The organism is Streptomyces amakusaensis (genome assembly GCF_039532665.1).
GTDB classification, from domain to species: Bacteria; Actinomycetota; Actinomycetes; order Streptomycetales; family Streptomycetaceae; genus Streptomyces; species Streptomyces amakusaensis.
This window is the reverse complement of record NZ_BAAASB010000010.1, coordinates 1-115,343: the sequence shown is the minus strand read 5'-3', so window position 1 is coordinate 115,343 and position 115,343 is coordinate 1. Positions and strand designations below refer to the sequence as shown.

Sequence of the window (115,343 nt, the reverse complement as noted above, 5' to 3'; positions counted from 1 at the left end):
TGGAGCGTGACCCCCGACCGGCTGGCCGGGCACTCCGTGGGCGAACTCGCCGCCGCGCACGCCGCCGGGGTCCTCTCGCTCGCCGACGCCTGCACCCTGGTGGCCGCCCGGGGACGGCTCATGGGGGCGCTGCCCGAGGGCGGCGCGATGATGTCCGTGCGGATGACCGAGGCCGAGGCGGTCGCCGCGCTGAGCGGCTACGAGACCCGCGCGGCGGTCGCCGCCGTCAACAGCCCGGAGGACGTCGTTCTCTCCGGCGACGCCGACGCCCTGGCGGAACTGGCCGAGGAGGTCCGGCTGACCGGCCGTACGGTCCGCGACCTGGACGTCTCCCACGCGTTCCACTCCCCGCGCATGGACCCCGTGCTGGACGGCTTCGCCGCCGTGGCCGCGTCCCTGGAGTACCGCCCCGCCCGCATCCCGCTGGTGTCCACGGTCACCGGGCTCCCCGACGACGGCGCGATGTCCACCCCGGAGTACTGGGTGCGCCAGATACGCGCCACCGTTCGCTTCGCCGACGCCGTCGACACCCTTCTCGGCCAGGGCGTGACCCGCTTCGCCGAGATCGGGCCCGGCGCCGCGCTCACCGTCCCGCTGGAGCGGACCCTGGAGCGCGCCCGCTCCCTCGACACCACCACCGGCACTCTCTGCGTGGCGCTCCAGCGCTCCGGCGGGCAGGAGCCCGCCGCGTTGCTCACCGCCGTCGCCCGGCTGCACACGGCCGGAGTCCCCATCGGCTGGGACGCGCTCCTCGGACCCGTCACCGGGCCCCGCCCGGACCTTCCGACGTACGCCTTCCAGCGGTCCCGCTACTGGCCCGAGCCGTACCCCGCCGCGGCACCGGACGGCGCGCCCGCAGGCCGCTACCAGGTGATCTGGCGTCCTCTGCCCGAACCGGAGCAGGCGGTGCCGCACGGCACCTGGCTCGCGGTGACCGCCGGGGACGAGAACGCCGCCGGCCTGCTCGCGCTGCTGCGCGAGCAGGGCATGCGCGTGACCGAAGTCCCCGACACCAGTGGCGGCCGGGAGGACTGCGCCGAGGCACTGCGGCGCGCGTACGACGACGGGCCGGCGGTCACCGGAGTGCTCTGCCTGGCGGAGGAGCCCGGTGACGTCCTCGCCCTCGCCCAGGCACTCGGCGACCTGGCGGCCGACGCGCCCCTGTGGTGCCTGACCACGGGCGCGGTCGCCACCGGCCCGGCCGACCCGCCCGCCGTCCCCGCGCGCGCCGCCGTCTGGGGACTGGGCCGCACCCTGGGGCTGGAGGCCCCGCACCGCTGGGGCGGCCTGGTGGACCTTCCCGCGCGCCCCGACCGGAGGACCGCGGCGCGGCTGGCGGCGCTGCTCGCCGCCGGCGGCGCGGGCGAGGACCAGATCGCCCTGCGCGCCACCGTCATGGCCCGCAGGATCGTCCCCGCCGCGCTGGCCGTCGCCGAGCCCTGGCGGCCCTCGGGCACCGTGCTGGTCGTTGGCGGTACCGGCCGCCGGGGCCGGGCGCTCGCCTCGGCGCTCGCCGCGAACGGAGCCGAACACCTGGTGCTGCTCGGCCGCCGGGGGGCCGAAGCGCCGGGTGCCCGCGAGTTCGCCGAGAGCCTGCCCGTCGGCGTCACCTTCGCCGCCGCGGACGTCACCGACCGGGCCGCCGTCACCGAGGCGCTGGCGGCGATCCCCGCCGACCGTCCCCTCACCGCCGTGTTCCACGCGGCGGGCGCGGGCGAGGACACCCCCTGGACGGAGCTGAGCCCCGGCGACCTGCGCGCGGCGACCGCGGCCGACGGCGTCCAGGTGCTGCACGAGGCGACCCGCGAACTGGCCACCGGTCTGGAGGCGTTCGTCCTCATCTCCTCGGTGACCGGCGTCTGGGGCGGCACCGGAGCAGCCGTACGGTCCGCCGAGTGCGCCCGGACGGACGCGCTCGCCGCGCACCGGCATTCCCTCGGCCTGCCGGCGACCTCCGTCTCCTGGGGGCCGTGGGCGACGGGAGAGGAGGACACGCCCGCGCGGCGACACGGTCTGCGCCCCGTGGACCCCGGCACGGTCTGGTCCGCCCTGTGCGAGGCCGTGGCCGCTCCGGCACCCTGCGCCGTCGTCGCCGACGTGGACTGGGAACGTTTCCACCCCGCCTACACCCTGGCCCGGCACCGTCCGCTCTTCGATGAACTCCCGCAGGTCCGGGCCCTGTCCGCCGCCGTGCGCGACCCGGCACCGGAAGCGGGCGCGATCCCCGGCCTCACCGGTCCGGACCGGCACGGGGAGGCGCTCGACCTCGTCCGCGGGACGGCCGCCACGGTGCTCGGGCACACCGACGCCGCGTCCGTCGCCCCCGACCGGCAGTTCCTGGAACTCGGCGTCGACTCGCTCGCCGCGCTGGAGATCCGCGGCGCCCTGGAACGGGCGACGGGCCTGTCGCTGCCCGGCACCGTCGTCTTCGAGCACCCCACACCCGCAGCCCTCGCCCGCCATCTCGCCGCCGCCACGGACGCCGGCGGCGGCACCCCGGGCGGCGCGGTACCCGCCGTCACGCTCGGCATCTCGCCCACCGACCGGAACCCGGTCGGCCTGCTGGACTCCCTCTACCGGGAGGCCGTGGGCACCGGGCGGATCAAGGAGTTCCTCGAACTGGTCGGCGAAACCGCGAAGTTCCGGCCCACGGCCGACGATGTCGCCCAGGCGGGCGGACCGGCGGAGCTCACCACCCTGGCCGACGGCCCGGCGTCCGAGCTGCTGGTCTGCGTCAGCGGCCTGACGGCGGGCGGCGGCCCCCAGGAGTTCGTCCGGCTGGCCGCGCCACTGCGCGGCGCACGCCGCACGGCCGCGGTGCCCGTCCTCGGCTACGGCCGCGGCGAGCTGTTGCCCGCGACCCCCGAGATCGCGCTGGACTGGCAGGCGCAGGGCATCATCGCCCATGCCCAGGGCACGCCGGTCGTGCTCTTCGGACACTCCGGCGGCGCGATCCTCGCCCACCGACTGGCGGCGCGCCTGGCCGAACTCGGCGCGCCGCCCGCCGGATTGGTGCTGGCGGACGTCTACCGGCTGGACGACCCGCAGATGGCCGACTGGAGCGCCGAGCTCTCCGAAGGAGTCTTCGACCGGGTCGAGCAGTTCGTGCCCATGGACGACAGCCGTCTCACCGCGATGACCTGGTACGGCCGTCTGTTCTGGGAGGCCCCGCGCCCCGACGCCCGCATTCCCACGCTCCTGCTGCGTGCCTCGGAACCGCTGCGCGAGCCCGGCGACGGCCGCGACTGGCGCAGCTCGTGGAAGGCGGCCCGCGACATCGTCGACGTACCGGGCAACCACTTCACCATGATGGCCGAGCACGCCGGGACCACGGCCCGCGCGGTCCACCGGTGGATCGAGGAACTGCCCCGATGACCGGGGCGAAGCCCGACCGGCCGGCACTCCGCCCGGCCTCGCCCCACGCCGGCGTCCGGGCCCGCGGTCTGCCCGCGCGCCCGCACGGCTCACATCCCACACCCGAGGAAGGCCCCCATGGCTCCTGAGCAGACCCCCGAGGCCCCCCTTGCGGCGGTACGCGGCTGCCGTCTCGTCACACTCCCGGACAACACCGACCCGCGCGGCTCGCTCACCGTGATCGAGCGGGGGCAGCAGGTCGACTTCCCGATCGAGCGGGTCTTCTTCGTGCACGGCGTGCCCCGGCAGGCGGTCAGGGGACTGCACATGCACCGGGAACTGCACGAGTTCATCCTGGCCACCACCGGGTCCTTCGAGGTGGTCGTGGACGACGGCTTCTCCCGCGCCCGGGTGCACCTGGACCGTCCGGACCGGGCGCTCCACGTGGAGCCCGGCGTGTGGACCGAGTTCGCCGACTTCTCGCCCGACGCGATCTGCCTGGTGCTCGCCTCGGCCCCGTACGAACTGGACGACTACCTCTACGACTACGGCGAGTTCGTGCGGACCGCACGCCTTCCCGGTGCCGGATCCGCTGACGGCCGCGCGGGGACGGCCGGGCGGGGCGGCGGGCGGGGCGGCGGGCGAGTGGAAAACCAGACGACCGAACGACCCCAAGGAGCAGACGCGTGACGACTGACCGGAACGAGAGCATCTACGACCGCGGCGAGATGTACGAGGCCTTCTACCGGGGCCGGGGCAAGGACTACACGGGGGAGGCCGCCCTGGTGACCTCCCTGATCCGGGACCGGCTGCCGGAGGCTGACTCGCTGCTGGACGTCGCCTGCGGCTCCGGCGACCATCTCTCGCGCTTCGCCGAATCCTTCGGGCGCGTCGAGGGCCTCGATCTCTCCGAGGACATGGTGCAGCTGGCCCGGAAGAACACCGGGGTCCCCATCCACCGGGGCGACATGCGCGACTTCGCCCTCGACCGCACCTTCGGCGCGGTGGTGAGCCTGTTCAGCGGAGTGGCGTACTGCGCCGACGTCGATGAACTCACCGCGACACTGTGCAGTTTCGCCCGTCACCTCTCGCCGGGCGGTGTCATCGTCATCGAACCCTTCTGGCTTCCCGAGGACTTCCTGGAGGGCTATGTGGGCACCGACACGGTCGAGTCGGGCGGGCGTACCTACGTCCGCGTCTCCCACTCCGTCCGGGACGGCGGGGTCAGCCACATGGAGGTGCACTATCTGGTGGCTTCGGCGGAGAGCGGTGTCACGCACTTCTCCGACGTGCACCGCACCACGCTGTTCACCCGCGAGGAGTACGAGAGCGCCTTCGTCCGGGCGGGCTGTGAGGTCGAGTACGTGAAGGACCCGCTCGCGCCGCGTGGCCTGTTCGTCGGGACCGCCGCCCCCGCGGCCTGACCGGCAGCCTGCCAGGGGTCGGGGTGGAGGCGTCGGCGGGCGCGCAAGCCCGCCGAGGAAACCTCAGGGAGATATCAGGGTTTTAGGGGGGTCGTGCGCTAGGGGGGTTTAAGGGGGTCAACCGATCGGTTGATTCCCCTGAAAGCCCGATGGGCGATGTGGCGGTCCGACCCCGCCCGGCACTCTGGAAGCATGACTCTCATTGAAGTGAGCGACCTGCGCAAGAGCTACGGCGGACGCCCCGTCGTGGACGGCGTCTCCCTCGCGGTGGAGGAGGGCGAGATCTTCGGGGTCCTCGGCCCCAACGGCGCCGGCAAGACCACCACCGTCGAGACCATCCTCGGACTGCGCGTTCCGGACAGCGGCACGATTCGCGTGTGCGGGCTGGACCCGGTCGCCGACCGTGCGAAGACGACACTCATCGTGGGCGCTCAGCTCCAGGAGAGCGAGCTGCAGGGCAAGCTCACCGTCGCCGAGTCGCTCCAGCTGTACGCCGGCTGCTACCCCCGCCCCGCCGACTGGCGCACCCTGGCCGCGCGTCTCGGCCTGGAGTCCAAGCTCCGCACCCGTTTCGCGCATCTGTCCGGCGGCCAGAAGCAGCGGCTGGCCATCGCGCTCGCCCTGGTCGGCAACCCCCGGGTCGTCGTCCTGGACGAGCTGACGACCGGTCTGGACCCGGCGGCGCGGCGCGAGGTGTGGTCGCTGATCGAGGACGTCCGGGCGAGCGGCGTCACCATCCTCCTCGTCACGCACTTCATGGAGGAGGCGCAGCGGCTGTGCGACCGGGTCGCGATCTTCGACCGGGGCCGGGTCGCCGCACTGGACACCCCCTCCGGTCTGGTGGCGCAGTCCGCGAGCGGCACCGTCATCTCCTTCACCCCCTCCCGCCCGCTGGAGGAAGACGTCCTCGCCGCCCTGCCGGGCCTCGCCTCCGTCACACACCGTGAGGGGCGAGTCACCCTCGCCGGTACCGACGAGACCGTCAACGCGGTCATCACCCTGCTCGCCCGCAACCGGGTGAGCGCCCACCAGCTGCGCGTCACCGACTCCACCCTCGATGACGCGTTCCTCAACCTGACGGGAGCCGACGTATGAGCGCCGCCACCGCACCCCCGGTACCTTCCACCACCGCCGCGCCCCGTCCCGGGCGGGCCGTGCTCCGCGCCGAACTGCTCCTGTTCTTCCGCGAGCCCGGCTCGGTGTTCTGGGTCATGGCCTTCCCCACGCTGCTGTTGCTGGTCCTCGGCTTCATCCCGTCCATGACGGAGCCCATGGACGAGCTCGGCGGCCTGGCCACCGTCGAGGCCTACGTGCCCGTCGCCGTGCTCCTTTCGATGATCATGGCTGGTCTGATGGCCATGCCTCCGGTGATCACCGGCTACCGCGAGCGCGGCATCCTGCGCCGGATGTCCACCACCCCCGTGCGCCCCACCGCCGTTCTCGGCGCCCAGGTGGGACTGCACGCCGTCGCCTCGCTGATCTCCGCCGTGCTCACCCTCGCGGTGGGGCGCATCTTCTCCGACGTCGCCCTGCCGGGCCAGGCCCTGGGTTACGCGCTGACCCTGCTGCTGGCGGTCGTGTGCCTGCTGGCGCTCGGCGCGCTGATCTCCGCGCTGGCCCCCACCGCGAAGATCGCCCAGGCGGTCAGCCTGTCGGTGTTCTTCCCCGCGATGCTCGCGACCGGCGTCTACATGCCCATCCAGCAGATGCCCGACCTGATGGCCAACATCATGGAGGCGCTGCCCTTCGGCGCGGCCGCCCAGGCCCTGAACCAGGCCACCGCCGGCGACTGGCCGGACTGGATCCACCTCGGCGTACTGGCGCTGTGGACGCTGGTGCTGTCCGCGTCCGCCACGCGCTGGTTCCGCTGGGAGTGACGGACGTGTCACACGCGCCGGGTGCCATGGCCGACACTGGGGGCGTGGCACCCGACGCGTTCCCCCCGGTCATCGAGGAACAGGCCGCGCCCCACGCGCAGTCGCGGCTCCTCCTGCGGTTCAGTCCTCCCGTCCTCCTCGGCGTCGGCCTGGTGCTCGCCGCGGCGACCTCGTCCCTGGTCGGCATGGACGGCGCGGAGTGGGCGGCGGCGGGGATGCTCGCCGCCGCGGCGCTCGTCCTGCAACTGTGGTGGGACCGGGCGGCGCGCAGTCGGCCCGGCCCCGGCGCGGCCGGGGCCGCGTACTACGCGCTGCGCTCGGCCCTGGCGTTCGGCCTGGCCTGGATCAACCCCTTCTGCGCCTTCTACGCCGCGGCCGGATGCTTCGACACCGAGCGTCTGGTGCCCCGCCGCTGGGTTCCCCTCGGCCTGCTCGCCACCGCCGCGACGATCGCCGGCGCGCAGATCGGGGGCCTGCCCCCCGACGACACGGCGAGCTGGGTGTTCTACGGCCTGCTGGTCGCCGTCAACATGGGCATCTTCCTGACCGTCCAGCAGGACACGGAGAAGGAGGAGGACCGCGCCCGTCAGCGCGTGGAGACCATCCGCGAGCTGGAGCACACCAACCTCGCGCTGGAGCGGGCCCTGGTGGAGAACGCCGCCCTGCACGACCAACTCCTGCTCCAGGCCAGGGAGGCCGGGATCGCCGACGAGCGCCGCCGGCTGGCGGCGGAGATCCACGACACCGTCGCCCAGGACCTCACCGGTGTCATCGCCCAGCTCCAGGTCGTCACCGACACCCAGGAACAGGGCGCGGCCCGCGTCCACGCCGAACGGGCCCTGCAACTGGCCCGCCACAGCCTCGGCGAGGCGCGCCGGGCCGTCGCCAACCTCGCGCCCGTCGCGCTGACCGAGGACGACCTGCCCGAGGCGCTGAAGAAGACCGTCGTCCGCTGGTCCGAACGCACCGGTGTGCACGCCGATTTCACCGTCACCGGCTCCGACCAGCCGCTGCACGACGAGGTGGAGGGGACGCTGCTGCGCATCGCGGCGGAGGCACTGTCCAACACGGCACGCCACGCGAACGCCACCCGGGTCGGCGTGACCCTGTCCTACATGGGCGAGGAGGTCGTGCTCGACGTGCGCGACGACGGCCAGGGATTCGACCCGTGCACCCTCCCCGAGCGCGACACCGCGTCCGGCTTCGGCCTGAAGGGCATGTGCGCCCGCGCGGAGCGGCTGGCGGGGGAGCTGACCGTGGAGTCCGAACCCGGCCTGGGCACCGCCGTGTCCGCACGGGTACCGTCGGTGCCCTATGAACGCTGAGAACAACGGGACGATCACCCTGCTGATCGTCGACGACCACCCGGTGGTGCGCGACGGCCTGCGCGGCATACTGGAGCCCGCGGACGGCTTCACCGTGCTCGGAGAGGCGTCCGGCGGCACGGAGGCGGTGGAGATGACACTGCGCGTGGACCCGGACGTCGTCCTGATGGACCTGCGCATGCCGGGCGGCAGCGGCGTGGAGGCCATCGCCGAACTGACCCGGCGTGGCGCACGGGCCCGCGTCCTCGTGCTCACCACCTTCGACACCGACTCCGACACCCTTCCCGCGATCGAGGCCGGGGCGACGGGGTACCTGCTGAAGGACGCGCTGCGCGACGAGCTGTTCGCGGCCATCCGCGCGGCGGCGGAGGGCCGCACCGTGCTGTCCCCGGCGGTCGCCTCACGCCTCGTCACGGCGGTGCGCGGCCCCGCCGCGCCGCCTGTCGACGACACGCTCTCCGCGCGGGAGGTGCAGGTGCTGGAGCAGGTGGCGCGCGGCGCTTCGAACCGGGAGATCGCCCGCGGGCTGTTCATCAGCGAGGCGACGGTCAAGACGCATCTGACCCACATCTACGGAAAATTGGATGTGCGGGACCGGGCCGCGGCGGTGGCGGTCGCGTACCAGCGGGGCATCCTCGGCTGACCGCCGACCCCGCGCCGACCCCGCCCGCCCCCGGAGAGAGACGCCAGGAACACCGGCCGCCCGGTACCCCCCTGGGCCGGAGCGCGGAGCCGCCCCCCTAATCCCCTGGCCAGGGGCGGCGGCGCGAAGGCTAGGGGTTGGCCGCCCGTCGAGCCCCTGGCTAGCGTCGGAGTGCTTCAGTCGAAGAAGAACGGCCGGAACACGGTGGGCGCGACCGCCCGTCCTGACAGCCGGCCGGATTCCGATCCGGCGATTCCGCGCCGTCAAGTGATTTCGGGGCATTCATGTCGGATACGCACACCGGTGGTTCCGAGGCATTCGCGATCATCGGGTACGCGTGCAGGCTGCCCGGCGCACCCCGACCGGCACGGCTGTGGGACCTGCTCGCCACGGGTACCGACGCGATCACCGAGACCCCCTCCGACCGCGTGCGTGTCCCCGGAGCCACCCGCGGCGGATTCATCGAACAGGCCGCCGACTTCGACGCCGGCTTCTTCGGCATCTCCCCGCGCGAGGCCGCCGCCACCGACCCACAGCAGCGCCTCGCCCTCGAACTCGCCTGGGAGGCGCTGGAGGACGCCCGCCACGTCCCCGCCGGCCTGAGCGGCAGTCGCACCGGTGTCTTCCTCGGCGCGATCTGGGACGACTACGCCGCCCTCCTGCACCGCGAGGGCGCCACGGGCATCGACCGGCACTCCATGCCGGGACTCCAGCGCGGCCTCATCGCCAACCGCCTGTCCTACACCCTCGGACTGCGCGGCCCCAGCCTCACCGTGGACGCGGGCCAGTCCTCCTCCCTGGTCTCCGTCCACCTCGCGTGCGAGAGCCTGGCGCGCGGCGAGTCGGAGCTGGCGCTCGCCGGCGGCGTCAACCTCATCCTGGCCCCCGACAGCACCGTCTCCGCGCTGCGCTTCGGCGGACTCTCCCCGGACGGCCGCTGCTTCACCTTCGACGAACGCGCCAACGGGTTCGTACGTGGCGAGGGCGGTGGTGTCGTCGTCCTCAAGCCACTGGACCGGGCCCTCGCCGATGGCGACCGGATCCACGCGGTCATCCGCGGCAGCGCCGTCAACAACGACGGCGGCGGCCCCAGCCTCACCACGCCCAGCGCCGCCGCCCAGGAGGCCGTCCTCCGCGCCGCGTACGCCCGCGCCGGGGTCGCCCCCGACGCGGTCGGCTACGTCGAACTGCACGGCACCGGCACCCCGGTCGGCGACCCCGTCGAGGCCGCGGCCCTCGGGGCCGTCCTCGGCGCCGCACGCACCACGCCCCTGCCGGTCGGCTCGGTGAAGACCAACATCGGGCACCTCGAAGGAGCCGCCGGCATCGCGGGCCTGCTGAAGGCCACGCTCGCCGTCGAGCGGAACACCGTGCCGCCCAGTCTCCACTTCCGTTCCGCGCCCGCCGGTATCCCGCTGGAACGGCTGAACCTGCGGGTGGCGACCGAGACGACCCCGCTCGGCGGCGAGGGATTCGTCGGAGTCAGCTCGTTCGGCATGGGCGGGACCAACTGCCACCTGGTACTGGGCCCCGCACCCCACCCGGCGGACCGCCCGGCCACCGAGCCCCCGGCCGCCGCCGGCGCCGCCCTCCCCGTGCCCGTGCTGATCTCCGGCCACACCGCGCAGGCGCTGCGCGCCCAGGCCACCCGGCTGAAGGGCGCGGTTGAGGACGCCGACCTGACCGTGGCGGACGTGGCGCACTCGCTGGCCACCACCCGCACCCGCTTCGCCCGGCGCGCCGTACTCCTCGCCGAGGACCGGGAACAGCTGCTCGCACAGCTCGGCGCGGTGGCCGCCGGACTGCCGGCGGCGGGCATCAGCGAGGGCACCGCGCGCACCGGACGACTGGCCATGATCTTCTCCGGGCAGGGCTCCCAGTGGCCCGCCATGGCCGCCGAACTCCTCGACACCGACGAGGCGTTCACCCGTACGATTCACGCCTGCGCGGAAGCGCTCGCCCCGCACACCGACTTCTCGCTGACGGACGTCCTGCGCGGAGCCGAGGGCGCGCCCACCCTGGAGCGGGTCGACGTGGTGCAGCCCGCGCTCTTCGCCGTGATGGTGGCGCTGGCCGAGACCTGGCGGTCGCTGGGAGTCGTGCCCGACGCCGTCGCCGGACACTCCCAGGGCGAGATCGCCGCGGCCTGCGTGGCGGGAGCCCTGTCCCTGGAGGACGCGGCCAAGGTGGTCGCACTCCGCAGCCGCGCCCTCGGCGCGCTCGCCGGGCAGGGCGGAATGCTGTCCGTGCAGGCCGGAGCGGCCCAGGTCCGCCCGTGGCTCGACGGTACGCCCGCACTCTCGGTCGCCGCCGACAACGGGCCCGCCGCGGTCGTGGTCTCGGGACCGGACGACGCCCTCGACGACTTCGCGGCACAGTGCGCCTCGTACGGCGTCGAGACCAAGCGGATCCCGGTGGACTACGCCTCGCACTCGGCGCACGTCGAACTCATCCACGACGAGCTGCTGACCCTGCTCGCGGACATCGAACCCCGAACGTCCGAGGTGCCATTCCTCTCCACCGTCACCGGAGAGTGGACGGACACCGCCGGTCTGGACGCCGCCTACTGGTACCGGAACCTGCGGTCCACCGTCGAATTCTCCACCGCCGTCCGGCGGCTGGCCGACGAGGACTTCCGCTTCATCGTCGAAGCCACCCCGCACCCGGTGCTGGTGGCCGCCGTACGCGACACCCTGGCCGAGTCGGACGCGCCCGAAACCGCGGTGGTCGGCTCGCTGCGGCGCGGCGAAGGAGGCCGCGCACGGCTCCTCACCTCCGCCGCCGAACTCCTCGCCCACGGCCGGGACGTCCGTCTGCCCGCCCCACCGGGCGCGGTCGTCGACCTGCCCACGTACGCCTTCCAGCGAGAGCGCCACTGGAGGCCCGGCACGGCCGCCGCACGGTGGGACGGCTCCGGAGAGCCCGCCCCGGGCACCGCCACCCCCGACACCGGCACCGGCACCGATCCTGATGCCGTCGCCGCTCCGGACGACTCCCTGCGCGAGCGGCTGCGCGCCCTCTCACCGCAGTCCGCCCGAGGCACGGTGCGCGAGCTGGTCCTGTCCCACACCGCTGTGACCGGCGGCTTCGCCACCGCCGGGCACGTGGACCAGGAACAGACCTTCAAGGCCCTCGGGATCGCCTCCCTGACCCTGGTCGAGCTGCGGGACCGCCTCGCCGCCGCCACCGGACTCACCCTGCCGCCCACCTTCCTCTTCGACCACCCCACCCCGGCCGCGGCCGCCCGCAGCCTGTGCGACGTGCTGCGCGGCGAGCACGCCGCCGACCCCTCCCGCGCCACGCCCTCCCCGGAGCCCGCCGACGCCGGCGACCCCGTCGCCATCGTCGCCATGGCCTGCCGCTTCCCCGGCGGCATCGACTCGCCCGCGGCACTGTGGGAAGCGCTGAGCGAGGGCCGCGAGGTGCTCACCGGCCTCCCCGAGGACCGGGGCTGGCAGCCGTCCCTGGCCGCACTGGACACCCCACTTCCCACGGCCGGCGGGTTCCTGGACGACATCGCGGGCTTCGACGCCGCGCTCTTCGGCATCTCACCCCGCGAGGCCGCCGCCATGGACCCGCAGCAGCGGCTGCTCCTGGAGGTCACCTGGGAGGCTCTGGAGCGGCTCGGCACCGAACCGGCCGACTTGCGCGGCAGCCGCACCGGCGTCTTCGTCGGTGCCACCGCGCAGGACTACGGCCCCCGGATGCACGAGCCCGCCGAGAGCTCCGAGGGCTATCTGCTGACCGGCACGACCGCGAGCGTCGCCTCCGGCCGGATCGCCTACGCCTTCGAGTTCGACGGCCCGGCGGTGACCGTGGACACGGCGTGCTCGTCGTCGCTGGTGGCGCTGCACCTCGCTGCGCAGTCGCTGCGCGCGGGAGAGTGCTCCACCGCCCTGGCGGGCGGCGTCACCCTGATGGCCACGCCCGGCGTCCTCGTCGAGTTCGCGCGACAGGGAGGCCTCTCCCCGGACGGCCGCTGCAAGGCGTTCGGAGCACGGGCCGACGGCACCGGGTGGTCGGAGGGCGTGGGCGTGCTGGTCCTGCGCCGCCTCTCCGACGCGCTGGCCGACGGGCAGCACGTCCTCGCCGTACTGCGGGGATCCGCCGTCAACTCCGACGGGGCCTCCAACGGGCTGACCGCCCCCAACGGCCTCGCACAGCAGCGGGTGATCCGGGCTGCGCTGGCGGCGGCCGGTCTGGAACCGCACGAGGTGGACGTGGTGGAGGCGCACGGCACCGGTACGAGGCTGGGTGACCCGATCGAGGCGCAGGCGCTGCTGGCCGCCTACGGTCAGGACCGGCCCGCCGACCGGCCGCTGTGGCTGGGGTCGCTGAAGTCCAACATCGGCCACACCCAGGCCGCCGCCGGTGTCGCGGGCGTCATCAAGACGGTCATGGCCCTGCGGCACGGAGTGCTGCCCCGCACCCTGCACGCCGACGAACCGACACCGCACGTGGACTGGTCGGCGGGCGACGTGAAGCTGCTCACCGAGAACGTGACCCTGCCCCCCGCCGACCGGCCGTACCGGGCGGGCGTGTCCTCGTTCGGCATCAGCGGCACCAACGCCCACGCGGTCATCGAGGCGGCACCCGAACCAGCCGTCCCGGACGAGGAAGGACCCCGGCCCGGCCTCGCGCTTCCCGTGCTCCTCTCCGGACACGGCGCTGCCGCCCTGCGCGACCAGGCGGCCCGGCTGCGAGCCTTCCTGGACGCCGAACCGTCCCTATCGCCGGCCGCGATCGCACGGTCGTCGGCGATCACCCGCTTCCCCCTGGACCACCGCGCGGCCGTCTTCGCCGCCGACCGCGAGGAACTGGCGTCCCGCCTGGACGCGGTCGCGGCGGGCCACGAAGCGGCGGGTGTGCCGCGCGGTGTCGTGGCTCCCGAGGGGACGGGGTTCCTGTTCTCGGGTCAGGGGTCGCAGCGGTTGGGGATGGGCCGGGAGTTGTACGGGGTGTTCCCGGTGTTCGCGGATGCGTTTGACGCGGTGTGTGCTCGGGTGGATCTCGGGCGTTCGCTGCGTGAGGTGGTGTTCGGTGAGGACGCGGGTTTGCTGGGGCGGACCGCGTATGCGCAGCCTGCTCTGTTCGCGTTGGAGGTGGCGCTGTTCCGGCTGGTGGAGTCCTGGGGTGTGACCCCCGACGTGCTGGTCGGGCATTCGATCGGTGAGCTGGCGGCGGCGCATTGTGCGGGGGTGTTGTCGCTGGAGGACGCCTGCGTTCTGGTCTCGGCGCGCGGTCGGTTGATGGATGCCCTGCCCGAGGGCGGGGCGATGCTGGCGGTGGAGGTGGCGGAGAAGGATCTGATACTGCCCGAGGGCGTGGACCTGGCGGCGGTGAATGGGCCTGCTTCGGTGACGGTGTCCGGTGCGGCGGAGGCGATCGCCGCGCTGGAGGAGCGGTTCCGGGCACAGGGCGTACGGGTGAAACGGCTGGCGGTCTCGCACGCGTTCCACTCGTCCCTGATGGAGCCGATGCTGCCCGAGTTCGCGGCGGTGGCGGAGTCGTTGACGTACCACGCCCCGCGAATCCCCGTCCGTACCACCGCCCCGGGTGACATCGCCACCCCCGCCTACTGGGTGGGGCAGATCCGCGAGCCGGTGCGTTTCGCCGACGCCCTCGTCTCACTCCCCGAGGTGCGCACCTTCCTGGAACTCGGCCCCGACGGCGTCCTGTCCGCCCTCGTCCCGGCACTCCTGGAGGAAGCTGTCGCCGTACCGCTGGTGCGTCGCGACCAGGACGACACCGGGCCCGCCCACGCCGCCGCGGTGCTGTGGACCCGTGGCGTGGCCCTGGACTGGACGGCCGTCGCCGGGGCGGCCGGCCCCCGCCCCGTCGCACTGCCCTCCTACGCCTTCCAGCACACCCGCTACTGGACCTCCCAGACCTCCTCCACGGCCGCACTGGCCGCCGCAGGCCTGGTCACGGCCGGCCATCCGCTGCTGGGTGCCGTCGTGCCCCTGGCGGGCGGCGGCGGTCCGGTCTGGACCGGCGCCGTCGGCCTTGCCACCCACCCCTGGCTGGCCGACCACGTCGTCCACGGCCGGATCGTGCTGCCCGGAACCGCCCTGGTCGATCTCGCCCTCCACGCGGGAGCCGACGCGGGGCTGCCAGGGCTCGCCGAGCTGACCCTGCGCGAGCCCCTGGTCCTGCCCGAGCACGGCGGCATCCAGCTCCAGATGACCGTGGACGATCAGGCAGTCGAGATCCACAGCCGCCCCGACGGCGACCCAGGAGCGCACTGGACCACCCACGCCGTCGGCGTCCTGGAGCCGGTCCGCCCACCCGAGGACCTCCCCGGGACAGACGGCACCTGGCACCCCACGGGTACGGCCACCCCACCCGGCTACGACGCACTCGCCGCCGCCGGACTCTCCTACGGCCCCGCCTTCCGGGGCCTGCGCACCGCCTGGCACGACGGGGACACCGTGTACGCGGAGGTCGAGCTGCCCGAAGGGCCGCAGGCCGTGCTGTACGACGCCGCACTGCACGGGCTCGGTGCCACCGGCCTCCTCCGCGAGGACGGCGCGACCCTGCTGCCGTTCGCCTGGTCCGGCGTCACCCGGCACGCCGTCGCCGCCACCGCGCTGCGCGTCACCATGACCCGGCGCGGTGCCGACGAGTACGCGGTCCGCCTCACCGACCCGACGGGCGCGCCCGTGCTGACGGTGCGGTCGCTCGCCTTCCGGCCCGTGACCGCCGACCGGCTGGGCGGCCCCTCCTCCGGGGTGCTCTACGGCGTCGACTGGATCCCCGCCGCAGACGAGGACAGAGAAGTGCCGTTCGCGGCCGTACCCGTGGGCACCACCGACCTGCTCGACACGGTCACCGCGGCGGGCCCCTTCCCCGGCCTGGCCACCCTGGCGGACGTACAGGCCGCACCCGGCACGATGCTCGCCTGCGTGGACGTCGGCCCGGAGCCCTCGACGGCCGGCGCGGACCTCGCCCGGCGCACGCACGACACCGTCACCGCCGTACTCGGCCTGGTACGTGCCTGGGTGGACGACGAGCGCTTCTCCGACAGCCGGCTGCTCGTCGTCACCCGGAACGCCGTCGCCACGGCCGACGGCGAAAGCGTCGACCCCGCCGCCGCCGCGGTCTGGGGCCTGCTGCGGTCCGCGCAGGCCGAACACCCGGGCCGGTTCGGCCTGGCGGACCTGGACGGCACCGCCGCGTCGGCCGCCGCCCTCGCCGCCGGCCTGCCCCTCGACACACCGCAGACCGCCCTCCGCGCCGGCACCCCGCTGACCCCGCGCGCGACCCGGCTGCGGCCCGGTGCCAACCCGCCGTGGGGCCCGCACGACACCGTCCTCATCACCGGCGGCACCGGGGCGCTCGGCACCCGCGTCGCCCGCCACCTGGTCTCCGCGCACAAGGTCGCGGGCCTGGTCCTGCTCAGCCGGCGCGGCCCCGAGGCACCGGGCGCCGCCGAGCTCGCCGCCGAACTCACCGCGCAGGGCACCACCGTGGCGGTCGTCGCCGGCGACGCCGCCGACCGGGACGACCTCGGCCAAGTGCTCGCCGACCACCCCATCACCTCCGTCGTCCACACCGCGGGCGTCCTCGACGACGGCCTGCTCACCTCGCTGACCGCAGAACGCGCCGCCGCGGTACTGCGCCCCAAGGCCGAGGCGGCAGCTCTCCTCGACGAGGCGACCCGCGATCTCGACCTCACCTCCTTCGTGCTGTTCTCGTCCGTCGCCGCCTCCTTCGGCACCGCCGGCCAGGCCTCCTACGCGGCGGCCAACGCCTTCCTCGACGGCCTCGCCGCCCGCCGCCGCGCCCAGAACCTGCCCGCCGTCTCGGTGGGCTGGGGGCTGTGGGGCGGAACCGAGGGCATGGCCGCCGGACTCGGCACGGCGGACCGCGCGCGCTTCGCCGCGCTGGGCGGCGCGCTCGACCCCGGCCGGGGCGTAGGACTGCTCGACGCGGCCGTGGCCGCCGGGCCCGCTCACGTACTGGCCATGGCCACCGAACCCGTACCCGGCGACGGACCCGTACCGCCGCCGCTGCGGCACCTGGCGCGCCCCGTGCTCCGCTCGGCCGCCGCCAAGTCGTCCGTGGACACCGACGGCCTCGCCGCACTGCCCGAGCCCGAGCGGACCCGCGCCGTGGAGGAGCTGGTACGGACGACCGTCGCGGCCGTGCTGGGACACCCCTCCGGTACGGGCGTGGACACCGGCCGGACCTTCAAGGACCTCGGGTTCGACTCCCTCACCGGCGTCGAACTGCGCAATCGGCTGGCCGCCGCCACCGGGCTCCGGCTGCCCGCCACCCTGGTCTTCTCCCACCCGAGCCCCGCCGAGCTGACCGCCCACCTCCGCGAAGAGCTGAGCGGCACGGCCGCCGTCGCAGCCGCACCGCGCTCACGGAACGCCGCAGCGGCGGACGAGCCGATCGCCATCGTCGCGATGAGCTGCCGCTACCCGGGCGGGGTGGACAGCCCCGAGGAACTCTGGCGGATGGTCCGGGAAGGCCGCGACGGCATCACCGGCTTCCCCACCGACCGCGGCTGGGACCTCGCGCGCCTCCACGACCCCGACCCGTCCAGCCCCGGCACCACCTACGCACGGCACGGCGGCTTCCTGCACGACGCCGCCGAGTTCGACGCCGAGCTGTTCGGCATCTCGCCGCGCGAGGCGCTGGCGATGGACCCGCAGCAGCGGCTTCTGCTGGAGCTGTCCTGGGAGACCTTCGAGCGGGCCGGCATCGACCCGGCCGCCCTGCGCGGCAGCGACACCGGTGTCTTCGCCGGCGTCATGTACCACGACTACGCGGCTGCCGCCGAGGCCCTTCCCGAGACCGAGGGCTACCGGGCCACCGGTGGCGCAGGCAGTGTGGTGTCCGGCCGGATCGCCTACACGTACGGGCTGGAGGGCCCGGCCGTCACGGTGGACACGGCGTGCTCGTCCTCCCTGGTCGCCCTGCACCTGGCCGCCCGTTCGCTGCGCGCGGGCGAGTGCTCGATGGCCGTCGTCGGGGGCGTCACCGTGATGTCCACACCCAGCGTGTTCGTGGACTTCAGCAGACAGCGGGGACTCGCGCCCGACGGCCGCTGCAAGTCGTTCTCGGCCGACGCGGACGGCACCGGCTGGTCGGAAGGCGCCGGTGTGCTCCTGGTGGAGCGGCTGTCCGACGCACGGCGCAACGGGCACCACGTCCTCGCGGTGGTGCGCGGCTCGGCCGTCAACCAGGACGGCGCGTCCAACGGCCTCACGGCACCGAACGGCCCTTCGCAGCAGCGGGTCATCCGCGCCGCTCTCGCCGACGCGGGCCTGGCACCCTCCGACGTGGACATGGTCGAGGCGCACGGCACGGGAACGAAGCTCGGCGACCCGGTCGAGGCGGAGGCGCTGCTCGCCACCTACGGGCAGGGCCGGGACGCGAACCAGCCGCTGTGGCTGGGGTCGCTGAAGTCCAACATCGGCCACACCCAGGCGGCGGCGGGCGTCGGCGGCATCATCAAGACGGTCATGGCGCTGCGGCACGGGGTGCTGCCCCGCACCCTGCACGCCGACGAACCCTCGTCGCACGTGGACTGGTCGGCGGGCGCGGTGGAACTGCTCACCGAGGAGCGGGAGTGGCCCTCGACCGGGCGACCCCGACGCGCGGCCGTCTCGTCGTTCGGGATCAGCGGCACCAACGCGCACACCATGATCGAACAGGCGCCGGACGAACCCGCCTCCCTCCCGGCCCCCCGAGTGCCGGACACGCTCCTGCCCTGGCCACTCACCGGTGCCTCGCCGGAGAGCCTCCGCGCCCAGGCGGCCCGGCTGCGCGCCACGGCCGCAGCCGGGGAGCCGACCGATGTCGGACTCTCCCTGGCGACCCGGCGCGCGGCGCTGGAGCACCGCGCGGTGGTACTGGGGACGGGGCGCGGGGAACTGCTGCGCGAACTCGACGCGCTGGCGGCAGGACGCGGCAACGCGCCGCGCGGTGTCGTGGCTCCCGGGGGGACGGGGTTCCTGTTCACCGGTCAGGGGTCGCAGCGGTTGGGGATGGGCCGGGAGTTGTACGGGGTGTTCCCGGTGTTCGCGGACGCGTTCGACGCGGTGTGTGCCCGGGTGGACCTCGGGCGTCCGCTGCGGGAGGTGGTGTTCGGCGAGGACGCGGGTTTGCTGGGGCGTACCGCGTATGCGCAGCCTGCTCTGTTCGCGTTGGAGGTGGCGCTGTTCCGGCTGGTGGAGTCCTGGGGTGTGACCCCGGACGTGCTGGTCGGGCATTCGATCGGCGAGCTGGCCGCCGCGCATGTGGCGGGGGTGTTGTCGCTGGAGGACGCCTGTGTACTGGTGTCGGCACGCGGTCGGTTGATGGACGCCCTGCCCGACGGTGGGGCGATGCTGGCCGTGGAGATGGCGGAGAAGGATCTGACACTGCCCGAGGGCGTGGACCTTGCCGCTGTGAATGGGCCCGCTTCGGTGACGGTGTCCGGTGGGGCGGAGGCGATCGCCGCCCTGGAGGAGCGGTTCCGGGCACAGGGCGTACGGGTGAAGCGGCTGGCCGTTTCGCACGCGTTCCACTCCCGTCTGATGGGGCCGATGCTGGCCGAGTTCGCTGTGGTGGCGGAGTCGTTGACGTACCACGCCCCGCGAATCCCCGTCCGCACGACCGCCCCGGGTGACATCGCCACCCCCGCCTACTGGGTGGGGCAGATTCGTGAGCCGGTGCGTTTCGCCGACGCCCTCGTCTCACTCCCCGAGGTGCGCACCTTCCTGGAACTCGGCCCCGACGGTGCCCTGTCCGCCCTGGTTCCGCACCTCATCGAGGACGTGACCGCCGTCCCCGCCCTCCGCTCCGGCCACGACGAGCACGCCACACTGCTGCGCGGCATCGCCGAGATGTACGTGCACGGCACGGACGTCGCCTGGGACCGGTACTTCGCGCCGCTCGGGGGTCATGCCGTCGAGTTGCCGACATACGCCTTCCAGCGCCGGCGCTACTGGCCCGACACCGTCGCCGACGACGGCATCACGGCCCCCCGCGAACGGGCCGAGGCCGGATTCTGGACGGCAGTCGCCGGGCGCGAGGTCGACCGGCTCGCCGACACCCTGGGGCTGCCCGACGACGAGACACGACGCGGGCTGGCCGACCTGATGCCGCACCTCGCGTCCTGGCACGACCGCCGACGCACCGAGGCGGCCGTCGGATCCTGGTACTACCGGGCGGTCTGGCGGCCCGTCGCTCCGGCACCCGCCGTACTCGAAGGCGTCTGGCTCGTCGTCGGCCCGGACGGCCCGGACAGTGCAGAGAATCCGGACGGCCTGGACACGCAGGTCGCCGACGCGCTGCGGCGCGGCGGTGCCACCGTCCTCGCCCTGCCGGACCCCGGCACCGACCGGACCGCCCTCGCCAACCAGCTGCGTTCCCGCGGCGAACTCGCGGGCGTCGTCTCGCTGCTGGGCACCGACACCGGCGTACCGCGCACGGGGACGGCTCTCGGCCGGGGGCTCGCCGCCACGCTCTCGCTCACTCAGGCCTGCGCCGACGCCGACGTCCCGCTGTGGGCCCTCACCCGGGGCGCGGTTTCGACCGGCCGCGCCGACGGTCCGCCCGACCCCGCCCAAGCCCAGATCTGGGGCTTCGGCCGGGGTGCCGCCCTCGAACTCCCGCATGTCTGGGGCGGGTTGATCGACCTTCCCGAGATCCTGGACGCCCGCGCCGCGAACCGGCTCTGCGCCGTACTCGCCGCCGGGGACGCACGCACGGGCCACGAGGAGGACCAGGTGGCGATCCGGGCCGAAGGCGTCTTCGCCCGCCGCCTCGTCGCCGCCGCACCGATTTCCCCGGCCACAGCCCCCGCGCCCCCCACCGGCGGCACCGTGCTGGTCACCGGCGGCACCGGCGCGCTCGGCGCCCAGGTGGCCCGCCTGCTCGCCGCGCGCGGCCACACCCGGCTGCTGCTCGTCAGCAGGCGCGGACCCGAGGCGTCCGGCGTCGCTGAGCTGGCCGCCGAACTGGCGGCGACGGGCACCACGGCGACCGCCGTGGCCTGCGACGTCGCCGACCGCGACGCGCTCGCCGCGCTGCTCGCCGGGATACCGGAGCAGCACCGGCTCACCGCCGTCGTCCACGCGGCCGGCGTGCTGGACGACGGGGTACTCGACAGCCTGACCCCCGATCGTTTCGAGCAGGTCCTCAGGGCCAAGACCCTGGCCGCCGAGAACCTCGACGCCCTCACGCGCGACCTCCCGCTCGACGCCTTCGTCCTCTTCTCGTCCTTCAGCGGTGCCGTCGGCACGGCGGGCCAGGCCAACTACGCCGCCGCCAACGCCTACCTCGACGCGCTCGCCGAGCGCCGCCGCGCCCAGGGACTGCCCGCCACCTCGATCGGCTGGGGACCGTGGGCCGAGACCGGGATGGCCGAGGACGAGGCCCTCACTCAGCGGCTGCGCCGTTCCGGACTGACCCCCCTGCCGCCGGACCTCGCCGTCACCGTCCTCGATCGGATGCTCGTCGGCGCGGGCGCGGGCGCGGGCGCGGACGGCGACGGGACGGCCGGTGCCGCCGCCGTCGTTGTCGCGGACGTCGACTGGACACGGTTCGCCGTCGGCTTCACCGCGGCACGGCCGAGTCCGCTGCTCCGCGAACTCCTCCCCACCGGCACACCGGACGGTGCCGACGAGTCCGGCGCTGCCACCGGCCTCGCGGCGCGCATCGCCGCCGCGGGCGAGGGCGAGCGACGCCGGATCTCCGAGGAACTGGTGCGGACCCTGGCGGCCTTCGTACTGGGCCACGGCACGGCGGCCACCGTCGCGCCCGACAAGGCGTTCCGCGACCTCGGCTTCGACTCACTCACCGCCATCGAGCTGCGCAACGCTCTGCGGGCCGCCACCGGACTCCCGCTCCCGGCAGGCCTGATCTTCGACCACCCCACACCGGCCGCCCTCGCCGCCCGGCTGCTCGCCGAACTGACCGGAGGCGCTGAAACCGCCGCCTCCGCCACGGCGCCCCCCGCTCTCCCCGCCGCTCCCGTGTCCGACGACCCCGTCGCCATTGTCGCGATGGGCTGCCGGTTCCCCGGCGCGGCCACCCCGGAGGAATTCTGGGAGCTGCTGTCCCAAGGCCTCGACCTGGTGGGCGACTTCCCCGCCGACCGGGGCTGGGACCTGCGTGACGCCCCCGACTTCGCACATCGCGGCGGCTTCCTGCCCGACGCGGCCGGCTTTGACGCGGAGCTGTTCGGCGTCTCCCCACGCGAGGCGCAGGCCATGGACCCGCAGCAGCGGCTGATGCTGGAGACCTCCTGGGAGACCTTCGAGCGGGCCGGCCTGGACCCCGCCTCCCTCAAGGGCAACCGGGTCGGCGTCTTCGTGGGCACGAACGGCCAGGACTACGCCGGGCTGTTCCCCGCCACCGGATCGGGGCTGGAGGGCCATGTGGCCACCGGCAGCGCGGCCAGCGTGCTGTCCGGCCGGATCTCCTACACGTACGGGCTGGAGGGCCCGGCCGTCACGGTGGACACCGCCTGCTCCTCGTCCCTGGTCGCCCTGCACCTGGCGGCGCAGTCACTGCGGTCGGGCGAGTGCTCGATGGCGCTCGCGGGCGGAGTGACGGTCATGGCCGCACCCACCGCGTTCCTCGAATTCGCCCACCAGCGCGGCCTGGCGGCCGACGGCCGCTGCAAGGCCTTCTCCGCCGACGCCGACGGCACCGGCTGGGGTGAGGGAGCCGGGCTGCTGCTGCTGGAGCGGCTCTCGGACGCCCGGACCCACGGCCGCCGGGTGCTCGGGGTGCTGCGGGGCAGCGCGGTCAACCAGGACGGTGCGTCCAACGGTCTGACCGCGCCGAACGGCCCCGCGCAGCAGCGGGTGATCCGCGCCGCGCTGGCCGCCGCCGGCCTGGAGGCCGACGAGGTCGACGCGGTCGAGGCGCACGGCACGGGGACGAAGCTCGGTGACCCGATCGAGGCGGAGGCGCTCCTCGCGACGTACGGCAAGGGCCGCGAGGAACCCCTCTACCTGGGATCGGTGAAGTCCAACATCGGGCACACGCAGGCGGCGGCGGGTGTCGCCGGCGTCATCAAGATGCTCCTGGCGATGCACCACGGTGAGCTGCCCCGCACCCTGCACGCCGACGAACCGTCACCGTCCGTCGACTGGGACACGGGCGGCCTGAGCCTCCTCACCGAGGCCACTCCGTGGACGCCACGCGCCGGCCGGCCGCGCCGGGCGGCCGTCTCCTCCTTCGGGATCAGCGGCACCAACGCCCATGTCGTCCTGGAGCAGGCCGAGGTCGCCCTGCCCCCGGCGCCTGCCCAGCACTCCGTACTGCCGTGGGCCTTCTCGGCCCACTCCGCCACGGCGCTCCACGCACGGGCGAAGGGGCTCATGACGCTCTGCGACGACCCCGGCGTCTCCGCCGTCGCGGCGGGCCGGGCACTTGCCACGACGAGCCTCGGACTGGCACACCGCGCCGTGGTGCTCGCCGAGAACACCACGGGATACTCCGACGGCCTGGCGGCGCTGACGACGGACGAGCCCTCCGCCAGGGCCGTCCGGGGAACGGCCCGTGAGGGATCCACCGCGCTGTTGTTCTCGGGTCAGGGGTCGCAGCGGTCGGGGATGGGCCGGGAGTTGTACGGGGTGTTCCCGGTGTTCGCGGACGCGTTTGACGCGGTGTGTGCTCGGGTGGATCTTGGGCGTCCGCTGCGTGAGGTGGTGTTCGGGGACGATCCGGTGCTGCTGGGGCGTACCGCGTATGCGCAGCCTGCTCTGTTCGCGTTGGAGGTGGCGCTGTTCCGGCTGGTGGAGTCGTGGGGTGTGACCCCGGATGTGCTGGTGGGGCACTCCATTGGTGAGCTGGCGGCTGCGCATTGTGCGGGGGTGTTGTCGCTGGAGGACGCCTGCGTTCTGGTCTCGGCCCGGGGCCGGTTGATGGAGGCGCTGCCCGAGGGTGGCGCGATGCTGGCCGTGGAGATGGCCGAGGGGGAGTTGCACCTGCCTGAGGGCGTGGACCTGGCGGCGGTGAATGGGCCTGCTTCGGTGACGGTGTCGGGTGTGGTGGAGGCGATCGCCGCCCTGGAGGAGAGGTTGCGCGGCGAGGGTGTGCGGGTGAAGCGGCTGGCGGTCTCGCACGCGTTCCACTCCCGTCTGATGGAGCCGATGCTGCCCGAGTTCGCGGCGGTGGCGGAGTCGTTGACGTACCACGCTCCGCGGATCCCCGTGCTGACGACCGCCCCGGGTGACATCGCCACCTCTGCCTACTGGGTGGGTCAGATACGCGAACCCGTCCGCTTCGCCGACGCGGTGCACCGTGCTCACGAGGCCGGTGCCGTCCGCTTCCTGGAACTCGGCCCCGACGGTGCCCTGTCCGCCCTCGTCCCCGGTGCCGTGCCCGCGTTGCGCCGCCGCCGTCCGGAGGCGGAGTCCCTGCTCGCGGCCGTCGCCCGGCTGTGGGTCGAGGGGACGGCGGTGGACTTGGCGGCGATGTTCCCCGAGACCCCGCCCGTCACCCTGCCGCCCTACCCCTTCCAGCACACCCGCTTCTGGCCCGAAGCCGTCCCGGCCCGGCACCGCACCGCCTCCGGAGAGGGGCGGTACGAGGTGCGCTGGGTGCCGGTGGCCGAAGGGGCTGCCCGCCCGGCCGGCCTGTGGCTCCTGGTCACGCCGCCCGGTGGGGACGACAGCGCCGACGCCGGTCCCGACGACGTCGCCCGCGCGCTGCACCACGCCGGCGCACGCACCCTCGTCATTCCCGGAGGCACCGACCGCGCCGCCCTCGCGGCCCGGCTCCGCGCCGCGACGGCGGAGGCCGCCCCGGCCGGTGTGCTGGCTCTGCCGCCCGCATCGGGCTCCGACGCCCTGCCCTCCGTGGTCGCCCTCACCCAGGCGCTCGACGACGCGGGTGTGACGGGCCCGCTGTGGTGTGCCACCCGGGGCGCGGTACGGGTCTCCACGGACGACCCGGGGCCCGACCCGGACCAGACGGCCGTCTGGGGTTTCGGCCGGGTCGCGGCCCTGGAGACGCCCCGAGGCTGGGGCGGCTTGGTGGATCTGCCCGCCGCATGGGACGACCGGGCCGGCGCACGGCTGGCCGCGCTCCTCACCGCCGACGGGCCCGAGGACCAGGTGGCGATCCGCCGGGCCGGTGTACTCGGCAGGCGACTCGTCCGGAGCACCCCCGGCGACGGGGACCGTACGGCCAACGCGTGGCGGCCGACCGGCACCGTGCTGATCACCGGCGGTACCGGCGCACTCGGCGCGCACACCGCCCGCCTGCTCGCACGGCGGGGCGCGCCGCACCTCGTGCTCGTCGGGCGCAGGGGCCCGGAGGCGCCCGGTGCCGACCTGCTCGCCGCCGAGCTGACCGCCCTCGGCAGCCGCGTCACCCTCGTCGCCTGCGATGTCACCGACCGCGCCGCGCTCGCCGGGGTACTCGCGGGCATCCCGGAGGAACTGCCGCTCACCGGCGTCGTGCACGCGGCGGGGACGGTGGACGACGGAGTGATCGGCTCGCTCACCCCCGACCGTGTCGCGGACGTGCTGCACGCGCGCCTGGCGGCTGTCCGCCACCTCGACGAACTGACCGCGGGCCACGAGCTCGACGCGTTCGTGCTGTACACCTCCTTCGCCGGGGTCGTCGGCAACCTCGGGCAGGCCGCCTACGCCGCGGGCAACGCCGCGCTGGACGCCTTCGCCGAGCGCCGCCGAGCGGCCGGGCGCACCGCCACGGCCCTCGCGTGGGGACCGTGGGCCGGAGCGGGTGTGGGCGGGGGCGCGGCAGCGGGCGAGCAGCAGCAGCGCACCGGTGTGACACCGCTGCCGCCGGAGGAGGCCCTCCTGTCGCTGGAGGCGGCCCTCGCCGAGCAGCGGACGACGCTCTGCGTGGCCGGCATCGACTGGAGCCGCTTCGGCCCCCTCATCGAAGCCGGGCGCGGCGGGAGGCTGCTCGACCTGCTGCCCGCCGCACCCAGGACCGCCCCGCCCGCCCCCGACCGGCAGGGGCCTGGCCTGGCCGAACGGCTGGCCGGGGTGCCGCAGGCGGAACAGGAGCGCATCCTGGTCGACCTGGTGGTCTCCCGGACCGCCGCCGTGCTCGGCCACAGCGCCTCGGCCGTCATCGACCCGGACCGGCAGTTCCGCGACCTGGGCACCGACTCCGTGATGGCCGTCGAGCTGCGCAACCTGCTCGACGCCGCCACCGGGCAGACCCTGCCCGCGACCCTGGTGTTCGACCACCCGACCCCCGCCGCCCTCGCCGCGCACCTGCGCGGGCTTCTCGTGAGCGGCCGGGGCCCGGCGGGCGGGGAGAGCGCGGTCGCCCGGCTGGAGAGGCTGGAGGCGGCGCTCACCGAGACCCCGCCCGACGGCGAGGAGACCGCGGTACTCCTCGCCCGCCTGCGCGACCTCGCCGACCGGCTCGACGCCGCGGCGACCGTGCCGCCGGCCCGCCCCGGGCCGGAGACCGCGGACATCGACTTGGAGTCGGCGAGCGCCGACGACCTCTTCGACCTCATTCACAACGAATTCGGCAAGTCCTGACGCCATGTACGGTCCTGCCCGCTGGGAGTCGCTCTGATGACGAACGAAGAGAAGCTGCTCGACCACCTGAAGTTCGTCACGGGCGAGCTCCGGCAGGCGCACCGGGAACTGCGCGAACAGCAGGACCGGGACTCCGAGCCCATCGCCATCGTGTCCATGGCCTGCCGCTTCCCCGGCGGCGTCCGCACCCCGGAACAGCTGTGGCGGCTGGTCACCGAGGGCCGTGACGCGGTCGGCCCCTTCCCCACCGACCGGGGCTGGGACCTGGACGCGCTCCTCGACCCGGACCCCGGGCGGCCCGGCGGCAGCTACGGTCACGAGGGCGGATTCCTGCACGACGCCGCCGAGTTCGACGCCGGACTCTTCGAGATCTCGCCGCGCGAGGCCATCGCCATGGACCCCCAGCAGCGGCTGCTCCTGGAGACCTCGTGGGAGGCCTTCGAGCGAGCCGGCATCGACCCGAAGTCGGTGCGCGGTGCCCGGGTCGGCGTGTTCGCCGCCACCAACGGCCAGGACTACGCCACCGCGCTCGCCGCCGACCCGGAGGCGGCCGAGGGCTACCTCGCCACCGGTGCCGTCGCGAGCGTGCTGTCCGGACGCCTCTCGTACGTCTTCGGGCTGGAGGGCCCCGCCCTCACCGTGGACACGGCGTGCTCGGCGTCGCTGGTGGCGCTGCACCTGGCCGTGCGGTCGCTGCGCGGGGGCGAATGCACCATGGCGCTCGCGGGCGGCGTCACGGTCATGGCCACGCCCGCCGCGTTCGTCGAGTTCTCCCGTCAGCGGGGGCTCGCGGCCGACGGCCGGTGCAAGGCGTTCGGCGAGGGCGCGGACGGCACCGGCTGGGGCGAGGGCGTCGGGGTGCTGCTCGTGGAGCGGCTCTCGGACGCCGTACGCAACGGCCACGAGGTGCTGGCGGTGATACGGGGGTCGGCCGTCAACCAGGACGGCGCGTCCAACGGGCTGACCGCGCCCAACGGGCCCTCGCAGCAGCGGGTCATCCATGACGCGCTGGCCTCGGCCGGCCTGACGCCCTCCGACGTGGACCTGGTCGAGGCGCACGGCACGGGCACGAGGCTCGGCGACCCGATCGAGGCACAGGCCCTGCTGGCCGCCTACGGGCAAGGCCGACCCGCCGACCGGCCGCTGTGGCTCGGCTCGGTGAAGTCCAACATCGCGCACACCCAGGCCGCCGCCGGTGTCGCCGGTGTCATCAAGACGGTCATGGCCCTGCGGCACGGGGTGCTGCCCCGCACCCTGCACGCCGACGAGCCCACCCGGCAGGTGGACTGGTCGGCCGGCGCCGTCCGGCTCCTCACCGAGAACCGGCCCTGGTCCGGCTCCGGCCGGACCAGGCGCGCCGCCGTCTCCTCGTTCGGGGTGAGCGGCACCAACGCGCACACCGTGCTGGAGCAGGCACCCGACCCCGCGACCGGGGAGACCCCGCCCGCGCCGTCGCCCCCGGCCGCCGAACCGCCGCTGATCCCGCTCCCGCTCTCCGCCCGCACCCAGCACGCCCTGCGCGAACAGGCCGCCCAACTCCACGCGCACCTGACCGAGCGCCCCGACGCGCGCCTGGCCGACCTCGGCTACTCACTGGCCACCACCCGCGCCTCGCTGGCCGCCCGGTCCGTCGTACTGGCGGCGGGGCGCGACGACGCGCTGCGGGCGCTCGCGAGCCTCGCCGGGGGCACGGTCCCGCCGGAGGCGGAGTCCGGCACGGCGGCACCCGGACGCACGGCGTTCCTGTTCTCGGGACAGGGCGCGCAACGCGTGGGCATGGGGCGTGGACTGTACGACGCCTTCCCCGTGTTCGCCGAAGCGCTCGACGCCGTATGCGCGCGGGTCGACCTCGAACACCCCCTGAAAGAAGTGATGTTCGGGGAGGAGGCGGAGCTTCTGGCGCGCACCGCGTACACCCAGCCCGCCCTGTTCGCCGTCGAGGTGGCGCTGTTCCGGCTGGTGGAGTCCTGGGGGCTGACCCCGGACATGCTGGTGGGCCACTCGATCGGTGAACTGGCCGCCGCGCACCTCGCCGGGGTGCTGTCCCTGAAGGACGCGTGTGCCCTGGTGTCGGCGCGCGCCCGATTGATGGACGCGCTGCCCCCGGGCGGCGCGATGCTCGCCGTCGAAGCGGCCGAGGACGGGCTGGTCCTGCCCGACGGGATCGACGTAGCAGCGGTCAACGGGCCCGCCTCGGTCACCGTTTCCGGCGACGCCGGCGCGATCGGCGCGCTGGAGGAGCGGCTGCGGGCACGGGGTGTGCGGGTGAAACGGCTGGCCGTCTCGCACGCGTTCCACTCGCACCTGATGGAACCGATGCTCGACGAGTTCGCCGCCGTCGCGCGGTCGCTGACGTACCACGCCCCGACGATCCCGGTCCTCACCACCGCGCCCGGGGACCCGGCCACCCCCGATTACTGGGTCGGGCAGATCGTCGAGCCCGTCCGCTTCGCCGACGCCGTACGCCGGGCGGCCCACGAGTCCGGTGCCACCCGCTTCCTCGAACTCGGCCCGGACGGGTCCCTGACCGCCCTCGTCCCGTACATCGCCGACGGCGTGACCGCCGTCCCCGCCCTGCGCTCCGGCCCGGACGAGGCCGCGTCGCTGCTGCACGCCGTCGCGCGCGTCCACGCGCACGGCGCACCCGTCGACTGGGCGACGCCCCTCGGCGCGGCGGGCGCCCGGCGCACCGAGCTGCCCACGTACCCGTTCGAGCGGCAGGCGTACTGGCCCAGTGTCCGGCTGAGCCCCGGGGACCTGGCCTCCGCCGGGCTCGGCGCGGCAGGACACCCGCTGCTGGCCGCCGCCGTGTCGCTGGCCGCCGGGGGAGGGGTGCTGCTCACCGGCCGGCTCTCCGCCGCCACGCACGGATGGCTCACCGACCACACGATCCTCGGCAGTGTCCTCGTCCCGGGCACCGCGTTCGTCGAACTCGCCTGGCAGGCCGGGGAACACGTCGGCTGCGGGACCGTGGCGGACCTCACCCTCACCGCGCCGCTCGTGCTGCCCGCGCGCGGCGGCGTACAGATCCAGGTCAGCGCCGGAGCCGAGCGCGAGGACGGCACCCGTCACCTGGAGATCCACTCGCGTCCCGACGGCGAGGAGGAATGGACCGGCAACGCCACCGGTCTGCTCGCCGCGTCCCCCGCCGCCGCGGCCTCCCCGGCCGGTGCGGTGCGGACATGGCCGCCGGCGGCCGAGCCGGTGGACCTCGACGGCTTCTACGGGCGGGCCACCGAGTCCGGTTTCGCGTATGGTCCCCTCTTCCAGGGGCTGAAGGCCGCCTGGCGGTCCGGCGACGAGCTGTACGCCGAGGTGGAGCTGCCCGAGTCGGCCCACCGCGAGGCGGGCCGCTGCGGACTGCACCCCGCCCTGTTCGACGCCGCGCTGCACCTCACCGGCCTCGACCCGGACCGGAGCGGGCTGCCCTTCGCCTGGGAACGCGCCACCCTGCACGCGGCCGGGGCCACACGGGCCCGCGTCCGTCTGGCACCCGTCGGCGAGGACGCCTGGACGCTGCGGATCAGCGACCCCGAGGGCGCCCCCGTCGCCACCGTCGAGTCGCTCACCCTGCGAACCGCCACCGCTGCCGCCGCCGCCGCCGTCGCTCCGCGCCACGACGACTCGCTGTTCGTCCTCGACTGGACGCCCGTGCCCGTGCCCGCCCGGCGGGGTTCGCTCGCCATGGCCACCGACGGACTCGACGCCTTCATGACCGGGTTCTCCGGCACGGCACCCGAGGTCGTCGCGTGGCCCGTGGCCGAGGCGGACACCGAGGCCGCCGTCACCGAGGTCCTGGCCGGCCTCCAGGCCTGGCTGGCCGACGAGAGATTCGCCGCGTCCCGTCTGGTGCTGGTCACCCGCTCCGCCGTGGCCGCGGTACCCGGCGACGACGTCACCGGTCTGTCCGGGGCGGCCGTCGGCGGTCTCGTACGCTCCGCGCAGGCAGAGCACCCCGACCGGTTCGTCCTGCTGGACACCGACACCGACACCGGCACCGCCACGGACATCGGCACCGACCTGCTCGCCGCGCTCGCTGACGGCGACGAACCCTGGCTCGCCCTGCGCGGCGGCACTCTGCTCGCCCCCAGACTGGCCCGCGCCTCGGCATCCGGCGCCCTCGCCGTGCCCGACGCGGAGGGCTGGCGACTCACCGCCGACCGGGCCTCCGGCTCCCTCCGGGACTTGGCCCTCACCCCCGCCCCCGAGGCGACCGCGGAGCTGGCACCGGGCGAGATACGGGTCGAGGTGCGTGCGGCCGGGGTGAACTTCCGCGATGTGCTGATCGCCCTCGGTCAGTACCCGGACCCCTCGGCCCTCATGGGATCGGAAGCCGCGGGGATCGTGGTCGAGACCGGCCCCGGGGTCGCGGACCTCGCGCCGGGCGACCGCGTCTTCGGCCTGTTCGAGGGCGGCTTCGGACCACTGGCGGTGGTGGACCGGCGGATGGTGGCACCGATGCCGCGGGAGTGGACCTTCCCGGAAGCGGCCTCGGTGCCGATGGCCTTCCTGACGTCCTATTACGCCCTGGTGGATCTGGCGGGGTTGTCGGCGGGTGAGTCGGTGCTGGTGCACGCGGCGGCCGGTGGCGTGGGGATGGCGGCGGTGCAGTTGGCCCGTCATCTGGGTGCGGAGGTGTACGGGACGGCGTCGCCGGTGAAGTGGGCGGCGACCGGGCTGGACGAGGGCCGTCTCGCGTCCTCGCGGGACCTGGGTTTCGAGGCGGTCTTCGCGGAGCGTACCGGTGGGCGTGGTGTGGACGTCGTCCTCAACGCGCTGGCGGGCGAGTTCGTCGACGCCTCGGCACGGCTGCTGGCCCCCGGCGGACGCTTCGTCGAGATGGGCAAGGCAGACCTGCGCGAGCCGGACGCGTTCGGCGACCGCAGCTACCGCTCCTTCGACCTCGGCGAGGCAGGACCGGACCGGCTTCAGGAGATGCTGCGGGAGGTCCTCAAACTGTTCCGAACCGGCCGGCTCACACTGCTGCCCGCGCGGACCTGGGACGTCCGCCAGGCGGCAGAGGTCCTCAGACACCTCGGGTCGGGCGGCCACATCGGCAAGAACGTCCTGATGCTGCCCCGTGCCCTCGACCCGGAAGGCACGGTCCTGATCACCGGTGGCACCGGCGCCCTCGGATCGCTGCTGGCCCGGCACCTGGTCGAGCACCGGGGCGTACGCCACCTGACGCTCGTCAGCAGACGCGGGCCCGCCGCACCCGGAGCCCAGGAACTGACGGAGCGACTCGGCGCGCTCGGCGCACGGGTACGGATCGCCGCGTGCGACGTCACCGACCGGAAGGCCCTGGCCGAACTGCTGGCCACCCTCCCCGCCGAGCACCCGCTCACCGGAGTCGTCCACACGGCCGGTGTCGCCGACGACGGGATCATCGAGGCGCTGACGCCCGAGCGGATCACCGGCGTACTGCGCCCCAAGGCCCGCGCCGCGCTCGCCCTGCACGAACTGACCGAGGGCCACGACCTGGCTCTGTTCACCGTCTACGCGTCCGCGTCCTCCGCCTTCGGCTCCCCCGGCCAGGCCAACTACGCCGCCGCCAACGCCTTCCTGGAGGCACTGGCCCAGCACCGCCGCACCCGGGGACTCGCCGCGACCGCGCTCGGCTGGGGCCTGTGGGCCGAGGAGAGCACCATCAGCGGCGGCCTCGACACCACCGGTCTCGCCCGCGCCACCCGCGTCGGCGGCGCGCTCTCCACCGACGAAGGACTCGCCCTCTTCGACGCCGCCCAGGCCATGGGCCTGCCATACCTGCTCCCGCTGCGCTTCGACCCGTCCGCCGCCCGGACGCTGCGCCCCCTGCCCGCGCTGCTGCGCGGCCTGGTGCGCGCCCCCGCGCGCCGTGTCGCCAGTACCGTCGACGGCGGTTCGGGACTCGCCGGACGCCTCGCCGCGCTCCCCGCCGCCGAACAGCACCGCCTGCTCACCGCGCTGGTGTGCGCCGAGGCCGCGGCCGTCCTCGGGCACGCGGGCCCCGACGCGGTCGCCCCGGACCGGGTGTTCAAGGAACTCGGATTCGACTCGCTGACCTCCGTCGAACTGCGCAACCGCGTCAACGCGGCCACCGGGCTGCGCCTGCCGGCGACACTGCTGTTCGACCATCCCACCCCGGCCGCGCTCGCCGGCCACCTCGGCACCGAACTGATCGGCGAGGCCGGGCCGGCGCATCAGGTGCGTACCGGTGCCGCCACCGACCTCGCCGAGCCGATCGCGATCGTCGGCATGTCCTGCCGGCTGCCCGGCGGCGTCCGGTCGCCCGCGGACCTGTGGCGGCTCGTACGCTCCGGAGAGGACGCCATCACCGCCTTCCCGACCGACCGCGGCTGGGACATCGACACCACGCGTCTGCCGTACGCGCCGCTCGGCGGGTTCCTCGACGACGTGGCCGGGTTCGACGCCGGACTGTTCGGCATCTCGCCGCGCGAGGCGCTGGTGATGGACCCCCAGCAGCGGCTGCTGCTGGAGGCCGCCTGGGAGGCCTTCGAGGCGGCGGGGCTCGACCCCCTGGCGGTCGCCGGTGAGCCGATCGGCGTGTTCGCGGGTGCCTCCTCCTCGTACTACGGCCTCGACAAGGAACTCCCGGAGGACATCGCCGGCCACCGGCTCACCGGCGGCGCGACCAGCGTGCTCTCCGGCCGGGTGGCGTATTCGTTCGGGCTGGAAGGTCCTGCGGTGACGGTGGACACGGCGTGTTCGTCGTCGCTGGTGGCGTTGCATCTCGCGGTGCAGGCGCTGCGCAACGGCGAGTGCGGCATGGCACTGGCCGGCGGAGTGACGGTGATGGCGGGCTTCGAGGTCTTCAGCGAGTTCAGCCGCCTGGACGGGCTGGCCGGAGACGCGCGGTGCAAGGCGTTCGCGGACGCGGCGGACGGGACGGGCTGGTCCGAGGGCGTCGGCCTGCTGCTGGTGGAGCGGCTCTCGGACGCCGAGCGGTTGGGTCATGAGGTGTTGGCGGTGGTGCGGGGGAGTGCGGTCAATCAGGACGGTGCGTCCAATGGTCTGACCGCGCCCAACGGTCCCTCGCAGGAGCGGGTGATCCGTCAGGCGCTGGCGAACGCGGGTCTGTCGGCCGCCGAGGTGGATGTGGTGGAGGCGCACGGTACGGGGACGAGGCTCGGTGATCCGATCGAGGCGCAGGCGTTGCTGGCGACGTATGGGCGGGGGCGTGACGAGGATCGTCCGCTGTGGCTGGGGTCGGTGAAGTCGAATATCGGTCATACGCAGTCTGCCGCTGGTGTGGCGGGTGTGATCAAGATGGTGCAGGCGTTGCGGTCCGGTGTGGTTCCGGCGACGTTGCATGTGGATGAGCCGACGTCGCATGTGGACTGGTCCGCGGGTGGGGTGCGGTTGGCGGTTGAGGCGTGTGCGTGGCCGGAGACGGGTCGTGTGCGTCGGGCGGGTGTGTCGTCGTTCGGGATGAGCGGTACCAATGCGCACGTGATCATCGAGCAGGCCGCGCCGGCCGAGCGGGTTGAGCGGGTGTCGGTTCCTTCGGCCGGTGGCGGGCTGGTGCCGTTGGTGGTGTCGGCGAAGTCGGCGAGTGCGCTGTCGGGCCAGGCCGACCGGTTGCGGCAGCTGGTCTCCGGCGAATCGGGTCCCGAACTGTCGGACGTGGGCTGGTCGCTGTTGTCACGGGCGGCGCTGGAGCATCGCGCGGTGGTGCTGGCCGCCGACCGTCAGAGCGCTGCGGAGGGCTTGAATTCACTGGTCGAGGGGGCGTCCGACGGCTCCGTGCGCGGCGTGGCGAACGGTGAACGTGGTGTCGTGTTCGTGTTTCCGGGTCAGGGGTCGCAGTGGGTGGGGATGGGTCGGGAGCTGGCTCGGTGGTCGGGGGTGTTCCGGGAGTCGTTGGGTGAGTGTGAGGTGGCGTTGGGTCCGTGGGTGGACTGGTCGCTGCTGGAGGTGGTGGAGAGTGGTGGGGAGGGGTTGTTGGGCCGGGTGGATGTGGTTCAGCCGGTGTTGTGGGCGGTGATGGTTTCGCTGGGTCGGTTGTGGCGTGCGTGTGGTGTGGTGCCGTCGGCGGTGGTGGGGCATTCGCAGGGGGAGATCGCTGCCGCGGTGGTGGCGGGTGGTCTGTCGCTGGAGGACGGGGCCAGGGTGGTGGCGTTGCGCAGTCGCGCGATTCTGGCGCTGGCGGGTGGTGGGGGGATGGTGTCGGTCGCCGGGGGGCGTGCTGTTGTCGAGGAACTGATCGGGGTGTTCGGCGGGCGGTTGTCGGTGGCGGCGGCGAATGGGCCGGGGTCGACGGTGGTCTCGGGCGAGCCGGGGGCTCTGGAGGAGTTGCTGGGGCTGTGTGAGGGGCGTGGGGTGAGGGCGCGTCGTGTTCCGGTGGACTATGCCTCGCACTCGGTGCAGGTGGAGGAGGTGCGGGAGCGGGTTCTGACGGATCTGGCGGGGATCGTGCCGGTGTCCTCGGTCGTGCCGTTGTATTCGACGCTGACGGGTGGCCGGATCGACACGGTGTCGATGGACGCGGGGTACTGGTTCGACAATCTGCGTTCCACCGTCCGGTTCGAGGATGCCACGCGTGCTCTGCTGGCCGACGGGCGGTCGGTGTTCGTGGAGTGCAGCCCTCATCCGGTTCTGACGGTGGGGATCCAGGAGACCGCCGAGGCCGCGGGTGCGGATGTGGCGGTGGTGGGTTCCCTGCGGCGTGGCGAGGGAGACGGAGAACGCTTCCTGACCGCACTGTCCCAGGCATGGGTCACGGGCGTCCAGGTGGACTGGTCCTCGGTGATACCGGCCGGACACCGCGTCGAACTCCCCGGATACGCCTTCCAACACCAACGCTACTGGCTGGAACCCGCATCGACCACCGCCGGGAACAAGGCCGCCGACGCGGAGGAAGCCGCCTTCTGGGACGCCGTGGAACGCGGCGACCTCGCGGAACTCACCGGCACCCTGGAGCTGGAGTCCTCCCGGGAACTCGGCGCACTGCTGCCCGCACTCTCCTCCTGGCGTACCCGACGCCGTCAGGACACGACCATCGACACCTGGCGCTACCGGATCGAGTGGGCCCCCCTGACCGGACTCCCCGCCACCGGCCCGCTCTCCGGCACCTGGCTGGTCGTCGTCCCCCCGGCCTGCGAGCTGACGAAGTGGGCCACCACCGCGCTGCGCGCCGCCGGAGCCGCCGTCGTGGAGTTCGAAACCGACGGCGGCCCCACCCCGGACCGCGGCACCCTCGCCGCACGCCTGAAGGAGACCACCGACGCCCGGGAACCCCTCTCCGGCGTCCTGTCGCTCACCGCCACGGCCGACGTCGCGCCGCCGGACACCACGGTCCCCGCCGGGGTCGCCGCCACCGTGACGCTCGCCCAGGCGCTCGGCGACGCGGGCATCACCGCACCCCTGTGGACGCTGACCCACGGGGCGGTGTCCACCCACGACGAGCCCGTCGACCACCCGGCCCAGGCCGCGGTCTGGGGCATGGGCCGGGTCGCCGCGCTCGAACACCCCGACCGCTGGGGCGGGCTGGTCGACATCCCGCTCACTCCCGACAGCACGGCCGGCGATCTGCTGGCCCTCATCCTGACCGGCGGCACCGGCGAGGACCAGCTCGCGATCCGCGACCGCGGCGCATCCGCCCGCCGGCTCGTACGCGCACCTCAGGGCACCGCCACCGCCCAGCCCGCGCCACCGGCCTGGACCCCCACCGGAACGGTGCTGGTCACCGGCGGGACCGGGGCCATCGGTGCGGAGGCGGCCCGCTGGCTGGCTGCCCGGGGCGCGCCGCACCTGCTGCTCGTCGGCCGGCGCGGCGGAGAGACCGACGGGGCCGGGGAGCTGGCGGAGGAGCTGACCGCACTCGGTACGACGGTCACCGTGGCCGCCTGCGACGTGACCGACCGGGACGCGCTGGCGGCGGTGCTGGCGGCGGTGCCGGCGCAGTGGCCGCTGACCGCGGTGCTGCACGCCGCCGGCGTCGACGGTGTGACCGCACTGGACGAGATCGACGCGGAGCACCTCGACACCGTGCTCGGGGCGAAGGTCACCGGTGCGCGCCTGCTGCACGAGCTGACCCGGGGGACGAAGCTGGAACAGTTCGTGGTGTTCTCCTCCGGCGCGGCCGTCTGGGGCGGCGGAGGGCAGGGCGCGTACGCCGCGGGCAACGCGTTCCTGGACGCGCTGGTACGCCACCGCCGCGGGCTCGGCCTGGCAGGAACCTCGGTGGCGTGGGGATCCTGGGCCGGTGCCGGCCTCGCCGCCTCGGCGGGCGCTGACCGGCTGCGTCGACTCGGGGTCGTCCCGATGGAACCCGAACTGGCCGTACGGGCTCTGGAGCGGGCGATCGACCGGCACGAGGACGGTCTGGTCGTCGCCGACATCGACTGGGACGTCTTCGGGCCCGCGTTCACCGCGAGCCGGCCGAGCCCGCTGATCGCCGCGCTGCTCGACGAACGGACGCCGGACACGGCCGACGGGCAGAGCCCCGGCGAGCCGTCCGCACTGCTCGCCCGGCTGTCCGCCGCGCCGGCCCGACAGCGGCAGCAGATCCTGCTCGACCTGGTGCGTACCGAGGCCGCGGCGGTCCTGCGGTACCGGGACGGACAGGTCGTCGAGGCCACGCAGGCGTTCAAGGACCTCGGCTTCGACTCGCTCACCGCGGTCGAGCTACGGGACCGGCTGAGCCGGACGACCGGGCTGCGGCTGCCGGTGAGCCTGGTCTTCAACCACCGCAACCCCACCGGGGTCGCCGCCCACCTCGGCTCGGAACTCGGCGTCGCCGAACAGGAACCGACCGCCGACCAGGGGCCCGCCGAGCCGGGAGAGGACGCCGTCCGGCACGCCCTGGCGACCGTTCCCCTCGCCCGACTGCGTGCGGAAGGCCTGATGGACGCGCTGCTGCGGCTGGCCGGTGGTACCGACGACACACCCGCCCCGACCGCCGACGGCGACTCGATCGATGAACTGGACGCCGACGCGTTGATCAACATGGCGCTGAACGCCGACCGTGACGATGTCTGAGCCTGTGGAGAACTCGATGAACACTCGTAACGACAAAGCCGTCGAGGCCCTCCGCGCCTCCCTCAAGGAGGTCGACCGGCTCCGCCGGCAGAACCGGGAGATGCGCGGGGCGGCCCGGGAACCCATCGCCATCGTCGCGATGAGCTGCCGGCTGCCCGGCGGCGTCGGCGCACCGGAAGACCTGTGGCGGCTCCTCGCCGACGGCACCGACGCGATCGTCGACTTCCCCGACGACCGCGGCTGGACCCAGACCGTCGCGGAAACCGGCGGCTACACCCGCCGCGGTGGATTCGTCCCGGACGCCGCCGAATTCGACGCCGCGCTGTTCGGGATCAACCCGCGTGAGGCGCTGGCGATGGACCCCCAGCAGCGCATGCTGCTGGAAGCGGCGTGGGAGGTCGCCGAACGGGCCGGTATCGACCCGCACTCGCTGGCCGGCAGTGCCACCGGCGTCTTCGTCGGCGCCTCACCGTCCGGGTACGACACGGTGGGCCGGATGCCCGAGTCCACCGTGGGCTATCAGCTGACCGGCAGCGCCGGCAGCGTGCTGTCCGGCCGGCTCTCCTACGTCCTCGGCCTGGAAGGCCCGGCCGTCACCGTCGACACCGCCTGCTCCTCGTCGCTGGTCGCCCTCCACCTGGCGGTCCAGGCGCTGCGCAACGGCGAGTGCGGCAGGGCACTGGTCGGCGGCGTCGCCGTGATCACCACCCCGGCCGCGTTCACCGAGTTCGGCAAGCAGGGCGGGATGGCCTCCGACGGGCGGTGCAAGTCGTTCTCCGCCGAGGCGGACGGCACCGGCTGGAGCGAGGGGGTCGGCGTACTGCTGATCGAACGGCTCTCCGACGCGCGCCGCGACGGCCACGACATCCTCGCGGTCATCCGCGGCAGCGCGGTCAACCAGGACGGCGCGTCCAACGGCCTCACCGCCCCCAACGGCCCCTCCCAGCAGCGCGTCATCCGCGCGGCGCTCGCCAACGCCCGACTCACCACCGCCGACGTGGACGCGGTCGAGGCACACGGCACCGGAACGGCCCTCGGCGACCCGATCGAACTCGAAGCGCTCCAGAACACCTACGGCGAGGACCGCACCGACGACCGCCCGCTGTGGCTCGGTTCGGCGAAGTCCAACCTCGGCCACACCCAGGCCGCTTCAGGCGTGGTCGGCGTCATCAAGAGCGTGCTGGCGCTCCGCAACGGCCTGCTGCCGCGCACCCTGCACGCCGACGTCCCCACCCCCCACGTCGAGTGGAAGGGCGGCGGCGTCCGCCTGCTCGCCGACGCCCGCCCATGGCCCCGTACGGACGAGCCGCGGCGGATCGCGGTCTCCGCGTTCGGCGTCAGCGGAACCAACGCCCATCTGATCCTTGAGGAAGCACCCGCTCCGGCCCTCGACAGCGCGCCGGCCGAGGACCCGGCGGCCCCGGGCGCCGTCCCGCCGCCGGGACCCCTGCTCTGGCCGGTGTCCGCGCAGACGACCGAGGCGCTGCGCGCACAGGCCGAACGCCTCTCCCGCCGGCTGTCGGACCGCGCGGAGCGTCCGGCCGATGTGGCACGGTCGCTGGCGACGACCCGGGCGGCGCTGACACGCCGCGCCGTGGTGCTCGGCACCGACGAGACCGAACTGCTCGCCGGTCTCGGGGCGCTGGCCGCCGCGCGCCCGTCCGGCGGCGTGGTCACGGGAACGGCGGACGAGGGCAGGACCGGGTTCCTCTTCACCGGCCAGGGCGCACAACGCGCGGGCATGGGACGAGGGCTGTACGAGTCGTTCCCCGTGTTCGCCGAGGCCTTCGACGCGGTCTGCGCGGAACTGGACCCGACCCGTGAACGCCCGCTCAAGGACGTCGTGTTCACCGGCGGAGCCGAGCTCGATCGGACCGAATGGGCGCAGGCCGGCCTGTTCGCCGTCGAGGTCGCGGCATTCCGGCTGCTGGAATCCTGGGGCGTGGTCCCGGACATCCTGCTGGGGCACTCGATCGGCGAGATCGCGGCCGCCCACTGCGCCGGAGTCCTCTCGCTGCCCCACGCCTGCCGGCTCGTCGCCGCACGCGGCAGGCTGATGCAGGCGCTGCCCCCGGGCGGCGCGATGCTCGCCGTCGAGGCGGCCGAGGCCGAGGTCGTCGAGGCGATCGCCGGCCAGGCCGACATCGCCGCGGTCAACAGCCCCACGTCGGTGGTGGTCTCCGGCCCCGAGGAGACGATCGACGCGCTGGCGGCCCGCTGGTCGGGGGAGGGGCGCCGCACCCGCCGGCTGACGGTCTCGCACGCGTTCCACTCCGCGCTGATGGAACCCATGCTGGCCGACTTCGCCGCCGTGCTGGCGGAGCTGGACTTCGCCGACCCCGTCATCCCCGTGGTGTCCAACCTGACCGGCGATGTGGCCGAGCCCGGTCTGATGTCGAACCCGGAGTACTGGGTGCGGCAGGTGCGGCAGGCGGTCCGGTTCGCCGACGGGGTGACACGGCTGCGCGATCAGGGCGTCTCCCGGCTCGTGGAGCTGGGCCCCGACGGAGTGCTCTGCGCGATGGCCCAACAGACCTTCGGCGAAGCCGTTTTCGCCACCGTGCTGCGCAAGGACCGCGACGACACCGCCACCGCTTTGACCGCTCTCGCCCGCCTGTGGGCCTCCGGAGCCGAGGTCGACTGGCGCGCACTGCTCCCCGAGGGCCACCGGGTCGAGCTGCCGACCTACGCCTTCCAGCGCGAGCGCTACTGGCCCGAGGCGCTGCCCCGCACCGACACGGGCACCACCCAGCCGTCCGCCTCGCCGGACGAGGACCGGTTCTGGGAGGCGGTGGAACGAGCGGACCTCACCGAACTCACCGACACCCTCGGACTGCGCGACGACCCCGGAAACCTGGCCGGCCTCGTACCGGCGCTGTCGTCCTGGCGGCAGTCCCTGCGCCAGGAGTCCATCCTCGAATCCTGGCGCTACCAGGCACGGTGGAAGCCGCTCACCAGCACCCCCGGAGGCTCCCTCACCGGAACCTGGCTGATCGTCACCGCCGACGACGGCGACCCCGCCCAGGACGTGGCGAACGCCCTGCGCACCGCCGGGGCGCGGGTCGGCGAACTCGCCCTCACCCCGGCCGGCGACCGAGCCGACCTCGCCGAGCGGCTGACCGCCGCCGCCCCCGACGGCGTCGTCCTCGTCGCGGGCGGTACGAGCCCACGACCGTCGGGCCCCACCGGCCTCGCACCGCTGCTCCGCGTCTACCAGGCGATGGGCGACGCCGGGCTTGCCGCCCCGCTGTGGTGCCTGACCCGGGGCGCGGTGTCCACCGGCGACGGCGATCCGCTGCTCCGCCCGGACCAGGCGCCGTTGTGGGGGCTCGGCCGGGTCGCGGCGCTGGAGCGCCCCACCGGCTGGGGCGGACTGATCGACCTGCCGGCCCACGGCGACGGGACCACCGGTGACTGGCTGGTCGCGCTGCTCGGCGGCGCGACCGGGGAGGACCAGGTCGCGCTCCGCGACGGGCAGGCGTACGGCCGCCGGGTCGTACGCGCTCCGCTGCCGCGGGGCTCCGCACCCCGGTGGACGACCTCCGGCACCGTACTGATCACCGGCGGAACCGGAGGGCTCGGCGGTGACGTGGCCCGATGGCTCGCCCAGCGCGGAGTGCCGCATCTGCTGCTGCTGAGCCGACAGGGCGCGGACGCGCCCGGCGCGAACGAGCTGACAGCCGAATTGGTCGCCTTGGGCACCCGGGTGACCGTCGCCGCCTGCGATGTGGCCGACCGCGCGTCACTGGCCGCCGCACTGGCCGCCGTACCGGCCGAGCTCCCGCTCACCGGCGTGGTCCACACCGCCGGCGTCGGAGTGTCGGCCCGCCTGATGGACACCGACGAGGCAGAGGTCGCCGAGGTGATGCGCGCCAAGGTCACCGGCGCGGCGCTGCTCGACGAACTCACCGGCGATCTCGATCTGTTCGTCGTCTTCTCCTCCATCGCCGCCACCTGGGGCAGCGGCGGACAGGGCGCCTACGCCGCCGGGAACGCCTTCCTCGACGCTCTGGTGGAGCACCGCCGGTCCCGGGGCCTGACCGGAACCGCGATCGCCTGGGGACCGTGGGCCGAGGTCGGCATGGCCGCCGACGGCGAGGTCGCCGAGTTCCTGCGGCGGCGTGGTCTGTCGGTGATGGACCGCGCGGTCGCTCTCCGGGCGCTCGCGTGCGCCGTCGACCACGACGAGACCACTGTGAGCGTCGCCGACGTCGACTGGAAGCTGTTCACTCCGGCGTTCGTCTCCGCGCGCCCGAGCCCCCTGCTCGCCGAACTCCCCGATGCGCGGGAACCGCTCACGGAGACCACCGACACCGACACCCCGTCCACCGCACTCCGCGACGCCCTCGGCACCGCTCCCGGGACCGAACGGCACCGGCTGCTGCTGGACGCGGTCCGCGCGCACACCGCACTGGTACTGGGGCACACGAGCGCCGCCGTGGTGGAGCCCCGCCGTGCCTTCCGTGACCTCGGCTTCGACTCGCTCACCGCCGTCGAACTGCGCGACCTGCTCATCTCCGAGACCGGGCTGCCCCTGCCGGCCACCCTGGTCTTCGACCACCCGACCCCGATCGCGCTGACCGACCACCTGCTCGGCCGGCTCTTCGGCGACCCCTCCGTGGCCGCCGCCACGGACCCCGTCCCCGTCCCCGCCTCTGCCTCCCCCGCCGTCGACGAACCCATCGCGATCGTCGGCATGAGCTGCCGCTACCCCGGCGGAGCCGACTCGGCCGAGCGCCTGTGGGACGTGGTGGCCTCGGGCCGCGACGTCGTCTCGGACTTCCCCGCCGACCGCGGCTGGCCCGAGGACGGGAACGGTGACTACGCCCGCCGCGGCGGGTTCGTCGACGGAGCGACGGACTTCGACGCGGCGCTGTTCGGGATCTCGCCGCGTGAGGCGCTGGCGATGGACCCGCAGCAGCGGCTGCTGCTCGAGGCCGCCTGGGAGGCCTTCGAACACGCCGGCATCGACCCCCTCTCGCAGAACCACACCCGTACCGGCGTACTCATCGGCGCCTCGTCATCCGGCTACGGCCTTGGCACCGACCTCTTCACCACCGCGGAGGGGCATGTGCTGGCGGGCGGTGCGAACAGTGTGATCTCGGGCCGGCTGGCGTATTCGTTCGGGCTGGAAGGTCCTGCGGTGACGGTGGACACGGCGTGTTCGTCGTCGCTGGTGGCGTTGCATCTCGCGGTGCAGGCGCTGCGCAACGGCGAGTGCGACAGGGCACTGGCCGGCGGAGTGACGGTGATGACGGGACCGGGCATCTTCGCCGAGTTCAGCCGTCAGGGCGGCCTGGCGGACGATGGACGCTGTAAGTCGTTCGCGGGCGCGGCGGACGGTACGGGCTGGTCCGAGGGCGTCGGCGTGCTGGTGCTGGAGCGGCTCTCGGACGCCGTACGCAACGGCCACGAGGTGCTGGCGGTGGTGCGGGGGAGCGCGGTCAATCAGGACGGTGCGTCCAATGGTCTGACCGCGCCCAACGGTCCCTCGCAGGAGCGGGTGATCCGTCAGGCGCTGGCCAACGCGCGCCTTGAGACGTCGGATGTCGATGTGGTGGAGGCGCACGGTACGGGGACGAGGCTCGGTGACCCGATCGAGGCGCAGGCGCTGCTGGCCACGTACGGCCAGGGGCGTGATGCGGACCGTCCGCTGTGGCTGGGCTCGGTCAAATCCAATATCGGCCACACACAGGCCGCCGCCGGTGTGGCGGGTGTGATCAAGATGGTGCAGGCGTTGCGGTCCGGTGTGGTCCCGGCGACGTTGAACGTCGACGAGCCGACTCCACAAGTGGACTGGTCCGCGGGTGGGGTGCGGTTGGCGGTGGAGGCGCGGGCGTGGCCGGAGACGGGTCGTGTGCGTCGGGCGGGTGTGTCGTCGTTCGGGATGAGCGGTACCAACGCGCACGTGATCATCGAGCAGGCCGAGCAGGCCGAGCCGGTGTCGGCCGAGGTGTCGAGTCCTTCGGTCGGTGTGGGGCCGGTGCCGTTGGTGGTGTCGGCGAAGTCGGCGAGTGCGCTGTCCGGCCAGGCCGACCGGCTGCGACAGCTCGTCTCCGGCGAATCCGGCCCCGAATTGTCCGACGTGGGCTGGTCGCTGCTGTCACGGGCGGCGCTGGAGCATCGCGCGGTGGTGCTGGCCGCCGACCGTCAGAGCGCGGCTGAAGCACTGCGCTCGGTCGTTGAAGGCGTGGCGTCGCCGGGAGTGGTGTCGGGTGGTGTGATCCCCGGAGATGTGGTGTTCGTGTTTCCGGGTCAGGGGTCGCAGTGGGTGGGGATGGGTCGGGAGCTGGCTCGGTGGTCGGGGGTGTTCCGGGAGTCGTTGGGTGAGTGTGAGGTGGCGTTGGGTCCGTGGGTGGACTGGTCGCTGCTGGAGGTGGTGGAGAGTGGTGGGGAGGGGTTGTTGGGCCGGGTGGATGTGGTTCAGCCGGTGTTGTGGGCGGTGATGGTTTCGCTGGGTCGGTTGTGGCGTGCGTGTGGTGTGGTGCCGTCGGCGGTGGTGGGGCATTCGCAGGGGGAGATCGCTGCCGCGGTGGTGGCGGGTGGTCTGTCGCTGGAGGACGGGGCCAGGGTGGTGGCGTTGCGCAGTCGCGCGATTCTGGCGCTGGCGGGTGGTGGGGGGATGGTGTCGGTCGCCGGGGGGCGTGCTGTTGTCGAGGAACTGATCGGGGTGTTCGGCGGGCGGTTGTCGGTGGCGGCGGCGAATGGGCCGGGGTCGACGGTGGTCTCGGGCGAGCCGGGGGCTCTGGAGGAGTTGCTGGGGCTGTGTGAGGGGCGTGGGGTGAGGGCGCGTCGTGTTCCGGTGGACTATGCCTCGCACTCGGTGCAGGTGGAGGAGGTGCGGGAGCGGGTTCTGACGGATCTGGCGGGGATCGTGCCGGTGTCCTCGGTCGTGCCGTTGTATTCGACGCTGACGGGTGGCCGGATCGACACGGTGTCGATGGACGCGGGGTACTGGTTCGACAATCTGCGTTCCACCGTCCGGTTCGAGGATGCCACGCGTGCTCTGCTGGCCGATGGACGGTCGGTGTTCGTGGAGTGCAGCCCTCATCCGGTTCTGACGGTGGGGATCCAGGAGACCGCCGAGGCCGCGGGTGCGGATGTGGCGGTGGTGGGTTCCCTGCGACGCGGCGAGGGAGACGGAGAACGCTTCCTGACCGCACTGTCCCAGGCATGGGTCACGGGCGTCCAGATCGACTGGACCACGGTGATACCCACCGGACACCGCATACAACTCCCGAACTACGCCTTCCAACACCAACGCTACTGGCCGCGCCCAGTGGTGTCCGGCGATGTGTCCGCGGTGGGCCAGGTAAGCCTGACTCATGCGGTTCTGGGCGCGACCGTCGGCCTGCCGAGCGGCGGTGCGGTGCTGACGGGACGCTTGTCGCGGTCGTCGCACTCCTGGCTCGAGGACCACACGGTGCGGGGCCGGACACTGGTGCCCGGTACCGCGTTCGCGGAGATGGCACTCCGCGCCGGTGACCAGCTCGGCAGCGGGTTCCTGCGCGAACTGGTGCTCCAGAAGCCGCTGGTGCTCTCCACCCGGGCCGGCGTCGCGCTACAGGTCGCCGTCGGCGCGCCCGACGACTCCGGCGACCGCGCCGTCGAGGTGTTCTCCCGCCCCTCCGACGACGCCGCATGGGTCTGCCACGCGACCGGCCTGCTCGGCGAGTCCGCCGTGAACGCGCCCGCGGAGTCGACGGCCTGGCCCCCGCCCGGCTCGCACCCGGTCGATGTGACCGGCTTCTACGACAAACTGGCCGATGCCGGCTACGGCTACGGTCCGGCGTTCCAGGGCCTACGGGCCGTATGGCGCGACGGGGACACCGTCTTCGCCGAGGTGGAGCTGCCCGAGACGGTCGACGCCACAGGGTTTGGCATCCATCCGGCGCTGCTGGACGCGGCCCTGCACGCCGCCGCGGTCACCGCCGGCACTGACACCGGCACCGACTCCGGCACCCGGCTCCCCTTCGCATGGAACGGCGTCGCACTCCACGCCACCGAGGCGACCGTGCTCCGCGTCGCACTCACCACCACCCCCGACGGCCTGAACGTACGAGCCACCGATCCCACCGGTGCCCCCGTCGTCACCGTCGACACCCTCGTACTGCGCGACATCACCGCCGACAGCCTGCGGCAGGTCGGCGAACAGCACGTACACGAAGCCCTCTTCGCCGTCGACTGGACCGTGCTGCCCGACCCCGGCGACCCCCTCCCCGACACCTCCCAGTGGCTACGCCTCGACCCCGCCGGACCGAACCCGGCCAACGGCACCCCGCCGCCCCCCGTCGCGCTCCTCACGCTCCCCGTGCCCGCGCCCGACGCGGACCTGTCGGCGGAAGCCGTCCACCACACCACCCGCGACGTGCTCCGCACCGTCCAGAACTGGCTCGCCGACGACCGCCACCTCGACACCCGGCTGGTGGTCGTCACCCGCGGAGCCGTCCCCGCCGTACCCGGCCAGAGGGTGACCGACCTCGCCGGAGCGGCGGTCTGGGGCCTGCTGCGCTCCGCGCAGTCCGAACACCCCGGCCGGATCGTCCTGCTGGACCGCGACCCCTCCGCCGCCGACGGCGACGTCTGGCCGAACTGGGCCGTCACCGACGGCGAACCACAGCTCGCGATACGCGACGGCGTGGCCCGTGCGCCCCGCCTCGCCCGCCCGCACGCCGACGAGGGCCCGGCCCTCCCCGCAGGCCCCGCCGCCTGGCGGCTGGATGTCACCGACGCGGGAACCCTCGACAACCTGGCGATGCTCCCCGCGCCCGAAGCCGACGCCCCGCTTCTGGCCGGAGAGGTACGGGTGGCCGTACGCGCCGCCGGCGTCAACTTCCGCGACGTACTGATCGCCCTCGGCATGTACCCGGACCAGGCGCGGATGGGTGCCGAGGCGGCCGGCATCGTGACCGAGACCGGCCCGGAGGTCACCGGACTCGCCGTCGGCGACCGGGTCTTCGGCTTCTTCACCGGCGGCATCGCCTCCCGCGCGGTCACCGATCGCCGACTGCTGGCCCCCGTGCCCACCGGCTGGTCCTTCGCCCAGGCCGCCTCCGTACCGGTCGTCTTCGCCACCGCCTACTACGGCCTGGTGGACGTGGCCGACGCCCGGCCGGGCGAGTCGGTGCTCGTTCACTCCGCCGCGGGCGGCGTGGGCATGGCAGCGGTACAGCTCGGCCGCCACCTCGGCCTGGAGGTGTTCGGCACCGCCAAACCCGGCAAGTGGGACACCCTGCGCGCCGCCGGCCTGGACGACACGCACATCGCCTCCTCCCGGGACCTGGCGTTCGAGAAGCGATTCCGGGCCGCGAGCGGCGGCCGCGGCATGGACGTGGTGCTGAACTCGCTCGCGGGCGAGTTCGTCGACGCGTCCCTGCGCCTCCTCGGCGACGGCGGCCGGTTCGCCGACCTGAGCCGTACCGACCTCCGCGACTCCGCACGGGTCGCGGCCGACCACCCGGGCGTGCGCTACCAGGCGTTCAACCCCGCCGAAGCCGGTCCCGACCGGGTACGGGAAATCCTCGGCGAGGTTCTCGACCTGTTCAACACGGGCACACTGGAACTGCTGCCGGTCACCGCCTGGGACGTACGGGACGCGGTGCCGGCGTTCCGGCACATCAGCCAGGCGCGGCACGTGGGCAAGAACGTGCTCACGGTGCCGACACCACTCGACCCCGACGGCACGGTCCTCATCACCGGCGGCACCGGCACGCTCGGCGGCCTGCTCGCCCGGCACCTGGTCACCGAACACGGCGTACGGAACCTGCTCCTGCTCAGCCGCCGGGGCGCGGACACCGCCGGCGCGAGCGGACTCCTCGCCGAGCTGCACGGCCTGGGAGCCCGGGCGGCCGTCGCGGCCTGCGACGCCGCCGATCGCGCCGCGCTGGCCGACGTACTGGCGGCGATACCGGACCGGCATCCGCTGACCGGGGTGATACACGCGGCCGGTGTCCTCGACGACGGAGTCTTCGCCTCGATGACCCCCGAGCGGATCGATGCGGTGCTCCGCCCCAAGGTGGACGCCGCAGTCAATCTGCACGACCTGACCCTGGACACCGACCTCGCCCTGTTCGTGCTCTACTCCTCCGCCTCGGCCACCCTCGGCACCGGCGGCCAGGCCAACTACGCTGCCGCCAACAGCTTCCTCGACGGGCTCGCCTCCTACCGACGCGCCCGAGGACTGCCCGCCCACTCCCTCGGCTGGGGCCTCTGGCGGCAGGCCAGCACCATGACCGGCCATCTCCTCGACGCCGCCGCCCCGGCCGGAAGCCGCACGGGTGCCACCCTCGACACCGAGCAGGGCCTGGCACTGTTCGACCTCGCGGTCGCGGGGCACACCCCGCATCTGCTGCCGATCCCCCTCGACCTCACCCGCGACAGCGAGGTCCCCGCCCTGATGCGCGGGCTGATCCGCCCCGCCGGCCGGCGCGCGGCCGGCCGGACCGAGGAGACCCGCAACACCCTCGCCGCCCGGCTGCACGGACTCTCCGCGGCCGACCGGCGCGACCTCGTACTCGACCTCGTCCGAGGCAACGCCGCGACCGTGCTGGGCCATGCCCGCGCCGACGCCGTCGGCGCCCGCCACGCCTTCCGCGACCTCGGCTTCGACTCGCTCACCGCGGTCGAACTCCGTAACCGGCTCAACTCCGCGACCGGACTCCGGCTCCCCGCCACCCTCGTCTTCGACCATCCGACCCCCACCGCGCTGGCCGAGCACCTCAGCACCCGCCTGGGCGGCGACCCCGCCCCCGTACCCGCCCCGCGTCCGACGACCGCCGCCGCACCCGGCGAACCCATCGCCATCGTCGGCATGGCCTGCCGGCTCCCCGGCGGAGTCGCCTCACCCGCGGACCTGTGGCCGCTGGTCAGCGAGGGCGTCGACGCGACCTCCGGCTTCCCGGCCGACCGGGGCTGGCCGCTGGACATCGTCGGCACCGAGGCGGCACGCGGCGGATTCCTCGACAACGCGACGGAATTCGACGCCGCGCTCTTCGGGATCTCGCCGCGCGAGGCCCTCGCCATGGACCCGCAGCAGCGGCTGCTGCTCGAGGCCGCCTGGGAGGCCTTCGAGTCCGCCGGGATCGCCACCTCGGACGCGCACGGCTCCTCCACCGGTGTGTTCATCGGTGCCGCGCACGCCCAGTACGGCCACGGCATGCGACTGCCGGACAACGCGCTCGGCCACCTCATGACCGGCACCACGACCAGCGTGGCGTCCGGCCGGCTGGCATACACCTTCGGCCTGGAGGGACCGGCCGTCACCGTGGACACCGCCTGCTCCTCGTCGCTGGTCGCCCTCCACCTGGCGGTGCAGGCACTGCGCAACGGCGAGTGCGAGATGGCGCTCGCGGGCGGCGTGACCGTCCTCGCGACCCCGGGCGTGATCACCGAGTTCGACCGCCAGCGCGGTCTGGCCTCGGACGGACGCTGCAAGGCGTTCTCCGCCGGAGCGGACGGCACCGGTATGTCCGAGGGCGTCGGCCTGCTGCTGGTGGAGAGGCTGTCGGACGCGGAACGCCTCGGCCACGAGGTCCTGGCCGTGGTGCGGGGGAGCGCGGTCAACCAGGACGGCGCGTCCAACGGTCTGACGGCCCCGAACGGCCCCTCCCAGGAACGGGTGATCCGGCAGGCCCTGGCCAACGCGCGGCTCGCGGCGTCGGAGATCGACGCGGTCGAGGCGCACGGCACGGGCACCAGGCTCGGCGACCCGATCGAGGCACAGGCGCTCCTGGCGACCTACGGACAGGGCCGGGACCAGGACAGTCCGCTGTGGCTGGGGTCACTGAAGTCCAACATCGGTCACACCCAGGCCGCCGCAGGCGTCGCGGGCGTCATCAAAATGGTGCTGGCGATGCGGAACGGAGTGCTGCCGCCGACGCTGCTGCACGCGGACGAGCCGACCTCGCACGTCGACTGGTCGACCGGCGCGGTCGAACTGCTCACCGAGGCACGTCCCTGGCCGCTGTCCGACCGGCCCCACCGCGCCGGAGTGTCATCGTTCGGGATCAGCGGCACCAACGCCCACGTCATCCTGGAAGCCGCGGGGCCCGCGCCCTCCGACACCACGCCCATGCCCACGCCCGCGTCCGTACCCGGCCCGGTGAGCTGGCTGGTCTCCGCGCACACCCCCGAGGGCCTGCGCGCCCAGGCGGCACGCCTGGCAGCCACCGTCACCGAAGCGGACACCGACCCGCACGACGTGGCCCGGTCGCTGGCCACCACCAGGACCGCACTGGACCACCGTGCGGCGATCGTCGGCGACGGCCCCGGCGAACTGATCGCGGGACTGACCGCACTGGCCTCCGGCGACCCCGCCGCGAACGTGGTCTCGGGCACGGTCGGCGAGGGACGCACCGCGTTCCTCTTCACCGGCCAGGGCGCGCAGCGAGCCGGTATGGGACGCGGACTGTACGAGACGTACCCGGCCTTCGCCGAGGCCTTCGACGCGGTGTGCGCCGGACTGGAACCGCACCTGGAGCGCCCCGTGCGCGACGTGGTGTTCGACGGCGTGGACCTCGATCAGACGGTGTGGGCGCAGGCCGGACTGTTCGCGGTCGAGGTCGCGGTGTTCCGGCTGCTGGAGTCCTTCGGTGTGGTGCCGGACGTTCTGCTCGGCCACTCGGTCGGCGAGATCGCCGCCGCGCACTGCGCCGGGGTGTTCTCCCTCGCCGACGCGTGCGCACTCGTCGCGGCGCGCGGCCGGCTGATGCAGGCGCTGCCCGCCGGCGGCGCGATGCTCGCGGTCCGGGCGACCGAGGCGGAGGTGGCCGCGGACATACAGGGCAGGCTGGACGTCGCGGCGGTGAACGGCCCGTCGTCCGTGGTGGTCTCCGGTGACGCCGCGACGATCGAGGAGTTCGCCGAGAAGTGGTCGGGGGAGGGGCGCAAGACCAGCCGGCTGACGGTGTCGCACGCCTTCCACTCGGCCTTGATGGAATCGATGCTGGCCGACTTCGCCTCAGCCGTGGAATCGCTGAGCTACTCCGAACCCCGTATCCCCGTGGTCGCCGCGACGGCGGGCGCGAAGCTGTCCACCCCCGAGTACTGGGTGCGCCAGGTACGCCGGACCGTCCGATTCGCCGACTCCCTGCGGGAGGCGACCGAACGCGGCGTCACCCGCTTCGTGGAGGTCGGCCCCGACGGAGTGCTCTGCGCGATGGCGCAGCAGATCACCGCCGACGCGGTGTTCGCACCGGTACTGCGCCGCGACCGGAACGAGCGCGAGACCGCCCTGGCCGCGCTCGGCCGGCTGTGGGCCGCCGGCGCGGAGATCGACTGGCCGGCGGTGCTGCCCGCCGGCCGCCGGGTCGCGTTGCCGACGTACGCCTTCCAGCGGGAGCGGTACTGGCCGGAGCCGTTGGCGGCGGCCGGCCCGGCCGCGCCCGCCGACGCGGACGAGGCACGGTTCTGGGCCGCGGTCGACCGCGCGGATCTGACCGAGCTCGCCGACACCATCGGCCTGCCCGACGCGTCCGCCCGACTGGACGCCGTCGTTCCCGCGCTCTCCCAGTGGCGGCGCTCCCGCCACCAGGAGTCGGCGATCGGATCGTGGCGCTACCGCGTCGCCTGGACCCCGCTCAACCGCCTCACCGGCACCGCCGCCACTCTCTCCGGCACCTGGCTGGTCGCGGCGGCCCCGGCCGACGCCGAACGGGCCGCCCGCCTCACCGAGGCGCTCCGCGCCGCCGGCGCCGAGGCCGTCCCGCTGGACCGTGAAGCCGGCCTGCGGGGCCCCGACGCGCCCGCCGCCGTCGCCGGAGTCATCGCGCTGGCCCCCTCCCTCGCCACCGTCACCGAATCCGTCGCGCTGCTCGCGCGGTTGGACGAGGCGGAGCTGGACGCACCCGTGTGGATGCTCACCAGCGGGGCGGTGTCGATCGGCCGCTCCGACCCGCTGCGCGAGCCGGCCCAGGCACAGGCCTGGGGACTCGGCCGGGTGGCAGCGCTGGAACAGCCGCGCCGCTGGGGCGGTCTGATCGACCTCCCGGCCGAGTTCGACGCGCGCGCCGCCCGCATCCTGGTGTCCGTGCTGGCCGGCGGCACAGGGGAGGACCAGATCGCCGTACGCACCTCCGGCGCGTACGGCCGCCGTCTGGTCCGCGCCGCCGCCGACCGGACGGCCGGCACCCCCTGCAAGCCCTCCGGGACCATCCTCATCACCGGCGGCACCGGAGGCCTCGGCAGGCGCGTGGCCCGCTGGCTGGCCGAACGGGGCGCACCGCGCCTGGTGCTGCTCGGACGCCGAGGCGCCGACACCCCGGGCAGCACCGCACTGGTGGCCGAACTGGCCGCTCACGGAACCGAGGCGACCATCGCCGCCTGCGATGTCACCGACCGTACGGCGCTGGCGGCCGTGCTGGACGCGATCCCCGAAGAGCACCCGCTGACCGGCATCGTGCACGCGGCCGGCGCCGGACAGGCCGTACCGCTCGCCGACACCGACGAGGCGGAGATCGCCCGCGTCCTGGACGTCAAGGTGACCGGTGCGGCCCATCTGGAGGAGCTGACCCGTGAGGCGGACCTCGACCTGTTCGTGGTCTTCTCCTCGATCGCGGCGACCTGGGGCAGCGGCGGGCAGGGCGTCTACGCGGCCGCCAACGCCCACCTCGACGCGCTCGTCGAGCGGCGGCGGGCGCGCGGACGCAGCGGCACCTCGGTGGCCTGGGGCCCGTGGGAGGGCGACGGCATGGCCGGTCAGGACGGGGCCGGGGAGTACCTGTACCGCCACGGCCTGGTCGCCATGGCACCGGACCTCGCCATTCGCGCGCTCCAACGCGCGGTGGAACTCGACGAGGGCTGTGTGACCGTCGCCGACGTCGACTGGCGGCGGTTTGCCCCCGCCTTCGTCTCCGGCCGCCGCAGCGCGCTCTTCGCCGAACTGCCGGAGGCCGTATCCGCTGCGGCACCGGTGCCCGGCACCCCCGACCGGGACCCGGCCTTCCGCGAAGAACTGGCCGCGGCACCCGAGAGCCGCCGCCACGGCATGCTGCTGGACCTGATCCGGGCCCGCGCGGCCGTCTCGCTCGGGCACGCCTCCCCGGACGCGATCGAACCGGAACGGTCCTTCCGCGACCTCGGCCTCGACTCGCTCACCGCCGTCGAACTGCGCGATCTGCTCGGCGCGGACACGGGACTCGCCCTGCCGGCCACCCTGGTCTTCGACCACCCCAACCCCACCGCACTGGCCGAGCACCTCTCCGCCGAACTGCTGGAGCACACCGCCCCGGTCGCCGCGACCACCACCGTCGGCGTCGTGGACGAGGCGATCGCGATCGTCGGGATGAGCGCCCGCTACCCCGGCGGGGTGCGCAGCGCCGAGCAGCTGTGGGACCTGGTCGCGCACGGCGTCGACGGCATCGCCGAGTTCCCGGCCGACCGCGAGTGGCCGGGGAACGTGGTGACCGGAGCGGCCGCGCGTGGCGGATTCGTGGACACGGCGACGGAGTTCGACGCCGGGCTCTTCGGGATCGGCCCACGTGAGGCGCTCGCGATGGACCCGCAGCAGCGGCTGCTGCTCGAAGCCTCCTGGGAAGCGTTCGAATCGGCCGGGCTGAATCCGCGCTCGCTGCGCGGCCGGCCGGTCGGCGTGTTCGCCGGTGCCTCCTCCTCGGGGTACGGAGGTCCCGACGACGGTCTCGAAGGCACCGAAGGGTACCGGCTGGCCGGCACCGCCAACAGCGTGATCTCCGGCCGGGTGGCGTACACCTTCGGTCTGGAGGGACCGGCGGTCACCGTCGACACCGCGTGCTCCTCGTCGCTCGTGGCGCTGCACTGGGCGGCGCAGGCGCTGCGCAACGGCGAGTGCGAACTGGCGCTGGCCGGCGGTGTGACGGTCATGGTGTCGCCCGCGGCGTTCGCCGAGTTCGCCCGGCAGGACGGACTGGCCTCCGACGGGCGCTGCAAGTCGTTCGCGGGCGGCGCGGACGGCACCGGCTGGGGCGAGGGCGTGGGCGTCCTGGTACTGGAGCGGCTCTCCGACGCCCGCCGCAACGGCCACGAGATCCTCGCGGTGGTGCGCGGCAGCGCGGTCAACCAGGACGGCGCGTCCAACGGCCTGACCGCGCCCAACGGACCGTCCCAGCAGCGCGTCATCCGCCAGGCGCTGGCCGCCGCGGGCCTGACCCCGAACGAGGTCGACGCCGTCGAGGCCCACGGCACCGGAACCCGCCTGGGCGACCCCATCGAGGCACAGGCGCTGCTGGCCACCTACGGCCAGGACCGGGACGAGGACCGCCCGCTGTGGCTGGGCTCGGTCAAGTCCAACATCGGCCACACCCAGGCGGCCTCGGGCGTGGCGGGCGTGATCAAAATGGTCATGGCCATGCGACACGGCGTACTCCCCGCGACCCTCCACGTCGACGAGCCGACCCCGCACGTCGACTGGTCCACCGGCGCGGTGAAACTGCTCACCGAAGCCCGGCCCTGGACGGTCGCCGACCGGCCGCGCCGGGCCGGGGTGTCGTCGTTCGGCATCAGCGGCACCAACGCGCACATCGTGCTGGAGAACGCGCCGTCGCCCGACGCCGAGACACCCGCACCCGCGCGCACCCCCCGCCCACTGGGCTGGACACTGTCCGCGAAGACCGCCGACGGTCTCCGCGCCCAGGCCGCGCGACTGCGCGATCTCGCGGCCCGGCCCCACGTCGACCCGTACGACATGGCCTGGTCGCTGGCCACCACCCGGGCGGCCCTGGACCACCGCGCGGTGGTCGTCGGCACCGAACGGGACGAGCTCCTCACCGGGCTCGCCGCCCTGGCCGACGGCACGACCACCGCGCACACGCGGTCCGCGGAGACGACGCGGGGACGCACCGCGTTCCTCTTCACCGGCCAGGGCGCGCAGCGCGCGGGTATGGGGCGGGGACTGTACGAGACGTTCCCGGTGTACGCGGACGCGTTCGACGCGGTGTGCGCCGGACTGGAACCGCATCTGGAGCGCCCGGTGCGGGAGGTGGTGTTCGACGGCACTGATCTCGATCGGACGGTGTGGGCGCAGGCCGGGTTGTTCGCGGTCGAGGTCGCGGTGTTCCGGCTGCTGGAGTCCTTCGGTGTGGTGCCGGACGTTCTGCTCGGCCACTCGGTCGGCGAGATCGCCGCCGCGCACTGCGCCGGGGTGTTCTCCCTCGCCGACGCGTGCGCACTCGTCGCGGCGCGCGGCCGGCTGATGCAGGCGCTGCCCGCCGGCGGCGCGATGCTCGCGGTGGAGGCCACCGAGGCCGAGGTCCTCGACGCCGTGCGGGGCAGGCTGGACGTCGCGGCGGTGAACGGCCCGTCGTCCGTGGTGGTCTCCGGAGCTGCCGAGACGGTCGAGGAGTTCGCCGCGCTCTGGCGCGACCAGGGGCGTCGCACCAGTCGGCTGACGGTGTCGCACGCCTTCCACTCGGCGCTGATGGAGCCCATGCTGGCCGAGTTCGCCGCCGTGCTGGACAAGACGGACTTCGCCGATCCCCGTATCCCTGTCGTGTCCAACCTGACCGGCCGGCCGGCCGAACCCGGACTTCTGTCCGCCCCGGACTACTGGGTACGACAGGTCCGTGACACGGTCCGGTTCGCCGACGGGGTCGAGCGGCTGCGGGTCGAGGGCGTGACCCGCCTGGTGGAGCTGGGCCCGGACGGAGTGCTGTGCGCCATGGCCCGGCAGACCGATACCGAGGCCGTGTCCGCCCCGATCCTGCGAGCAGGGCGGGACGACACCGCCACCGCGCTCCTGGCCCTGGCCCGGCTGTGGACCGACGGCGTCGACGTCGACTGGTCGACGACGGCACCCGCCGGCCGCCGGATCGCCCTGCCCACCTACCCGTTCCAGCGGGACAGATACTGGCCGCGAGCCACCCCCGCGGTCACCCGGCCGGCCGCCCACGCGAAGGACTCCCTCTTCTGGGACGCGGTCGAGCACGAGGACGTCGACGCGCTCGCCGGCATCCTGGACGACCCCGGCACCGCGGACCTGCTCGGCGCGGCGCTGCCGATGCTCTCCTCGTGGCGGCGGCAGCGGAGGAAGGAGTCCGCTACCGACTCCTGGCGCTACCTCGCGACCTGGCGTCCGGTCCCCGACCTGCCCGCGACCCCGGTACTGACCGGCCGCTGGCTGGTGGTCGTCCCCGAGAACCCGCCGGCCCCCGCCCCCGTCCACGAGGTGTCCTCCGCGCTCGTCGGCGCGGGAGCCGAGGCCGTCCACCTGGTACCCGCCGGCACGGACCGGGCGGCCCTCGCCGCCCAGCTCGCCGGGGCCGGGCCGGTGAGCGGGGTGGTCTCACTCGCCGCCTGGGCGGACGACACGACCCCCCGCCCCGGGCCGCCCGCCGGCCTTCGGCTCACCCTGTGCCTGCTCCAGGCCCTCGGCGACGCCGGAATCGACGCCCCCCTGTGGGCGCTGACCAGCGGTGCCGTCTCGGTCGGACGGTCGGACGCAGCGCCCGCCGCCGTACCGGCGCAGATCTGGGGACTCGGCCGGGTCGCGGCACTGGAACAGCCCGACCGATGGGGCGGCCTCCTCGACATCCCGCCCGTGCTGGACGCCAGAGCCGGAGCACGCCTCGCCGCCGTCCTCGGCGGCTCCACCGGCGAGGACCAGGCGGCGATACGCGCCGCCGGTGTGTACGGTCGTCGCCTGGTGCGCGCCGAGTCCACCGGCAGCACCCCGTGGTCGCCGTCACAGCCGGGCAGCGTCCTGGTCACCGGCGGTACCGGAGCGCTCGGCGCGGTGACCGCCCGCTGGCTCGCCGACCGGGGCGTACCCCACGTGGTACTGCTGGGCCGGCGCGGTACGCGCGCCCCTGGCATGACCGAACTGGTCGCCGAACTCGCCGACCGGGGCACCCGGGTCACGGTCGAGACCGGCGACGTCACCGACCGTGCGGCGCTGGCCGGCGCACTGGAACGCCTCCCGGCCGAACACCCGCTGATCGGTGTGGTGCACGCCGCCGGGGTGCTGGACGACGGCACGCTCGACGCGCTCACCCCGGAACGCTTCGAGACGGTACTCGCCGCGAAGGCGTCCGGACTGGTCGCACTGGACGAGGCCACAGCGGGGGCGGAGCCGGAGTTCTTCGTGGCGTTCTCCTCGCTGGCCGGAACGGTCGGCAGCGCGGGACAGGGCAACTACGCCGCCGCCAACGCCTTCGCCGACGCGTGGATGCACGCCCGCCGAGCCCGGGGACTGCCCGGGGTCTCGGTCGCCTGGGGGCCCTGGGCCCAGGACGGCATGGCGGCCGACGACCGGGCGGTCGCCGACCGGCTGCGGCGCGGCGGCCTCTCCCCACTGGACCCGGAACTGGCCGTCACGGCGCTGGCGGACGCCCTGGCGAACGGCGACCAGGACCCGGTGATCGCCGATGTCGACTGGCCGCTGTTCGCGGCCGGACTGACCGGCACGCGCCCCAGCGCGTTGCTGGCCGAACTGCCCGAAGCGGCGTCCGCCCGTACCCCGGCCACCGGGGCCGGGCCGGCCGCGGAGTTCCGGGCGGAACTCGCCTCGGCACCGGCGGGCCGGCGCGGCGCGCTGCTGCTGGCGGCGGTCCGCTCCTGGGCGGCGACGGTACTGGGCCACGATTCGGCGGAGGCGATCGGTGCCGGCAAGGCGTTCCGGGACCTCGGCTTCGACTCGCTGGCGGCCGTGGAGTTCCGCAACCTGGCCGCCGCACGGACCGGACTGCGGCTGCCCGCCTCCCTGGTCTTCGACCGGCCGACCCCGGCGGAGCTGGCACGCTTCCTGGACGAGGAACTGTCCGGCGGCGAACGGACGCGGACACCGGCCGCCGTACCCCCGGCGGGAGCCGCCACCGAGGCGGACGAGCCGTTGGCGCTGGTCGGCATGGCGTGCCGACTGCCCGGCGGCGTCGGCACCCCCGACGAACTGTGGGACCTGCTCATCGGCGGGGTGGACGCCATGACGGCGTTCCCCACCGACCGGGGCTGGGACCTCACCGCGCTGCCCGACACCGTCAAGCGGCGCGGCGGTTTCGTCGACGGAGCCGCGGAGTTCGACGCGGGACTGTTCGGGATCAGCCCGCGCGAGGCGCTGGCGATGGACCCCCAGCAGCGTCTGCTCCTCGAGACGGTGTGGGAGACCTTCGAGTCCGCCGGGGTGGACCCGCGCGCGGTACGCGGACGCTCCGTCGGGATGTTCGTCGGCACCAACGGACAGGACTACCCGGTGGTGCTGGCCGGATCCGAGGAGGAGGGCCTGGACACCCACACGGCCACCGGCAACGCGGCGGCGGTGCTGTCCGGCCGGGTGTCGTACGCCTTCGGCCTGGAAGGACCGGCGCTCACCGTCGACACGGCGTGTTCGTCCTCGCTGGTGGCGCTCCACCTGGCCGCGCAGGCGCTGCGGCGCGGCGAGTGCGATCTGGCACTCGCCGGCGGTGTGTCGGTGATGTCCACCGAGGCGGCGTTCACCGAGTTCGCCCGGCAGGGCGGCCTCGCGGCCGACGGCCGCTGCAAGGCCTTCTCGGCCGACGCGGACGGCACCGGCTGGGGCGAGGGAGCCGGCGTACTGCTGGTGGAGCGGCTGTCGGACGCCCGCCGCAACGGGCACCGGATCCTCGCCCTGGTGCGGGGGAGCGCGGTCAACCAGGACGGCGCGTCCAACGGCCTGACCGCGCCCAACGGACCGTCCCAGCAGCGCGTCATCCGGCAGGCCCTGGCGGACGCGCGGCTCTCGCCGTCGGACGTCGACGCGGTCGAGGCACACGGCACGGGCACCAGACTCGGCGACCCCATCGAGGCGCAGGCGCTGCTGGCGACGTACGGCCGGGACCGGGACACCGACCGGCCGCTGTGGCTCGGCTCGATCAAGTCGAACCTGGGCCACACCCAGGCGGCGGCCGGTGTCGCCGGCGTGATCAAGATGGTGCTGGCGCTGCGACACGGCACGCTGCCGCCGACGCTGCACGCCGATGAGCCCACCGCGCAGGTGGACTGGTCGGCCGGCGCGGTACGACTGCTGACCCGGGCGCGACCGTGGCCCGAGGCGGACCGTCCGCGCCGGGCGGGCGTCTCCTCCTTCGGCATCAGCGGCACCAACGCCCACATCATCCTGGAGGCCGTACCGGCCCCGGCGGACGAGGCGGCACCGGCCGATCGCCCGAGCGACGGGACGACACCGCCCTGGCTGCTGTCCGGCCGCTCCGCCACCGCACTCGCCGCACAGGCGAGACGGCTGCACGAAGCCCTGTCCGCGCAACCGGATCCGGCCCCGGCGGACGTCGCCAGATCCCTGCTGTCCCGAGCCGGCCTCCAGCACCGCGCCGTGATCATGGGCGACGGCCACCACGACCTGCTGGCCGGCCTCTCCGCGCTGGCCACCGGCGAACCGGCCGCCGACCTGATCTCGGAGACGACCGGCGAGGGACGCACGGCGTTCCTGTTCACCGGGCAGGGCGCGCAACGAGCCGGCATGGGAAGGCAGCTGTACGAGACCTTCCCGGCGTACGCCGAAGCCTTCGACGCGGTCTGCGCCGAACTGGACCTGAAGCACGAACGCCCCGTACGGGACGTCGTCTTCGACGGCGAAGGACTCGACCGGACCCTGTGGACCCAAACCGGCCTGTTCGCCGTCGAGGTCGCGGTCTTCCGGCTGCTGGAGTCCTTCGGCGTGGTCCCCGACGTCCTGCTCGGCCACTCGATCGGTGAGATCGCCGCCGCCCACTGCGCGGGAGTCCTCTCCCTCGCGGACGCCTGCGAACTCGTCTTCCAACGCGGCCGGCTGATGCAGGCACTGCCCGCCGGCGGCGCGATGCTCGCGGTCGAGGCCACCGAGGCCGAGATCCTCGACGCCGTGCGGGGCCGACTGGACGTCGCGGCGGTGAACGGCCCGACCTCACTCGTGGTCTCCGGAGCTGCCGAGACCGTCGAGGAGTTCGCCGCGCTCTGGCGCGACCAGGGGCGTCGCACCAGCCGGCTGACGGTGTCGCACGCCTTCCACTCGGCCCTGATGGAGCCGATGCTGGCCGAGTTCGCGAAGGCCGTGGAGTCCCTGACCCTCGCCGAGCCCCGTATCCCCGTGATCCCCGCGATGGCCGGAGCCGACCTGACCACCCCCGACTACTGGGTGCGGCAGATACGCGAGACCGTCCGATTCGCCGACGGAGTACGACAGCTGACCGAACACGGCGTCACCCGCTTCGTGGAACTCGGCCCGGACGGAGTGCTGTGCGCCATGGCACGCCAGTCCGGCGCGACCGGTGTCTTCGCCCCCGTCCTGCGACGGGACCGGGACGAGGTGCGCACGGCGTGGTCGGCGCTCGGCCGGATATGGGCGGTGGGCGTCGACGTCGACTGGACGGCCGCGGTACCCGCGCACGGCCCCCGGATCGCACTGCCCACCTACGCGTTCCAGCGCGACCGGTACTGGCCCCGGCGGGCGACCGCGGCACCGGCACCGGCCCAGGACCTGGGCGAGTTCCGGTTCTGGGAGGCGGTGGAACGCCAGGACATGACCGAGGTCGCGAGCACCCTGCGATGGGACGCGCCACCGGAGGCGCTCGCGGAGGTTCTGCCGGCACTGTCGTCATGGCGACGGCAGTCACGGCAGCACGCGGCGGTGGACGGCTGGCGCTACCGGGTGCAGTGGACACCGGTCGCTGGACCCGGCACCACCCCGGACGGCACCTGGCTGCTGGTCACCGAGGCGGGCGACGAGGACGGCGCCGGCATCGGCGACGCACTGCGCACGGCCGGCGTCCAGGTCGTGCCCCTGACGATCGACCCGACCCGCCCCGACCGGCACGAGCTGGCCACCCGACTCAGGGCGGCGGCGTCGGACGGCCTCCGAGGAGTCGTTCACCCGGCCGGCCACCGGGCCGACCTGGCGGTGGCCCTCACACTCGTCCAGGCCCTCGGCGACGTGGAGTGCACCGCCCCGCTGTGGACCCTGACCTGCGGTGCCGTCGCGGTCGACGCGACGGACCGGGTCACCCGGGCCGAGCACGCGCGCCTGTGGGGCTTCGGGCAGGCCGTGGCGCTGGAACACCCGCACCGCTGGGGCGGTCTGATCGACCTGCCCCCGGACGGCGGCCAGGACCTGAGCCGGCTGGCCGCCGCACTGCACAGCGGCACCCGTGAGGACCAACTCGCCCTGCGCGACGGCCATCTCCTCGCCCGCCGCCTCGTCCGGGCGGACCGCCCGGCCCCCGCCGCACCCGCCTGGACACCCTCCCGGCCGGGCACCGTGCTGGTCACCGGCGGCACCGGCGCGCTGGGAGCCTCGGTCGCCCGGTGGCTCGCCGAACGCGGGGCGTCACATCTGCTCCTCACCAGCCGCCACGGCGCGCAGGCACCGGGAGCCGACGAGCTGCTCGCCGAACTGAGAGCCCTGGGCGCGGAAGCCACGGTCGCCCGCTGCGACGTCGCCGACCGGGACGCGGTGGCCGAACTCCTCGCCGCCGTACCGGCCGATCGCCCCCTCCTCGGCGTCGTCCACGCCGCCGGCGTCGCCCAGTCCAACCCGGTGGCGACCACCCGGCTCACGGACATCGCGGAGATCACCGAGGGCAAGGCGCTCGGCGCGGCCCATCTGGACCGGCTCACCAGGGACGCCGATCTCGAGCTGTTCGTGGTGTTCTCCTCCATCGCCGCCACCTGGGGCAGCGGCGGCCAGGCACTCTACGCCGCCGGCAACGCCTATCTGGACGCGCTCGCCCAGCACCGCGCGGCCCACGGACTGGCCGCCACCTCGGTGGCCTGGGGCCCCTGGGCCGGCACCGGCATGGCGGCCTCCGGAGAGGCGGAGGAGTTCCTGCGCCGCCGCGGCCTCGCACCGCTCGACCCCGCCCTGGCCGTCGCCGCACTGGCACAGGCGGTCGACGGCGGCGAGACCAACCTGACCGTCGCCGATGTGGACTGGACCCGCTTCACCCCGGCGTACACCTCCGGCAGGCCCAGCCCGCTCCTGCGCGAACTGCCCGAGGCGACCAGCGCCCTGGCGCCCGCCGGGACACCCACCGAGGAGGAAGCCGACACCGGGCTGCGCGCCCGACTCGCCACGCTGAGCACCGCTGAGCGGCTGACCGAACTGACCGAACTGATCAGAGGCGCTCTGGTCGTCGTGCTCCGCTACCCCGCGCACGAGCGGATCGACAGCACCCGCCCCTTCCAGGACCTCGGCTTCGACTCCCTGACCGCCGTCGAGTTCCGGGACCTGCTGGCACGCCAGTGCGGCACACCGCTCCCGTCGACGATCGTCTTCGACCACCCGACCCCGGCCGCCCTCGCCGACCACCTGCACAGCACACTGCCCGGAGCCGATCCGGCCACCGACGTCGAGCCACTCATCGGCGCACTGGACACGCTGGAGGCGGCGATGGCCGACTCACCGCCCGACGGACTCTCCAGGGCACGGGTCACCGTCCGCCTCCAGGCCTTCCTCGACAAGTGGACCGCCGACCGGCCCTCCGCCGCGGACAGCACCGCGACCGACCGCATCCAGGACGCCGACGACGACGAACTGATCAACCTGATCCGCGACCAGCTCGGCGAGGGAGCGCTCGACTGACCCCAGCCCAGGCACCTGCACAAGGAGTCCCCACGTCACTTCCAGCCGGCGGCGGCTGGAGGTGACGCAGTGGGTCAGGGCCGGCCGGGTCATCCCTCGCGAACGGCTCGAAAACCCCCGAGGCGAAGCCTCACCGAGCCAGAAGGAAACACTCGACCACAAACCTGACCCGACCAGGCCCTACAGGCCGGGCGTCGGGCTGCTGCGCAGCTTGCGCTGCTCCCGGTGGTTGGGGTGACGGATGACCACTCCTCCCAGGCCTCCGGACCCCGTGAGCCGGATCAGCGGAGTTCCCGGGAGCCGGGCGGATGTCGTCTCGTCCTGCAGACCTCCGATGCCGGGATCCATGCCGCTGACGTCCGCGGCCCAGCCATCGGGGATGACGATCGTGACACCGGACGTCTCCCCGTACGCCTCCACCGCGACCTCCGCGCGCCGGCACTCGACCCGGGTGAAGTCGATCTTCACACCCCCCCATGCCTCCCTGGGCTATCACCCGGCCGGGAACCTCCCAGCGCTCGGGGCCCCGGGACGCACCGAACACGCCGCCCTTGAGCACCAGCGGCGGCTGGTCCCCCGAGGAGTGCGGCTGCGGCAGGTCGGCGGTCAGAACGGCCAACTCGGCGTGAGTCCTGGACTTGAACGCCTGCTCCAGGCGCGAGTCCAGCTCATCGAAATCTATTCGCCCCTCGGCCGCCGCATCGCGCAGCTGTTCCACGACCGCTTCGCGGTCGTCGTGAGAGGCCCGAAGCTCGCCCGGTCGGGCAGAGTGCGGAATGGGCTCAGGAAACTGGGCAGTCATGACCACAAGAATAGGCGGCCCCGCTCCCGAATCAGGCTGACGGCCAGGAACTTCTTCAGCGCGGAGGCGGGTACGGATGAACCTGCGGAGCAAGCGGCCAACGATGCGCGGTCACTGACGGAGCGGGCGAAAAGGCGATCGGTGACGGAAGGCGACCGGCCGGGTGCCGGCCGCGTCCACAGCAGCCGATAAGAGAGTTCACACCGCCCGATGAGGAATTCTTGGTCAGCTGCATGAGAATCCCCGATTCGGCGGTCGTGTGAAATGCGGAGCGTGTCTGCCGGACGTCTTGACCACCCCGGTCTACGGTGGATCCGAGGTTCAGCGCCGTGCCATCCCGAGTGAGTGTCCCAGGCGCGATCGTCGAGGTCGTCGGGGAAGTCGCCCCGTACCTCTTCACCTGCGAGGAGCGGCACATGAATCCGGCATCAATGGCGACCGCCGGCATCCGCAACGCCCGGCACCGTATGACCTTGACGCACCATGCGGTCTGAGCTGCCGCCGGGCCCGGAGAGCGATCGGCCGTGACCGGCCGGAACCCGTCCGAAACGGACGCCAGAAGCCCGCGGGAGCCGAGGCCGAGATCCGCGGTCCACACGGAGAGCCGCTGGCCGATGGCCGCGGCGGTCGTCGCTTCCGCGGCGCTCACCCTGCTTCTGCCCGACACCCTGCGCCTCGGCCCCCGATGGGCGCTTCCCCTCGCCGAAGGCCTGCTGCTGGTGGCCTTGATCTCGGGAGATCCCGGCCGGATCAGCCGCCGCTCCACCGTCCTGCGCTCCATGGCGATCGCTCTGGTCGTCGTGCTCGCGGGCAGCGCCATCTGGTCGACTGTCCAGCTGATCGACGATCTCATCCACGGCGGGACCGAGACCAACTCCGCCAATGCCCTCCTGCTGGCCGGCGGCAGCGTCTGGATCTCCACCGTTCTCGCCTTCTCGCTCCTGTACTTCGAACTCGACAGCGGCGGCCCGGCCACCCGGGCCCACCACATGCCTCCCACTCCGGCGCTCGCCTTTCCCCAACAGCTCAGCCCCGAACTCAACGCCGCGCACTGGCGGCCCCACTACGTCGACTATCTCTACCTCGGGTTCACCAATTCCACCGCGCTGAGCCCCACCGACGTGATGCCGCTCGCCCCCTGGGCCAAGTGCGTCATGACCGTCCAGTCGCTCCTTTCCCTCATGATCCTGGGACTCGTCGTCGCCAGGGCCGTGAACGTCCTGGCCTGAGAAGGCCGGGGCTGACACCGGGCCGCGGGTGTCGGTGATGCCTGCCCCGGCGGAGATCGGCCAGGTCCAGCCGGGTGGCCTTGACGAGCGCGGTCGGTTCCGCGGTCTCCTTGTGTCAGGCGCTCACGACGGGCCGCCCATCCGCCAGTTCGAGACGGCTCCCGGTGAACCGCTCCCGCATGAGCCGGTCGTGGGTGACAACCACCACCGCGCCCTTGTACGACGTGAGGGCCTGCTCCAATTCCTCGACCAGGGCCGGGGAGAGGTGGTTCGTCGGCTCGTCCAGGAGCAGCAGATCGGCCGGCCGCGTGACGAGCCGGGCCAGCTCGATCCTGCGCCGCTGGCCGTACGACAGCTCGCCGATCCGCAGCCGCAGGTCGGCGGGCCGGAGGAGGCCGAGGGAGAGCAGCAGGTCGCGCTGTTCCTCCCGGTCGCCGGGCCGGTCGTGGGCGAAGGCGCCGAGCACGCTCAGGTCCGACGGCCACGGCACCTGCTGCTGTCGCAGTATCCCCACCTTCCCGGACACCCGCACCGTGCCGCGCTGCGGCCGGATCTCGCCCGCGATGATCCCGAGCAGAGTGGACTTGCCCGCACCGTTCGGCCCGGTGACGAGCAGCCGCTCTCCTGGAGCGAGCGACAACTGCGGCAGGTCGAGCCGGTTGTCCAGATGGACGTCGATGAGCTCGGCGGCCGGCTCGACCGTGTCGGCGGCGGCCTCGCTGTCGGCCGTGTCGGTGGGCACCGATGCGGCGAACACCAGTGGATCGGGAGGCAGCCGGACCGGTGCCGCGGTCAGCCGGGCGACCCGCTCCTTCGCGTTCCGGATCCGGACCGTCGCCCCGTGGCTGCGGTCCCGGGCGCGGAACGCGCCGTGCCCGAACTTCGCCATCGGCGCCTTGCGAGGGATCGCTCCGAGCCGCGCCCCGTTCGACTCGGCCAGGTGACGGCTGCGCCTGAGCTCGTCGCGCCAGTGCTGGTACTCCTGGAGGCGGCGACTGCGCTCGGCGGCCTTCGCCGTGCGGTAGCCGGCGTAGCCGTCGCCGTACCGAGTGATCTTTCCTTCTGCGACCTCCAGGATCGTGCTGGTCAGGTTGGCCAGGAAGGCGCGGTCGTGGGTGACCGCGACCACCGTGCCGCGGTGCTCGCGCAGGTGCGCTTCGAGCCAGCCGACGGCCTGGTCGTCCAGGTCGTTGGTCGGTTCGTCGAGCAGCAGCAGCTCCGGCTGGGCCGCGAGTGTCGCGGCGAGCGCGAGCCGGGACCGCTCGCCGCCGGAGAGCGAGCCGAGCAGGCGATCGCGCGCCAGTCCGGGCAGGCCGAGCCCGTACAGGGCGATGTCGACGCGTTCCCCGGCCCGGTAGCCGTCGCGTGCCTCGTACAGGGCGAGATGCCGTTCGTAGGCCGTGAGAGCGGATTCGAGAGCGGGGCCCGCGTCGGCCGCCCCCAGCCGTTCTTCGTCGCAGCGCAGCTGGGCTTCCAGGGCCCGCAGTTCGGTCAGCGCCAGGTCGATCGCGTCCTGGACGGTGGCGTCGGCGGGCAGGTCGAGCGCCTGCGCGAGATAGCCGACGCCACCGGGCGCGCTCACGGTGGCCTCGCCGCTGTCGGGCCGTTCAAGACCGGTCAGCAGCTTCAGCAGCGTGGACTTCCCCGAGCCGTTGTCCCCGATCACGCCGACCTTCTCGCCGGGCCGGACGGAGAGGTGGACGTGGTCGAGGACGAGCTTCTCGTCGTAGCGCTTGGTGAGGTCGTGCACGGCGAGTTGGGCGGTATGGGTACGCAAGACAGGGCCCCTTCGATGATGGCGGACAGATGGCGGTGCGCCCACGGCGGAGCGAGGCTCTACGCGGTGGCGCGTGCTGTCATCACAGAGTTCCCATGGGCAAGAAGGTAGGGGACGATGACGTCAATGTCAAGACGATACGTATCGTCTTGCTTGGAGGGTGGACGTAAGCCCGCGCGGCCGGGGGAGAGCTTCCGCCTCCGGGCCGGACCGACGGCCCGGCCCGGAGGCGGAAGCAAATACTCAGGACTGCTCAGGATTCGGGCTGTTCCCCGGCGGTTTCGTGGATCCGGGCGCGGGTGGTGTCGGCCTGTTCCTGGATGCGCTGCCGCACGTGGGCGGGTACGCCCTGGCCTTGGAAGTGGGCGGTGAGGTTGTCGAGGGTGTTCTCGGCGCGTTCGAGGTCGCCGGCTTTGGCGTGGACGGTGGCGAGGCGGCGGAAGGCGGCGTTGAGGGTGAGGTTGTCGAGGCCGGTGTCCTGGTCGGCGCTGGAGGCGGTGATGGCCTCGGTGAGCTGGGTGACGGACTCGGTGATGTCCGGCTGGCGGACCTGGAGGCGTCCGTCGCCGATGGTCTGGAAGTGGCGGCCGGCGTTCGCACCCCGGGCCAGGCGGGCGTAGGCGGTGAGCGGGTGGTCGCCGTGACGCTCGATCACTTCCTGGAGGGCGTCGTTCCCGGCGGTGAGGTGGGGTGCGTCGGAGCCGAGGAAGGCCAGCAGGGTGCCCTGGTCGTCGCCGGTGAGGAGTTCGCCGACCTCCTGGTCCGCGCGGTCGAGCGGGGTGCGGACCCGGATGGTGCGGGTGGGGGAGACGGTACGGGCGCCGTCGAGGCCGGTGTGGACTGCGGTGACCTTGTAGAGGCCGGGTTCGGCGAAGTAGAGGCCGTCGCTGCCGTAGCCGAGATAGGCGGTCTCGTAGACGGCGGGGTTGGCTTCGGTGAGGGTGACGGTCCGCTCCTGGGGACCGTGTCCCGTGCAGGCGCGGGCGATGGGACGGAAGGCCCGGGTGCGGCCGTAGGGGTCGGTGATCACGATCGTGGTGCGCTCGCCCTTCGGGCCGATCGCCGCGGACACGGTCACGTCCCCGCGTATCCCGGTGCGCGTGAGCTTCAGTTCGGCCATGACGGGTTCGCCGTACCCGAAGAACTGCTTCCCGCCGAGCGAGAGGGCGAGGCCCGGGTCCTCGGCGGCGCCGGGCAGGACCAGCCCCTCCGGGGCGGGGGAGGGGTTGATGAGCGCGGAGTTGCCGCCGAAGTCGCTGCCGCCGGGGACGATGTGGCGGTGGAAGGCATGGCGCAGATGGCGCAGTTCGTCGTCGGTGAAGGCGTACGGGAAGTCCTGCCAGAAGTGCCGGGCGCCCGCGCGGTCGCCGTTGGCGTAATTGCCCGGGTAGTTCATCCAGGAGAGGTCGCCGAAACCGTTGTTCGGGCCCAGGTGACCCGGTGGTGTGCTCAGGTGTTTGTGGAAGGAGTGGAACAGGTTGAACACGTGCCCCAGCTCATGGACGTAGGTGAACAGCTCCAAGGCGTCGCCGATCGCGCCGGTGTCCCGCAGGTTGTCGTGGAAGATGGCCATGCCCTGGCGCTGACTGCCGAAGAAGTCGAACATGAGCCCGGCCGCGTCGTAGGCGTCGGAGCTGCGGCTGGCGACGAAGGTCCAGATCTTCCACTGCTCCGTGTCCTGGTGCAGGCTGAAGTTGGCGGTCATCGCGGCGTGCAGCTCGGCGATGGACCACTGGAGATCGGTGCCGGAGGTGTTGGCCACCGTGTTGACCTGGCCCGCGTTCCGCAGCTCGACACCGGCCTCGGCGTAGGCGGAGGACACGGTCAGCACCCGGTTGCGATAGCCGCGCGGAACGGAGGCCCCCCGTGAGGTGTCGTACTGCTGGAAGACCTGGGTGCCCGCCAGGGCGTCGGTCTCCAGTTCCACCGATCGCAGCGCCGGGCCCGCGTAGTAGATGCCTGTGTTCAGTGTCTGGCCGCCGCCGGGCGTGTCCAGGATGACGGTTCCGTTGCCCGTGCCGCCGTTCACGGCGAACCTCGGGACGTGGAGATAGAGGAATGTCCGGGGGGAGTTGTTCGCCCAGGACAGGTTGGACTGGGTGAGGATGAACTTGTCGGGGCTCGCCGAGACGAACAGCTCGGAGGTGCTGCGGAAGGAGTCGGTCCAGGTGTCGCCGGTGAACAGGTCACCGCTGACCATGCCCAGCGCCCGCTCGCCCTCCAGATCGACACGCACTTCGATCCGCTGATTGCCGCTGGTGCCGGTCCACCGGCCGGTGGCCGGACGGTAGGGCGTGCGGAAGGTCTCGGGGAGAGCGGCCAGGCCCGGCACACCGAGCCGGTCCAGGCCACCGGAGGCCAGGATTCCGGTCTTCCAGTTCAGCAGGACACCCTGGGTTCCCTTGATCAGCAGGCTCTGCCGGGTCCCGTCGGACGCGGGCTTGTACGCCACCACATGCTCCAGGCCGGACCGGAAATCCTCGGGTAACTGCGCCCAGCCCGCGCAGCCCGACGCATCCGGACCCTCGGTGATCAGCGCCTCCCGCACCACACCGGTGGACCAGTTGAGGGTGAGAACCCGCGCACCCTTGAAGAAGTACGTCTGCCGTGTGCCGCCCGCCGCGTCGGGCGCCGGGAACAGGGCGTCGATCTGCGAGCGGTAGCCGGCCGGGAGCGCGGTACCCCAGTTCGCCAGCCCGGTCCACGGCCCCTCGCTCACGGCCCGCCCCTGCTCCCAGTCGTACCTGGTGCAGGTGTCACCCCAGAAGAACAGACTCTGCGCCGTCTCACCGGGGCGGGACAGCATCAGCGCGCAGTCGCTCGCGTACAGCGCGCTGACACTGTTCAGCTTCGGCACGATGACATTGAGCCAGTCACGAGCGATCAGGCGCTGCTCACCGAGCAGGACACCGTCCGTGCCGCGCGCGAACAGCAGTCGCCACTCGCCGCCCGCCGGGTACGCCTGTACCCAGTTGTAGCCCGTCGTCTTGTACCGCATGAATGCCATGCCCGTACTCCTCCCAGAGGATGCGAAACCCGGGGGACACCGCGTCCGCCCCGGACCTTCTGCCGACGTTCCCCGCCGGGCGACCGGAGATCTTCACAGAGCTGCGGTTAGCCATGGACCATCCGTTCTCGAACACCGCCCCTGCCCCCGCACCGGGAACGGGGGGGCGAGGCGGGCTGTCGGATGAGACGCACACCGGGCGGGCAAGGGCAGCCGCCGCCGGTGCGGGGGAATCGGTTGTGCCGAGCCGGGCACAGCAGACCACACCTCGCGGTCACTGGAAATCGAACAGAAAAGCCCATGACCGTCGGACAGAGGTGGAATGGCGAATACCTCCCCTCTGCGGGGGAGCCGGCCTTCCCGGGCCTTGGACGTTCCCCGGATCCCACCGCTGCCGGCCACGCCTGCGCACCACCCCCGGACCTGGTTCCACCGGCCCGGACGGCCGGCCGTCCGGATGCGCGCCGTGTACCCACCGGGGCCCGGAACTCCGCGACGGGCCGTCCGGTTCCCAGTCCGTACGAAGCCGCACACCTCCGTCGCACTTGCGAGAACGACCGGAACCCGCCCGGTACCGATCGCGGCGCTCTCTGCGGCTCGTTCGTCACGTGCGGCAGAGCGGTCAGGCGAAGGGATCGCCCAGAACGCCGGTCAGCCGGATGAGCCCTGAATCTCTGCCGGCCTTCACGGACACGTAGACGGTGTAGGTGTGACCGTGCTCCCCCGCGAACTGTGCCGCCCAGGCCAGGACTTCCTCAACGTCGACCCCGCCTGAGATCTCGTACTCGTCCGAAGCGCTATTCGCCCGGTCCCAGAAGTAGACACGGTAACGGGCGTGGTCCAGCTCCCAAGTGGTATCACGGGGGTCGACACCTCGAATATCCATACCAGGAACGTACTGGACCTGCGCATGGCGCTGTGTGGCTGGGTGTCGGGCGGTCATGACGTCGGCGGGTCCGCCGGCTTGGCTCGCTGCGGGTGGATCGTCTCGTGCCGGGCCAGCATCGCCACGTACTCGGCGATCTTCCGGGTGCGCGTCTCGGCCCGCTTGACGGCATTGACCCGGTTGATGAGGGCGAAGCGGTTGGTCTTGGTGAGCACCTCGAACATCGCCTGCGCCGCTGGGTCGGCGGCGATCGCGGCCCGCAGGTCGGCCGGCACCTCCGCTTCCGATGACGGCGCATAGGCCGCCGCCCACCGCCCGTCGGCCTTCGCGGCGTCCACCGCGGCACGCCCGGCGGGCAGCATCAGACCGGCCGCCTCCAGCCGGGCCACGTTGGCGACGTTGCGCCGGGACCAGACGCTGCGGGGCCGGCGCGGGGTGAACCGCCGCCAGGAACTTTCCTCGTCGCGCTTGCGGGCCTGACCGTCGATCCAGCCGAAGCACAGTGCCTCGTCGACCGCCTGCTGCCAGGTCAGCGTGGTGACGGAGCCGCCCTTCCTGGTCAGGGCGAGCCACACGCCAGGAGAGGCGGTGTGGTGGTCCAGCAGCCACGCGCGCAGCGCCGCGCTGTCGGCAACGATCAGCTCATCCAGCTCGGTTCCGGTCACCACCGCAGGTTAGTACCGCAACCCGGTGCTGCGACCTGCCGGGGTGACTCGTTGAACCTGTAGTCGGCCCGGCCCCGGCAGGCGCCCTGACCGGAGGCGACGCGAACCTCCGGACAGCGACGTGAGAGACCGGGTCGACACGGGCGCTAAGCGGGCGATCATTTCAGGGACTGAACGTCCGGGTACCAGGGCATTCGTGCGGGCAGCTGAACGGCTGCCCGCAGATGTGGTCTGCGGCTGACTCGGTGGAGCAGGTGCGGGCCCCGGCCTGACCGGCCGGGGCCCGCACGGATGGTGGGGCGGGGTCAGCTGGGCTGGTCGCCGGTGTAGCGGTAGATCTCGCCTGCGGTGTTGATGTGCCATGCGGTGCCGTCGGCACCGGCGGCGATGTCGGTGGCAGTACCGGGGATCTTGACCCACGGGTTGCCGCCACCGGCGTCGTTGTTGGTGTACCGGTAGATACTGCCGGCCGGGTCGACGCCCCACACGTTGGTCCGGGAGCCCACCGCGATGCGCTTGAGGCTGCCGTTGACGTTCTTCCACCCGTTCGAGCTGTCCTGGTCCCCGATGTACCGGAAGACCTGGTTCCCGCTGTTGACGCCCCACACGGTGCCGTCGGCGCCCGCGCCGATGTCGCTCAGCACCCCGGGGATCTTGATCCAGGGGCTGGCGTCGTGATTGGTGTACCGGTAGATCGCACCGGCGGAGTCCACCCCCCACACGTTGGTCCGGGAGCCCGTGTCGATACGGACCAGGCTCCCGCTGATGCCCACCCAGTTCGCCGTGCTCTGGTCCCCGGTGTACCGGTAGATCTGGTTGCCGCTGTTGACGCCCCACACGGTGCCGTCGGCGCCCGCGCCGATGTCACTCAGGCCCCCGGGGATCTTGATCCAGGGGCTGCCGTCATAGTTGGTGTAGTGGTAGACGGCGTTCGCCGCGTTCACACCCCACACCGTCGTCCTGGACCCCGCTGAGATGGCCGTGAGACTGCCCGCGATCTTCACCCAATCCGCCATGCCGAGAACTCCCCTTCCTCGCACCGGTCAGTGGCCGCCATCCTCCGCGATACGACGAGCCCACAGCCGGATGAATGCACGTCCTGCTGTCAAACAAGCCAACGGATCAGTGTTTGAACTCCTACCGTCCATACGAGATGAGGGCGGTAGCGGCCCGGCCGGGAGTATTACGGCTCAAACCACTGTCCCACCCGCGAGGGATCGACACAGGCGCTGTTCCATGCCTCCTCACCGCCCTCTCGGGAATCAGCCCGGAAACCACCAGGACGCTCACCGTGGTGGTGGCCACCGCCGACGCATGCCGCCTGCCCGGGTGCATCGGCGACCTCCGGCGGTCGCGGGCCTCGGCAGATGAGTGGCGGGTTTGTCGTGGGGAGCTGTGTCAGTGCTGTCGGGTGGTGGGGGAGGTGCGTCAGCCGTGAGGGCTGAAACGTGGGGTGGACGGGGAGGGGTATCTCGCCCCTGATCTGTGGTTTCCCCAATTTTCCCGCCGTTGCGGGGCCTGTTGCAGCAGCGGTTGCACCCCAGGAGTGCCCCCATCGGGTGTCGAATCGAAATGATTTGTTAAAGCTATGGGGTCAACTAAAAACCAAGTCTTCATGCGTCAAGCGCATCGGCAGATCTCGCGTCGTCAGTCGGGTGCCGCTTCGTGGCAGTTGGCCGATGTCGACACCCTCGCCGTCCACTACGGTGTCCGTCCCCTCGATCTGCTGGACGGGCCGACGAAGGCGTGCGAGGCGCTGCCTGCGGCCCGGCGGCGCACCGTGAGGGTGAAGGGAGCCGGCTGGTGAGCGACCAAGATGACGCCCCTGCCCCTGCCCCTGGTTCCGGTTTTGATGCGATTGATTCGCTGTTGTCCTCTGTCACCGAGCAGGCCGTACTCCCCGAACCCGCGGTGCGCAGGGAGTTGCGGGAGCGTGCTCGCCTGTCCAAGGCGCAGGTGGCGAAGGCGCTGGGGGTGAGTCCGTCCACGCTGTCCAGCTGGGAGTCCGGCCGCGATCCCTCGGGCGAGGTCCGTACGAAGTACGCGTACCTCCTCGACGGCCTCGCCGCGAAGTTCGCCGCCCAGCCCCCGGCCACCGAGTCCCCCGCCCCGGAGGTCGAGGTGGACGGGCCGACGGACGACGTCGAGGTCCTGGCGGTGCCCGAGCCGTGTGTGCTGTGCGGGTACCCCGCCTCCCATCGGATGGACGGTTTCGCGCAGCACCTCGACCCCGCCGACTGCCAACCCGCCCCCGCTCTTCCTGTCTCGGCTCCCGCCGAGCCGGGACCGACCGCCGACACCAACATCACCCCGGCCCCGGCTCGTACCGCTCCCGCTCCCAAGGCGTCGCCGCCGGTCTCGGAGCGCGCCGCGCGCACGAGCCGCCCGGCCCCCTCGCGTCCGGCGCCGGTGAAGCCGCCGCGAGGGCGGGCGCTCCAGGAAGAGTCCGGCCCCGGCGCCCTCATCACCCAGGCCGTGCAGGCCGCGCTCGCCGAGCACCAGGGCGACGTCGACGAAGCCACGGCCGCCCTGATCAAGCGGGCGATCCCGGACGCGATGGTGCTCCTTGACGAGACGCGTAAGGGGGCCCGCTACGACGTCGTCGCGCACCCCGCCCTGCCGAAGGTTCTGCGCAAGCAGACGGCGAAGGGCGCGGACCAGGTGTGGGAGGCCCGGCCCAAGTGGACCAGGGCAGTACTGCCGCCGGGCGCGCATGAGGTGGTGGCGCTCGACATGAACGCCGCCTACCTCTCCGCCCTGAAGACCCACCTGCCGATCGGCCAGCTGGAACACTCCACCGGTTTCGGCTTCGACCGCCGCCGCGCCGGAATCCACCTGATCACCCCACCCGCCTGGGACCACGGGGCGGTGCTGCCGAACCCGATCGGCCAGCGTGACGAACCCGGACCGTTGTGGGTCACCGAACCCACTCTCCGCCTCCTGCTGCGCCTCTCCGACCCGAAGAACCAGCTGTGCGACCCCCCGGTGATCCACGAGTCGTACACCTCCGGCTCCACCGAGAACCTCCTGGAAAAGCTCCGTATCACCCTCACCGACGCCCGCGCGCGGGCGATCGAAGAGGCTGACGGGGTGACGCTGGAGTACGTGAAGGCGATGTACTCGAAACTCGTCTCGACGATGGGGGAGTCGAACTACAACCGCGAGCTCTACCGCCAGGACTGGATGCACCTCATCCGCTCCCAGGCGTTCGCGAACCTCTGGATGAAGGCGTGGAAGGCCCACACCGGGGGCCTGCACGTCGTCCGCGCCATGGGCACCGACGAACTCCACGTCATCGGTGACTGGCACCGCGTGTTCCCCGAGGGCCGGGGTGTCACCGAGGTCAAGGTCAAGGACACCTACACCGCCGGCACCACCATCACCACCGACGGCGATGACACCACCGACGCGACAGGGAAGGAGGCGTAAGTGCCCGAGAAGACCATCGACTTCGGCCACTACCAAGCCCGTGGCGTCAGGGGCGGTGACGCGGTCGCCGGCCAGCTCGACAAACTCGCCGGAGGCATCACCACCCCCGTCACCGCCAAGCGCGGCTGGACGGCCCGCCTGAACTACCTCACCCGCACCGACCACGCCCGAGCGGCGGCGAGGGCCGCCGGCCTGACCGTCACCGACCGCACCCTCAAAGCCTGGCTCGACGGCAAACGCCGCCCCTCCCGAGCGAGCCTGGAGAGGATCGAACGCGCCTACAAGATTGTCCGCCGCCAGAACGTGGCCAAGCATCTCCTCAAACGCCTCAACCGCGACGGCCGTGGTACCCGTATCGAGATCCACCCCCTCGACCAGTCACAAGTCGCACAGCACCACCAGCGCGTCCTCACCCACCGGTCCATGAACGTCCGCCGCTGGGACCGCCTCGTCGGAGCATGGGCAGCCGGCGACCACCACGGCCTCGAAGACGCCTGGGACGACGTCATCGCCGACCTCGGCTCGGACTGGGGCAGCTACGAATACGTCACCAACGTCGGCTTCGCCGCATAGAAGAGCGCACAACCCGCGGAAGCCTCCCGAGCACGCACCGGGAGCCTTCTCGGGTTGAGCCTTGAGCACCGCCCCCTTCCCGGCTTCCCGCCCTGACCTCCGCACCGTGCCGGAGGTGGCGAACACACCACCTCGGCAAGAACCGGGTCACAGCACTTCGGCCACACCCCATGGACCGCAGACGTCATTGAGCCACCGGTCGGGGGCGGTATTCGCCCCCCACCTGTTGCCATCCACGCACCACCGAGCACAAACCCGCTCGGAGCAACCTCACCCCATCAATGACGACAGAGGGTGTCGGGTTTACGGCCGACGATGGACGTATGCGCGAAACCCCAGAAGAACTCAACAAGCTCCAGTCCCTCCTCGGCACCTCCCTCTCCCGCTCTACCGCACACCTCCGCTCGATCGTCGAGGGCCGCACCATCACGGCAGCGCAGCTCACCGGGGTCCTCACCGGCATGTGCACGCTCGCCCTCTCCACGGTGACCGCAAAGGGCGAACCGCGGATCAGCGGCGCCGACGGGCACTTCCTGCACGGCCGGTGGCACTTCGGCACGGCGCGCAACGCCGCCAAGGCCCGTCATCTCTCGGCCCGCCCGGCCGCCAGCGTCGCGCACATGCGCGGCGAGGACCTCGGCGTGTTCACCCACGGCACGGTGGAGGAGCTGAACCCCGAGGACGCCGAGACCACGTCCGACTGGCAGGAACTCCTCGCCTACTTGAAGGACTTCTACGGCGACGACGACGCCTTCGACTGGAACCACGAGGTCGTCTACTACCGGCTGAACCCGCACTGGATGACCGTCTACGCCCCCGACCCCGACAAGCTCACCGGCACGTGACACCGGACCCGTCGACGAGGGCCTGCACCTGCGCGTACGTGGGCGCGAGGCCGTGGCCACGCTTCCCACAGGGCCTGGAGGGTGTAGCGCAGGGACCGTTCCTCCAGCGCGGTGATGTCGGTGTGCGGGAGGGTGGGGTCGATGACGACGCGGCCCCAGGCATTGACGTGCTCGGCGATCAGCGCGAGCGTGACGGGACGCGGCGGGACGGGGGGAACGTCCATCGCCGTCCCGCCGGTGGCGGGCGCGTGGGGTGAGGGGTCGAGCAGGCCGGCCTGGGCCAGCAGCCGGGCGAGGGGCACGCAGGTGTCCTCGCGGCGGTGGAAGGGGCAGTGTTCGGGCTGCATCGGCTCCTTCTTCTCGTGGGGGAGCGCGCCATGCTAGCCCCCCTCCGGGGCGCGGCCGGGCCGACTATCGGTCGAGGGCGGTGATCCCGGCCTCGAGGGCCTTTTGCGTGCCCAGTGCGATGCTGCCGGGGTCGCCGATGCGGGCCAGGGCATCCCATTGCGCGGGGGTGACCATCGCGTGGACCTTCGTGTCCTCCAGCGGGCCGACGGAGCCGTCGGGACGCTGGCCGAACTCGGTGGTGCGCCCGGTCCACAGCTCGGTGAGCTGTTCGAGCATGCGCTGGTGCCATTCCTCGGGCAGGGGCCCGTGCTGTTCGGCGACCGCTTGGGCGATCACGTGTGCGGCGGCGCGGGAGGGCAGGGCGCCCAGTTCGCGGACGATGAGCGCGAGGCGCTGGGCGATGCCGTCGAGGGTGGCCGCGTACGCGTCGCTGCCGCTGTACAGCGCCTCGTGCACGTTGCGGTGCTGTCGTCGCTGATGCTGTCGGCGGCGACGTCCTCGATGGGCCGCTGCTGGATCTCGGCCGCGCGGCGCAGGCGCGCCGCGCTCTGGCTGGTCAGGCGGACGGTCACGGTCAGCTCGGCGTGCTCGCCCACGGCGTCGTCGGTGGGGTGTGGTGCGGGGGTGTCCATGGGCGCTGACCGTAGTACCCGGCCGCCCGCGAGCGCTGTGCCTTCCACCGGTGCAGCGGGCTCGGCGGGCTCTGCGGTCACTGTCCTCGTGCCGGGATCGGGCGTGTCGGGTGGGGCGGTGGCGTCCGTCTGCGGGCTTGGGAGGAGGTGGTCGAGCCAGTCGCGGGCGGCCCAGGCGGCGCGGCGGATCACCTGCTCGTCGGCTCCGACCCGGGTGTGTACCCCGATGGTCCGGTTGATGCGGGCGTTGACGTCGCGGTGTGTGGTGCCGGTGGCCGCGACGAGCTGGTTCACCATCGCGGTCAGCCTCATGCGCGGGGCGGGCCCGGTGTCGATCTCGTCGTCCCAGACCTCGTCCGGCTCCTGGTCGATCTCCGATTCGAACGCCGCGCACCGGCCGCAGAAGTCGAAGATGCCGTCGGCTTCGGCCTTGCCGCAGGCCAGGCACACGTAGCCGTCGCAGGTCGCGCACAGGCTGGAGGCGCTGTCCGCCTCGCGGCCCCAGGCGCGTTCCTGGGAGACGCACCGGCCGGTGCACGGCCGTGGGACGTAGCGCGCCACGGCCGGTGCCGGCTGCGCCTGTTCGCCCTGCTTTTCGCGTGCGGCCAGCTCCTGGGTCCGGCGGGCGGCGTACTCGGCGTTTACCCGGGCGCGGGCTTCCTGGCAGGCTGCCCATTCCGCCGGCGTGAGGTGGCTGGCGCACGCCACCACGGGAGCGGGAAGGTCGTCGTAGCGGGGCCACTCGGCGGCTTCTCTGCGGCATAAGCGCCGGGTCGACTTGGCTCGGCGGGTACACGTCGGCATCCCGCGCCTCCCATCTGATCAGACAGCCGGGCATCCGCGTGGTGCCCAACGGCTCCCCTGCCTGCGGCAGCATAGAAACCGGTACTGACAACTCCTGCTGGAATCAGGGAAGTTCGTTGTCTCGATTGCGCCGACGGGGGTGCATCGCCAGGGCGCGGAGGAAGAGGAAACTGGCAGCGCACAGGCTTGCGGTGCTGCCTTGCAGGCTCCGTCCCAGCTCGGCCGGAACTGGCTACCGAACGTATGATCGTATTGACGTTTGGTGATCGACTCCTCCAGCCTCTGGGGTTGCGGTACATGAAGCCGCGCTTCCCAGAGAGGAATCCCTTGGCCATGGAGCCGACGAAGGAACAGCAGGCCGCCCGTGAGGTGTTCGCCTCCGGCCGGGACCTGGCCCTGGTCGCCGGAGCGGGGACCGGCAAGACCTCGACACTCATCCTGATGGGCGCCGCGACCCGCAAACGCGGGCTGTACGTGGCGTTCAACCGGGCGATCGCCGACGACGCCCGCGGGCGGTTCGGGCCGAACGTGGAGTGCCGTACCGCGCACTCCCTGGCCTTCCGCGCCGTCGGCCACCACTACCGCGAGCGGCTGAACGCCTCGGCGCGGATCCCCGCCAAGCACACCGCCCGCCTGCTCGGCATCACCCGCGACCTTGACATCAATTCCCGCCAGATCAAGGTCACTCACGCCGCGCGTCTGGTGATGGGCATGGTCCGCAAGTTCTGCTACACCACTGACCGTCAGGTCATGGCCCGCCACATGGAGCCGGTCAACGGACTCGACGGCCCCGGCCAGGACTATCTCGCCCGCACCCTGCTGCCCTACGCGCACCGCGCGTGGGAGGACATCTGCTCGCCCGCGGGCCGGCTGCGGTTCGAGCACGACCACTACATGAAGCTGTGGGCGATGACCTCCCCGCGGCTCGGCGCCGACTTCGTCCTGCTGGACGAGGCCCAGGACACCAACCCCGTCCTGGAGGAGGTCTTCCTCGCCCAGGACGCGCAGCGGGTGTGCGTCGGGGACCCGGCCCAGCAGATCTACGGCTGGCGCAACGCACGCGATGTGATGACCGGCTTCCCCGCCGAGCAGCTGCGCCTGACCCAGTCCTTCCGCTTCGGCCCGGCGATCGCCGAGGTGGCCAACCGGTGGCTGGGGCACGCCGAGTCGGAGATGCAGCTGACCGGCCACGGCCCCGGCTCCCGCGTCGGCGAGGTCGCCAAGCCCGAGGCTGTGCTGTGCCGGGGGAACGTGGACGCGATGAACGAGGTCCTGTCCTACCTGGAGCTGGGCATTCCGGTGGCGCTGACCGGCGGGGGCAGCGCGCTGCAGCGCATCGCCAAAGCCGCACTCGAGCTCAAAGCCGGGCAGCGCACCAGCCACCCGGAGCTGTTCTTGTTCTCCTCCTGGGGCGAGGTGCAGGAGTACGCGGAGCAGGACAAGGCCGGCCAGGACCTCAAAGCGATCGTGCAGCTGGTCGACACCTACGGCCCTGACCAGATCATCGCCGCGGTGGACCGCCTCTCCCCGGAGGACAAGGCGCAGGTCACCGTCTCCACCGCGCACAAGGCCAAAGGGCGGGAGTGGCCGTCGGTGTGCATCGGCAAGGGCTTCATGGCCCCGTCGGTGGACGACCTGGGTCTGCAGCGCGCGCTGAATGCGAGCGAGGCCCGCCTGATCTACGTCGCGGTCACCCGCGCCCGCCACCTGCTGGACACCGAGGGCATCGCCTGGATCGACGAGTACGAAAAGACCATGGCCGACGCCGGCCGGGACGGCACGGTGGCCGGCCGGTCGATGATCGAGCTCAGTCTGACCGGGCAGCTGAAATACGACTCCTCACCCATCTCGCAGTTCATGGCCGCCCAGCTGCTTCACAGCGAGAACCTGGTCCGCGACTACCAGAGGCGTATTGCGGGCCTGGCGCACCCGGTGCAGCCGATCGAAGTGCAATACCCGAACTGGTCGGCCCTCGGGCACGCCATCGACTACCGCCTGCGCCTCAGCCTCGGCGGGCGGCTCGGACTGGCCGTTGCCGCCGGTGTCATGCTCCTTGACGGCACCGGGCCGCTGCGCGGAGCACCGGCTCGTGCCTCCCGCAAGGCTCTGCACGCGGCGGGCCGGGAGCTGCTGGCCACCGTCGACACCTACCTCTCCCACCCCGGCAGCCTGGACGAGAACGCGCTCATCCGGCTGTGCTTCGTGGCCGGCTTCTTCGAGGACATCGCCCGCACCGGTGAGATCCGCCGCTTCAGCATGCTCAGCTCCGCCACCCCCGCCACGACCCTGGACGACCTCACCATGGCGGTCCCCGAGTACGTCGCGAGCGACATCGACCAGCAGATGCGGCTCGCCGACGGTCCGTTCGCCGCCTTCCGGGCTCTACCGCAAAGGGCCCGTGTGTGCGGTCCGGTCTTCGCCGGCAGCGGCGACATCGGCGGCGCGGATGCCGACTACATCCTCGGCGGCCTGCTGCTGGACTGCAAAGCCACCAAGGACCCCCGCCGCCTGGGCCGCGAGGAGATCTACCAGCTCGCCGGATACCTCCTGCTGGACTACGACGACCAGTTCGGCATCGACCAGGTCGGCCTGTACCTCTCCCGTCAGGGCGGCCTGATCACCTGGAAGGCCGCCGACTTCCTGCGCCGGCTCGGCGCGAGCGCCCCTCTGCCGCAACTGCGCGCACAGCTGCGCCAGCACCTGCACGAGGCAGCCAGCCGCTGAAAGCCACGGCGGGTTGCTCAGCTCCTCAACCATCTTTCAGCCGAGCGGGGCGGGAAGGGTGCCAGCCTCGTTGTACATCCGCGAGGCGGGTGAAGGCCCTATGGTGGGCCCGAGGCTGCGCCTTTCCAGGCAGTGGCGCGCTGCGGGCATCGGCCATCCGGGCGTGGCGACGGCTGGCGGCCGCCCTGGTCTCTTCTGCGAAAGCCCAGCGCGTGGATGGTCAGTTGTCGCGGCGTGGGGCGTGGTCGAAGAACCGGTTGTCGGTGTCGATGCGGATTTCCCGCACGCCGGGATAGGAGCGGGGGAGGGGGTCGTTAGTGGCGGCGATGACCTGGCAGGCGTAGCCGTCGGGGGAGGCGTCGTCGGCGATGTCGATGAGCGTGTCGATCAGGCGCAGGCCGGTGGCGTGGTCCAGGCCCTTGGCTCCGAGGCCGGCCAGCGGCGAGTCGATGACCATCAGCGGCGGCACCCTGACGCCGCGGTCGACGCGGCCGAGATCGCGCAGGGCCAGCAGCAGCGCGACGTTGGTGGCCACCTTGGGGCTTCCGGCGACCGAGCTCTCGGCGAAGGTCTTGTCGGCGGTGTGCCGTTCCTTGACGCGGGTGGTGAAGTCGGCGGGGTCGATGTGGGCGGTTTCGACGTCGGGGTTGATCTGCTTCAGCCGGGCAAGGAAGAACTCCGACCAGCGGCCGGTGACCTCCTTGCGGCGTACGTCGTGGGCGGTGACCGCCGCATCCCGGGCGGCCTGCGCCGTCTCCATCTGCTCCTTGGCCGCCCGGATGACCTGCTCCTGGGCGCTGATGTAGTCGGCCGACTCCAGACGCTCCTTGAGCTGGGCGACGTCGCGACTCAGCCCGTGGGCCTCCTTCTCGGCCTGCTGCGCGGCCTTGCGGGCGGGCTGGAGATGGCCCTCGTCGTAGGCGTCGCGGGCGGTGAGCGCGGCCGCGGCCGCCGTATCCGCCTCGGCGGCCTGGTCGGCGGCGGCAGCCGCCGCCTCCTGAAGGCCCCGCAGCTTGAGCAGGAGCCGGTCCACCTTCGCACGGGCCGCGGCGATCTGCTGCCCGCGCCGGTCTTCGACGTCGTCGTGGCTCTGACCGCATTGGCGGCACAGGCCCGGCTCCCGGTCGGGGAGGGGCTGTCCGCAGCAGGTGCAGTCCTGCGGCGCGGGCTTCAGCAGGGTGGCGAGTTCGCCCTCGGCGCGCGCGTGCTCGGCGGTGGCACCGTTCACCTTGGCCTGGGCGGCGACAGCCAGCTTCGCACTCTTCCTGCGCTGGGCTTCGGCCGCTTGGTGCAGGGCGACGAGCCGCCCGCGCTCCCCGACGGCGACCTTCAGCGCCGCGTCGGCCTCCTGCCACCGCTGCGCCGCCGCGCGGTGCTCGCGCTGCTTCTGCTCGTACGCGGCGCGGACGCTGGCCGGATCGGCCAGCGCGCCGCTGTCCCGCAGCTTCTTGAACGCCGCCAGAGCAGACCGTGCCGCCCGGTACCGGGACGCGGTCTCCGAAGCGTTCTTCTCCAGCCCGGCGAGATCCTCGTTCCACAGGCCCAGCAGCACCTCCAGGGAAAGGACCCTCGCCTCGTCCTTTCCTCCGCCGAGGAACTCGGAGGCGATCGTGTTCTGCCGCAGCGCCATGACGGTGCTGTAGAAGTCGTCCAGGGTGACACGCGTGGTCCCGCGGACCGCCTGGGGCAGGCCGAGCAGGTCCTGGACGAAGGCGCCGGCGGTCATCTCCCCGGCCTTCGCGCTCGTGACCGGCAGCAGGTGCTCGATCTCGTTCGCGTCGTCGAGGTTCTTCAAGGACACCCGTGCCCGCGGGTTCGATCCGCTGCGGGTGGCCTGCCAGCGGGTTCCGGCAATCCGGAAGACCAGCCGGACCTGCTGGCAGCCGCGGACCTCCGGCATGACGGTTGCCGTGAGGAGGCCCAGCGGGTAGAGGAGCGCTTCCAGCGCGGTGGACTTTCCGGCCTTGGAGTGGCCCACGAGGAAGATCACCAGTCCCTTGAAGTAGCGGGCGTACCAGACGTCGCCCCGCTGGAATTCGAGCCGCTCGATCACAAACGACGGGCCCACTGGGCCTCCTTGGCATCCGATGTGTTGGTCCACACCGGAAACGACCCTCAGCCGTATGGGTGACGGCCCCGGAGCGCACCTGGCCGGTTCCCTGCCATGGTGCAATCGGCCACCGGGACGACGGGGCGACTTCAGCAGTGGTGCGGATCGCCCAGGAGCGGGACGGGTCGGCCGGGACCGGCCGGATGGACCTCCAGGCCGCCGTCGGCGTTGATGACGGGACGGCGGCCGGGATAGGTGCGCCGGGCCGGGTCGAGGTCCCGTTCGTCGAAATGGCCGGCGAAGACCATCACTCCGTGGACGAGTTCCACCTTCTCGGCCCCCGTCGGCCACCGCCCCACCAGCGCCTCCACGGTCATCGGCGCGGTCGCCGGCGGCAGATCCGGTCCTGACACAGGTCATACCTCCGATGCGGGCCGTGTGGTGGTCACCGGCCTGAGCAGACCCATGCGCCGGACGGCCTTGACGCCGCTGCTGTGTGCGCGTACCCGGGGTGGCGGTACGCGAGGCCGCCGGCACGGTGGGCGGGGCGTGTCACAGCAGCCCGCCCAGCGGCAGTACGCGTTCGGTGAGCTGTCCGCGCAGCCGTCCCCCGGCGGTGTCGGCTTCGGTGAGCCAGTCGGCGGCGACCAGCAGCCCGGCGTGCTCGCCAACCTGATCGGGGGTCAGGGCGGTGAACGCGGCGACCTGGTTCAGATCCAGCCCGCCGTCCTCGGCGGGTCCGAGGCGTCCGTCGGGGCGGGTGTGGGCGGCGGTGTACAGGGCCAGGAGCCGGGTGGCGGCGCCTGCCTTCTTGTTGCGGATTTTCCGGTCGCCCACGGCTTTCTGGGTCCAGCCGGAGATCCTCGCGCGGGTGGTCTTGCCGAAGCCGAACGGGTGGGGCCGCTCGGGCAGCAGGGTGGGGACGGCGATGGCGGTGGGGTCCTCGGACCGGGAGGCCATCACTTCGGCGATGGTGCCGGGCAGCCGCAGCCACCCGTTCGCGACCAGATGCTCAAGTACCCGTTCGGCGTCGTTGTGGAGCCAGCCGGTGAGGTCCTGACCGGTGATGTTCCCGGTGCCGGCGCGCACGGCTCTCAGGGTGAGCATGAGCACCGCCAGGCGCACCTCGGCCTCCGGGCGCGGGGCGTGGGCGGCGGTGTAGTCCAGCACGCTGCGGGCGTGCACGGCCTGTTGCCGGGTCAGCAGCCGTTCCACCACCGGCCCGTCCCCACTGACCGTGTCGCCGGCCGCTTGGCCGCCACGGTTGGCGTGCATCTCGCGGGTGGTCTGCGCGGCTTTCTGGGCGCGCTTGGCCTCGTGGTGCAGGGAGCCGTCGCCGGTGACGTCGGCCCACAGGGCGAACGCGCGGGCCTTGCGCTCGTGGAGCTCGGCAAGGAGGACGAGGTCGGGTTCGGGGCGCTGCTGGTAGGCGCGGAACGCGTCCCCGAGTTCGATGAGCTCCAGGCGCAGGACGTCGGGTTCAAGGTCGTGCGGCACGGTCCGCTGCGCGATCTTCCCCCACTGCTTCGCCCGCCGGGACGCTGGGGCCGGTGAGCTGGTGCGGGCGCGGGGGACCGCAGCCGGCCCGGCAGCCGAAGCCGCGTCGGCGGCGAGGGAGGAGGTGTGGTCGGAGAACACCGCCGCCGCGCCGTCGCCCACCGTGCCGCCTGCGGGCTCCGGCTTCGTGTCCGGGCTGCCCCATGCCTGACCTGCCCCGGCCGGGGCGGTGCGAGCCGGCGGCGGGGCGGTGTCCAGGACACGACAGTTGGGGGTGGCGGCCGCGCACCGCGCGCACATCTCCGCGATCCGCCACAGCCTTCCGGCCCGGTCCGCGTACACCGCCAGGACCACCGGGCCGCCGCACCGGACGGCCCCCGCCGCCGGGTTCGCCCCGCCCCGCCGTACGGCAGTGGAGTCGGGGGTGTGCCATGCGCAGTCGGCGGCGCGGCAGGCGCACCACGCTTCGCCGCGCGGCCCTCCGCCCTCGCGGATGCGGGCCAGGTGCGTGTTGACGTGGCCGATCGCGGCCTTGCGCCCCGCAGTGGCGCCGCCAGGGAAGCGCTCATCGGCACAGGTCGGGCGGGAGCAGAAGAGCCTCACCGCGCCGGCGGACGGGCGGCCGTGAGGGTCCAGGCGCACCGTCCATACCCGCCCCGCGACGCGCTCCTCCCGCCGTGCGCCGGCCTCCACCGCCATGCGTACCCCTTGATCCGTCGTCCCGGGCGGTCTCCATCATCGGGGATGCCGGCCGATCAGCCAGGGAGGAACGGGCGTTTCACCCGGCCCAGTCGACGTCGCGCCGCTCGCCGACAGTCCAGCGGCTGTGCGAGCCCCTGCCGCATGAGACCTTCGTCCTGTGCCCGGCGCACGGCCTGGCTGCCCGCAAGTGCGCCGGCCGCGGCGACGCGCAGGCGTACGACCTGGTCGACTGCGACCCGCACGTCCCGGTCGAGCGCCGGCCCAGTCGCCGACGCCATCGCCGCCAAGAAGACCGGCTGCTTCTTCCAGCCCTGCTGCACCCGGCCGCGTCAGTGATCCTTGCCGAGCGCCGGGGTCGGCGCCACGCTCCTCTCGCTGAACCGTGCGAGTGCACCGGCACAGGTGTGAGCGCCCTCGACCCCAGAGAATGACGTCCGTCAGGAGGAGAGACCCGGGCGCCGGATCACCTCGCACCCCACGTCTTGCTCTCGCCGAACACGCGGCGGTACGCCTCGTCGTGCGGGACGCCGGCCTCCTCGCCGCACGCCTGGCGGGTGCGGTAGGCGGCCAGGGCGCGCAGTTCCTGCAACTCCAGAGTGTCGGTCTCCGTCATGGGTGCCACCCTACGAAAACCGGCTCGGCGTGGCGCTCATGCCGCGGCATCGCCCTGCGCTTGGGCGCGCTGCACGGGTACGCTGTCCGGGAAGACCCTGGACTCGCCCCTGGTAGCCCCCGGCAGGGGGCAGGCCACACGCCCAGGGTTCAGACTTCGCGAAGGCCGCCCGGCAACTGCCGGGCGGCCTTCGCGCGTTTCAACCCCCCATTCATCCCTTCGATCGGGTTAAATAAATGGGGTAAACGAGAGGGTTAGTGCTGCTAGTGTTCAGGCATGGCAACTACCGAGGAAGAGCTGTTCGCCAGCGTGGACGCACTGCTGGAGGAGGAGCCGCAGCTGCCGCCCCCGGCGGAGCGCGCCCGTCTGCGTGAGGCCGCTGGCATCACGCAGGCCCGGCTCGCGCAGGCCCTGGAGTTGAAGTCGACGCAGAGCATCAAGAACTGGGAGAACGGCAGGAGCGAGCCGACGGGACCGCGCCTGAAGGCGTACCAGCGGCTACTGAACGGGTGGGCGGCGAAGTACCCCGCCCACGGCACCCCCGCCGCCTCGGCGGCCCCGGCCCCCGTGGCCACGCCGCAGCCGGTGGCGCCGGAGACGTTCACGGGTCCGGCCGCGCCCGAGACGCCCGCGGCCGTCCAGGCCGCCCCGGAGCGCCTCGCCCGTCCGGCCGCGCGTCAGGCAACGTCGTCTCGGCGTCCGGCGGCGAAGAAGGCCGCCGCGCCCGCCACCGATCCGCGGTTCCCGCACGGCCCGCTGGCAGTGCTGGACGGTGACGGCTCCGCGTACGGAGTCGACGGGATCGTGCTGGACTGCCCGGCGACCACGATCCCGGAGCTGGTGGAGTGGACGCTGCGGGAGTCCGGCCTCGGTGCGCCGAAGCTCAACCGGTACGGCAAGGACTCCGATCCGCTGATCGTGCTCACGGCGGCGGCCGCGGTGAAGCTCGGGCTGCCGGAGCGCCTGGAGGGCCACGAGCAGCGCCGCTCGCTGCGCCTGCCGGAGGACCACCCGGTCGTGAAGCAGGTGGCGAAGGCGAAGTGGCAGCTCACGCAGCGAGGGTTCGGCCCGTGGGCCCGTATCTACCGCAAGGCGCAGGGGCGCGAGCGGCAGTGCGTGCAGCTGGCGATCCTGTCGTGGGACGCCCTCGATGAGCGGTCCTGGCCCGGCGTCGCCGAGATGGAGCCGGCCGACATCGCCCGCGTCCTCGGCGTCTACGCCCAGCGCGTCATCACCCCGCGCGGATCCACGGCCGTCTCGGGCCTGGAGCTGATGACGGCCATGCGCCCGCCCACGAAGCCGGAGCGCGACGAAGGGACCGGCAACTGGGTGTCGGCCTACAACCCCGGCAGCTTGGGGACGGAGCCGATGGACCCGGCGCCGCCGGAGGCCACTCCGGAGCACCCCGTCGTCGTGAACGCCGGCTGGACGGGCGGGTTCCTGAACGAGGAGGCGTACCAGTGGGTGCGGTCGGTGGAACTGCTCACCGATGAGGAGTGCCTGCTGCCCTTCGCGGTCGGCCTGGACCTGAACACTGCCTTCCTCGCGGCCGCGGCCCGCCTGGTGGTCGGCCTGTCCGCGCCGGACCACTTCGTGGGCCCGAAGTTCAACCCGAAGATCCCCGGCTCCTGGCTGGTCGACCTCAGCCACATCGAGCTGGACCCGCGCCTGCCCAGTCCGTTCACGCCGGACGGCTCCCGGCCGACGGGACCGGCCTGGTACCAGACGCACACCGTCGCCTATGCCCAGGAGCTCGGCTACGACGTGCACCCGATCGAGGCGTACCTGCGCCGCGAGACCGGCGCGTACCTGGACCCGTGGCACGACCGCCTGAAGAACGCGTACGTCGACACCCTCGCCGACCTCGGCGTCACGAAGGACCTGTCGGACGCGGAGTTCCTCGCGGCGATGGAGCGGCACAAGCAAGTCGATCCGGCCCTGGCCGCAGTCCTCGCGGCCATCAAAGCCACGGTGAAGGGGGGCGTGGGCAAGCTGCGCGAGCGCCCGCAGGGCAAGCACTACAAGGACGGCGAGCGGTGGCCGGCCCTTCAGCGCCCGACCTGGCGCCCGGACATCCGCGCCGCCGTCATCTCCAAGGCGCGGGTCAACATGCACCGCAAGCTGCTGAACATGGCGAAGATGACGGGTCTGTACCCCCTCGCCGTGCTCTCCGACTGCGTCGTCTACCCCTCGCCCGGCGCCTCGCCGCTCGACTTCCTCCCGTACGCCGCCTCGGGCAAGCCGCAGCCGGGCGGCTTCCGCCTCGGGCCCACGCCGGGCCTGGCGAAGCTGGAGGGCGTCCAGGAGACGTCCTGGGCCGTGGACCTGATGGAGAAGGGCCTCAACCCCGCCCGCCACATCAAGGGCGGCGACGCCGTCCTCGACGAGGGCGAGTAGGACCGCGACCCGCGACCGCCGGCACCGGCATGACGCCGTCCCAACGAAATGGCCGGCGCGCACCTCAACCGCACCGAAGGAGCCGTACCCGATGACCACCACCGACGCCGCGCCTCCGCAGTGGCCCGTTCCCACCGCCCCGCCCGCCCATGACCCGGCGCTGTTGGCGCGGGCGATGCGGGACATGCGCCTGACCTGGCGCGCCCGCGGCGTCCTGGCCGAACTCGCCACCGGCTACACCCCCGGCCAGGCCCCCACGGTCAGCGAACTGATCTCCCTCACCCGCGATGAGCGCCTGGCCGCCGAGGGCCGCGACGCCTTCCGCAAGGCGGTCGGCGAACTGCGCGCCCTCGGCTACCTCACACCCGACGCCACCACGGCCTCCGGTGTGGGCGAGCACCTGGTCGTGGACCTCGCCCCGGCCGCCGACGCCCGCCTGATCCCTCAGCGCTACAGCCACAGCCTGTTCACGGACGGGAGCTGACCGGTGGGGGAGATTGAGGGCGCTATCGAGCGAGCCGATCAGGAAGCGTTCACCCGCCAGCCGCCCAAGAGCCTCAAAGCGCGCATCAACTTCCTGGTGGGGCAGCTGAAGACCACCAAGGCTGTCGCCACCGAGCTCGGCGTCAGCCAGCGCTCGGTGGAGCGTTACCGCACCGGCGAGCGCAAACACCCGCCCAAGCCCATCGCGGACCGGATCGACACGGCCGTACGCGCCCGCTGGCAGCCGAAGGTCCGAGGGCGCCGCCGCAAGCAGGCGGCCACCGCCACCGGCATCACCGTCGAAACCAGGGCCCGGTTCGGCTACACCGCCCCGGTCGGAACCACCGACGACGGCCGGATGCGCCGGCTGACCGTTCACCTCCCTGCGGTCTACGCCCGTCGATTGTTCGACGCACAGCAGCAGGGTGCCACTGACCAGCAGATGCGGGACATCGTCGCCGAAGGACTGCAGGAGGTGTACTTCAAGGACGGCGGAGGCCGGGCCCAGGCACTCGAGGTCGCCCTCACCGACATCGACTACTTCGACGTCTCCTACTGACCGGTCCCCGGGCTCAAGCGGCTGCCCACCGCCGTGAGCCGAAGCGCCGAGTCTGGCGATCCGCTGCTGGTCAGACGCTTGGCGACACGGGCGGCAGACGGCGCTTCACCGCCGACAGAGCCGCAGGCCAGCGCCCCGTCGTGGTGACAGGCATCGTGCCGCGACTCAGCCGGGTTTTCTGTCATGCCGGATGACTTTGGTGGTTCCGGCGGGGCTGGTATAGATGCTGGTGCCGTCTCCGTATTCGCCGCGTTCGGTCGCCTCGTCGGTCTTGTAGGCGAGGGAGGGCAGGAAGGTCATCCGATCGAGAAATCGGCGAACTCGACATCGGTGAAGGCGATGTGCAGTCCACGGCCGCGCTGGCCCCCGTCACGGAAATAGGCATGCCCCAGCGCGCGGGCGAGGATCACCAGCTGCTGCTTCTCGTCCTGGGCGGCGAACAACTCCCGGGCCACCTCCCCGGGCAGATCCTGGGTGATCCACCGCACCCGCAGATCATCTAGCGGGATGGCCCCGGCTTCGGGGTTGCGCCGGTTGTCCAGCCACCGCCCGTGTGCGGCGCAGACCTGCCACGTCGTGTCGGCGGCCAGATAGGAATCCCATGCCGTGCCCTTGATACGGGCGCACATCTCGCACATCCTCACCAGGAAACAGCCGCGGGTGTCCCAGGCCAGTCCCACGCCGGTCCGCCCGCCGCGTTCAGCAGCCGTTTCGTGCGCAGGTTGGGCAGAGCGGACTGCAGTTCGCCGACCGAGCGGCCCGTCATCACCGCGAGCCGGTCCAGTGCGGCCGCATTGAGATACCCCTCGCGGTAGCGCGGATCGTCCGGTACGCCGTCCTTGCGCAGCGGCGTGCCGAACATGGGCCAGAACTCCTGGTCGGGGATGCCCGTTTGCATCCGCCAGACGCCGGATGTAGGAGCTGGTCGACTCCTCGCGGATGAATCGCACCGACAGCGCCAGCCGCTGTGCCGGACGCCAGGGCTTCTTCCGCCGCGACCGGCCAGCCACGGCGCCACCCGTACGAACCACTCTCACATGCCCCTTTCCCTGGTCACCCCTGTGTCAGAGTGACGTCTTTCTCCGGCACGGCATCGGCTATTCACACCGGGACGGCAAGCCCGTGTACGTCCGAAGGCCGCCCACCTGTGTGGGCCGGCGGTCCCCGCTCGCCGGCGCGGGCCGTGTCTTTGGCCGAAAATCTTCGACGTCTGTCCGGCGCGGGGAGGCGGTGGTTCTCGGCGCGGACCGCCAGCTGTGTGCTGGCGTCATGGAGCAGGCGCCGGCTCCCCGCCGTCGAGGTCCTGCAGCAGGGTGTCGACTCTCTTCGAGAGGGTGACCAAGCTCAGGTCGGCCCACTTTCCGGGATCGGCGCCACCAGGCACCGATGCGGCGTCGAGAACCCACCAGGTGGTGCCCTGGATTCCGGAGGGTCTGCGACCGGTCACCTGGAAGAAGACCTCTTCGGCCAGTCCCGTGGCGCTGTACCACTGCTCGTCGGCGTCCCACTGCAGCGGGCTTGCCGTGTTGTTGCGCCAGGTGACCATGGACCGGCGTGGATCCTCCCCGGCCCACGCGGCGATGCGTTCCTTCATGGCCTCTGATGCACCGTGGTCGGGGACCATACGCAGCCGTGTGCCATCCGGCAGCGGCCCGGTGTTGACCAAGACGTGCACGGCATTCTGGGAACGCTTGCGTTCCTGCAGCTTCTGGGTAACCTCGCTGGACTCGGCCCTCGCCGGCGCCAGGGTGAATTCCTCGACCTCCGGGGTCGGGTAGACCTTGCTGAAACCGGCGACGAGTTGCTCTCCCACCCGCCACAGACTCACCTCCAGCAGGTCGATGTCCAGGCCCATCTCCGACAGTCACACCACGCTATGAGTGACCTGCTTGGGAAAACCCTCCGCGACGATGACCAGGCGGGGACGGCGCAACAGCTCAACGTCCCAGTCCTCGCCGACATGCTCCAGCAGCCGCTGCTGGCACTCCTCGACGCTGAGCGGCTGCCCGCGCCCCGCCAAGAACGCCTGGTGGGCCTGCGCCAGTGTGTCCACGCTGAACCGCGAGACCAGCGCGGCATACGTGATGGCCTGCAGGTGCACGTCCCGTTTGGCCAGACCGCGCTTGAGTTCCACGACCACCAGCCGCCCGGAAGCCTCCAGCGCCAGCACGTCCAGGCGGTCCCGGGCAGGTGCGCCCTCGGCGTCGGCCCAGCGGTCGTACTCCGCGGTGATCACCAGCACGTCGTCGCCCAGCACCTCGGGATGGGCAATGACCCACTCCTGCAGGTGCTGCGGCTCCAGCAGTCCCTCGTGTACGAGCGTGGTGGACGGGACCGCGGCCGCCTTGTCCTTGTCGACCGTGAAGAGATGGTCCACCGATACCCCGATCTGCCGTAGTGCCAGCTGCGACGCAGCCTAGCGAGCTCGTGCCTGTTTGGATCGCACCCCTGTTCTGCGGTCGCACGGGTGCTCCTTTAAGGACTTGCCGCGGTGACGAGATGACCTTCTCGTGCTTCTCTTTGCTCGGCTCCTGTGGTGTGCCGTCTGTGTCCTGCGAGCGGGTTGCCACAGGCCGGGAGCCGTGCGCGGGCCGTGTTCTGCGGTGGGTGAGGCAGGTCAGGGGTTGAGGTTGACCTTGATGCGGGTGAGTTGTTTCTGGGTGGTCGGTTCGTGGCCGGGCTGCAGGCCGGTCGTCTGGCTGTATTCGCGCCATCGGGTGAGGTCGGTGGTACGGGGCTGGCGCTCGCCGAACAGGCCCAGGATCAGGGTGGCGTTGAGGGTGCGCAGACGTTGTTCGAGCCAGTCTCTGCGGGCCAGAAGGGTGTCGATGGTTCCGGTGGGCCTGTGACCGGTCAGGGCGCGCATGATGCGGGTGCCGTCGCTGGTGTACCAGTCGCCGTTGTCGGGGTCACGCCTGAGGTCTGCTCCGCTGAGAAGTTGGTAGGAGGGCAGGGACAGGTTGACGGGGGTGTCCAGGGAGCAGTCGTGGCCGCTGGCGCTCCAGTTGTACTCCTGGACAGCCGGCAGCGCGTGCAACGGCTGTCCGTCGGCGTCGCGGGCGGTGTCGCGCGGGTCTGTTGCGGGCGGAGGGGGCGTGGGAGCGGTGTCGGTGTCCGGTGACTTGCTCCAGTGTCCGGCCAGTTCGTGCAGTTGCTGTTCCCGCGTGGCGGCCTTGCCGTCGCGGTAGCCGAGGCCGTCCAGGAGGTGGTCGAAGTACTCGTTTGCCTGGGTGAGGTCGTCGGGGGTCATAGGCCTGCGCCGGGGGCGGGTGGGAGGCTGCGGCGCGGGGCTGGAGGAGTCCGGGGTTGGGGTGTCGTCGTCCGTGTCGGCGCCGTAGTCGATGAACCGCATTTCGTGGTCGCGGTCCTCGCCCTCCAGGGGGTGCTGGGGGAGGTCGGCGAGGTAGATGCCGTGCCGGGAGGGGATTTCGGGCATCCAGCGGCCCACGAGAGTGCGGGAGGCGAGGAAGTCCATGGCGGGCTGGTAATGGGCGGCATCCAGCAGCCAGCTGTGGATGAGATGCCACTGTTCGGCCTGCCCCGTCCACTCCCCGTCGGGCCCGCCGACGCTGTCCGCGGCGGACTCATACAGGACGACCCACTGCTGACCTTGGTCATCCTCGCGTACCGCGAGCCGGCCCAGATCGGCAGCCCAATGTCGTGTTGCAGCCAGTCGGCGAGCTGGTCGGAGTCGGGCAGCACGGGCGGCGGGGGATTCCACCGCCCGTCGAGAGGGGCGGGGGGAAAGGTGGCGTGAGCGGAGTCCGTCATGGCCGCGCCCTCGGGCTTGGGGCAGCCGGGGACAGCGGGTGCGCGGCGGGGGGCAGGGTGGGGTCGATGTCGATCAGCAGCAGCGCTTCGGCACCCGGATACCGTGCAGGGTCACCGGCGTCGGCCTGGATCACGTGCCGGTGATTGGCCAGGCGCTCCACCAGCTCGTGCAGTCCCAGCCACTGGTACTTCTTGCCGACGCGTTCGGCCTTGTGCCCCTCGCGGCCATGGCCGCCGCCGCGGACGTTGTCGAAGGCGGCGAACCGTTCGGGGCTCCACCCGCGGCGCGCGGCGTTGTCGAAGATCCAGCGGCTGGCCCAGTCCCTGTCTACCGGCATGTCTGCCAGTTGCTCCTGGCTGGTCGGCGGCTGCGCACACTGCTCAAGCAGCTGGTGCTGCTCGCCGGTCAGCACACGCCGGGCCCGCCAGGGTTCGGCCAGCAGCCGTGCGGTCGCCTCGGGTGTGCCCAGCACGTCGCGGACATCGGCGGGCAGGCTCTGGGTGAAGGCCTGTACCCGGTCGGGCACCAGCACTGGAGGCTGGTCGCGCCGCTGGTAGGCGGGTGCCGGGGCGGGCGTGGCCAGGGGCAGCTCGCTGAAGGTGCGGACGGCCGGCTTGACTTCGTAGGCAGCGAAGTCCGCCAGACCCAGTAGGGAGGCGCGCAGGCTTCCCCACAGCCGCTCGCCGTCCGCGTCCCGCGACGGGTAGAGGGCGTCGATGGCCGCTTCGTCGGGTGCCTGGCCGGGTTCGGGGCAGGGGTGTGGGTGGGCGCAGCGCGCGGCGTCGTCCTCGGAGAGCAGTCCGGCAGCGAAGGCGTCCCGGATCACGCGGGAGGCGGCGTCGCACAGCAGTGCGTTGGCGGAGGCGTGGGCGGGCGACGTGACGTCGCCGTAGACGTGGGCGAGCAGGCGTGTGGCGACACCTGCCAGCACGGCCTGGTGGCCGGTGCTTGTGCGGGTGCGGGCCACCACGCCGTGTGCCACCACGGCGAGCCGCTCGAACAGATAAGGGTCATCGACCAGGCGGACGTCGGCGTGAAGGAACTGGTCCAGCAGCGCGGTGAGGACACTCAGGTGGTCCAGCAGCAACTGCACCAGGGCCTTGGTGGCCCGGTCCCGCAGGAAACGGTTGGACGAGGTGAGCGTCCACACCAGGGTGGTGGCGGCCAGCCGCACCACCTCCGGCTCCGGGGGCTGATGGGGCACTGCCACCGTCACGGTGCTGCCCGCGCGCCGCGGCGTCCACGGCGCGGCCGCCGCAGCGGCGAGGCGCAGATGCGGCGGGGTGGGCAGTTGCTCGGCCCACCGCAGCAGACGGTGCAGTGCCCCGGGCTGATCGAGCATGTCGTAGATGGCAAGGCCCCAGGTGACGTCCCGGTCCGCCGGCGTCATCGCACACAGTGTCCGGTGCAGACGGTCGGCGTTGAGGAGGTGACCCGTCTGAGCGCTCACACCCAGCCTGGCCTCCATGACCATCGGGGCCAGGTCGAAGTGGTCGGCCGCCTGCTCGAGCAGGACGGCGGTCCGCTCGCTGACACTCCGGGCATCGCGCAGCGCCAGCGTGCGTACCAGGCTCACGTACAGGGCGAACCTGCTGCGCCCGCCGTGGCCGTCGGGGGCGTCGGCGTCCTGGCCGGCGCCGAGCAGGTCGATCAACTCGCGGCCGGTGCGCTCGGCCAGCAGTACGGTGGCCGCCTCCACCAGGTTCGGGGAAGCTGCCTCCAGCCAGGCCCGCAGCGCCGAGTCGGGGGCCAGCATGCCGCTTGAGGCGGCGGCCGCGATCTCGGCGGCGTGCTCGGCGAGCATCGCGTCGACGATGCGGTCGTCGCTGAAGGCCTGGTATCCGAACCCGTATCCGGCCTCTGGCCGGCTGCCGACCGTGTGGAAGCGCTCGCTGGCCAGCACTCCGTGCGCCACCATCTGCCCGAGCAGCGTGTTTGGCCATTGGGTCAGGTGCGCGGCGAATGGTGTGACGATCTCCCGTACCTGTTGCTGGGGCAAGACTTCCCGGCCCGCCCTGCCCATCTGCCGGGCCAGTTCTTTCACCGTGCGCTGTACGACCCGCTCACCTGCATCCAGGTGCAGCGCCAGGTCAATCTGGTGCGCCCTGCGCTGAAGGAAGCTGTCGAAGACCGCGCTGCGGTGCTGGGTGCGGGCGGCGATGCCCCGCTGCTTCTCCGGCAGTGCCTCCAGGCTCTCGCAGTACAGCTTCACGAACAGGGGGTTGGAGAAGGCTGGCGCGAGCAGCGGTGTGCGCGGCAGCGCCGAGGGCGCCTTTTGCAGGTAGCTTTCCAGTGCCTCCACCTCATGCCCGGCGAACCCCGGGTGGTCCGTGCACGGCACATGGTGAGCCGACAGGTCGGCCGGCAGCGCTACGTCCTTGAGGGAGGTGCGGCACGAGACCACCACTGCCACGTGGTCGTACGGTGCTGCCTGGGCCCACAGCTGCGGCAGCCGGCTGCGCCATCTGCCCGGCTCCTCCGCATCGTTGAGCGCGTCGATCATCAGCAGAAAGCGTGTGTTGCTCGCAGCTCCTGCGGCATCCAGGGCCTGCAGCAGTACGGTGTGCGGCACATCGCCCAGACCCAGCTGCCGTGCGATCTCCGTCAGCGGGTCCTCGGCCGCCATCAGCTCGCCGAAAACCGTCACCGCGGGCCGCCCGGCCTCAAGCGCCCGGCGCGTGGCATCGACCAGCAGGTGCGTCTTGCCCTGCCCTGCTTCACCCAGCAGCACCCATGCCTTGGCCTCCGCTGCGCGCGCCTGGTCCGACCGGCACAGCACAGACAGCCGGTCGAGCGTGATCCGTAGAAGCCGGACCGTGTTGATGCCGACGGGTTCCTTCTCCTCGTCATCCGTGAACCCGAACCACTCCCGCTGCGCCTGCTGGACGTCAAAGACCAGATCGGAGGCCTCTTCGGCGGCCGTGGCCATGCGGTCAGCGGGCAGGCCCGCCGCAGCGACCGCCCCCACCGCCTGGCGCAGTTCATCAGTGATGTGTGACAGCCGGGCGAGCAGGCCTTCCAGCCTGGCCGCCACAGACGCAAGCTGCCCGGCGTCTGTCTCGCGTGCCGGCGCAGACCTGGACTGCCACGTGAACTGCACATCGGACAGGGTGGTGCGGGACGTCTCTACGAACTGCCCCACGCGCTCGACGAACGATCCCGCCAGGGCGCATGCGTCCAGCGTCGAGGCGATCGGCAACGGGATGTGATGCCGGGGTGTGTAGCGGTCGTGGGCGATACGCGCCGCGCGCTCGAACTGCTCCTTCAGCCACTACGCCCCCAGAGCACGCTGCTGGAAGAAGAACCACATACGCCCCTCGTTGCCCGGGGCCAGCAGCCGTTCCAGCAGTTCCCCGCTGCCCAGGAGCTCCACCTCGATGTCCGCAGTCCCCTCCAACTGCGTCTTCCAGCCGGCGACCGCTTGCTCCCACCGCTGGCGGGCACCCGTCACCGGCTTGCCCTGCCGCAGATGCGTGGGGTCCGGCAGATCGGTGCACACCATGAACACCATGCGGGTCACGTTCCGGCGAGGCCGGTTTTGCCCCACGGCCCTCAAGCTCTCCCGCGCCAGGGGCAGAAGAGCATCGATCTCGTGTACGTACTTCACCTGAAAACCGTGCACCCGCCCGTCCGGGGCCAGGTTGTACCACTCCACCCCGCCATCCGGCGCGGCCGTCTTGACAGTCCGCCAGCCCGGCCGAGCGGGCTCCCGCAGCTGGAAACACAACTCTTCGAACGCCCGTTCCTGACTGCCCGCCCAGGACCGGATGCTGTGCCAGTCAACCGGGTCAGCGTGTCCGTCGGACAATGCAGTTCTCCTGCGCTCGCGTGAGACAAACAAGGACAGACAGCCTATGCGACGGACAGGGCAGGCATAGGCGGGCCAGGCGCCAGCGGCGAGGCAAAACCGCACCGGCCGGCCGACGCTCTCTCCGGTGATCAAGACGTGGCTGCCGGCCCACCCGTGCTACACCCCGGCCGGGTCGTCCTGGCCGAACGCCGAACTTGGGTGAGCGGTGGTTCGCCGAGCTGACGAACACCACGGATGACATCCCCGAACGCCTACTCCGTGAAGAACCGTGCCCAGGCCTTTACTCAAGGGACTCGATACTATATTGATACGCGTGTGTGAATTGATGTCAGGGGAGTCCCATGGCCTACGAGCTTGAAAAACGCCTGGTCATCGGCATCGCCTCCAGCGCGCTGTTCGACCTGGCGGAGGCGGACGTCGTCTTCCGCGAGAAGGGGGAGGAGGCCTACCGCGCCTACCAGGAGCAGCACCTGGACGACACGCTCGGCAAAGGGGTCGCCTTCCCCTTCATCCGCAGACTGCTGTCCTTGAACGACCTCTCACCCGAGGACCCTCTGGCCGAGGTCATCGTCCTGTCCCGCAACGATCCCGACACGGGGCTGCGGGTCATGCGGTCCATCCAGTCGCACGGCCTGCCGATCAGCCGGGCCATCTTCATGCAGGGCCGCTCGCCGTACCACTTCATGCCCGCCTTGAACATGTCCCTGTTCCTGTCCGCGAACGAGGACGACGTGCGTGAGGCTGTCAGCCTCGGGCTGCCCGCCGGACGCGTCCTGGGCCTTGCGGCGATCGATGGAGAAGGTGGCCAGGATCTGCGGATCGCCTTCGACTTCGACGGGGTCCTCGCCGACGACGCCTCGGAGCAGGTCTACCAGACCGATGGCATCGAAGGGTTCCGCTCCCACGAGACGATGAACGCCGCCACTCCGCACGACGCCGGGCCGCTGCGGGACTTCCTCGCCAGCGTCAACCGGCTCCAGCAGCGTGAAGAAGAACAGCGGGCGAAAGACCCGGACTACAAGATCCGCGTCCACGTCTCCCTCGTCACCGCCCGCAACGCACCTGCCCACGAACGTGCAGTGCGCAGCCTGAAGGGCTGGGGCGTGACCGTGAACGATGCCTTCTTCCTCGGAGGCATAGACAAGAGCACGATCATGGGAGTCCTCAAGCCCCACATCTTCTTCGACGACCAGGTCGGCCACCTGGTCGGCACCGCACGCAGCACACCCAGCGTGCACGTCCCCTTCGGGAAGATCAACGAACGGGATGACTCGGCGTCGGCCGAAGCGCACCAGTGAGCCTGCTGCCACACGGCGAGACGGTGTGCACAACTCCGGCCGCACGCACGTCCTCGGCATCCGCGCGGACGCCTGCCGGCCAGGCTGCTCGATACCGCAGCCTCAGCCGGCAACGCAGCAACCCTCTCCGACGGCCGGGCCACCGCGTCCCCGCCCTGGCCGAAACGGGCCAACCGCCGCGTCAGGACGAGGACTTCATCAAAGGCGCTTTCGCGTTCCCAAAACGTGATCAATCGGGGCACGGACACTACGTGCACGAACGACTCCGGGACGGGGTCCGTGTGCCTTGTACCGCAAGATCTGCCGTCGCACGGCGAGTTCGTGACTTTCCCACCGCCGGGTGTGAAGGCCCGGAAGGATGAGCCGTGGTCCCTGGGGAGAGCATCCCTGTCGCGGGAGAGCTCATGGGCAAGATGATCTGCGCAGAGCATCGGCACGATGCCGCGGCGCAGAGGTTACGGTTCAGCCCGCCCTCCCGGGCACACCTCATATGCGAACTGCCCGCGCCGTTTCCCGACGTACTGGACCGGCTGACCTACGCGACACTGGACGATTGCCGGCAGTGCCGGCCCGCCCTGCTGGACCGTGTCGCGAGTGATGCGTGAGCGACGCTGGAACTGGTGTCCTGGGCCTGCTTCATCACGTCAGAAACCTACTGTGGCATCCCGGCAGAGCTCGTCGCCGAAACGAGCCGCCAGGCGCCCCGTTCCAGGCCTCGGCCACCTTCCGCACACTGGCCCGGCAGCACGGCGCACACGGGCGGATCAAGGACACCGCCTGCATCCACCGCACAGCAGCACAGCGCCGCGAAGCGGCGGACACCGCGGTCACCCTCGTCGTTGGCCTGTCCCGGTGGCAGGCGGACTTCCTCTACCAGTGACCGCCCGCACCCCTGAACGCCCAAGAAGAGACCAGAGGAGATGAGATGACCCATCACGACATCCCGCTGTCGCCCGGCTTGCCGGGCATCGCCGGGATGGAACTCCAGGCGGCGAGCGGGCACTTGGCCGACGAACCGGCAATCTTCATCCTGCAGCCCCACACCTTGCAGGTCCGTGACGCCCAGGACCGGGTCGAGATCCCTGACAGCCTGGAGTTCCTGGTGCGGCGGGCAGGCGGACGACAGCTCACCACGACGTCACTGTCCGCTCCCCAGCACACCCCGGGCTGGAGCGCCGAGCTGCGCCTGCCCGACGAGGCCCTCGTGATCCGTTTCCCGGACACGAGCCACCTCTACGACGGCTCCCTGCCGTCCGGGCGCACGTGGCAGCGCGCTGTCGGCGACAGCGGCGACGTTGTGATCGTCACCGGGCCGTTGGCAGACGTGGACTGCATCGATCCCGCGATCCAGGCCGGGCTCACCACCTACCTGCGCGTGCCGTTGTCGATCGAGCGCTGACCGCCCGGGCCAAGGCGGTACCCGCGACCGGGACATGGCCGCCGCCGGTGGCCGGCGGGCCGTCAGTGCAGCTCCCACGCCTGCAGCCAGCCGCTGCAGGTGGAGACGAACATCCGGCGGTCCTCGACGGCCGGCTGCCCGCCGCCCTCGTCGCTCCACCGCACCGGCAACTGCTGCGTACTCCGGCGGGTGAGCGGATCCCAGGCATGCAGGGCTCCGGTACGGTCCCCGGCCCAGATGCGATCGCCCCACATGAACGGCGTGGTGGTGAAGGCGCCGCCCGCTGGCCTGTGCCACAACTCGCCGCCGGAGTGCGGATCGAGGACCACCAGCCGGCCCGGGGCGAACGCGGCGATGTTGACGCCGTTGCCGGCGACCAGGGGAGCCGCAGCGATGCGCTGGGCGGCCTGAACGTCCCACTGCAGGCGTCCCTCGCGTGCATCCCAGGCCAGCGCCCGGCCGCACCGGGTGGTCAGATGAACCGCCGTACCTGCATGCACCGGCGCGGCGGCAGCCGCGCCGGGCAGCTTGTGGCGCCACAGCAGCGCCCCGCCAGCACGGTCCAGGGCGACGATCTCCTGCTTGCGGTCCGGCGTGTCGGCAACGGCGGCGAGGACCTGGTCGCCGGCGCTCCAGTGCGCGATGGCGCACGAGCCGCTCGGCCAGCGCCACACCGTGTGCCCGCTCATCGCCCCGACGGCAGCAAGAACCTGCTGCCCGGGCGCGGATGCCGCCCGGTCCTGCAGCAGCGCGAACACTATGCCGCCATGAGCCTGAGGCGCGGCCATGACCTGCAGCCGGTCTCCGGCGCCCGACCACAGCACCGTTTTCGAGGCGACGTCGCAGGCGCTCAGCCCCGTGTCGGGGTGCCCGGCGAACAGCACCCCGTCCGACACCGAGGCCAGGCCGTCCTGCATACGCAGAGCCAGCGGCGCGCTGCACTGACCGGTGCTCAGATCCCACGCCCGGGCATGGCCCAGCAAGCCGGAGGCGAAGCATGCCCCACCGGCGACCACCGGCCTGTGTCCGCCGCCGATCTTCTTACCCCAGCGCTGGTCACCAGAGTCCGCGTCGAAGGCGAGCGTCCAGCAGTCGTCGACCACCACCACAGTGCCGTCGTGTACCTGGGGCTGGTGTGCCGCCCCAGTCACCAGGCGGACCTCCCACCGCAGCCTGGCATGCGCACGGCGACGGTCCGTCCGTGGTCTGCGGACCGTCGCCGGCCGGGCTGGCACAGCGGCCGCGGGAGAGGGTAGGGCTGCCAGGGCGAAGCAGTCCAGACCCTGCAGGTCGGCCTGCAGCCGGGACAGATCCACCACTGCACCGCCTGGAGCATAGGCACCCACCTGCTCCGCGAGATGCGCGAACAGGGCGTGCGCCGCCTCATTGCTGCGCTGCGGCGTCACGGCCCGCAGACGTTCGACGCTGTAGGTCCGGTCCGTGCAATCGGCGCCTTCCAGGCGCATCTCGACCAGACGCAGGGCCGACAGCAGCCGCCAGGTCTCCCGCGCCGTCTGAGCCGATGGTTCGGGGGCCAGCAACGCCACGATCTCTTCCATCTGGGTCAGCCGGTTGCGCACCGCTGTCTGCAGGCTGCCCGGACGGCGCAGCCGGTCCTGGAACTCCGCCCAACTGCCCGCAGCCGAAGCCATCTCGGCCAACGCCCTGAGCTGCTGAGCGGGAATGCAGGACGGCACCACGGCCAGGGCCAGCTTCCAGCGGCCACTGTCCACCAGCGCCCGCCGGGCGCGCGCGACGTGCAGGAAGTCGCCGATCAGCTTGACAGAGTCCGCCTCGCTCGGCACCAGCTTCGGCTTTCTGCGCACTCCGATGGACAGCACAACCTCCTTCTTGTTGGGCGCCGTTCCGACCACCACGATGTCGTCCACGCGGCTGACGGAACGCCCCTGAAATCGGATCCGGACCGGCGTCACGGCATCCCCCAGGCCGGGTACCGGTGTCCCGGTCAGCAGATGCGACAACAGCACCGCCCCATAGCGGTGCTCCAGAACTGTCCCGCCACCCCCGGTGGAATAGGGACCGGCCCCGGCCTGTCCCGGCGGCGGTCCTTCCTGCTGCAACGCGGCGCGCTGAGCGGGCAGCGCGGCAGGAAGGCCGGTATCGCGACGGTAGGACATGTTCCTCCCCGGTGTGATGTGTGACAGTCGGCGCACTGCCCCCGTCTGGGCAACGCGCCACCGTGCAGTCGGTTACCGGTTCTGTGACACCGACGGCCGGTAACCGAGTCCCAAGGCGCCCGCCGCATACCGGCAAGACACCGGCACTCCCGGTTTTTCCCACCCGCCGTCAGGGGTATGGACGCTGCGCCGCAGGGCTGCTGGACGACCCGAAAGAGAAGGCGGCGCGGGCAGACGGCGTGAACCGCCGATGGGGCGGGATGAACGAGGGTCGGCGTTGATGTCAGTGGCGCCTGGGACAGTGATGGCGTGGACAGTCAGGCAGAGCGAATTTTCGAGGATGCGGTCAGGACCGGCCGTAGGAACGCCGTCACCGTGGAGATGGCACGGCGCCACTGTCTGAACATGACGTTCACCGAGTTCGGTGGCCAGGGAACGGCCGAGGTGGCCACCGGCCTGCCGATCAACATGCGCCAGGTGGGCTGCCTCGTGGCGCACGGCGGTGCCAGCGGGAACCTGGACTGGATTGCCGGGGAGTTCTACGGACAGCACTGCGTGGGATGCACTCATCGCCGTCCCACAGGCGACGTGCCGAATCTCGCCACGGTGATGGAGGAACGCAAGGAAGCCGCGGCCAGAGCCGAGGAGGCCGAACGAGCGGAAACAACGCGGCTGCGCCAGGCATGGGAGCAGCGCGCCGAGCACCGCCGGGGCGCGCAGGTGTCATCGGACACAGCGATGGCCAGTGCTCTGGACGACATCGGTGTCCTGGACCAGGAGCCCGGTGTCGAACGGGACCGGGAGACCTGCGACGGTGCCTTGCGGCGGTTGACCGCACTGGCGGAGCGGGCGCCGGAGACCTTCACCACCGCGGTGATCGAGCTGGCCCTGAAGCTGGTGGCCGACGTCCACCTCACGCAGTTGTTGACGCCGCTGCGGCATGTGGCCCGCAGCCGCAGCGAGTTCGTGGCAGGTGTCCTTGGAGCGGCCCTGGACACCTTGCGGCGCGGCCCGGTTGAGGAGGCTGGCCGCTGCCTGAGCGATCTGCTGACTGCCCGCGATGCCGACCAGGTCGACGAGGCAGTGATCCAGTCCCTGGTGTATCTCGCTGAGCCGCAGAGCCGGCGATACGGGTTCTTTGAAGGCGGCACCGGGGACGCCAGTGCTCTTCGTGCAGCGGCTGGAGTGGCCCCTCAGACTGTGATCGCTGTGCTCACCGGCATGCTGCCGGCCCCACCACCGTCTCAGTCGCTCGTGGTCCCGCCCGGAGCACGGCCCGTTCCCCAGACGGGACGACGGCCTGAGGCCGATCGGCGTGCTGCCGCGGCCGCCGTGCGGGCCCTGGCCTTCACGCACCCGGACGTGGCGGGCGAACTCGTGCCGCCGATGCTGCTGAACCTGGGCGTTGACGGCGACCACCACAACGACCCCGCCCCGGTGGGCACGGTCCAGCAAGCCCTCGCCACCCTGCTCGTCCTGGCGGTGGGAGAGGTACCTGCCCAGCTCGAGCGCACCGGCAGCACGGCCGGAGACACCGTGCGCGAGCGGCTGTTCGGGGTGCTGGAACAGGCCGGACGCTTCATCGACCCCGAAGACCGATTCCGGACCGCCAGCGATCCCCGGCCTGATGAGAGCCGGCAGCAGGCCGTCTTCGAGGAACTGCTCTCCACATGTCTGACCCGCATCGGGGGAGACTGGGGCGACGACGTACGCGTCCCGGCCGCGATTCTGACCGAGCAACTGGCCCAAACCCACCCCGCCTGGGCCGCCCCGCACCTGACTGCTCTCCTGGGCGCGGCCCTGACGGCCATCGACACGCTGGAGTCGGCGGACACCGCCCCCGCCCCGCTCCTGGCCACCCCCGAAACGGTTCCGCCGCAGTTGCGCCGTCTTGAACGGATGGCCCACCAGCAGTCTCTGGCGTCCAGCATCAGCAGGCTCCTGGACGCTCTGGAACACATCGCCACCGTCGACGTGACGGCCGTATGCGGCGCGGTCATCGACACCGTCACCGACGAACGCGACAGCCAGCGCAGGCAGGTCATCGTGCCGCGCCTGCTGCCGCTCATGGGGAAACTCGGACGACGCCACGGCGACCACCCCGGCCTGCTGCGGATGATCCTTCCGTTGTTGCACACCTACCTCGTCGACTCCGACGTCGCCTCGCGGTCGGCCGCACTGAGCGCATGGGCGGACATCGGCGCCGTCCACCACCTTCCCTCCAGCATCTCCGATCTCCTGCCGGCCCTGCTCGAGGACCGCTACATCGCTGTCATCGACGGTGTTCTCGACGCCGCCATGCGCCTGGAGTGGAGCGACGAGGACTCCCTGCGTCTGCTGGTCTACGCGCTGCTGGTCTGCGCCCAGGTCGACATCACCCGCTTCCCGGACACCGTCAACAAGGCCATGACAGCTGCCGCCCGGCTCTCCCGCGGCGACGAAGCCCTCCGGGCGCACACCGAACAGCAGATCCTCACTCGCGCCGCCGACCTCGACCGCTACCACTTGCGCGACGCCCTGCGCCGTGACTGGCTGCCGCAGACCACGGCCAGCCCGGCCATGGCGAAGCTGCGCCTGCGCCAGGTACGCGACCCATACATCAACGACCGCTTCAACGCCCACGACAACCGGCAACTGTGCGCACTGCTGGACTGCGGCCCGGGCCTGACCGGCCTCTTGCTGGAGGACTTGGAGGCGGCCGCCCTCGAACTGGGGCCGCACCGTGTGTTCGGCGCGGCCGAATACGCCGAGGTCGCCTGGCGGGCAGCCCGTCCGGGGGATGCCGCCGCCATCATGAACGCCGTTCTGGAGTCGGTCCCGGCCGAGCCCGCGTTCACCGTCCACCGGGCGCTGGCCTCGCTGATTGTCGCCGCGGCCGCGTTCGATGCCACCGCAGCGGCCCAGGGCGACACCGGCGTAACAGCCCGCGCGCTGACACAAGCCGCGCACACCCTCGGTGGGGACGGCGATGCTGGCGCTCTGGCGGAGCAGGCCCGCACCCGTGTCACAGTCCGAGACCTCCTGGTCGGCCGCGAGCCGATGCCGAATGCCAGCGCAGACCGGCACGATGCGGACCAGCGCTCCGGTCATTCCAGCAGCGATCCGGCCGACGCGCTTCGTACCCGCGCCGCCCGGCTCCGCGTCGCTGCGGACACCCTCAGGAGCCAGTCTCTGGAGGCGACGGCGACCGCCGCCTACGTGCGGTCCTTCGCCAGGCTGTGCGAGGTGGCCGCCTTTCTGATCAGGCTCGATGCAGCCGAACTCGACGCCGACACCGCCCAGATGACCGCGCTGGCCACCGCAGCCCGCCGACGCGCCACCGCCGCCACCGCCGACCTTCACCAGCGCTTCACGGACACCGACCCGCTGGCCGGACCACTGCTGGCCGCCTTGGAGCAGGCACAGGCCCTCACCGGTGACGGCGGCGTGGCCGACCTCCTCACCCGCTTCGCCGCCCTGCCCCTGCCCCTGGTGATCGCCCGAGGCCGACGCCGCACACCGCTCCACTCCGGCACGGCGGACACCGACAGTGATGCACGGGCCGCCGAGGACCAGCCAGCCGCCGCCGTCGTCCTGGCCAGCGTCGACGGACGCCTCATCACCGGCCCGCAGATCCTGCGCCCCTCCACGGTCTACGAACTCCGCCTCGACGTCCGCACCGGCCCCTGGCCCCGGTGGGCTCAGAGCCTCGAAGCCGACCTCCTCGGCCACTTCACCCCCGCCGAGGCGGAAACCCCCACCTACCTGTGGCCGCGCCTGCCACGCCCCGAGGACCCGGTGACACTGAACGCCACCGGCACGCTCATCCTCCGCTTCGCCCTGCCCGCCGGCAGCCCTGCCCCGCCGTTCTCGGTCAACCTGCGCTGGCGCGGCACCAAGAACGGGAAGCCTTTTACCCAGAGTCTCGACGCCGCCGGGCACCGCGAGATCCGCTTGCGGCCCTTCGACGCCTCACGCGACTTCCTGACCAGCTTCCCCGTCTTCGACGAACGCCTGCTCGCCCTCTACGAAAGCCTCCACCGCGCTGGTTACGACGAGGACCAGCTCCAGGCCTTCTGCCGCCTGTTCACCGCCATCTGCCGCACCGGACTCACCATGACCTGGAACAAGCAGTACAAACGCGGCAGCCACGTGACCGAACGCAAGTTCCACGACGACCTGTACAAGGAACTGCAGGCAGAGCCGGAACTCGGCGGGCGCCTGGAACGGGGCAGCCCGCTCGCCCTGGGATACCTCGACGTCCGGCACGACGGCATCACTGCCGAACTGAAAGTCGAGCGCACCACCCCGGTCACCCAGGAGCGCTCCCCCAAGTACATGGGCCAGCCCACCCAGTACGCAGCCGCCGACGGCGCACGCCTGTCGATCCTGTGCATCCTGGACATGAGCCGCAAGACCTCGCCCGTCGGCGTGCCGGAGAACTACCTCTTCACCCTCCAGCCCGCCCTCCACGGTCTGACCAACCCACAGGCGCCGTCCCTGGTCGCAGCGATCGTCGTCAACGGCAACCTGCCGACCCCCAGTTCATGGTCACGCCGCAGAACACCCACCCTGCCTGCGTCACCGCCGCCGTGACCGGCCTGACAGCCAGCATGTCCGAAGCGGCCTCTGGCTGCACGATCGAGCCTGAACAGGTGGGCCGGACACAGCTGCCACCGCCCGGCAGCGATCCGCGGACGCGGCGGTGTCGCCCTCACGGTACGCGCACCCGCCGGTGCGGGCATCGCCCCCGAAATGTCAGTGGGGTGCTGGACACTGGGCGTGCGTGAGTGCGGCAGTGAGACGGGGGAACGACGTGAGCGACGATGCCGTCCAGCTTGAAAAACGTATTCGCTTCGCCTTGAGCATCCTTGGCGAAAGCAACAGCCATCACGAGTTCGAGGCCCTGTGCCTGGGCCTGGCACGCCGGAGGATCACCAGCAACCTGCTCCCTGCCACTGGCCCTGTCAGCAGCGGCGGCGACCAGGGCCGGGACGCAGAAAGCCACTGGACCAACATCCCCCGCGAACTGCCCGGCACATCCTGCTTCGCCGCGCTGGCCTCCACCCAGCGGGTGGTGATGGCCTGCACCATCCAGAGCACCGGCATCCCGGGCAAGATCCGAAAGGACCTCGCCTCGATCTGCGGGCAGGGCGCACCCGTTGACCGCGTCATCTACTTCACCGTGACCGCCGTACCCACCAGGAAGCGGCACGACCTGATCGACGAGGCCGCCCGGACACACCAGGTCGAGCTGGAGATCTGGGACGCCGCCGCACTCGCCCTCCACCTTGCCGACTACGACCTGTTCTACCTCGCCGTCCAGTACCTTCACCTGCCCTCCGATCTCGCTCCGCCACGCCCGGAAAGCGCTGGCGAACTGCCCGACTGGTATGCCGAAGCCCGCTGGCGATGGCAGGCAAGCGACGAGCCCGGCCGCACCCTGGGCGATCTGGTGGACCTGCGGGGCGCGTTGCGGCACGCCACCTTCCACGACGAGGCCCGGGCCGACCTGCCGGAATGGATCGACTACGCCCGTGCCCTGCTGGACGCCGCCGTGGGGGAGGACATCGCGCTGCGGGCCCGCTACGAGATCGTCGTAGCGACCCTGCGAGGCCTGGGCGAGATGCGGCCGACGGACCAGCTGGCCCGTGACTTCTTCAGCACGGTCACCGCTGACGACACCCTCACCGACCCGGGAATCCTCGAGGACGCCGTCGTGCTCCTGCAGTACGGGTTCGGGGCACTGGTCCGCGACCTCACCGCGCTGACCGCAGAGGACCTGTCCGGCTGGCAGGGACTGCTGGCAGACAAGATCGACCGCCTGCTGGAGGCGGATCCGCCGCCCAACGCGATGGCCCATCTGCTGGCCATGCGGGCCCGCCTGGCCCTGCACACCGACATGACCGTCGACCTCACCGTGGTACCCGAGGACCTGCCGAGCGTCGCAGAGGTCACCGCGCATGTCCTCGAAGCGGTGGAAGCCGGTGAGCAGGTGCCTGCTCTGCAGGCGCCGCCGCCGCTCACGGACCTCGACACCGGCATGCGCACTCTGCTCCGGTTGGGCCGCCACCTGGACAACGCGCCGCTGTTCCCCATCGAGCACATTGCCGACCTTTTCGACTTCCTCACCCCGGTTCTGGTGGACCACCCTCTGTACCAGGAGGTCCGTGACCTGCTCGACGCGGCAACCGACCGGGTCACCGGCCAGGCGGCACGGGGCGAACGCGCCCAGTCCCGAGGTCATGCCCTGATCAAGAGCGGCCGCATTCCGCAAGCGCTCCAGGAGATCCACGAGGCCAAGGCCAACTGGCTGCTCGGCGACACCCTCGAGGGCGGCCTGATCATGCTGTTGCTGTCCGCGCGCCTCTACAGCGAACTCGGCCTGACCGTCGCCGCTAAGCAGTACGCGCTCGCAGCCGCTACCGCCGCGAAGTCCGCACCCGCCCCGGAACTCAGCTGTTTCATCCCCCGCGGCATCATCCTCGCCGCCCACTACGACCTGCAGGCCGGAAACTGGATCTCCGCCACCCGCCTGTTCTGCATCGGCCTCACGGCACAGGACGCCTACTGCGATGAGCCCTACAAGCACGACCGCTACCCGTACGTCTGGGAGACCATGGCCGACCAGGCACTCACGCTGCGCGCAGCCACCGAAGTGCGGCCCGGCTTCGTCCCCGTGCTCCGCTCGATCACCGGCTCGGTGGGCATCAACACGATCCTCGACGACATGCTCGCCCCGACCGCCGGCGCCCCCGCGGCGACCGAAGAGTCATACACCGCCGAAGCCGACGAACAAGGCATGGGACGGCCCTTCAGCGACGCCGGACCCACACGCCGATACACCTGGAATGCACTCGGCGTCGACTGGGAGATCACCTGCCCTAACGACCGCCCGTCGGTACTCGCCGCCGAACGCTATAGCGCGGCACTCCAGGTACTTCTCGCCGAACTCGCCCTGTACGAGCCCGTTTTTTGTGCCCGGCCGTCTCACGGCCGAGATCCGCGTGGACACCACCGCGCCAAGGGATCGGCCCGCCGCCTGCGAACAGGTCACCGACCCGGACACCAACCGGTGGACCGTGTGTCTGCCCAGGGCCGACGGTACGCGGGAGACGCTGCCCGCCCAGCCCGCGAGGAAGTCCGCCGGCCCGCCGACGGTGAAGTCCCGCAGACGCGGGCCCCTGGTCTGCGCGATGTGCGGCAACCCGATCGAGGGACGTTCCGACAAGGGCCGGGGCCAGGGTGCCCGGGGTAAACCCGTCCACCCCGCCGGCCAGTGCCCCGCCGAAGTACCGCCCGCCCGCCGCTTGCCCCGTGATCCCGCCGCAGCCCTGCCGCGAACCCGGGGCGGCACCGGCAACCCCTGCAAGAGCCCGAACACCCGAGCCGTCCCGCCAGCGACCCCGGAATCCGAGAACTGACGATCTCAGGGTCGTCCACCCGCTCAGCCGAGCGGGATGACCACAGGGACAGCCGCCCTCCGGTTCTCCCGTGTCGAACGCCGGCGCGGGCGTGATCACCTTCCCGGGTGAATCCCGCCCCGCACTGCCACACCAGGGCGCAGACAGGTGCGGACGGCAGCAGACTGGCCTTTCCACTGAGTGAGGGAAGAAGGAGCGACCGGAGTTGGCGGACACGGCGAAAACACTGACAACCACCCTGAGCGACGGACGTCAGGTGGAGCTGCCGGGCACGATCCGAACGATCCGGCAGGCCCTGGATCCGGAACTGGCGGCCGAGTTCGTCCGGGAGGCCGAGGACGCCGGCGTCGGCGAACTCCCCGGTGTCCTGGCCCGCTGGGCACTGCGCACCCCGCAGGCCCATGACCCGGGCGAGGAGGAACAGATCGCCCGGATCCGGGCCGGCGACATGACCGGACTCCTCTACGCCGACCGGGCCGACGCCTACCGGAGCGCCGGATGAGCATGCGCATCGCCTACACCCCGGCCGCCGACGCCGAGCTCCGCGGCCTGTCCCGGGAACGGCGCAAGGACTTCGACCAGGGCATGGAAGCCCTCGCCCGCTCCCCGTACGGCTCCGGCTCCAGCCCGGTGAAGGGCGAGCGTGACCGCCGGGACGCGACGATCGCGAACATCGCGTTCATCACCTACCTCGTCAGCGAAACCGTCGTCACCGTCACGGTCGTCAAAGCCGTACGCCTCCCCTGACACCGTCCCAGACGCCACAAGAACCCGACAACCCTCTGCACGCCGCTGCACCGCCTCACCGAACCCGCTGCGACTGTGCCGTAGTTCACGCGGTCGGGGGAGCGGCCCCAGATCCCAGGGCCTGCACGAACACCAGTGCGATGCCAGTCGTGAGCAGCGGCATCGCATCGCCCTGTGTGTAGGCCCTGGGACGGGGCGCTGCGGACCCCAGGCAGCAGAACAGCCCTGGGCGCGCAGTGCGCCCGGGGCTGTTTCCCGCAGTGCTCACGACGCCGCCAATGCCGGCCCGGAAGCGGCATCGTGATTGTGTTCTCTCACCAGTCGTCGGGGGCGCTGCCCACCCCACGCGATCGGTCGGCCCTCGCTGGTGCGGCCCCAGTGCGGCTCCTCCATCGAGGTCTCGTGGCCGTCGTCCAGGACGCAGATCCGTCCCCAGCGGCCGTGCTTGCCCGCACAGAGCCTGGCAAGCCGGGCCGCGTCACTGTCCCGCACCCGCCTGGTCGTACCGGTCCTGAAAGGGCTGGAGGCGGGCCCCCAGCTCCACACCGAGCTCCGTCTCCGCCGCCTCGACCTGCCCCCGTGCATCCCGTACCCCAGGGTCGGGCAGCAGACACGAGATGACCTTCTCCGCCTCGGCGAAGGCTCTGGTGCGGGCGTGCCACCGCACAGCCGCTGGCACGCGCTGCTCTTCCCGCTCCTCTCCACCGGAGAGACCGGAAGCGGGGCCGGCCGCACTGGCCTGGTCCGCGGCCATCACGCTGCCTCTCCCGCCCACCCCAGCTTCAGGGCTGCCAGCGCGGTGAGCTTGTCCGCGGTCAGCTTGGCCCGCCTGCTCTTGCTGTTGGACAGGAACACCCCGAGCCTGACCTCCGACCCGTCCGGCAACACCTCTGCGTGGGCCTGGAGCCGTCACGGAACCCGTGCGGGCCTTGTGCCGACTGCCGGCGAGGGCCGCCACGCCCTTCTCGAAGGCGCTCACAGCCTTCCCGGGGGCTTTGGCGGGCTCCGGGGCGCCGTGCCACGCAGGCCACCCCTGTGGTGCGGCCCCCGCCCAGCCCGGCGCCTTTGGCATCCCCTGTTATCTCCGAAGAGTCGATCCATGTCCGCTGAGAATCTCCGCCGGGCCCTTCGTCACGCCGCCCGGATCCACCGCACCGCCGAAGTCCGACCACAAGAACGCCGCCGACGCGCTCCAGCGCGCGCTGGAGCGCCGGGACGGCTCGGCCGGCTTGACGCCCACCCGCCGGGTGCGGCCGGGACGCCGAAGGGCCGTACCCGCCACGAGTACGCGGCGGGTACGGCCCTGGAGTGACCGGTGACCCGGTCCGGAATCAGTGGGTGGCGGCCCCGTAAATGATCACGGAGGCGGCCCCGGCGACCAGCAGAAGGAGCCGTGCCGCGGCGACCCGCTGGGCGAGCCCGCGCCGACGGTCCTTGTGCACCATGAAGGACGTGGCGCCGAGTGACGCGATGAGGAACACCGCCGAACCGAGGAAGACCGCGGCCTCGGCGAAGTGCTCGGCCGTCGACATCTCGTGGTTCCCGACGATCGCGGGCAGCAGCAGCCCGATCACGACCATGGCCAACGCCACGAACGAGGTCACCAGCGCGTCCGCCCCGAGAGTCAGCGACCAAACGGTGCTCTGTCCCCGCCGGGGCGGCGTGGCCGACTGCGTCATCGCTATCACCTTCGGATTCTGTGCAGTGAGGGCCGAGGGCGGGTCCGGGGACCGGCCCTCGGCCGATGGGATCAGACCTTGGGCCGCATGTGGAGCTTCCCGGTCTTCATCGCCTTCTTGCAGCGGTTGCAGGCCGCCTTGCGGGTGCCCCAGACGGTCCAGGCCGTGATTTCGCCGCCGATCTTACGACCGACCGTGTTGTCGACCTAGTCGGCGGTCACCTCGCCGTTCGGGGCGGCCTTACCGCTGTCGCTCGCCAGTTGTCAGGTGCGCTTCCCACTCACGCGATCGGTCGGCCCTCGCTGCTACGGCCCCAGTACGGCTCCTCCACCGAGGTCTCGTGACCGTTGGGAAGGATGTAGACGCGCCCTCAGCGGCCGTGCTTGCCAGCGCAGACCTCGGTGAACCCGGCCCACGCCGTCGACCGCCACGGCCTGGCCGTAGCGGTCCTGGAACGGCTGGAGGCGGGCGCACAGCTCAAGGCCGAGCTCTGTCTCGCCCGTGATGGCGGGCGCCCTTGCCCAGCAGGCCCGCCAGATGCACGCACCCGCCTTCGCCCGGCGCAAGACCGCACGGTGAGTCAATACCCTGAAGCGAATCTGCCACCTTGTGCTAAAGCATGGTTGCGCAGGGGAGGCGAGCAATACGTTCTCGTGATGCGAAATCGACTCACATGCCTCTCCCAGACTTGAGGAGCATCGACATGCGCCGCATACTCGCCCCCGTCCTGACAGCCGGATTTGCCGCAGCGCTGACCATTGCCGGCCCCGCCTCCAGCGCGTCCGCCTCCGCCACCGGCACCGCCTCCTGCCCGAGCGGGAACCTGTGCGTGTGGGACCAGACCTCCTACAACGGAAACATGTACAGGTTTGCCGGGACCAATAACTCCTGGAGCTCCTGGTCCATCAACAACCGCGACGCCTCTTGGTACAACCACGGAACTTCCGGCCTCAAAGCCTGTATCTGGGGAGACGAGTACAGCGTCATCTGGGGCTGGGGCGGCGGGCTGAAGTCCGTTGCGAGCGGCACTTCGTCCCCATCAGACGCCAACCGGGCCTACAAGGGCAGCTCCAACAGCTGGGGCAACTGCTGATCCAGCTCCCACCTTCTGCGGCGCCGTTTCGGGCACGGGCCCCGAAACGGCGCCGGTCCCGGCGCACACCTCAAAGAAGGACCGGCTCCCACATGCTGCTACGCCGCCCGCACGTCGCCCCGCTCGCGCTGCTCGGCATGCTGCTCACCAGTTGTGCCACAGTCCCTGCAGCGGTAGAGCCCCCCATGAGTTCCGACCCACTGCCCGCCATGCCCTTCCAGATCCAGACAACCGACGGAGAACTGACAAAGGAGGCCGAGCGCTATCGCCTCCTGGCTGAGGGCCACCTGATAAGCCGCTGCATGGCACGCCAGGGGTACGAGTACATCGTCCGCACCCCCCCGGAAGGCGCCTTGACCGTGCACGCCCTCTCTCTCTTCCACACTCTCGAACCGGACGAGGCCCGCACGCACGGCTACGGGAACCCGGACAACAGCGCCGACGAAGTCCAGCGCTTCGTGTCGGAGGATCCGAACGCGACCTACGCAGAATCACTGGACGAAGACCGCCGCAACGGATACGACAAGGCTCTCTTCGGCAGTAAAGAAAAGGAGGTAGACATCTCTCTGCCCGACGGAGAGAACATCACTACAAACACCGACGGCTGCACTTCCGAGATGCGCCGTGCGCTCTATGGCACCGACCTCGCCGCATACCTACGCAACGACTACATCGCTGCCAACCTTGGCCTGGCCGTGTACCAACAGGTCACCGCCGACCCTGCATATGCGAAGACCATCGCCAGGTGGCAGCGCTGCATGCGCGACCGCAGCTACCACTTCAATGATCCAGGCGTGGCAGTCAGCACAGCCACAAAGACCCGCAAGACCCGCACCCGCCCCGCCCCTAAGGAGATTGCCATCGCTGTCGCCGACGGTGAATGCCGCATCAGCAGCCGTCTGTCCACAACCTTGGAACAGCTCACCGGCACATACCATGAACGTCTCGCCAAGATCCGCGCTCTGCAACTGGACGCCAACCGCAGGGCACGCGCCGATGCTATAAAGCGGGCCGGGACCCTGCTGAGCTGACCGCCGCACGGTAACCCTGCGCGCATTGTCCGCCGACGACGCCCCAGCCCCATCGTGGCCGTCGTCCAGGACGCAGATCCGTCCCCAGCGGCCGTGCTTGCCCGCACAGAGCCCGGCGAGCAGGGCCGCGTCGCTGTCCCGCACGGCCTGGTCGTGGCGGTCCTGGAAGGACTGGAGGCGGGCGTGCAGCTCTATGCCGAGCTGGGTCTCCGTCGCCTCGACCTGGGCCCGCGCCTCCCGCACCCCGGGGGCGGACAGCAGGCACGAGATGACCTTCTCCGCCTCGGCGAAGGCGCTGTTGCGGGCGTGCCACCGCACAGCCGCTGGCACGCGCTGCTCTTCCCGCTCCTCTCGACCGGAGAGACCGGGATTCCGGCCTGGTGCCCTGCTCTGCTCCCCGGCCATCACGCTGTCTCCTCCGCCCATTCCAGCCCGAGGGCGGCGAGCGCGGCGAGCTTGTCGGCGGTCAGTTTGGCCCGGCGGCTCTTGCTGTTGCTGAGGAACACTCCGAGCTTGACCTCAGACCCGTCCTCCAATACCTCTACATGCGCCCTGGGGGGCTTCACAGAACCCTCCCGGGCCTTGTACTGCGCGAGGGCCGCCACGCCTTTCTCGAAGGCGCTCATGGCCGTCTTGGGGGTCTTGGCGGGCTCCGGCTCGGGGGGCAGCGGCACAACACCGAGCTGCTCCAGGAGCGCGCGCTGCCCGTCCGTCATCTGTGTCCAGGCGGTGTGCTGGCGCTGCTTGGCCTGCCATTTCCCGATGTCCATGCCGTGGACGGTGAACCCGGGCAGGACCTCGGACCGGTCCTCCTCGTCCGCCAAAAGCTCCCGCAGTGCGGCGTAGTGCCGCTGCCACTCCGCCGGCCACGCCGGGTCCCAGTGCTCGTCCACGGCCTCCAGCGCAGCCCTCCACTCCGGACGGGCCTCCAGGGCTCCGGGGCGGCGGAGGTTGGACAGCCACTGCCCCACCGGCCGGTCCAGCATCGTCGCCGACCGGGGCGCGCACAGCGTCCAGTGCTGCTCGTAGTACGCCTTCGCGGCCTCCAGGTTCTCCTGGAAGCGCTCATCCGCCACGTTCCAGACCATGCCCAGCTTCTCCAGCCGCCGCGCGCGCAGGCCGGTCATCTCCCCGGCCGTGTAGGCCCGTCGCTGTTCCGCGACCCACTGCCCAAGCGGTGTCGCACCCTCCCGGTGTCCATACGGAACCCGGGCGTGCCCCTCACGTTCCGTGAACGTCTTGAGCTTCGCCCAGCCGCGGGCCCAGTCCTGCCGCTCGGTGTCGATCACGTTGAAGCTGACCCATTCCGCGACCATCACAGGATCACGCGGAGCCGCGAAACGGAGCAGCAACCGGGTTTCCTCCTCGTTATCACCGGGTGCTGCACCGATGTATTCGGAGGGCTGCGCAACGTCTTTCTGGGGCTCCTGCGGGATCGCCAGCAATTCGACGGCCTCTTCATCATGAGCCCGCAGACCCTCAAGGACTTTCACCAGAGGCTTGTACGAACCGGAGGTGAACATGTCCTCCGGCGCCTCGTCCGGCTGGAGGAATACCGGCACGATCAAAGAGGCGAGCTTCCCCTCTCCGGGCTTCTGCCGCAGCGCGCGCCCGATCGCCTGCACGATGTCGTGCGGCGCCCCCTTCGGGTCGAGGAGCGCCACGGAGTCCACGGCCCGGATGTCCACACCCTCGCCCAGGACACGGCAGTTCGACAGGACCGCGCGGCGGGCGGTGGTCCCGAACTTGCCCAGCACCTCCCGCCGGCGCTCCGGGACGTGCTCACCCATCAGCCAGTCCGCCCAGATCTCCGCCGGGTACGTCTCCGGCTGGTCCGCGTGCAGCCGCGCAGCGACACGCTGAAGGCCCTCCGCATACGCCGCGGCCTCTATGGTCCGATGGTGGAACGTGATGCACGTCTGGAGCTGGTGCTGCTCCATCGTGTGCAGCAGCGCGGCCTGGAGAGCGCCCAAGCGCTCCCCGCGGACCTTCTCGGTGTGCCGCTCCTCGCCCATCAGCCGCTCCGGGGTGACGACCGGGTCCTTCAGCTCCAGGACGATGATCTGGTACCGCGCCAGCAGCTTCCGCGACACCGCCGCCGCCAAGCTCAGCTTGTACAGAACCGGCCCGAAGACCTTCTCGTCGTCCATGGAGGCCGCCATCTCCTCCGGCAGCGCGTCCCGCACCCCCTCCGCGACCTCCCAGTGCGCAGGCCGCTCCTGCCAGATCCGCGGCGTCGCCGTCAGATACAACCGCCGGTGCGCCGGGATCTTCGTCTGGTCGTGGATATCCGCCCACGCCTTCCCCATCGAGCCCGACGTCCGGTGCGCCTCATCGACCACCGCCAGGTCCACCGGCGCGAGCTTCTGCCCGTAGGCGGCCTCGAACGCCTCCGTGAGCACGCCCAGCGACGAGTAGGTGGCGAAGACGGTCACCGGCCCCTCCTTGTGCCACAGCGCCAGCTGCACGGGGTTGGTGGTGCACCGAACCCCCATGTGCCACAGCTCCGGGTCGTCCAGGGGCGAGCACACCATGACCGCCGGCCCCTTGGGCCCGGCACCGCTCCACTCCTTCACGGTCTGCGCCAGGAGATCCAGGGTCGGCACCACCACGAGAACGCGGCCCTTGGGCACAATCCTTTTCGCGGAGGCCGCCGCGATGATGGTCTTCCCCGTTCCGCACGCGGCGTGCACCTGCCCGCGCAACCCATTCCAGGGAATGCCACCCGGCGGAATATCGAGCCCGCGCACGATGGCGGCCACTGCCTCAATCTGGTGTTCAAACAGTTTCACAGCCATTCCCGTGGATCTCCTCTTCGCGGAATGCGTCGCGTCATAGGAATAAGAGTCCGGCGCGGTGAGCGGCGGGCCGGTGGGGTGGTGTCTTACACCAAACTCTACACAGCCAGCACCCCTGATGCATCACCAACACGACAGCTTCCCCCTGTAGGCTGATACTTGGCCGAATCCCGCCCAGCACGTACGATCCACAGGGTATGCTGACGGGGTATTGGTGAACGTGAGCGGCCGGTTTCGAGGGTGGGGGAGGGGTTCGGGTGGAGCGCAGCGGAGCCCGGCACTGCGATGGGGCCGGCACCCGATCAAGCCGACGGTCCGTCAACCCCGATTCGGGGTAGTGATCAGGAACCCCAGGCCCTACACAGTCCCGCACGCGATGCACCTCCCCTCATAGCCAGCCTGGGTGATCGCGCTTGCGCGGTCGCCTACAATTCGCGCTTGCGCGAATTGTATTCCGTTTGGAATTCCGTTCACGGAATTCCATTCCAGCGCTTGCGCTGGAATCTGAATTGCGCTTGCGCAATTCATTCTCTACGGGGCGGCTTGCCGCCCCGTATCCCGCTCCGCGGG

50 protein-coding genes and 4 pseudogenes (1 of these 54 running past the window's edge) are annotated in these 115,343 nt (G+C 72.2%); 29 read left to right on the top strand and 25 right to left on the bottom strand.

The features are described from left to right. The 11 genes and pseudogenes from ABD371_RS19155 to ABD371_RS19110 all read left to right on the top strand — a co-directional run. A pseudogene (locus ABD371_RS19155) lies at positions 1-3,342 on the top strand (type I polyketide synthase) (its annotated part extends 15,645 nt beyond the left edge of the window); the annotation flags it as partial. A gap of 150 nt (positions 3,343-3,492) precedes the next feature. Beyond that, positions 3,493-4,044, top strand: coding sequence for a sugar 3,4-ketoisomerase (locus ABD371_RS19150; protein WP_344478571.1), 552 nt, complete (start codon positions 3,493-3,495; stop codon positions 4,042-4,044). Continuing rightward, complete coding sequence (locus ABD371_RS19145; RefSeq protein WP_344478569.1) at positions 4,041-4,778, top strand: class I SAM-dependent methyltransferase; 738 nt, start codon at positions 4,041-4,043, stop codon at positions 4,776-4,778. The genes ABD371_RS19150 and ABD371_RS19145 overlap by 4 nt, the downstream gene beginning before the upstream one ends. Positions 4,779-4,970: 192 nt before the next feature. Next, on the top strand, positions 4,971-5,873 hold the full coding sequence (locus ABD371_RS19140) for an ABC transporter ATP-binding protein (RefSeq protein WP_344478567.1): 903 nt from the start codon (positions 4,971-4,973) through the stop codon (positions 5,871-5,873). After that, positions 5,870-6,655, top strand: a complete 786-nt coding sequence (locus ABD371_RS19135) for an ABC transporter permease (RefSeq protein WP_344478565.1) — start codon at positions 5,870-5,872, stop codon at positions 6,653-6,655. Before ABD371_RS19140 ends, ABD371_RS19135 begins: the two co-directional genes overlap by 4 nt. A gap of 26 nt (positions 6,656-6,681) precedes the next feature. Next, complete coding sequence (locus ABD371_RS19130) at positions 6,682-7,980, top strand: sensor histidine kinase (RefSeq protein WP_344478563.1); 1,299 nt, start codon at positions 6,682-6,684, stop codon at positions 7,978-7,980. Then, entirely contained in the window at positions 7,970-8,623 is a 654-nt protein-coding gene (locus ABD371_RS19125; protein ID WP_344478562.1) for a response regulator, read from the top strand. The genes ABD371_RS19130 and ABD371_RS19125 overlap by 11 nt, the downstream gene beginning before the upstream one ends. Before the next feature lie 284 nt (positions 8,624-8,907). Further along, entirely contained in the window at positions 8,908-26,106 is a 17,199-nt protein-coding gene (locus ABD371_RS19120; RefSeq protein WP_344478560.1) for a type I polyketide synthase, read from the top strand. A gap of 33 nt (positions 26,107-26,139) precedes the next feature. Then, positions 26,140-37,086, top strand: coding sequence for a type I polyketide synthase (locus ABD371_RS19115; protein ID WP_425575815.1), 10,947 nt, complete (start codon positions 26,140-26,142; stop codon positions 37,084-37,086). Next, positions 37,079-37,156 (top strand): annotated as a pseudogene (locus ABD371_RS35875) (hypothetical protein); the annotation flags it as partial. The gene ABD371_RS19115 and the pseudogene ABD371_RS35875, both read left to right, overlap by 8 nt. A gap of 54 nt (positions 37,157-37,210) precedes the next feature. Continuing rightward, complete coding sequence (locus tag ABD371_RS19110) at positions 37,211-61,582, top strand: type I polyketide synthase (protein WP_425575814.1); 24,372 nt, start codon at positions 37,211-37,213, stop codon at positions 61,580-61,582. 180 nt (positions 61,583-61,762) lie between these two features. Here the strand turns inward: ABD371_RS19110 and ABD371_RS19105 are convergent. Beyond that, a pseudogene (locus ABD371_RS19105) lies at positions 61,763-62,384 on the bottom strand (DUF1707 SHOCT-like domain-containing protein). 614 nt (positions 62,385-62,998) lie between these two features. Here ABD371_RS19105 and ABD371_RS19100 point away from each other — a divergent pair. Further along, complete coding sequence (locus ABD371_RS19100) at positions 62,999-63,613, top strand: hypothetical protein (protein ID WP_344478555.1); 615 nt, start codon at positions 62,999-63,001, stop codon at positions 63,611-63,613. 115 nt (positions 63,614-63,728) lie between these two features. On the opposite strand, the gene ABD371_RS19095 is transcribed toward ABD371_RS19100, so the two are convergent. The 5 genes from ABD371_RS19095 to ABD371_RS19075 form a co-directional block, all read right to left on the bottom strand. Further along, complete coding sequence (locus ABD371_RS19095) at positions 63,729-65,390, bottom strand: TlrC/CarA/OleB/SrmB family ABC-F type ribosomal protection protein (protein ID WP_344478553.1); 1,662 nt, start codon at positions 65,388-65,390, stop codon at positions 63,729-63,731. Between the two features lie 253 nt (positions 65,391-65,643). Beyond that, on the bottom strand, positions 65,644-68,397 hold the full coding sequence (locus ABD371_RS19090; RefSeq protein WP_344478551.1) for a hypothetical protein: 2,754 nt from the start codon (positions 68,395-68,397) through the stop codon (positions 65,644-65,646). A gap of 622 nt (positions 68,398-69,019) precedes the next feature. Continuing rightward, positions 69,020-69,283 carry a hypothetical protein gene (locus ABD371_RS19085; protein ID WP_344478549.1) on the bottom strand — a complete coding sequence of 88 codons (264 nt, stop codon included), beginning with the start codon at positions 69,281-69,283 and terminating at the stop codon, positions 69,020-69,022. Between the two features lie 53 nt (positions 69,284-69,336). Continuing rightward, positions 69,337-69,951, bottom strand: coding sequence for a YdeI/OmpD-associated family protein (locus ABD371_RS19080; RefSeq protein ID WP_344478548.1), 615 nt, complete (start codon positions 69,949-69,951; stop codon positions 69,337-69,339). 302 nt (positions 69,952-70,253) lie between these two features. Continuing rightward, a complete protein-coding gene (locus ABD371_RS19075) occupies positions 70,254-70,964 on the bottom strand; it encodes a tectonin domain-containing protein (protein ID WP_344478545.1) in 711 nt (236 codons plus the stop codon). Between the two features lie 599 nt (positions 70,965-71,563). On the opposite strand from ABD371_RS19075, the gene ABD371_RS19070 reads away from it, so the two are divergent. From ABD371_RS19070 to ABD371_RS19055, 4 genes are all read left to right on the top strand, one after another. Then, positions 71,564-71,755, top strand: coding sequence for a hypothetical protein (locus ABD371_RS19070; RefSeq protein WP_381735196.1), 192 nt, complete (start codon positions 71,564-71,566; stop codon positions 71,753-71,755). A 62-nt stretch (positions 71,756-71,817) separates the two neighbouring features. After that, positions 71,818-73,377: a helix-turn-helix domain-containing protein gene (locus ABD371_RS19065; protein WP_344478542.1), complete on the top strand. Its 1,560-nt coding sequence runs from the start codon at positions 71,818-71,820 to the stop codon at positions 73,375-73,377. After that, entirely contained in the window at positions 73,378-73,950 is a 573-nt protein-coding gene (locus tag ABD371_RS19060; protein ID WP_344478540.1) for a transcriptional regulator, read from the top strand. A gap of 323 nt (positions 73,951-74,273) precedes the next feature. Next, the gene (locus tag ABD371_RS19055; RefSeq protein WP_344478537.1) at positions 74,274-74,795 is read left to right on the top strand and encodes a pyridoxamine 5'-phosphate oxidase family protein; all 522 of its coding nucleotides are present in this window, start codon (positions 74,274-74,276) and stop codon (positions 74,793-74,795) included. Here ABD371_RS19055 and ABD371_RS19050 read toward each other — a convergent pair. Together ABD371_RS19050 and ABD371_RS19045 are read right to left on the bottom strand one after the other, a co-directional pair. After that, on the bottom strand, positions 74,759-75,142 hold the full coding sequence (locus ABD371_RS19050; RefSeq protein ID WP_344478535.1) for a hypothetical protein: 384 nt from the start codon (positions 75,140-75,142) through the stop codon (positions 74,759-74,761). The genes ABD371_RS19055 and ABD371_RS19050 overlap by 37 nt on opposite strands. 333 nt (positions 75,143-75,475) lie before the next feature. Beyond that, the gene (locus ABD371_RS19045; protein WP_344478532.1) at positions 75,476-76,579 is read right to left on the bottom strand and encodes a hypothetical protein; all 1,104 of its coding nucleotides are present in this window, start codon (positions 76,577-76,579) and stop codon (positions 75,476-75,478) included. A 333-nt stretch (positions 76,580-76,912) separates the two neighbouring features. Between ABD371_RS19045 and ABD371_RS19040 the strand changes: the two genes are divergently transcribed. Further along, on the top strand, positions 76,913-79,303 hold the full coding sequence (locus tag ABD371_RS19040) for a UvrD-helicase domain-containing protein (RefSeq protein ID WP_344478529.1): 2,391 nt from the start codon (positions 76,913-76,915) through the stop codon (positions 79,301-79,303). A gap of 220 nt (positions 79,304-79,523) precedes the next feature. On the opposite strand, the gene ABD371_RS19035 is transcribed toward ABD371_RS19040, so the two are convergent. The 4 genes from ABD371_RS19035 to ABD371_RS19020 all read right to left on the bottom strand — a co-directional run bounded on the left by ABD371_RS19035 (position 79,524) and on the right by ABD371_RS19020 (position 84,165). Further along, a complete protein-coding gene (locus ABD371_RS19035; protein WP_344478527.1) occupies positions 79,524-81,371 on the bottom strand; it encodes a coiled-coil domain-containing protein in 1,848 nt (615 codons plus the stop codon). 131 nt (positions 81,372-81,502) lie between these two features. Then, positions 81,503-81,766, bottom strand: coding sequence for a hypothetical protein (locus ABD371_RS19030; RefSeq protein WP_344478524.1), 264 nt, complete (start codon positions 81,764-81,766; stop codon positions 81,503-81,505). A 139-nt stretch (positions 81,767-81,905) separates the two neighbouring features. Beyond that, positions 81,906-83,549, bottom strand: a complete 1,644-nt coding sequence (locus tag ABD371_RS19025) for a hypothetical protein (protein WP_344478521.1) — start codon at positions 83,547-83,549, stop codon at positions 81,906-81,908. A gap of 466 nt (positions 83,550-84,015) precedes the next feature. Next, positions 84,016-84,165: a hypothetical protein gene (locus ABD371_RS19020; RefSeq protein ID WP_344478519.1), complete on the bottom strand. Its 150-nt coding sequence runs from the start codon at positions 84,163-84,165 to the stop codon at positions 84,016-84,018. A gap of 276 nt (positions 84,166-84,441) precedes the next feature. Between ABD371_RS19020 and tap the strand changes: the two genes are divergently transcribed. The 3 genes from tap (at position 84,442) to tpg (ending at position 87,604) form a co-directional block, all read left to right on the top strand. Further along, on the top strand, positions 84,442-86,562 hold the full coding sequence (gene tap / locus ABD371_RS19015) for a telomere-associated protein Tap (RefSeq protein WP_344478516.1): 2,121 nt from the start codon (positions 84,442-84,444) through the stop codon (positions 86,560-86,562). A gap of 91 nt (positions 86,563-86,653) precedes the next feature. Continuing rightward, positions 86,654-87,046: a hypothetical protein gene (locus tag ABD371_RS19010; protein WP_344478513.1), complete on the top strand. Its 393-nt coding sequence runs from the start codon at positions 86,654-86,656 to the stop codon at positions 87,044-87,046. Between the two features lie 3 nt (positions 87,047-87,049). Beyond that, positions 87,050-87,604 carry a telomere-protecting terminal protein Tpg gene (gene tpg / locus ABD371_RS19005; protein WP_344478511.1) on the top strand — a complete coding sequence of 185 codons (555 nt, stop codon included), beginning with the start codon at positions 87,050-87,052 and terminating at the stop codon, positions 87,602-87,604. A gap of 165 nt (positions 87,605-87,769) precedes the next feature. Here the strand turns inward: tpg and ABD371_RS19000 are convergent, their stop codons facing one another. The 8 genes from ABD371_RS19000 to ABD371_RS18965 form a co-directional block, all read right to left on the bottom strand. Beyond that, positions 87,770-87,904 carry a hypothetical protein gene (locus ABD371_RS19000; protein WP_344478508.1) on the bottom strand — a complete coding sequence of 45 codons (135 nt, stop codon included), beginning with the start codon at positions 87,902-87,904 and terminating at the stop codon, positions 87,770-87,772. Further along, entirely contained in the window at positions 87,901-88,233 is a 333-nt protein-coding gene (locus ABD371_RS18995) for a hypothetical protein (RefSeq protein ID WP_344478506.1), read from the bottom strand. The genes ABD371_RS19000 and ABD371_RS18995 overlap by 4 nt, the downstream gene beginning before the upstream one ends. Positions 88,234-88,244: 11 nt before the next feature. After that, entirely contained in the window at positions 88,245-88,466 is a 222-nt protein-coding gene (locus ABD371_RS18990) for a hypothetical protein (RefSeq protein WP_344478503.1), read from the bottom strand. 405 nt (positions 88,467-88,871) lie between these two features. After that, the gene (locus ABD371_RS18985) at positions 88,872-89,459 is read right to left on the bottom strand and encodes a hypothetical protein (RefSeq protein WP_344478501.1); all 588 of its coding nucleotides are present in this window, start codon (positions 89,457-89,459) and stop codon (positions 88,872-88,874) included. Between the two features lie 9 nt (positions 89,460-89,468). Then, positions 89,469-89,981, bottom strand: coding sequence for a hypothetical protein (locus ABD371_RS18980; protein WP_344478498.1), 513 nt, complete (start codon positions 89,979-89,981; stop codon positions 89,469-89,471). 240 nt (positions 89,982-90,221) lie between these two features. Continuing rightward, a complete protein-coding gene (locus ABD371_RS18975; RefSeq protein WP_344478496.1) occupies positions 90,222-91,079 on the bottom strand; it encodes a hypothetical protein in 858 nt (285 codons plus the stop codon). 292 nt (positions 91,080-91,371) lie between these two features. Beyond that, a complete protein-coding gene (locus ABD371_RS18970; protein ID WP_344478493.1) occupies positions 91,372-94,575 on the bottom strand; it encodes an NACHT domain-containing protein in 3,204 nt (1,067 codons plus the stop codon). A gap of 72 nt (positions 94,576-94,647) precedes the next feature. Continuing rightward, entirely contained in the window at positions 94,648-94,887 is a 240-nt protein-coding gene (locus ABD371_RS18965) for a hypothetical protein (protein WP_344478491.1), read from the bottom strand. 641 nt (positions 94,888-95,528) lie between these two features. Here ABD371_RS18965 and ABD371_RS18960 point away from each other — a divergent pair. The 3 genes from ABD371_RS18960 (at position 95,529) to ABD371_RS18950 (ending at position 97,884) form a co-directional block, all read left to right on the top strand. Continuing rightward, positions 95,529-96,485, top strand: a complete 957-nt coding sequence (locus ABD371_RS18960; protein ID WP_344478488.1) for a 5'-nucleotidase — start codon at positions 95,529-95,531, stop codon at positions 96,483-96,485. A 404-nt stretch (positions 96,486-96,889) separates the two neighbouring features. Next, a complete protein-coding gene (locus ABD371_RS18955; protein WP_344478485.1) occupies positions 96,890-97,090 on the top strand; it encodes a hypothetical protein in 201 nt (66 codons plus the stop codon). Positions 97,091-97,410: 320 nt separating this feature from the next. After that, positions 97,411-97,884 (top strand): hypothetical protein, encoded by a 474-nt coding sequence (locus ABD371_RS18950; RefSeq protein WP_344478483.1) that lies wholly within the window; start codon positions 97,411-97,413, stop codon positions 97,882-97,884. Positions 97,885-97,946: 62 nt separating this feature from the next. Here the strand turns inward: ABD371_RS18950 and ABD371_RS18945 are convergent, their stop codons facing one another. Next, positions 97,947-100,022 carry a PQQ-binding-like beta-propeller repeat protein gene (locus ABD371_RS18945; protein ID WP_344478480.1) on the bottom strand — a complete coding sequence of 692 codons (2,076 nt, stop codon included), beginning with the start codon at positions 100,020-100,022 and terminating at the stop codon, positions 97,947-97,949. Positions 100,023-100,466: 444 nt separating this feature from the next. Between ABD371_RS18945 and ABD371_RS18940 the strand changes: the two genes are divergently transcribed. From ABD371_RS18940 to ABD371_RS18925, 4 genes are all read left to right on the top strand, one after another. Next, positions 100,467-104,597: a hypothetical protein gene (locus ABD371_RS18940; RefSeq protein WP_344478476.1), complete on the top strand. Its 4,131-nt coding sequence runs from the start codon at positions 100,467-100,469 to the stop codon at positions 104,595-104,597. Between the two features lie 220 nt (positions 104,598-104,817). Next, entirely contained in the window at positions 104,818-107,259 is a 2,442-nt protein-coding gene (locus ABD371_RS18935; protein ID WP_344478473.1) for a hypothetical protein, read from the top strand. Positions 107,260-107,630: 371 nt separating this feature from the next. Beyond that, the gene (locus ABD371_RS18930; RefSeq protein ID WP_344478471.1) at positions 107,631-107,927 is read left to right on the top strand and encodes a hypothetical protein; all 297 of its coding nucleotides are present in this window, start codon (positions 107,631-107,633) and stop codon (positions 107,925-107,927) included. Continuing rightward, positions 107,924-108,172 (top strand): hypothetical protein, encoded by a 249-nt coding sequence (locus ABD371_RS18925; protein WP_344478468.1) that lies wholly within the window; start codon positions 107,924-107,926, stop codon positions 108,170-108,172. Before ABD371_RS18930 ends, ABD371_RS18925 begins: the two co-directional genes overlap by 4 nt. 478 nt (positions 108,173-108,650) lie before the next feature. Here the strand turns inward: ABD371_RS18925 and ABD371_RS18920 are convergent, their stop codons facing one another. The 3 genes and pseudogenes from ABD371_RS18920 to ABD371_RS18910 form a co-directional block, all read right to left on the bottom strand. Further along, a complete protein-coding gene (locus ABD371_RS18920) occupies positions 108,651-108,851 on the bottom strand; it encodes a hypothetical protein (RefSeq protein WP_344478465.1) in 201 nt (66 codons plus the stop codon). 74 nt (positions 108,852-108,925) lie between these two features. Beyond that, positions 108,926-109,175: pseudogene (locus ABD371_RS35870) on the bottom strand (hypothetical protein); the annotation flags it as partial. Between the two features lie 328 nt (positions 109,176-109,503). Next, the gene (locus tag ABD371_RS18910; protein ID WP_344478460.1) at positions 109,504-109,851 is read right to left on the bottom strand and encodes a hypothetical protein; all 348 of its coding nucleotides are present in this window, start codon (positions 109,849-109,851) and stop codon (positions 109,504-109,506) included. 703 nt (positions 109,852-110,554) lie between these two features. Here ABD371_RS18910 and ABD371_RS18905 point away from each other — a divergent pair. Next, on the top strand, positions 110,555-110,944 hold the full coding sequence (locus ABD371_RS18905) for a peptidase inhibitor family I36 protein (RefSeq protein ID WP_344478457.1): 390 nt from the start codon (positions 110,555-110,557) through the stop codon (positions 110,942-110,944). A 209-nt stretch (positions 110,945-111,153) separates the two neighbouring features. Next, a complete protein-coding gene (locus ABD371_RS18900; protein ID WP_344478454.1) occupies positions 111,154-111,975 on the top strand; it encodes a hypothetical protein in 822 nt (273 codons plus the stop codon). Positions 111,976-112,379: 404 nt separating this feature from the next. On the opposite strand, the gene ABD371_RS18895 is transcribed toward ABD371_RS18900, so the two are convergent. Next, entirely contained in the window at positions 112,380-114,773 is a 2,394-nt protein-coding gene (locus ABD371_RS18895; RefSeq protein ID WP_344478451.1) for a DEAD/DEAH box helicase, read from the bottom strand. Positions 114,774-115,343: the final 570 nt, after the last annotated feature.

What these genes read in the sequence shown, in the direction of transcription:
- ABD371_RS19150 (WP_344478571.1), top strand. Translation starts at nt 3,493, where the DNA reads ATGGCTCCTGAGCAGACCCCCGAGGCCCCCCTTGCGGCGGTACGCGGC.
- ABD371_RS19135 (WP_344478565.1), top strand. Translation starts at nt 5,870, where the DNA reads ATGAGCGCCGCCACCGCACCCCCGGTACCTTCCACCACCGCCGCGCCC.
- ABD371_RS19025 (WP_344478521.1), bottom strand. Translation starts at nt 83,549, where the DNA reads ATGGCGGTGGAGGCCGGCGCACGGCGGGAGGAGCGCGTCGCGGGGCGG.
- ABD371_RS19050 (WP_344478535.1), bottom strand. Translation starts at nt 75,142, where the DNA reads ATGCAGCCCGAACACTGCCCCTTCCACCGCCGCGAGGACACCTGCGTG.
- ABD371_RS19100 (WP_344478555.1), top strand. Translation starts at nt 62,999, where the DNA reads ATGGCCGCGGCGGTCGTCGCTTCCGCGGCGCTCACCCTGCTTCTGCCC.
- ABD371_RS18960 (WP_344478488.1), top strand. Translation starts at nt 95,529, where the DNA reads ATGGCCTACGAGCTTGAAAAACGCCTGGTCATCGGCATCGCCTCCAGC.
- ABD371_RS18945 (WP_344478480.1), bottom strand. Translation starts at nt 100,022, where the DNA reads ATGTCCTACCGTCGCGATACCGGCCTTCCTGCCGCGCTGCCCGCTCAG.
- ABD371_RS18900 (WP_344478454.1), top strand. Translation starts at nt 111,154, where the DNA reads ATGCCCTTCCAGATCCAGACAACCGACGGAGAACTGACAAAGGAGGCC.
- ABD371_RS18990 (WP_344478503.1), bottom strand. Translation starts at nt 88,466, where the DNA reads ATGTTCGGCACGCCGCTGCGCAAGGACGGCGTACCGGACGATCCGCGC.
- ABD371_RS18985 (WP_344478501.1), bottom strand. Translation starts at nt 89,459, where the DNA reads ATGGGCCTGGACATCGACCTGCTGGAGGTGAGTCTGTGGCGGGTGGGA.
- ABD371_RS19000 (WP_344478508.1), bottom strand. Translation starts at nt 87,904, where the DNA reads ATGACCTTCCTGCCCTCCCTCGCCTACAAGACCGACGAGGCGACCGAA.
- ABD371_RS19070 (WP_381735196.1), top strand. Translation starts at nt 71,564, where the DNA reads ATGCGTCAAGCGCATCGGCAGATCTCGCGTCGTCAGTCGGGTGCCGCT.
- ABD371_RS18995 (WP_344478506.1), bottom strand. Translation starts at nt 88,233, where the DNA reads ATGTGCGCCCGTATCAAGGGCACGGCATGGGATTCCTATCTGGCCGCC.
- ABD371_RS19010 (WP_344478513.1), top strand. Translation starts at nt 86,654, where the DNA reads ATGACCACCACCGACGCCGCGCCTCCGCAGTGGCCCGTTCCCACCGCC.
- ABD371_RS19130 (WP_344478563.1), top strand. Translation starts at nt 6,682, where the DNA reads ATGGCCGACACTGGGGGCGTGGCACCCGACGCGTTCCCCCCGGTCATC.
- ABD371_RS18950 (WP_344478483.1), top strand. Translation starts at nt 97,411, where the DNA reads ATGACCCATCACGACATCCCGCTGTCGCCCGGCTTGCCGGGCATCGCC.
- ABD371_RS19090 (WP_344478551.1), bottom strand. Translation starts at nt 68,397, where the DNA reads ATGGCATTCATGCGGTACAAGACGACGGGCTACAACTGGGTACAGGCG.
- ABD371_RS18955 (WP_344478485.1), top strand. Translation starts at nt 96,890, where the DNA reads ATGGGCAAGATGATCTGCGCAGAGCATCGGCACGATGCCGCGGCGCAG.
- ABD371_RS19040 (WP_344478529.1), top strand. Translation starts at nt 76,913, where the DNA reads ATGGAGCCGACGAAGGAACAGCAGGCCGCCCGTGAGGTGTTCGCCTCC.
- tap (WP_344478516.1), top strand. Translation starts at nt 84,442, where the DNA reads ATGGCAACTACCGAGGAAGAGCTGTTCGCCAGCGTGGACGCACTGCTG.
- ABD371_RS19120 (WP_344478560.1), top strand. Translation starts at nt 8,908, where the DNA reads ATGTCGGATACGCACACCGGTGGTTCCGAGGCATTCGCGATCATCGGG.
- ABD371_RS19055 (WP_344478537.1), top strand. Translation starts at nt 74,274, where the DNA reads ATGCGCGAAACCCCAGAAGAACTCAACAAGCTCCAGTCCCTCCTCGGC.
- ABD371_RS19140 (WP_344478567.1), top strand. Translation starts at nt 4,971, where the DNA reads ATGACTCTCATTGAAGTGAGCGACCTGCGCAAGAGCTACGGCGGACGC.
- ABD371_RS18895 (WP_344478451.1), bottom strand. Translation starts at nt 114,773, where the DNA reads ATGGCTGTGAAACTGTTTGAACACCAGATTGAGGCAGTGGCCGCCATC.
- ABD371_RS19085 (WP_344478549.1), bottom strand. Translation starts at nt 69,283, where the DNA reads ATGGATATTCGAGGTGTCGACCCCCGTGATACCACTTGGGAGCTGGAC.
- ABD371_RS18975 (WP_344478496.1), bottom strand. Translation starts at nt 91,079, where the DNA reads ATGGACTTCCTCGCCTCCCGCACTCTCGTGGGCCGCTGGATGCCCGAA.
- ABD371_RS19045 (WP_344478532.1), bottom strand. Translation starts at nt 76,579, where the DNA reads ATGCCGACGTGTACCCGCCGAGCCAAGTCGACCCGGCGCTTATGCCGC.
- ABD371_RS19020 (WP_344478519.1), bottom strand. Translation starts at nt 84,165, where the DNA reads ATGACGGAGACCGACACTCTGGAGTTGCAGGAACTGCGCGCCCTGGCC.
- ABD371_RS18965 (WP_344478491.1), bottom strand. Translation starts at nt 94,887, where the DNA reads ATGGTGTTCATGGTGTGCACCGATCTGCCGGACCCCACGCATCTGCGG.
- ABD371_RS18925 (WP_344478468.1), top strand. Translation starts at nt 107,924, where the DNA reads ATGAGCATGCGCATCGCCTACACCCCGGCCGCCGACGCCGAGCTCCGC.
- ABD371_RS18910 (WP_344478460.1), bottom strand. Translation starts at nt 109,851, where the DNA reads ATGACGCAGTCGGCCACGCCGCCCCGGCGGGGACAGAGCACCGTTTGG.
- ABD371_RS19075 (WP_344478545.1), bottom strand. Translation starts at nt 70,964, where the DNA reads ATGGCGGATTGGGTGAAGATCGCGGGCAGTCTCACGGCCATCTCAGCG.
- ABD371_RS19125 (WP_344478562.1), top strand. Translation starts at nt 7,970, where the DNA reads ATGAACGCTGAGAACAACGGGACGATCACCCTGCTGATCGTCGACGAC.
- ABD371_RS18905 (WP_344478457.1), top strand. Translation starts at nt 110,555, where the DNA reads ATGCGCCGCATACTCGCCCCCGTCCTGACAGCCGGATTTGCCGCAGCG.